102 protein-coding genes and 1 tRNA gene (2 of these 103 only partly in view) are annotated in these 113,869 nt (G+C 65.2%); 43 read left to right on the top strand and 60 right to left on the bottom strand.

Annotated features, from left to right (window positions below; translation table 11 throughout):
* Positions 1–1,432 carry the 5' portion of a class I poly(R)-hydroxyalkanoic acid synthase gene (gene phaC / locus I4X03_RS09770; protein WP_223468025.1) on the bottom strand. Its footprint begins 296 nt before the window's first position, so the window shows 1,432 of its 1,728 coding nt (coding positions 1–1,432); it begins with the start codon at positions 1,430–1,432; its stop codon lies off the left edge, out of view.
* Between the two features lie 45 nt (positions 1,433–1,477).
* Here phaC and I4X03_RS09765 point away from each other — a divergent pair, with 45 nt between their 5' ends.
* Complete coding sequence (locus tag I4X03_RS09765; protein ID WP_223468024.1) at positions 1,478–1,714, top strand: hypothetical protein; 237 nt, start codon at positions 1,478–1,480, stop codon at positions 1,712–1,714.
* 33 nt (positions 1,715–1,747) lie between these two features.
* On the opposite strand, the gene pgeF is transcribed toward I4X03_RS09765, so the two are convergent.
* Positions 1,748–2,536: a peptidoglycan editing factor PgeF gene (gene pgeF / locus I4X03_RS09760; RefSeq protein WP_223468023.1), complete on the bottom strand. Its 789-nt coding sequence runs from the start codon at positions 2,534–2,536 to the stop codon at positions 1,748–1,750.
* Positions 2,533–3,483, bottom strand: coding sequence for an RluA family pseudouridine synthase (locus I4X03_RS09755; protein ID WP_229428153.1), 951 nt, complete (start codon positions 3,481–3,483; stop codon positions 2,533–2,535). Before I4X03_RS09755 ends, pgeF begins: the two co-directional genes overlap by 4 nt.
* Before the next feature lie 148 nt (positions 3,484–3,631).
* Between I4X03_RS09755 and I4X03_RS09750 the strand changes: the two genes are divergently transcribed.
* Complete coding sequence (locus I4X03_RS09750; RefSeq protein ID WP_223468021.1) at positions 3,632–4,435, top strand: outer membrane protein assembly factor BamD; 804 nt, start codon at positions 3,632–3,634, stop codon at positions 4,433–4,435.
* A gap of 86 nt (positions 4,436–4,521) precedes the next feature.
* Here the strand turns inward: I4X03_RS09750 and yaaA are convergent, their stop codons facing one another.
* Positions 4,522–5,289 carry a peroxide stress protein YaaA gene (yaaA, locus tag I4X03_RS09745; RefSeq protein WP_223468020.1) on the bottom strand — a complete coding sequence of 256 codons (768 nt, stop codon included), beginning with the start codon at positions 5,287–5,289 and terminating at the stop codon, positions 4,522–4,524.
* Between the two features lie 37 nt (positions 5,290–5,326).
* Here yaaA and I4X03_RS09740 point away from each other — a divergent pair, with 37 nt between their 5' ends.
* The 3 genes from I4X03_RS09740 to I4X03_RS09730 are packed head-to-tail and all read left to right on the top strand — an operon-like array spanning position 5,327 to position 7,947.
* Positions 5,327–5,785: a putative toxin-antitoxin system toxin component, PIN family gene (locus I4X03_RS09740; protein WP_223468019.1), complete on the top strand. Its 459-nt coding sequence runs from the start codon at positions 5,327–5,329 to the stop codon at positions 5,783–5,785.
* 28 nt (positions 5,786–5,813) lie between these two features.
* Positions 5,814–6,971, top strand: a complete 1,158-nt coding sequence (locus tag I4X03_RS09735) for a pyridoxal phosphate-dependent aminotransferase (RefSeq protein WP_223468018.1) — start codon at positions 5,814–5,816, stop codon at positions 6,969–6,971.
* A 19-nt stretch (positions 6,972–6,990) separates the two neighbouring features.
* Positions 6,991–7,947, top strand: a complete 957-nt coding sequence (locus tag I4X03_RS09730) for an HD-GYP domain-containing protein (protein ID WP_223468017.1) — start codon at positions 6,991–6,993, stop codon at positions 7,945–7,947.
* On the opposite strand, the gene I4X03_RS09725 is transcribed toward I4X03_RS09730, so the two are convergent.
* The 17 genes from I4X03_RS09725 to I4X03_RS09645 form a co-directional block, all read right to left on the bottom strand.
* Positions 7,948–8,598 carry a glutathione S-transferase family protein gene (locus tag I4X03_RS09725; protein ID WP_223468016.1) on the bottom strand — a complete coding sequence of 217 codons (651 nt, stop codon included), beginning with the start codon at positions 8,596–8,598 and terminating at the stop codon, positions 7,948–7,950.
* 15 nt (positions 8,599–8,613) lie between these two features.
* The gene (locus I4X03_RS09720) at positions 8,614–9,696 is read right to left on the bottom strand and encodes a tetratricopeptide repeat protein (protein WP_223468015.1); all 1,083 of its coding nucleotides are present in this window, start codon (positions 9,694–9,696) and stop codon (positions 8,614–8,616) included.
* Entirely contained in the window at positions 9,693–10,583 is an 891-nt protein-coding gene (locus I4X03_RS09715; protein ID WP_223468014.1) for an ExeA family protein, read from the bottom strand. The genes I4X03_RS09720 and I4X03_RS09715 overlap by 4 nt, the downstream gene beginning before the upstream one ends.
* Entirely contained in the window at positions 10,583–12,343 is a 1,761-nt protein-coding gene (gene mshL / locus I4X03_RS09710) for a pilus (MSHA type) biogenesis protein MshL (protein ID WP_223468013.1), read from the bottom strand. The genes I4X03_RS09715 and mshL overlap by 1 nt, the downstream gene beginning before the upstream one ends.
* A gap of 22 nt (positions 12,344–12,365) precedes the next feature.
* Positions 12,366–12,629: a hypothetical protein gene (locus tag I4X03_RS09705; protein ID WP_223468012.1), complete on the bottom strand. Its 264-nt coding sequence runs from the start codon at positions 12,627–12,629 to the stop codon at positions 12,366–12,368.
* A 101-nt stretch (positions 12,630–12,730) separates the two neighbouring features.
* The gene (locus tag I4X03_RS09700) at positions 12,731–13,414 is read right to left on the bottom strand and encodes a hypothetical protein (protein ID WP_223468011.1); all 684 of its coding nucleotides are present in this window, start codon (positions 13,412–13,414) and stop codon (positions 12,731–12,733) included.
* Positions 13,411–14,037, bottom strand: coding sequence for a PilN domain-containing protein (locus I4X03_RS09695; RefSeq protein WP_223468010.1), 627 nt, complete (start codon positions 14,035–14,037; stop codon positions 13,411–13,413). Before I4X03_RS09695 ends, I4X03_RS09700 begins: the two co-directional genes overlap by 4 nt.
* Positions 14,034–14,975, bottom strand: coding sequence for a type IV pilus biogenesis protein PilM (locus tag I4X03_RS09690; RefSeq protein ID WP_223468009.1), 942 nt, complete (start codon positions 14,973–14,975; stop codon positions 14,034–14,036). Before I4X03_RS09690 ends, I4X03_RS09695 begins: the two co-directional genes overlap by 4 nt.
* A 145-nt stretch (positions 14,976–15,120) precedes the next feature.
* Positions 15,121–18,102 (bottom strand): DUF6701 domain-containing protein, encoded by a 2,982-nt coding sequence (locus I4X03_RS09685; protein ID WP_223468008.1) that lies wholly within the window; start codon positions 18,100–18,102, stop codon positions 15,121–15,123.
* Positions 18,102–18,566, bottom strand: a complete 465-nt coding sequence (locus tag I4X03_RS09680) for an agglutinin biogenesis protein MshP (protein WP_223468007.1) — start codon at positions 18,564–18,566, stop codon at positions 18,102–18,104. Before I4X03_RS09680 ends, I4X03_RS09685 begins: the two co-directional genes overlap by 1 nt.
* Positions 18,563–19,417 carry a type II secretion system protein gene (locus I4X03_RS09675; protein ID WP_223468006.1) on the bottom strand — a complete coding sequence of 285 codons (855 nt, stop codon included), beginning with the start codon at positions 19,415–19,417 and terminating at the stop codon, positions 18,563–18,565. The genes I4X03_RS09680 and I4X03_RS09675 overlap by 4 nt, the downstream gene beginning before the upstream one ends.
* Complete coding sequence (locus I4X03_RS09670; protein ID WP_223468005.1) at positions 19,414–20,001, bottom strand: prepilin-type N-terminal cleavage/methylation domain-containing protein; 588 nt, start codon at positions 19,999–20,001, stop codon at positions 19,414–19,416. Before I4X03_RS09670 ends, I4X03_RS09675 begins: the two co-directional genes overlap by 4 nt.
* Positions 19,991–20,542, bottom strand: coding sequence for a pilus assembly FimT family protein (locus tag I4X03_RS09665; RefSeq protein ID WP_223468004.1), 552 nt, complete (start codon positions 20,540–20,542; stop codon positions 19,991–19,993). The genes I4X03_RS09670 and I4X03_RS09665 overlap by 11 nt, the downstream gene beginning before the upstream one ends.
* Positions 20,543–20,586: 44 nt before the next feature.
* A complete protein-coding gene (locus I4X03_RS23200) occupies positions 20,587–21,114 on the bottom strand; it encodes a type IV pilin protein (protein ID WP_307735353.1) in 528 nt (175 codons plus the stop codon).
* Positions 21,115–21,168: 54 nt separating this feature from the next.
* Positions 21,169–21,711 (bottom strand): hypothetical protein, encoded by a 543-nt coding sequence (locus I4X03_RS09655; RefSeq protein ID WP_223468003.1) that lies wholly within the window; start codon positions 21,709–21,711, stop codon positions 21,169–21,171.
* Positions 21,708–22,940 (bottom strand): type II secretion system F family protein, encoded by a 1,233-nt coding sequence (locus tag I4X03_RS09650; RefSeq protein WP_223468002.1) that lies wholly within the window; start codon positions 22,938–22,940, stop codon positions 21,708–21,710. Before I4X03_RS09650 ends, I4X03_RS09655 begins: the two co-directional genes overlap by 4 nt.
* The gene (locus tag I4X03_RS09645; RefSeq protein ID WP_223468001.1) at positions 22,941–24,644 is read right to left on the bottom strand and encodes a GspE/PulE family protein; all 1,704 of its coding nucleotides are present in this window, start codon (positions 24,642–24,644) and stop codon (positions 22,941–22,943) included. It lies immediately after the preceding gene.
* 251 nt (positions 24,645–24,895) lie between these two features.
* Between I4X03_RS09645 and I4X03_RS09640 the strand changes: the two genes are divergently transcribed.
* The 3 genes from I4X03_RS09640 to I4X03_RS09630 all read left to right on the top strand — a co-directional run bounded on the left by I4X03_RS09640 (position 24,896) and on the right by I4X03_RS09630 (position 27,984).
* On the top strand, positions 24,896–25,600 hold the full coding sequence (locus I4X03_RS09640) for a histidine phosphatase family protein (RefSeq protein WP_223468000.1): 705 nt from the start codon (positions 24,896–24,898) through the stop codon (positions 25,598–25,600).
* Between the two features lie 69 nt (positions 25,601–25,669).
* Positions 25,670–26,746 (top strand): phosphotransferase, encoded by a 1,077-nt coding sequence (locus I4X03_RS09635; RefSeq protein ID WP_223467999.1) that lies wholly within the window; start codon positions 25,670–25,672, stop codon positions 26,744–26,746.
* Positions 26,747–26,760: 14 nt separating this feature from the next.
* On the top strand, positions 26,761–27,984 hold the full coding sequence (locus I4X03_RS09630) for an acyl-CoA dehydrogenase family protein (protein ID WP_223467998.1): 1,224 nt from the start codon (positions 26,761–26,763) through the stop codon (positions 27,982–27,984).
* 98 nt (positions 27,985–28,082) lie between these two features.
* Here I4X03_RS09630 and I4X03_RS09625 read toward each other — a convergent pair whose 3' ends face one another.
* The 10 genes from I4X03_RS09625 to I4X03_RS09580 form a co-directional block, all read right to left on the bottom strand.
* On the bottom strand, positions 28,083–28,538 hold the full coding sequence (locus tag I4X03_RS09625; protein ID WP_223467997.1) for a MaoC family dehydratase: 456 nt from the start codon (positions 28,536–28,538) through the stop codon (positions 28,083–28,085).
* Entirely contained in the window at positions 28,531–29,001 is a 471-nt protein-coding gene (locus tag I4X03_RS09620) for a MaoC family dehydratase (RefSeq protein ID WP_223467996.1), read from the bottom strand. The genes I4X03_RS09625 and I4X03_RS09620 overlap by 8 nt, the downstream gene beginning before the upstream one ends.
* Positions 28,998–30,143, bottom strand: a complete 1,146-nt coding sequence (locus I4X03_RS09615) for an acyl-CoA dehydrogenase family protein (protein WP_223467995.1) — start codon at positions 30,141–30,143, stop codon at positions 28,998–29,000. The genes I4X03_RS09620 and I4X03_RS09615 overlap by 4 nt, the downstream gene beginning before the upstream one ends.
* A gap of 10 nt (positions 30,144–30,153) precedes the next feature.
* Positions 30,154–31,344: an acyl-CoA dehydrogenase family protein gene (locus I4X03_RS09610; protein WP_223467994.1), complete on the bottom strand. Its 1,191-nt coding sequence runs from the start codon at positions 31,342–31,344 to the stop codon at positions 30,154–30,156.
* Between the two features lie 126 nt (positions 31,345–31,470).
* On the bottom strand, positions 31,471–32,166 hold the full coding sequence (locus I4X03_RS09605) for a PEP-CTERM sorting domain-containing protein (protein ID WP_223467993.1): 696 nt from the start codon (positions 32,164–32,166) through the stop codon (positions 31,471–31,473).
* A 206-nt stretch (positions 32,167–32,372) separates the two neighbouring features.
* Positions 32,373–34,625, bottom strand: coding sequence for a carboxy terminal-processing peptidase (locus I4X03_RS09600; protein ID WP_223467992.1), 2,253 nt, complete (start codon positions 34,623–34,625; stop codon positions 32,373–32,375).
* A 226-nt stretch (positions 34,626–34,851) separates the two neighbouring features.
* The gene (locus tag I4X03_RS09595) at positions 34,852–35,382 is read right to left on the bottom strand and encodes a hypothetical protein (RefSeq protein WP_223467991.1); all 531 of its coding nucleotides are present in this window, start codon (positions 35,380–35,382) and stop codon (positions 34,852–34,854) included.
* A gap of 14 nt (positions 35,383–35,396) precedes the next feature.
* Positions 35,397–35,948, bottom strand: a complete 552-nt coding sequence (locus tag I4X03_RS09590) for a thymidine kinase (RefSeq protein ID WP_223467990.1) — start codon at positions 35,946–35,948, stop codon at positions 35,397–35,399.
* Between the two features lie 148 nt (positions 35,949–36,096).
* On the bottom strand, positions 36,097–38,310 hold the full coding sequence (locus I4X03_RS09585) for an acylase (protein ID WP_223467989.1): 2,214 nt from the start codon (positions 38,308–38,310) through the stop codon (positions 36,097–36,099).
* 37 nt (positions 38,311–38,347) lie between these two features.
* The gene (locus I4X03_RS09580) at positions 38,348–39,151 is read right to left on the bottom strand and encodes a hypothetical protein (RefSeq protein ID WP_223467988.1); all 804 of its coding nucleotides are present in this window, start codon (positions 39,149–39,151) and stop codon (positions 38,348–38,350) included.
* 131 nt (positions 39,152–39,282) lie between these two features.
* Between I4X03_RS09580 and I4X03_RS09575 the strand changes: the two genes are divergently transcribed.
* Both I4X03_RS09575 and I4X03_RS09570 read left to right on the top strand, forming a co-directional pair.
* Positions 39,283–39,369 (top strand) — tRNA-Leu (locus I4X03_RS09575).
* Between the two features lie 443 nt (positions 39,370–39,812).
* The gene (locus I4X03_RS09570; protein WP_223467987.1) at positions 39,813–42,341 is read left to right on the top strand and encodes a cation-translocating P-type ATPase; all 2,529 of its coding nucleotides are present in this window, start codon (positions 39,813–39,815) and stop codon (positions 42,339–42,341) included.
* Here the strand turns inward: I4X03_RS09570 and I4X03_RS09565 are convergent.
* The 4 genes from I4X03_RS09565 to fabI form a co-directional block, all read right to left on the bottom strand.
* Entirely contained in the window at positions 42,298–43,875 is a 1,578-nt protein-coding gene (locus tag I4X03_RS09565) for a PEP-CTERM sorting domain-containing protein (protein ID WP_223467986.1), read from the bottom strand. The genes I4X03_RS09570 and I4X03_RS09565 overlap by 44 nt on opposite strands.
* Positions 43,876–44,030: 155 nt before the next feature.
* Positions 44,031–46,775 (bottom strand): HAD-IC family P-type ATPase, encoded by a 2,745-nt coding sequence (locus I4X03_RS09560; RefSeq protein WP_223467985.1) that lies wholly within the window; start codon positions 46,773–46,775, stop codon positions 44,031–44,033.
* On the bottom strand, positions 46,772–48,187 hold the full coding sequence (locus I4X03_RS09555) for a bifunctional enoyl-CoA hydratase/phosphate acetyltransferase (protein WP_223467984.1): 1,416 nt from the start codon (positions 48,185–48,187) through the stop codon (positions 46,772–46,774). The genes I4X03_RS09560 and I4X03_RS09555 overlap by 4 nt, the downstream gene beginning before the upstream one ends.
* Positions 48,188–48,215: 28 nt before the next feature.
* Positions 48,216–48,986: an enoyl-ACP reductase FabI gene (fabI, locus tag I4X03_RS09550; RefSeq protein ID WP_223467983.1), complete on the bottom strand. Its 771-nt coding sequence runs from the start codon at positions 48,984–48,986 to the stop codon at positions 48,216–48,218.
* A 222-nt stretch (positions 48,987–49,208) separates the two neighbouring features.
* Between fabI and I4X03_RS09545 the strand changes: the two genes are divergently transcribed.
* The 7 genes from I4X03_RS09545 to I4X03_RS09515 all read left to right on the top strand — a co-directional run bounded on the left by I4X03_RS09545 (position 49,209) and on the right by I4X03_RS09515 (position 57,681).
* On the top strand, positions 49,209–49,970 hold the full coding sequence (locus I4X03_RS09545) for an ABC transporter ATP-binding protein (protein WP_223467982.1): 762 nt from the start codon (positions 49,209–49,211) through the stop codon (positions 49,968–49,970).
* Between the two features lie 16 nt (positions 49,971–49,986).
* The gene (locus tag I4X03_RS09540; protein WP_223467981.1) at positions 49,987–52,359 is read left to right on the top strand and encodes an ABC transporter permease; all 2,373 of its coding nucleotides are present in this window, start codon (positions 49,987–49,989) and stop codon (positions 52,357–52,359) included.
* Position 52,360: 1 nt separating this feature from the next.
* A complete protein-coding gene (locus I4X03_RS09535; protein ID WP_223467980.1) occupies positions 52,361–53,590 on the top strand; it encodes an efflux RND transporter periplasmic adaptor subunit in 1,230 nt (409 codons plus the stop codon).
* Positions 53,591–53,681: 91 nt separating this feature from the next.
* Positions 53,682–54,710 (top strand): Ldh family oxidoreductase, encoded by a 1,029-nt coding sequence (locus tag I4X03_RS09530; RefSeq protein WP_223467979.1) that lies wholly within the window; start codon positions 53,682–53,684, stop codon positions 54,708–54,710.
* 127 nt (positions 54,711–54,837) lie between these two features.
* Positions 54,838–55,053 carry a hypothetical protein gene (locus I4X03_RS09525; protein WP_223467978.1) on the top strand — a complete coding sequence of 72 codons (216 nt, stop codon included), beginning with the start codon at positions 54,838–54,840 and terminating at the stop codon, positions 55,051–55,053.
* A 16-nt stretch (positions 55,054–55,069) separates the two neighbouring features.
* On the top strand, positions 55,070–56,224 hold the full coding sequence (gene glf / locus I4X03_RS09520) for a UDP-galactopyranose mutase (protein WP_223467977.1): 1,155 nt from the start codon (positions 55,070–55,072) through the stop codon (positions 56,222–56,224).
* Between the two features lie 89 nt (positions 56,225–56,313).
* A complete protein-coding gene (locus I4X03_RS09515; RefSeq protein ID WP_223467976.1) occupies positions 56,314–57,681 on the top strand; it encodes an ATP-binding protein in 1,368 nt (455 codons plus the stop codon).
* Between the two features lie 84 nt (positions 57,682–57,765).
* On the opposite strand, the gene I4X03_RS09510 is transcribed toward I4X03_RS09515, so the two are convergent.
* From I4X03_RS09510 to I4X03_RS09495, 4 genes are all read right to left on the bottom strand, one after another.
* The gene (locus I4X03_RS09510) at positions 57,766–59,406 is read right to left on the bottom strand and encodes a methyl-accepting chemotaxis protein (RefSeq protein WP_223467975.1); all 1,641 of its coding nucleotides are present in this window, start codon (positions 59,404–59,406) and stop codon (positions 57,766–57,768) included.
* Between the two features lie 124 nt (positions 59,407–59,530).
* Positions 59,531–60,532 carry a PIG-L family deacetylase gene (locus tag I4X03_RS09505; protein ID WP_223467974.1) on the bottom strand — a complete coding sequence of 334 codons (1,002 nt, stop codon included), beginning with the start codon at positions 60,530–60,532 and terminating at the stop codon, positions 59,531–59,533.
* Positions 60,533–60,814: 282 nt separating this feature from the next.
* A complete protein-coding gene (locus I4X03_RS09500) occupies positions 60,815–61,966 on the bottom strand; it encodes a DUF1565 domain-containing protein (protein ID WP_223467973.1) in 1,152 nt (383 codons plus the stop codon).
* A 200-nt stretch (positions 61,967–62,166) separates the two neighbouring features.
* The gene (locus tag I4X03_RS09495) at positions 62,167–63,498 is read right to left on the bottom strand and encodes a DUF1565 domain-containing protein (RefSeq protein WP_223467972.1); all 1,332 of its coding nucleotides are present in this window, start codon (positions 63,496–63,498) and stop codon (positions 62,167–62,169) included.
* Between the two features lie 200 nt (positions 63,499–63,698).
* Here I4X03_RS09495 and I4X03_RS23410 point away from each other — a divergent pair, with 200 nt between their 5' ends.
* Complete coding sequence (locus tag I4X03_RS23410) at positions 63,699–64,070, top strand: Lcl C-terminal domain-containing protein (RefSeq protein ID WP_229428123.1); 372 nt, start codon at positions 63,699–63,701, stop codon at positions 64,068–64,070.
* 71 nt (positions 64,071–64,141) lie between these two features.
* Here I4X03_RS23410 and I4X03_RS09485 read toward each other — a convergent pair whose 3' ends face one another.
* Positions 64,142–65,308 carry a PQQ-dependent sugar dehydrogenase gene (locus I4X03_RS09485; RefSeq protein ID WP_223467970.1) on the bottom strand — a complete coding sequence of 389 codons (1,167 nt, stop codon included), beginning with the start codon at positions 65,306–65,308 and terminating at the stop codon, positions 64,142–64,144.
* A 164-nt stretch (positions 65,309–65,472) separates the two neighbouring features.
* Here I4X03_RS09485 and I4X03_RS09480 point away from each other — a divergent pair, with 164 nt between their 5' ends.
* Positions 65,473–65,664: a Thivi_2564 family membrane protein gene (locus I4X03_RS09480; protein ID WP_223467969.1), complete on the top strand. Its 192-nt coding sequence runs from the start codon at positions 65,473–65,475 to the stop codon at positions 65,662–65,664.
* Positions 65,665–65,719: 55 nt separating this feature from the next.
* On the opposite strand, the gene I4X03_RS09475 is transcribed toward I4X03_RS09480, so the two are convergent.
* A complete protein-coding gene (locus tag I4X03_RS09475) occupies positions 65,720–67,144 on the bottom strand; it encodes a M20/M25/M40 family metallo-hydrolase (protein WP_223467968.1) in 1,425 nt (474 codons plus the stop codon).
* 94 nt (positions 67,145–67,238) lie between these two features.
* Positions 67,239–68,375 carry a metallophosphoesterase gene (locus tag I4X03_RS09470; RefSeq protein ID WP_223467967.1) on the bottom strand — a complete coding sequence of 379 codons (1,137 nt, stop codon included), beginning with the start codon at positions 68,373–68,375 and terminating at the stop codon, positions 67,239–67,241.
* Between the two features lie 203 nt (positions 68,376–68,578).
* Here I4X03_RS09470 and I4X03_RS09465 point away from each other — a divergent pair, with 203 nt between their 5' ends.
* The 5 genes from I4X03_RS09465 (at position 68,579) to I4X03_RS09445 (ending at position 74,340) form a co-directional block, all read left to right on the top strand.
* Positions 68,579–69,052: a glycine zipper domain-containing protein gene (locus I4X03_RS09465; RefSeq protein WP_223467966.1), complete on the top strand. Its 474-nt coding sequence runs from the start codon at positions 68,579–68,581 to the stop codon at positions 69,050–69,052.
* Positions 69,053–69,126: 74 nt separating this feature from the next.
* Positions 69,127–70,095 (top strand): protein kinase domain-containing protein, encoded by a 969-nt coding sequence (locus I4X03_RS09460; RefSeq protein ID WP_223467965.1) that lies wholly within the window; start codon positions 69,127–69,129, stop codon positions 70,093–70,095.
* Positions 70,092–72,443 carry an FtsW/RodA/SpoVE family cell cycle protein gene (locus tag I4X03_RS09455; protein WP_223467964.1) on the top strand — a complete coding sequence of 784 codons (2,352 nt, stop codon included), beginning with the start codon at positions 70,092–70,094 and terminating at the stop codon, positions 72,441–72,443. The genes I4X03_RS09460 and I4X03_RS09455 overlap by 4 nt, the downstream gene beginning before the upstream one ends.
* On the top strand, positions 72,421–73,911 hold the full coding sequence (locus I4X03_RS09450) for a hypothetical protein (protein WP_223467963.1): 1,491 nt from the start codon (positions 72,421–72,423) through the stop codon (positions 73,909–73,911). Before I4X03_RS09455 ends, I4X03_RS09450 begins: the two co-directional genes overlap by 23 nt.
* A gap of 3 nt (positions 73,912–73,914) precedes the next feature.
* Positions 73,915–74,340 (top strand): SH3 domain-containing protein, encoded by a 426-nt coding sequence (locus I4X03_RS09445; RefSeq protein WP_223467962.1) that lies wholly within the window; start codon positions 73,915–73,917, stop codon positions 74,338–74,340.
* Here the strand turns inward: I4X03_RS09445 and I4X03_RS09440 are convergent.
* The gene (locus tag I4X03_RS09440) at positions 74,311–74,778 is read right to left on the bottom strand and encodes a GNAT family N-acetyltransferase (RefSeq protein ID WP_223468113.1); all 468 of its coding nucleotides are present in this window, start codon (positions 74,776–74,778) and stop codon (positions 74,311–74,313) included. The two genes, I4X03_RS09445 and I4X03_RS09440, sit on opposite strands and share 30 nt — an antisense overlap.
* A gap of 124 nt (positions 74,779–74,902) precedes the next feature.
* Here I4X03_RS09440 and I4X03_RS09435 point away from each other — a divergent pair, with 124 nt between their 5' ends.
* The 5 genes from I4X03_RS09435 (at position 74,903) to I4X03_RS09415 (ending at position 79,806) form a co-directional block, all read left to right on the top strand.
* Positions 74,903–76,156: an MFS transporter gene (locus I4X03_RS09435; protein ID WP_223467961.1), complete on the top strand. Its 1,254-nt coding sequence runs from the start codon at positions 74,903–74,905 to the stop codon at positions 76,154–76,156.
* A 22-nt stretch (positions 76,157–76,178) separates the two neighbouring features.
* On the top strand, positions 76,179–77,144 hold the full coding sequence (locus tag I4X03_RS09430) for a PP2C family protein-serine/threonine phosphatase (protein ID WP_223467960.1): 966 nt from the start codon (positions 76,179–76,181) through the stop codon (positions 77,142–77,144).
* Positions 77,145–77,208: 64 nt separating this feature from the next.
* Entirely contained in the window at positions 77,209–78,543 is a 1,335-nt protein-coding gene (locus tag I4X03_RS09425) for an FHA domain-containing protein (protein WP_223467959.1), read from the top strand.
* Between the two features lie 8 nt (positions 78,544–78,551).
* Positions 78,552–79,052, top strand: a complete 501-nt coding sequence (locus I4X03_RS09420) for a DUF1801 domain-containing protein (protein WP_223467958.1) — start codon at positions 78,552–78,554, stop codon at positions 79,050–79,052.
* Between the two features lie 193 nt (positions 79,053–79,245).
* Positions 79,246–79,806, top strand: a complete 561-nt coding sequence (locus I4X03_RS09415; protein ID WP_223467957.1) for a hypothetical protein — start codon at positions 79,246–79,248, stop codon at positions 79,804–79,806.
* On the opposite strand, the gene I4X03_RS09410 is transcribed toward I4X03_RS09415, so the two are convergent.
* The 7 genes from I4X03_RS09410 to I4X03_RS09380 form a co-directional block, all read right to left on the bottom strand.
* The gene (locus I4X03_RS09410) at positions 79,781–81,976 is read right to left on the bottom strand and encodes an SUMF1/EgtB/PvdO family nonheme iron enzyme (RefSeq protein WP_223467956.1); all 2,196 of its coding nucleotides are present in this window, start codon (positions 81,974–81,976) and stop codon (positions 79,781–79,783) included. The genes I4X03_RS09415 and I4X03_RS09410 overlap by 26 nt on opposite strands.
* 8 nt (positions 81,977–81,984) lie before the next feature.
* On the bottom strand, positions 81,985–83,937 hold the full coding sequence (locus tag I4X03_RS09405) for an SPFH domain-containing protein (RefSeq protein ID WP_307735352.1): 1,953 nt from the start codon (positions 83,935–83,937) through the stop codon (positions 81,985–81,987).
* Positions 83,938–84,135: 198 nt separating this feature from the next.
* Positions 84,136–85,125, bottom strand: coding sequence for a hypothetical protein (locus I4X03_RS09400; RefSeq protein ID WP_223467954.1), 990 nt, complete (start codon positions 85,123–85,125; stop codon positions 84,136–84,138).
* Complete coding sequence (locus I4X03_RS09395) at positions 85,122–86,135, bottom strand: hypothetical protein (protein WP_223467953.1); 1,014 nt, start codon at positions 86,133–86,135, stop codon at positions 85,122–85,124. Before I4X03_RS09395 ends, I4X03_RS09400 begins: the two co-directional genes overlap by 4 nt.
* Before the next feature lie 7 nt (positions 86,136–86,142).
* Positions 86,143–86,694, bottom strand: a complete 552-nt coding sequence (locus I4X03_RS09390) for a hypothetical protein (RefSeq protein WP_223467952.1) — start codon at positions 86,692–86,694, stop codon at positions 86,143–86,145.
* A gap of 12 nt (positions 86,695–86,706) precedes the next feature.
* Entirely contained in the window at positions 86,707–87,849 is a 1,143-nt protein-coding gene (locus I4X03_RS09385; RefSeq protein WP_223467951.1) for a hypothetical protein, read from the bottom strand.
* A gap of 93 nt (positions 87,850–87,942) precedes the next feature.
* A complete protein-coding gene (locus I4X03_RS09380) occupies positions 87,943–91,110 on the bottom strand; it encodes a penicillin-binding transpeptidase domain-containing protein (protein WP_223467950.1) in 3,168 nt (1,055 codons plus the stop codon).
* A gap of 186 nt (positions 91,111–91,296) precedes the next feature.
* Here I4X03_RS09380 and I4X03_RS09375 point away from each other — a divergent pair, with 186 nt between their 5' ends.
* Both I4X03_RS09375 and I4X03_RS09370 read left to right on the top strand, forming a co-directional pair.
* On the top strand, positions 91,297–91,548 hold the full coding sequence (locus I4X03_RS09375) for a hypothetical protein (RefSeq protein WP_223467949.1): 252 nt from the start codon (positions 91,297–91,299) through the stop codon (positions 91,546–91,548).
* 196 nt (positions 91,549–91,744) lie between these two features.
* Positions 91,745–92,497, top strand: a complete 753-nt coding sequence (locus tag I4X03_RS09370) for a YXWGXW repeat-containing protein (protein WP_223467948.1) — start codon at positions 91,745–91,747, stop codon at positions 92,495–92,497.
* 72 nt (positions 92,498–92,569) lie between these two features.
* Here the strand turns inward: I4X03_RS09370 and cydB are convergent, their stop codons facing one another.
* Both cydB and I4X03_RS09360 read right to left on the bottom strand, forming a co-directional pair.
* A complete protein-coding gene (gene cydB, locus I4X03_RS09365) occupies positions 92,570–93,583 on the bottom strand; it encodes a cytochrome d ubiquinol oxidase subunit II (protein WP_223467947.1) in 1,014 nt (337 codons plus the stop codon).
* Positions 93,580–94,971 carry a cytochrome ubiquinol oxidase subunit I gene (locus I4X03_RS09360; RefSeq protein WP_370660502.1) on the bottom strand — a complete coding sequence of 464 codons (1,392 nt, stop codon included), beginning with the start codon at positions 94,969–94,971 and terminating at the stop codon, positions 93,580–93,582. Before I4X03_RS09360 ends, cydB begins: the two co-directional genes overlap by 4 nt.
* Positions 94,972–95,067: 96 nt before the next feature.
* Here I4X03_RS09360 and I4X03_RS09355 point away from each other — a divergent pair, with 96 nt between their 5' ends.
* The 3 genes from I4X03_RS09355 (at position 95,068) to asd (ending at position 98,025) form a co-directional block, all read left to right on the top strand.
* A complete protein-coding gene (locus I4X03_RS09355) occupies positions 95,068–95,769 on the top strand; it encodes a ribonuclease HI family protein (protein WP_223467945.1) in 702 nt (233 codons plus the stop codon).
* Positions 95,770–95,851: 82 nt separating this feature from the next.
* Positions 95,852–97,087 carry a TCR/Tet family MFS transporter gene (locus tag I4X03_RS09350; RefSeq protein WP_223467944.1) on the top strand — a complete coding sequence of 412 codons (1,236 nt, stop codon included), beginning with the start codon at positions 95,852–95,854 and terminating at the stop codon, positions 97,085–97,087.
* An 83-nt stretch (positions 97,088–97,170) separates the two neighbouring features.
* A complete protein-coding gene (asd, locus tag I4X03_RS09345; protein ID WP_502572551.1) occupies positions 97,171–98,025 on the top strand; it encodes an archaetidylserine decarboxylase in 855 nt (284 codons plus the stop codon).
* Between the two features lie 40 nt (positions 98,026–98,065).
* Here asd and I4X03_RS09340 read toward each other — a convergent pair whose 3' ends face one another.
* Positions 98,066–98,992: a LysR family transcriptional regulator gene (locus tag I4X03_RS09340; RefSeq protein WP_223467942.1), complete on the bottom strand. Its 927-nt coding sequence runs from the start codon at positions 98,990–98,992 to the stop codon at positions 98,066–98,068.
* Between the two features lie 108 nt (positions 98,993–99,100).
* Between I4X03_RS09340 and I4X03_RS09335 the strand changes: the two genes are divergently transcribed.
* The 3 genes from I4X03_RS09335 to I4X03_RS09325 are packed head-to-tail and all read left to right on the top strand — an operon-like array spanning position 99,101 to position 101,113.
* Entirely contained in the window at positions 99,101–99,697 is a 597-nt protein-coding gene (locus I4X03_RS09335; protein ID WP_223467941.1) for an FMN-dependent NADH-azoreductase, read from the top strand.
* Between the two features lie 30 nt (positions 99,698–99,727).
* Positions 99,728–100,600, top strand: a complete 873-nt coding sequence (locus I4X03_RS09330; protein WP_223467940.1) for a pirin family protein — start codon at positions 99,728–99,730, stop codon at positions 100,598–100,600.
* A 39-nt stretch (positions 100,601–100,639) separates the two neighbouring features.
* Positions 100,640–101,113: a hypothetical protein gene (locus I4X03_RS09325; protein WP_223467939.1), complete on the top strand. Its 474-nt coding sequence runs from the start codon at positions 100,640–100,642 to the stop codon at positions 101,111–101,113.
* On the opposite strand, the gene I4X03_RS09320 is transcribed toward I4X03_RS09325, so the two are convergent.
* Positions 101,094–102,239 carry an acyltransferase family protein gene (locus tag I4X03_RS09320; protein WP_223467938.1) on the bottom strand — a complete coding sequence of 382 codons (1,146 nt, stop codon included), beginning with the start codon at positions 102,237–102,239 and terminating at the stop codon, positions 101,094–101,096. The two genes, I4X03_RS09325 and I4X03_RS09320, sit on opposite strands and share 20 nt — an antisense overlap.
* Positions 102,240–102,369: 130 nt before the next feature.
* On the opposite strand from I4X03_RS09320, the gene I4X03_RS09315 reads away from it, so the two are divergent.
* The gene (locus tag I4X03_RS09315) at positions 102,370–103,347 is read left to right on the top strand and encodes a M14 family metallopeptidase (RefSeq protein WP_223467937.1); all 978 of its coding nucleotides are present in this window, start codon (positions 102,370–102,372) and stop codon (positions 103,345–103,347) included.
* Between the two features lie 103 nt (positions 103,348–103,450).
* On the opposite strand, the gene sugE is transcribed toward I4X03_RS09315, so the two are convergent.
* Positions 103,451–103,771: a quaternary ammonium compound efflux SMR transporter SugE gene (gene sugE, locus I4X03_RS09310; RefSeq protein ID WP_223467936.1), complete on the bottom strand. Its 321-nt coding sequence runs from the start codon at positions 103,769–103,771 to the stop codon at positions 103,451–103,453.
* A gap of 185 nt (positions 103,772–103,956) precedes the next feature.
* On the opposite strand from sugE, the gene I4X03_RS09305 reads away from it, so the two are divergent.
* Positions 103,957–105,009 (top strand): alkene reductase, encoded by a 1,053-nt coding sequence (locus tag I4X03_RS09305; protein WP_223467935.1) that lies wholly within the window; start codon positions 103,957–103,959, stop codon positions 105,007–105,009.
* A gap of 45 nt (positions 105,010–105,054) precedes the next feature.
* On the opposite strand, the gene arsC is transcribed toward I4X03_RS09305, so the two are convergent.
* Positions 105,055–105,474, bottom strand: coding sequence for an arsenate reductase (glutaredoxin) (gene arsC / locus I4X03_RS09300; protein WP_223467934.1), 420 nt, complete (start codon positions 105,472–105,474; stop codon positions 105,055–105,057).
* Positions 105,475–105,650: 176 nt separating this feature from the next.
* Here arsC and I4X03_RS09295 point away from each other — a divergent pair, with 176 nt between their 5' ends.
* A complete protein-coding gene (locus I4X03_RS09295) occupies positions 105,651–106,274 on the top strand; it encodes a 1-acyl-sn-glycerol-3-phosphate acyltransferase (RefSeq protein ID WP_223467933.1) in 624 nt (207 codons plus the stop codon).
* Here I4X03_RS09295 and I4X03_RS09290 read toward each other — a convergent pair.
* The 3 genes from I4X03_RS09290 to I4X03_RS09280 form a co-directional block, all read right to left on the bottom strand.
* Positions 106,265–106,804 carry a GNAT family N-acetyltransferase gene (locus I4X03_RS09290; protein ID WP_223467932.1) on the bottom strand — a complete coding sequence of 180 codons (540 nt, stop codon included), beginning with the start codon at positions 106,802–106,804 and terminating at the stop codon, positions 106,265–106,267. The genes I4X03_RS09295 and I4X03_RS09290 overlap by 10 nt on opposite strands.
* A 130-nt stretch (positions 106,805–106,934) precedes the next feature.
* Positions 106,935–107,510 (bottom strand): DinB family protein, encoded by a 576-nt coding sequence (locus I4X03_RS09285; RefSeq protein WP_223467931.1) that lies wholly within the window; start codon positions 107,508–107,510, stop codon positions 106,935–106,937.
* 15 nt (positions 107,511–107,525) lie between these two features.
* The gene (locus tag I4X03_RS09280; protein WP_223467930.1) at positions 107,526–109,163 is read right to left on the bottom strand and encodes a SulP family inorganic anion transporter; all 1,638 of its coding nucleotides are present in this window, start codon (positions 109,161–109,163) and stop codon (positions 107,526–107,528) included.
* Between the two features lie 175 nt (positions 109,164–109,338).
* Here I4X03_RS09280 and I4X03_RS09275 point away from each other — a divergent pair, with 175 nt between their 5' ends.
* From I4X03_RS09275 to I4X03_RS09265, 3 genes are read left to right on the top strand one after another with little or no spacing between them, the layout of a single operon-like run.
* Entirely contained in the window at positions 109,339–110,331 is a 993-nt protein-coding gene (locus I4X03_RS09275; RefSeq protein ID WP_223467929.1) for an SDR family oxidoreductase, read from the top strand.
* Positions 110,332–110,368: 37 nt separating this feature from the next.
* A complete protein-coding gene (ku, locus tag I4X03_RS09270; RefSeq protein ID WP_223467928.1) occupies positions 110,369–111,364 on the top strand; it encodes a non-homologous end joining protein Ku in 996 nt (331 codons plus the stop codon).
* An 8-nt stretch (positions 111,365–111,372) separates the two neighbouring features.
* Complete coding sequence (locus I4X03_RS09265) at positions 111,373–111,618, top strand: hypothetical protein (RefSeq protein ID WP_223467927.1); 246 nt, start codon at positions 111,373–111,375, stop codon at positions 111,616–111,618.
* 36 nt (positions 111,619–111,654) lie between these two features.
* Here the strand turns inward: I4X03_RS09265 and ligD are convergent, their stop codons facing one another.
* Positions 111,655–113,869: the 3' portion of a DNA ligase D gene (ligD, locus tag I4X03_RS09260; RefSeq protein WP_223467926.1), read on the bottom strand. 347 nt of this gene lie beyond the right edge of the window; 2,215 of the gene's 2,562 nt are visible here — the last part of the coding sequence; the start codon falls outside the window, past its right edge; it ends in the stop codon at positions 111,655–111,657.

Raw genomic sequence — 113,869 nt, 5'->3', positions numbered from 1 at the left:
TCGGCTTCTTTGGATTGAGGATGGCCATCGACTCGAACGCCGCGGTCCACGGCACGATGTGGTCTTCTTTCGAGCCAAACACGAATACCGGTGCATCGATGCTGGCAAGGTCGACCGGCACGCCGCACACCGTCAGCTTGCCACTTTCCCGCAAGTTATTTTCCAGGTACATATTGCGCAGGTACCAGCAGAACATCGGGCCTGGCAGGTTGGTGCTGTCGGCATTCCAGTACAACAGGTCGAATGCCGGCGGCTCGTTGCCCTTGAGGTAGTTTGACTGCACGTAGTTCCAGACCAGGTCGTTGGGACGCAGGGCCGAGAAGGTCGTGGCGAGGTCGCGCCCCGGCATCAAACCGCCGTTGCCCAGCGCTTGCTCGCGCATGGCCACCTGGGTCGGGTCGATGAAGACGTCGAGCACGCCGGTGTCCTTAAAGTCGAGCAAGGCCGTCAGCAGGGTGACGCTGGAAGCGGCCTGGTCGCCGCGAGCGGCCAGCACCGCCAGCGCGCTGGCGACAATGGTGCCGCCGACGCAGAAACCGAAGGCATTGATTTTTGGCTGCTTGGAAATCGCGCGGGTGACTTCGATGGCCTTGATGGCGCCGGTTTCGACGTAATCGTCCCAGGTCAGCGATCCCATCGACTTGTCCGGGTTACGCCACGACATCAGCATGACGGTATTGCCCTGCTCCACCGCATAACGCACTACCGAGTTCTCAGGCTGCAAGTCGAGGATGTAGAACTTGTTGATGCACGGCGGGACAATCAGCAGCGGCGCCTGATGCACGGCGGGCGTGACCGGGTCGTACTGGATCAGCTGGAACAAGTCGTTCTCGAACACCACGTGGCCGGGCGCGGTGGCGACATTGCGGCCAACTTCAAACGCCGACTCGTCGGACTGCGAAATGCGGCCCTTCTGCATGTCGGAGAGCATGTTGCTCAGGCCCTTGGTCAGGCTTTCGCCCTTGCTGTCGATGAGCTTTTGCTGCGCCTCTGGATTGGTCGCCAGGAAATTTGCCGGCGACATCGCATCGACCATCTGCTGCACGGCGAAACGGATCTTCTGATGCTCGCGCGGCGGCGCATCGACGGCCTCGGCCAGCGCGGCCAGGAACTCGGCATTGAGCAGGTAGGACGCGGCGTGGTAAGCGGTCAGCGGATTCGCCTGCCACTCAGGCGCCGAGAAACGCTTGTCCGACAGGACCGGCTTGCGCGATGCGATAAAATCCTGCCAGAGCGCGCCCGCCTTTTGCAGGTAGTCGGTGCGAAGCGCCTCCAGTTTTTCCGGCTTGATCGAAACGCCGGCGTCCTTCATCATGCCGGCCAGGGGGTTGGCACTTTGCGCTGGCATCTGAAACCACGACTGCCATCCCTGGGGATTGGCAAACTGCGTCATCCAGGCCGAGGCCATCGCTTGCGGATCGGGCATATTCATGTGGGCATCCATTGTTAAAAACGTGTTTCAAATGAAGGAAAACCTATGTTGATCGTTGCAATAGCCTGGATCTACGTGGTCGCGCTGATGTCCCTGACCGAGACCTCGATCGTCGCCGGCGTCATGACCTTCCTCGGCTACTGCGTGTTGCCATTATCAATACTTTACTATCTTACAGGCTCTGGTCGCCGCAAGCGCGCGGCGCAAGCGAAGGCCGCACGCGCGGCAGCGGCTTCGGCCCCGGCTGCAGCGGGTGACGATGGCACGGGCACGTCGCCGTGATGAAGTGAGCAGTATTGGGCAAGCCAGCCTGCTCTACTTGAGCCAGATCAAACTCGCCTGACGGCCGGTAACATGATCACGCCGGTACGAATAGAAGCTGTCGCGCTCGGTGAAGGTGCAGTGCGTCCCGCCGGAAACCCGGCTGATGCCCTCGCGCGCCAGGAACAAGCGCGCCAGCGCATACATATCGGCGAAGTACTTGCCTTCCCGGCCGGGGTATGGCGCGAACGCCGCCCTCACCTGTTCAATTTCTAGAGTGCCGCGCGCGCCGGCCATAAAACTGTCCAGCACGTCAGTGCCCACCTCGAACGCCTGCGGGCCGATCGCCGGGCCCAGCCAGGCCGTGATCTCGCCGGCGCCGCGCGCGCGCATCGCCGCCACGGTTTCGCCCAGCACGCCAGCGGCCAGGCCGCGCCAGCCAGCGTGGGCGGCGCCGACCACCTTGCCTTCCAGATCGGCAAACAGCACCGGCAGGCAATCGGCGGTCATCACCGCGCAGACCACGCCGCGGCGATCGGACACCGCGGCATCGGCAACCTGAACCGCCGCGCCCGGCACCACGGTGGCTGCGTCGGCCACCGCGATACCGTGCACCTGCGAGGTCCAGGCCGGCGACGCGGGCAGCAGCGCTTGCAGCCGTGCCCTGTTCTCGCGGACCGCCACGGCATCGTCGCCGCAATGCAGGCCCAGGTTCAGCCCGCCGCCGCCGCGGCCGTCATCGTAGGGGCCGGTGCTGACGCCGCCCGCGCGCAGCGTGGCCATCGCCCCGATGTTGGCGGGGGCGTCAGGCCAGTCGGGCGTGATGCTTGATGCTTGCGTCATGCCGCTTCAGGTTCGGGAATGCCGCACTGGGCGATCAGCTCGGCGAAATCGCCGGCCAGCGGCACGATCCACTCCCAGTCCTCGCCGGTGCCGGGATGCACCAGTCCAAGGCGGCGCGCCTGCAGCGCCTGGCGATGGAAGAACGGCGCCAGATGCTGCTTGCCGTACACGGTGTCGCCCACCAGCGCAAAGCCGATCGACATCATGTGCACGCGGATCTGGTGGGTGCGCCCGGTTTCAAGCTGGCACTGCACCAGGCTGACCGGACGGCCTTCCAGCACGCCGCTGGACAGGCGCTGGTAATGGGTAATCGCCGGCTTGGCCGAGAAGTTGGTCGACACCGCCATCTTGACGCGGTCCTTCGGGTGGCGGCCCATCGAAGCATCGATGGTGCCCGACAGCTGCGGCGTGCCCCAGACCAGCGCGAAATACTCGCGCTTGACGGTGCGCGCCTGCAACTGGCGCACCAGGTCGGTCTGCGCCGCCAGCGTCTTGCCGACCACCATCAGGCCACTGGTGTCCTTGTCGAGGCGGTGCACGATGCCGGCGCGCGGCACATTGGCAAGTTGCGGGCAATGATGCAGCAGGCCGTTGAGCAAGGTGCCGGCCCAGTTGCCCGCGCCAGGATGCACGACCAGGCCGGCCGGCTTGTTGACGACGATGATGTGTTCGTCCTCGTGCACGATGTCGAGGTCGATTGCTTCAGGCGTGTAGGCTTGGTCTTCGGGCGCGCTTTGTGGCACGATAACGACCGCTTCGTCGCCATACGCGGTATCCTTGCCGCGCTTTGGCTTGCCGTCGACGAGCACATGCCCGCCGTCAAACCATTGCTGGATGCGGCTGCGCGAAAATTGCGGCACCAGGCCGGCGACGACCTTGTCGAGGCGCTGGCCGCATGCATCCGGCGTGAGTGCCAGGGTAATCGGGGACAGGTCGGAGCCGACCATGGCGGGCGTCAGTTCAACGTCCAGCTCATCGTCAAAGTCCGGGTCTTCAGGTAAATCCGCCGAAATCGGCGTTGGAGTTAATATCACAGCATTCCCATCGGCTATAATCAGCCTTTCGTTGAAACTCGAATCATTCTTGCAAAAAGATATGCAAAAAAAATTGAAAGTAGTTGTTGCTTCGTTCCTTCTGCTTGGTTTGTCCGCTTGCAGCTTGCTCCCGGAGAAAACCGACGCGAGCAAAAATTGGACAGTGGAGAAATTATACGCTGAGGCGCGCGAAGAAATGACCGGCGGTCATTACGAGAGCGCGATCAAGCTGTTTGAACGCCTCGAATCCAACTACCCGTTCGGCACCTACGCCGCCCAGGCGCAGATGGAAATCGCCTACGCGCACTACAAGACCCAGGACCAGGCACAGGCGCTGGCAGCGGTCGAACGCTTCATCAAGCTGCACCCGAACCACGCGGCGGTCGACTACATGTACTACCTGCGCGGCCTGATCAGCTTCAATGACCAGGTTGGCTTCCTTGGCGTGCTGTACACCCAGGACCCAACCGAGCGCGACCCGAAGGCAACGCGCGAATCGTTTGCCGCGTTCAAGGCGCTGGTCGACAAATTCCCGAACAGTGTCTACCGCGAAGATTCGATCGCGCGCATGAAGTACCTGGTCAATGCGATGGCGCAGTACGAAGTACACGTTGCCAACTACTACTACCGCCGCGGCGCCTACCTCGCCTCGCTGAATCGCGCACAGAATGCCGTGCAGGATTACCAGGACGCGCCGGCGATCGAAGAAGCACTGTGGATCATGGTCCAGAGCTACGACAAGCTCAACATGCCCGAGCTGCGCGACGACGCCCGCCGCGTGTTCGTCAAGACGTTCCCGGACAGCCGCTTCCTGAACCCGAATGCACAGGGCAAGCAGTGGTGGAAATTCTGGGGCGGCAAGTAATTTTTTGTCCCCCTGGGGTCAGTTCCGGCATTCGGACATTTCGGACCTAACATGTCCGAATGTCGGATCTGCCCCCCAAGAAGAAATCAAGCAATCTTGCGGCGGAATACCCAGCTTGATTCGTTCGAGGCTTCCTTGACGTAGGCGTAGCCGTCCATGTCGAAGCGCTTGAGCTTGGTGGGATCGGTGATCCCTTTCACCGCCGCGTAGCGCGCCATCATGCCGCGGGCGCGCTTGGCAAAGAACGAGATGATCTTGTACTTGCCGTTCTTCCAGTCTTCGAACACCGGCGTGATCACCGGCACCGACAGCAGCTTCGGCTTGACCGACTTGAAGTATTCTTCCGACGCCAGGTTCACCACCGCCTTGGCGTCTTGCTCAGCAATCACCTCGTTCAGCTTGCCGGTAACAGTGTCGCCCCAGAAGGCATACAGGTCCTTGCCGTGCGCGGTTGACAGGCGCGTGCCCATTTCGAGCCGGTGCGGCTGGATCAGGTCAAGCGGGCGCAGCACGCCGTACAGGCCGGACAGGATGCGCAGCTTCGATTGCGCATACGCCAGCTGCTTCGGCTTCAGGGTGCGCGCGTCGAAGCCGTCGTAGACATCGCCGTTGAACGTCATGATGGCCTGGCGGCCGTCGGCCGGGTCTTCGTTCCAGCTGGCATAGCGGCCGACATTCAGCGTCGACAAGGCGTCCGAGATGCTCATCAGGCTGCCGACCTGAGCCGGCGAGTAGGTGCGCAGCACGTCGATCAGCTCGCGCGAGCGGGGCAGGAAATCCGGCGTGGTGTGCAGCTTGGTGGTGGGAGGCGTTTCGAGGTCGAGCGATTTTGCGGGCGACAAAACAATCAGCATAGAATTAATTGACTAACCAAACGATAAACAATCCGACATGATACCTGCTCCAGCGAAACGCATCGTCATCGATACCAATGTATGCCTCGACCTGTTCGTGTTCCACGACCCGCGCTGGAACACGCTGCTGGCCGATATGGAAAGCGGCGCGCTGGAGGTGGTGACCCGCTTCGACTGCCGCGATGAGTACCATGTGGTACTGCACTACCCTCACCTGCCCCTCGACGAGGCCAGCCGTCCGCAGTCGGCCGCCCGCTTCGACGCCCTGATCAAGGTGGTGGCGCCGGCGCCCAGCCTGGTGCGCTTGCCGGTGTGCAGCGACAAGGACGACCAGAAATTCCTGGAGGTGGCGCGCGACGCCGGGGCCGAGATCCTGATCACCAAGGACAAGGCCTTGCTGAAGCTGGCGCGCAAGACGGCGCAGGCCGGTTTGTTCCGGATCATGTTGCCGGAAGCATGGGTGAAAGCACGGCTGGCCGAAGCTGAGCTAGAATGAAAAATCGGTCCATCATTTTCCAGGCTTTATGAATACCCCACCCCTGCGCACCAAGCTGCCGGCAGTCGGCACCACCGTTTTCACCCGCATGTCGGCGCTGGCTGCCGAACATGGCGCGGTGAACCTGGGACAGGGCTTCCCCGATTTCGCGTGCGACCCGCGCTTGCTTGACCTGGTCGCGGACGCCATGCGCGCCGGGCACAATCAGTATCCGATGATGGCCGGCGTGCCGGCGTTGCGCGAGGCCATTGCCGCCAAGGTGGCGGCGCTGTACGGCCATGCCTACGACCCGCTGGCCGAAATCACCATCACCAGCGGCGCCAGCCAGGCGGTGCAGACGGCCATCCTGTGCTGCGTGCATCCGGGCGACGAAGTCATCGTCATCGAGCCGGCGTACGACTGCTACTTGCCGAATATCGCGCTCGCTGGCGGCGTGGCCGTGCCGGTGTCGATGGCGCTGGGCGACGATGGCTACAGCGTGCCATGGCCGGCGCTGGCTGCCGCCGTGACCCCGCGCACCCGCCTGATCATCATCAATTCGCCGCACAACCCGACCGGCGCAATCCTGCGCGAAGCCGACCTGCACGCGCTGGCCGACATCGTGCGCGGCACCGATATCCTGGTGCTGTCGGATGAAGTCTATGAACACATGGTGTTCGACGGCGTCCGCCACGAATCGGTCTGCCGCCATCCCGAACTGGCCGCGCGGTCCTTCGTTATTTCCAGTTTTGGCAAGACCTACCACGTCACCGGCTGGAAAGTTGGCTACGTTGCCGCACCGAAGCCGATGATGATGGAGTTTCGCAAGGTCCATCAGTACAATGTTTTTACGGTCAACACGCCGATGCAGCACGGAATTGCCAGTTACATGGCCGACCCGGCGCCGTATCGTGAGCTGCCGGCGTTCTATCAGCGCAAGCGCGACTTGTTCCGCGAAGGCTTGTCGGGTTCACGCTTCACCTTGCTGCCGGCCGATGGCACCTACTTCCAGTGCGTGCGCTACGACGCCATCTCGGCGCTTGACGAGGCCGCGTTTTCGGAGTGGCTGACCAGCGAGATCAAGGTCGCGGCGATACCGGTGTCGGCCTTCTACAGCGAGCCGAAAGAATCGGGCATCGTGCGTTTCTGTTTTGCCAAGAAGGATGAGACACTGCAATTGGCGCTGGAGCGCTTGTCCAGCTTGTAAGACCAACGTAGGGAATGCAATGGCAGACATGCAAGCAGAACACGCCGTCAGCGCCGGGCAGGTCTCGGTCCTGCGCAGCCTGAACCAGCTGGCCCAGCGCCTTGACCGGGTCTTGCAATCGCTGGGCAACGGCGACAATGCCGAGACCGAACTGCGCGCCATCGCCAGCGGCGTGATTGCCGCGGCGCACCAGTCGCCCGACGTTGCCCTCGCCACCATTTTCCTGAACCAGATCGCCGGCCCCTATGCGGTGCGCCATTGCGTCGAAGCCGCGGTCGTGTGCGCGCTGATCTCGCCGGTGATGGAACATAGTCCCGCCGAGACCAGCCGCATTGTCGTGTCCGCCCTCACGATGAACGCTGGCATGATGCGACTGGCTGAAATTTTCCAACTGAAAGACGGGCCGCTCAGCGACGACGAGCGCCGCGCGATCCTGCGCCACCCGACCGAAGGCGCGGAGTTGCTGCGCCGCGCCGACATCGACGACGAGGAATGGATCGCCTGCGTGCTGTCCCATCACGAACTCGACGATGGCAGCGGCTATCCGGAGGGCCGCAGCGCCGGCGCCATTCCGGACGGCGCGCGGCTGGTCGGCATGGCCGACCGTTATTGCGCCCTGGTGTCGGCGCGCAATTACCGCCGCTCGATGCTGGCGCCGGACGCTCTCAAGAAACTATGCGGCGAGTGCAGCCAGGCGTGGCTGGTGGCGGCCTTCGAACAAGAAATTGGGCAGTATCCGCCCGGCACCCTGGTACGCTTGAAGAATGGCGAAACCGGGGTGGTGTCCCACCGCAGCGGTCCCGACGGCGCGCGCCACGTTTATTCGATGCGCGATCCGGCCGGTGTACCGTTTGCGCCGATCGAGCGGCGCAGCACGCGTGAACCGCTGTTCGCCATTGCCGAAGTGCTGCACGAAGACAATGCCGCCTTGCGCTTCAGCATGCGCCAGGTCTGGGGCGACGCAGCCGCGGTCTGATTATTTGGCGAACGACGCCATAAACGCCGGCATGCTGGCGATCCGGTCGGCGTTGATTTTCGCAACGGCTGGCCGTTCGCCCAGCCGTTTCAGGTAGTCTTTCACCGGCAGTGCCGCCAGCAGGTCTTCACCGTAAACTTTCTTCGTGGCCGACATCGCCAGCGGCAGGTGGCATACCGCGGCGCAGTCGGCCAGCGTGAATTCATCGCCCGCCACATAGGGCGAGAACTTCGCAAGCTGCGCGAACGCGGCGATGTTCTTGTCGAGCTGCTTGCGCACGCGCTCCTTGGCGCTCTCCGACACTTTGCCGCCAAAAAACGCTTCGCCGTACAGTTCGCGCACGACCAGTTCGAGGTGCAGTTCCATGAACATGACCAGCTCCTGCACCTTGGCCGCGCGGAACGGGTCGGCCGGCAGCAACGCCGGCTGCGGATAGCGCGCCTCGATGTAATTGACCAGCACTTGCGATTCGGCCAGGGTGCCGTCTTCCGTTTCCAGGTACGGCACTTTGCCCAGCGGCGACTTCGTCAGGATCTCGGTCTTCGGCGTCCCCAGCGTCACGCATTCCTCGAACGGCACATCTTTTTCAAGCAGCACCAGTTTGACTTTGTTGTAGTAATTGCTAGCGGCAAAGCCACATAATTTCAGCATCGTTGCTCCAGAAAGTTAGCGCGACAGCAGCGCAATATTGCGCTCGACAAATGCACGCAGTTGCGGGGTCAGTGCCGATGACTGGATCGCGCGATCGTAAGCGACCAAGGCCTCGGCGGTGCGCATGTCGGCCTGCAGCGACATCCCCAGGCCCATCCACCAGACGCCATTGCCCGGCGCGGTGCGCAGGGCCGCCTGATATTGGTCGGCCGCCTCACGGTGGCGCTCGTCGCGCGCAAGGGCGCCGGCGAGAAATGCATGGTACTCGCCGTTGCCTTGCGCATGCGGCAAGGTGCGCATCAGGGTATCGATGCCGGACGTGCCGCCTTCAATCTGGAGGCGCGCCAGCAGCATTGCCATGGCTGGCTGGCGCGGATCAAGCCGCAAGCCGTCCTGCAGCACGCGCATGGCCGGTCCCTTGCGTCCGCGTTCCACCAGCAAGCCCACCAGGGTCTGGCGCGCGGCTTCATGGCGCGACTCGATGCTGATCGCTTGTTCAAAGCCGGCCATGGCGTCGCCAATCCGGCCATCCTGCAAGTTGGCCAAGGCGCGGTTGTATTCGCTTTCGGCGCGCTGCCGCGCCGTCATCTGGCGCCCGGCTTCAGCGGCTGGCTGCATGCGTACCAGTGCCGCGCGCGGCGGCGTCGCGGCCCGGGCTTCCTCGACAACCGGCTTTGGCGCCGCTGCAACGCGCACCGCGCGCTTCGGCTTTTCGATTGATGCGACCTCGACCGGCGCTAGCGGTTCCGCTTCCGGCGCCGCCTCTTGTTCCGGCGCAGGCGCGGGAACTGGCTGGACGTCGATGATCGGCGTCGGCGACGGCAGGTTGTCGACCACTTCCGGCGGCATCGGCTGGATCGCGGTTGCCGGCGCCGTCACGGTCGGCCCGATGACCATCGGGGCCGGGTTGCGCTTGACCCACCAATAGCCGATCCCGGCGGCCAAGGCCAGGGCCAGGGCCACTGCGGCGGCGATGCCAACAGCCACCATCTGCGGGTTGCGCTCGTGGGTGACCGATTTCAGGTTGCTCTGCGCCGATGCGCCCGGCGCGGAGCCGCGCGCGTCCAGGTCTTGCAGCATCTTGTTGATCAAGCTCATTTGGACAGCGCCCATACAAGGCCGCCGGCAGCGGCCAGCAGCGAACAGGCGGCGGTGGCCAACGGCCACAGCCGGCGCCGGGTGGTGATGGTATCGCGCGCCGCCAGCACCACATGGGCGCGGCTGACCTCTTGCTTGCCCTGGCCGTACGCCACCATCAAGGATTTGTGCGCGAGGATATTGACCAGCCTGGGGATGCCGCCGCTGGCGCGGTACAGTTTCGCTACCGCGCCCCGGCTGAACAGCCGCGAGCCCGAATAGCCGGCAACGCGCAGCCGGTGCGCCAGATAGTAGTCGAGGTCATCCTTGCCCAGCGGCCCGAGGTGGTAGTGGAAAATGATGCGCTGGGCCAGCTGGCGAATCGATTCCAGCTCCAGCTTGCGGTTCAGTTCAGGCTGGCCAAACATGACGATCTGCAGCAGCTTGCGCTTTTCCGTTTCCAGGTTGGTCAGCAGGCGCAGCGCTTCCAGGCTCACCACCGGAATTGCCTGCGCTTCGTCCAGGCACAGCACCACGCGCTTGCCTTCCCCCGCCAGCCCCATCAGGCGCATCATCAGCGCCTTGATCAGCTGGTGCTGGTCGACGTCCTTGGCCAGCTCGATCGACAATTCGTCGGCCAGCGCCAGCATCAGCGTGCGCGGTTCGAGGTAGGGATTGGGAATGTAGGCGGTAACGAAATCGTCGCCCAGGGTCGCCATGAACTTACGGCACAGCAGTGTCTTGCCGGTACCGACTTCCCCGGTGATCTTGATGAAGCCTTCGCCATTGCGCGCCGCCACCAGCAGCGTGTTGAGCGCTTCCTGGGAATGCGGGCTGGTGAAAAAGAAGCTCGTATCAGGCGTAATGCTGAACGGAACTTCGCGCAGGCCGAAGTGCTCGCTGTACATTACTGGCGCCTCTGGTTGCCCGGGTCCAGGTCCTGGATGCGGCGGCTGGTGTCGAGCAGGTCCTGGTTCCAGTTGGCGCCGCTTTCGACGATCGTCGGCTTGATCAGGACCACCAGCTCGCGCTTCTGGTTCACATTGGCTTTGTTGCGGAACAGGTTGCCGATCACCGGCAGGTTGCCGGCGCCCGGCACTTGCGAGCGGTCGTTGGTCGACGCCTGGCGCATCAGGCCGCCGATTGCCACGACCTGGCCATTCTGGCCGCGCACCATGCTATCGATTTCGGACGTCGACGAGGCTGCCAGTGGCAGGCTCAGGTTACCCGCACTGCCCAGGTTGATGCCTTTGGTAACCGTGGTGACCTGGCTGACCGACGGGTGCACGTGCAGGATGATGTTGCCCTTGTCGTCGATCTGCGGCGTCACATCGAGCACCACGCCGGAAAAGAATGGCTGCAAGGTCACGCTAGGCGTCACGGTGTTGCCGGTCGCGCTGGTGTTGGTGGTCGTGGTCACGCCGGTGACGTAGAACTCGTCGGTGCCGATCTTCAGCACGGCCTTCTGGTTGTTCAGGGTCGCCACGCGCGGGCTCGACAGGACGTGCACCGTGCCTTGCGATTCCAGGAAGGAAATCAGCGCGGCGAAATTATTGGTCTGGAAGGCCAGTCCGAACAGCGAGTTGCCAAGGCTGCTGGCGTTGGCCAGCGCGAAGCCCGTGGACGCCAGCAGGCCGGTGGCGTCCGAGATCGTCGGCGGCTGGCCGCCATTGAACGGCAATGGCGCCAGGGTGGTGCCCGGACCGACATAGCCGGTCGACACGCGGTTGTCGTGCGAGCTCTTGAACGAAGCGAACGAGGCCCAGTTGATGCCGCTCTGGAAGCTGTCGTTCAGTTCCACTTCGAGAATCTTGGCTTCGAGGATGACCTGGCGGTCCACCGACAGCTGGGTCGCTTTCAGGTAGCGGTCGACATTGCGCAGTTCTTCCGGCATCGCGCGGATCACCAGCACGCCCGACTGCGGGCTGATGACAACGCTGCGCCCGCCCTTTTCGGCTGCGCCGACGATGGCTTCGATGGACGCCTTCAGGTCGGCCCAGAAGTCATTGCTCGACGTGGTGTTGACGCTGGAACTGTCCGACGCGGCGCGGCTGCCGGTGCCGCCGGCATCGTCCTGGTTGTTGTTATTGTTGTTCTGGTTGTTGCCGTTATTGCTGCCGCCGCTGTTGCTGATGCCCGCATTGGCGACCGAGGTCGAGGTCACGCGCAGGTTCGACGTGCCCTTGCGCGCGCCCATCAGGTAATTCACCTGGAACATGCGGGTCTGCATCGTCAGCGGCTTGATCGAAATGCGCGTGCCCTCGATCTTGTATTCGTAACCGTACAGCTCGCGCACCGCGTCGAGCGCCTCGACCATCGTCACGTCCTTCAGGTTGGCCGTAATGGTGCCGGCAACTTCCGGATGCACCAGCATGTTGTAGCGTGTGCCCGCGACCAGCGAGTTGAAGAACTGTTGCGCCGGCACGTTGTTGAAGGACACATTGAAGCGCTCCTCCAACGCCGGGCGCGCCTTCGGCAACTGCGCGGCGAGCGCCGCGGCAGGCGGTAGCAAGGCGTTAGCGACCGCATCGTCGACCCTGGTCGGGCTCACGGGTTTGGCGGCGGCGCCGGCCACTTCCGCGCTGATCTTGTCATACGTTGCGCGCTCGGACGGCGTGCCGCAACCAGCGAGACCAAGGGCGGCGGCGATCAGGAGGAATTTTTGCATGCTGTCTGTCTTCATGGCCTGGCTATTGTTGTACGGACTTGGTGTTCTGGCCGGCCACTGTCGCCGGGAACAATTTCAGCACTTGCTTCTTGCCGCCTTTCGACAGCACGACCTCGCTTTGCGTCATGCGCTCCACCCTGGCGCCTTGATAGGTGTCGCCCAGGCGCACGGTGGCGCCATCGATCACCGCCACATGCCGGCCACCCGGCGTGCGGGCAATCAGGATCGACTGCAGCTTCGGACCGTCCATGGCCACGGCACCTGGCGTCCCGTGTCGCGGCGACATCAGCGATGCCGGCGGGCGCGTCGGATCTTGCAAGGCCTGCGCCAAGGCCGAGCTTGTCACGAAGGCGCATGCTACGGCAAGTGATATACGGCCAAGCGGCTTCAAAGCTTCATCCATTTCCGGTCCAGGCTCAGCGTATGCAGGGTCAGGGTCAGGCGCGAGTCGGGGTATTCCTCGACCTCCAGCGCGGCGCTGCTCCATAACAACTGGGTCGGCATCGTTTCGAGGGCGTGCATATAGTTGATCATGTCGAGGTAGTTGCCGCGCACGGTGACCTGCACGCCGTGGCGGTACAGTAACGCGGGCTGCGCGGCGCTGGCTGCGGGGGCTGCGGCTGGCGCCGGGTTGTAGCTGGTTTCAGCGACGGCCGTGGCCGGCATGGTTTTCATCGACACCAGGGTCAGGCGTCCGTTCCTGGCCAGGATTGCTTCCAGCAACGGCGCGATTTTCTCGGGGGCGACCAGGCCCTGCTCCAGGGCGCGCAACTTGCCGCCCAGCGCGTCGATATCAGCCTTGGCCTTGGCCAGACGGGCACGGTTAGGCGCATCCGGGTCGATCGAGAAACCTTGCAGCTTGGCGCTGATCTCGCTGTCGATGCCGCTGATGTTATTACGGACCTGGGCGATCTGGGTGCCGAGCGCGGCTTTCTTGGCGAACAGCGGACCGAGCATCAGCGAATAGACGATAAACAAGATTGCCGCAGCCACTGCGACGAACACCATGGCGCGTTCGCGCAAGCTGAGCGCGTCGATCCTGGCGCCGAGCGCGATCAAACGAGGACTCATCGCGCCGCCTCCTGCACGACCGACTCAAGACGGAATTCGACGAAAGGCGCAGCGACCGCCTTGCCGCCCTCGCCCTTCATCTCGCCCTGGGCGATCTCAAGGCTGGCAAACGACTTGCCTTGCATGACAGGTTCGCGGGTCAGGCGCGTGATGTAGCCGGGCACCATGCTGCCCTCCATCGCCCGGCCACGGATGCCGATATCCGCGCCCGCCACCGACACGCCGGTCAGCCACAGGCCGCTCACATTCTGGCGCGCCAGTGCCTTGTAGTAAGGGGAAAAACCGGTGGTGTTACCCAGTTCACCACGCTCCAGGACCCCGGCGACGCGCTGCAGCGCGCGTAGCTGGCCGTCCGCTTCGGCGATCTCGGCCTCCAGTGCCGGACTTGGCGTACGCGGCGCGAACTCGGCATTGACCATCGCCTGGCGCGCCTGCTTTTGCACCAGTTGCGCGTTGACCATTTGCGCTTCTTTTTCAAGCGTGTTGACGTGATGCTTGCCGTAAGCAACCATCGCCAGCGAACCGACCAGCAGCACACCCAGCGCTTGCGCCATGGCGAAGCTGCTGAAGATTTTCTTCTGCTTCAGGAAAACCGGGTTGAAAAGATTAATCTGCTGGCTCAAAGCAGGATCTCCTCATGGCGCAGGGCCGCGCCGATCGTGAAGAAGAAACGCTGCTGCACGGTCTTGTCCTGCAACGCAGGAATGCCGCTGATGTCGAGCGCGTCGCCCAGGTCCATGGTCTGGACCGGCGTATACAAGTTGCTCGACAGGTACTCTTCGAGGCCGGTGATACCGCTTGGCGCCAGCAGCAACTTGGAGACACTAATGAAATGGAACTGGCGGTCGAAATGATCGAGCGAGCGCTGCAACTCGAGCGTGATCTTGTCGAAACTGGCATGTTTGCGGTCGTGGTCGGTGTCGAGCAGTTGCTCAAGCGTCACGTCGATCCGGCGCGACAGATACAGCTCGCCGGTGAAGGTGACCGTCAGCAAGCCGCCATCGGCGCCGAACGACAGCATCGCCAGGCCGCGGCCTTCCGGTTCCAGCAAGGTGGAGATGTTTCGCTGCGCCATCTCGGGAATGTCGATCACCGACAGGCCGACCTTGGCCTCGGCGAACACCGCCTGGCGCTTTTCGATCACGCTGTTGCGCGCAGCGACGGCGAACATCCCGTGGTTGGTACGCACAGTCGCGTTCTTGTCAGCCGGGATATCGAGCACATCGATGGTGGCGTCGTCGACGTGGAAGTCGAGCATGTCCTTCAGGCGCCAGCGCACCGCGGTCTTCAACTCGTCGGCGGGAACATTCGGGGCCTCGACCGCCAGCATCTGGTATTCGCCGCCGGAGAGTACGGTGGTGCAGTGGTAGGTCGCGGCGCGCAGTTCGCGGCCAGCCTTTTCCAGCAAGTCCGCGCCCGGATTGCCGCCGTAGAAGACGCAGGTGTCGACGCTCGGCTTGCTGCCAGCGACGCGCGCTATGCTGGCGGCAGCGATGCCATCTGCAAGCATTGCAAACGACAGCCAGGATTCAGTCTTCTTCGCTTTGTTAAAAAAACGCATGCAGGCTTTAAGTTAATTAGGCGACTTGATGAAGACCACGCCATAGTTACTTGATTATATTCAAGTCTCACCCATTATCGATACAAAATTTGCAAGTGGGAAATAAAAAGTGGTACTTGCGTGCAAATTCACCACGCGAAGACGATCAGTGGAGCTCGCGCAGGTAGATCAGGGGGCTCTTGTAGGTGCCGAATTTGAGCCGGCCTTTGGTGCTTGGAAGCCACGGATGGTGGTTCATGATCAGGTCGACCGTGCCGGTTTTGGCAGGGTTGACCTTGATGAAGAAGCCCGCTACGCCTTTGTCGAGCAATAGCAGCGTATCCGGCGTGAAGCTAGGGACGAGTCCGCCCGCATTCGAGAACAGCGCCTTTTTGGGGTCGACCTCGTTACGACCGGTATCGTTTTTGCTCAGTTCCCAATTGGTGCCGGTCCAGTATTGTCCGTTCACCTTCAACGGCAGCGCGAGCCGTTCGGAGCCATGAACATTCGGTACGAACAACCGTCCGCTGACGATCCTGATGCCGACCTCGAACGACTCGCCAGCCTTGTCGGAGGTGACGCCGTCGCCGTCAATCTCCGCGGCACGCAGGTAAATGTCGGCCGGGGCGCTCCATGTTGCCTGGGGCGCAGTGTGGACGAACGGCCTGGTCAGGTCGTAACTCACCTCACCGACCGCTTTGCCGTCATTGTCTTTCAACGCCGTTTTGTTGAAGGACGTGCCTTCGATGGCTTTCAGGGTAGCGAAGCCGGCGACCCGCGGCTGGTCTTTGGCCGCTCCGGACCAGGCCGTCAAACCAACCTTGCGCGCCAACACGCTGTGATAGTTGATGGTTGGCGTACCGCCTTCGGCCAGGGCGGCGACGGTCACCGCGATCGGCTGCAAGGAATAGGCGGCGGTCTTGACATCGGCATCGTCATCGCATTTCATATTCGTCACGCATTTCATCACCACGGCCGATGTCGTGAAGTGGTGCGGAATAAACCTGGCATAGGCACTCTTCAAGGTGACAGGCTTCTGCAGATAGGTCGTGGTGCTGAGGACCGGCGTCAATTTGACGACCCCGACTTCGGGAAAGGCGAAGGTCCCGCTCGCCTTGTTGGCGGCGCCTGAAAATGCCATCTTTTCAATGATTTCCGGTAGCGCACTCATCGCTGCGAAGGCTGTCGATCCTGCCACCCCCCCGTTTGCCACGCCAGGGGCCAGGAATGTCACTGGCGTTGATTCCCTTCCGAAATTAGGCGCCAGCTGCGGCTCAGCTCCGCCGGTATAGGCGCCAACTTCAAGGCTGAATGTGGCGCCAGCCTTGCCAAATACCGTACTGAACTGATCGATCGGCTCATCCAGCAAACCCGGCGCGCCAGTCGTAAAGCGGATCTCATGGGGAACCGATACAAATGTGGGACTGACGATCGAAGCCTTGTCGACACCCATCTGGGCCGCGAGCTGGATAAGGCCAACGTCGTTGTACACAATATTGAGCGCAACGGATGGGATTTTCGACTTGAACAGTAGCGACGCGTTGTTCGACCATATAGCGGCACCGCTGTCATCGACGCTGGCGCACAAGGGCATTTGCGCGCCGTTATACGTAGCACTGACGCCGGCGTTACGGTTCGGATCATGGCAAACCATCCGGATTTTCATGTCAACCGTCATGTCTTTTGTGGGCCCGGTCGGCACCCGGTCCTTGGAAAGCGCCGTCATGTAGATGCGCGCATCTTCGCCCGCCTTCACCTCGGGCAAAATCTCGCTGCAGGTCTGTGTTGGTGCGCCGAACGCCAGCCCGTCGACACATGCGCCAGAAGTAAAGACATAGTCGGCGGCACCCGAAACTACCGTCGATTTCACACTCGCCGCATTGTTCCCGGTCTGGGGATCAAACGTTTTGCCGGTGACCAGCGCGCTGGCTGTGATATCGCCGGTTCCAGTCACCTTCACAGTCAGCGTCAGCGCAGGCAGGGATTTCCCGGCAGACAAGGCGGTGGTGCTGGTACATGTCACTTTCTGGCCTATCCCTTCGCACGACCAGCCATCGCCGGTACCAGACACGTAGGTCAACCCGGCTGGCAAGGTGCTGGTCACCACGGTGGGACTGTTCGCAATACTTGGCCCCAGGTTGGTGACGCCGATGGTGTAGCTGGCGTTTTGGCCCTGGGTCAACTGACCGTTCAGCTGCATCGAGATGCTCAGGTCGGCCAGCGGGATGTTTGGCAACGCGACCACCTCGGCGCTGAGCAAGACCAGATCCTGCCCCGACTGGTAGCGGGTCGAGGCCGTCGTCTGGCCAGATTTGATGACGGGATTGCCGACCGTGTAAGCATCGAAATCGATGCCGTAAGACGCATCGTCGCCGTTGATGCTGCTCTTCGAGTTGAACTGGTTGCCGCTCGGATTGCGCGAATCGGTCAACTCATAATTGTTGAACAGCAGGTCTTCGCCGGAGCCATCCAGGGTCGAATCGCCTTCCCATGTAACGTGCCCTACCCTGCCGGTCGCGGTGCCGATTGGATCGGGGATACGAAAACCACTCAGGTTCAGCGTGAATCCGCTGTAGCGCATGTACTGGAAACCTTCATACAGGTTCAGCATCCGGAACGGCTGGTTGGCGTCGGAATAGATGACGACCAGCGAGAAGCCGCCCAGTACGCCTTCAACCGCGCAATAGGGCGAATCGTAATCGACGGTCAAGCCACGAAATGCGTAGGTAGCGTTACGTTTGATCTTGACCTGCGCCGTGACGTCGGCCGCGCCGGAGAAATAGTTGTAGTTGTTGCCGATCGTCGTCGAGTAATAACGCCGATCGCTCGGGGCGGAAATCGCCGCACCGTCCATTGTGACGGTGAAGTCCGGGTTATACCCGGAACCGGCCCAGTAGAGCTGCGCACTCAGAATCGTGGCCGACGCTGGAATGCCCGTCAGCGCCGCATACCTGTCGACGGACGGGGCAAACACTCGGCAGGGACTGTTGTTCGACCTGTCGCGAATGGTTTTCTGGGTGCCGACAAAGTTGACGTTGCCCACGTGGCTCTGGAACATGCGAATGGGCGTGTCCGCGCGCGCGCCCTGCCATGCCAGCAATAGCAGCATCAGCACAAAGCGCACCACTGGCAAGTTCCAACGCGCCATCAGAAGGTTACCTCCATCACGCGCTGTACGTAGTCGCTGCTGTTGCTCGGGTTCGGGCAGGTGCCCGCCGCACTGGGCGCGTTGCAGGCAACGACGGTCACCTTGCGCTGGTCGAGCGCCTCTGTGTCGCCGCTTTCGGTATCCGGACCTTCGATCAGGGTACAGGCCACCGTCACGGTAAATGCGCCGAGCGATGTGCCCTGTGGCATGGCGAAAGAATTGGTGGCGTTGCAGGGATCGGGACGCTGGTGCTTGAACACGCCCCACTCGATCCCGGCGCGCGCCGCCTGGTACGCGCGCGTACCTTGCACGTCAAGCGCGGAGCTGGTTTGCTGCGTGGTAAAGACGGTAACCATGGCCACCGCCAGTCCGGCGATCACGACCAGCAGGAAAATCGCCGTAACCAGGCCAACGCCGCGGCTGCGCGCCAATGCTGGCGTGACGGATGACATGGCGCGGCTCATGGCGTGTTATCCACGTGGACCTGATGGACCAGCTTGATGCGCTCGCCGTCGTCAGGCGATGCGAGGGTCAGCGTCAGCGACACCAGCGCTCCACGGCTGTTGGCGTCGGTCGAATAGTCGAATTTACAGCTGGTCACGTTTTTCGCCAACAGGTTCGACGGGAACAATCCCGCTGTCGGCTTGCCTTTGACGATGCCGTAGTTGGACTGGCGGCTAAGGGTGCGCGCAACGAGATCGCAAGAATAGGTCACTGGCGCGCCGACCACATGAAAGCGCGCTCCTGGCGATGGCATTGATGGGTTCTGCCGGGCAAACGGATTGTCGTCGAGGGCGATCTGGTAGAGCCCCTTGGCGGCATCGATGGTGGTCAACGATTCGACAGTAGCGCGGTTGCTGCCGGCATACGCATCTGCCTGGTCAATGCCGAGGTTGTACACCACGACATAATCCCCCTTCACGATGGCATTCTTCGCATTCGGCTGGTGCCCAACCATGGTGAATGTCAGGTTGGCCGGGTTGACGAAATCAAGTACGGGCTGGCCTGTCAGATCGTCATCCGGCGTCAGGTAGCGACCACCGGCTTTCGTCATGAAGAAGGAAATCGCGGTCTCGTTCGTTACGACAATGCTGTTTGGCAGCGCCAGCCGAAGGTCGCGCGCCATCCGGCGCAAAGCGAGGTCAGCGGTGTCGGTCAGTTCGGCGCGCTGGACGCTATCGCGGTAGCCCTGTATGGGCATGCGGATGAATACCGCCACGACCGCACCCAGTACGCCAATGATGACGATGACCATCACCGCCTCGATCAGCGTGAAGCCCGCGTGGCCGCCGCGTCGGAACAGCTGCGCGCTCATGGGAAAGTAGGCGCGTAGCGCGTGCGGTAGGTATCGAGTGCCAGCGTGGTGCCGTCGTAAGCCACCTCGACGGTGATGCGCAGCACATCGGTATCTGCCGAGGTCCCGGTAGCGCCAATGCCGTTTAATACGGCCGGGCGGACGGTGACCGTGGCCGTATAGCCATCGACGTCCATCACATTGCCATTGAGATCTGTCAGCTTGCCATTGGCGTTGTCGAAGGCCGCCTTGGCGACGCCAGCCGTGTCGACATAATCATTGATGTTGTCATACGGACGCGTACCAATCGGTTCGCCACCGGTACCCTGGCCGAACGATTCCCTGATATTGCAGTCTGCCGCACCGGTGGCTTGCGTGGTCTTCGGGTCGGTTGGATCGCAATAGGTGAACCCGGCCAGACGAACTTCTTCCAACAGGCTCTCGGCAATCATCAGCGCCTGCTTCTGGCGTACTGGATCGGCACTGTTTCTGGTGGTGAAGTTCAACACCTGCAGCAATGCGGCCAGCGCGACACCGATGATCACGATGAACATGACCAGTTCGATCAGGGTCACGCCGCGCTGTTGGCCGGTTTTAATAGACATAACCAGTTTCCGGCTCGACCGTGATGACGCGATTGCCGGCGATCGTCACTTTCACCCGCTGGAAATTCGCGAGGGCGCCGGTTGTGGTCACGTTATGCGGCTTGCCCAGTGCGTCAAAGGCAAACAAGGATGCCGGTCCCGAAAACGTCTGGGTGACGCCTCCGGGAGCGCCCTCGCAGAACCACGATCCGGAGGTGTCGCAATGTTTGAGAGTAAGTGCGGAGCCACTGTTGGCGCCGGAGGGTGCGGTGACGCGGGCACCGCCCGTACATTCCCGTTCGAAGCACAGGGCAATCCGGTCCGCATTGATGAGCGCGTAGACCGGTCGGTTTTGTGCAACTGCCAGCTTCTGGCCGTAGCGCAGCATCGCGCGCGTCTGGTCGGCGAAGGTGTCGGCGTCAAAGCTGGAACGGTCAAAAAAACGCGTGGCGGCGATGGTGCCAAGCACGCCGATGATGACCAGCACGGCGATCAACTCCACCATGGTGACGCCGCGTTGCGATCGCCGGACGTGACTGTGGCCGGTCACGATCGTCGACATCCGAGAATCGTAGCCGGCCACAAGTGAGAATACGATGAACTGGCTTATTCGCAGTTGGCTGCGGTTGCAACAATCGTCAGCGTAGGAGCGTCAGTCTTGTTGACCGGCTCTTTGTACTTGACGTAGCACGTCAGGCCCGCCGGGGAACCTTTCAGGCTCATAGGAACGATCATGACTTCGCCGGCGACTACTGAGGTGTAGCTGGCGGTATTGTTGGTCCCTGGACCGAACACCTGATAGTCATCGGTCAGGCCGGCGGCTTTTGCCAGTTCGGCGTTTCCTGTCGGATAGCCGCTGCCATTTGCAGCGAAGCTGATCGAAGCACCTTCCACATTCAGTGTGGTCAACGGTGTTCCAGTGCTGTTGACCAGATACTTGCCCTTCGCCATGGCAGCCGTGGCACTCAAAGCACCCTTCGCCGCTTGCAGGCTCGCCAGGCGAGCATCACCGCCAAGGCTGGAGAATTTCGGCAACGCGGTAGCGGCCAGGATGCCCAGGATGACGATAACGACGATCAGTTCGATCAGCGTGAAACCCGATTGGACAGTGCGCTTCATGTTCGGCTTGTTCATCTAAAACTCTCCAGTGCTGTGCTCTTAAGGATGCGGTGCGCATCCATTTCTTGTTTAGTTAACGACGATCTCTTCCGTTACTTGATCCAGGACGACACCCTTATTTCCAGCTGGCAGCCCAGAAGTCTTGCCCTCATGCAAGGTCAAGTCGTTGAATTCTACCTTGAATCTGAGCAATGTTAGTTCCTGACGGGGGAAACTTTTAACTTTCGACTGGATATATACGAGTTCCTTCTTGCCGCGGTCAAAGTACCAACTGTCATCGGGAAGCGCGGCTCCCTCTGGAGAATAGTATTCGCCCAGGTAATTCGCAGGTAGTTCGACCAGCCAGGACATTGGGTTCTCATCAATAATTCGATGCAACTCGTGTTCCCTTTTCGCAACAGATAGTTGCGCACTTCGTACGCTGAGCGCGGTACGCAGGGTGCCAACCAGCTGTTGAACAGCCACCTGCCTGGCTTCTACTTGATAGGAATGCAATCGATACAGCAACAAGGACGTTAGCAGCCCGACAACAATCACGACCACCGCGAACTCGAACAAGCTGAACCCGCGCGATCGCAGCTGCGACATTGCCGGCCGCGGTGTATCGGTCATTTCTTCAGCGCCGCGCTGCCAAGATCCCAAATCGGCAGGAAAATGCCAAGTGCCAGCACCAGCACCATGACACCGAGGAAGGTAATCAGGATAGGTTCGATCTGTGCCGAAAGCGTCTTGAGCTCGTAGTCGACCTCGCGCTCGTACATTTCGGCAATTTCATCCATCAGGTCGTCAAGCGAGCCCGACTCCTCGCCCACGGCGATCATTTGCAGCACGATTGGCGTAAATACGCCAGCCGTCACCGACGTCCGCAAAATCGATTCGCCGCGCTCGACGCCGTCGCGCATCTGCTCGATGCGCGCACACAGGTAGGCGTTATCGACGGTCTGCGAGACCACCGTCAGCGCGTGCACGATTGGCACCCCGCTCTTGGACGACAGTGCAAAGCTGCGCGCAAAGCGGGCCATGGTGCCCTTCAGGATGATCTTGCCGGCAATCGGGATGCCTAGCTTCTTCCGGTCCCACGTGTAGCGCCCGGCCGGTGTGGCAATCCATGCGCGTGCCGCTGCGATGACGCCAACCAGCGCCACCAGCAGCACCATCCAGTAATCGAGCATGAACCGCGATGTCCCCATCAGGATGCGCGTCATCAGGGGCAGCTCGGTGTGCATGGCGGCGAACACCTTGGCGAACTGAGGGATCACAAATATGTTCACAACCACCATTGCTATGACCATCGCGATCACGACGAAAGTCGGATAGCGGGTGGCGGACTTGACCCGGTTGCGCATGTCGCGGTCGAACTCAAGGTGGTCGAACAAACGCAGGAAAACTTCCTCGAGGCGGCCGGTCATTTCGCCGACCTTGACCATCGAAAGGTAGAAGTTATTGAAGACTTCGGGGTGGCGGCGCATCGCCGAGGACAGCTCGCGGCCCGAGTCGAGCGACTCGCGCAGGTCCTTGATCACGCGCGCGAACGATTTGCTCACCGCGGACTCTTGCAGCCCCGCCAGGCCGCGCATGATCGGCACGCCGGACTTGAGCAGCGTATAGAGCTGGCGGCTGAACAGCTGCACGTCCATCGACGTGACCTTCTTTTCGGTCAGCTTGTCCCACAAGGTCTGGCCGCTGGAGCTGGCGGCGGTCTTGTTGGTCAGCGTGATCTCGATTGGCGTCACGCCGGTGCCGAACAGCTGGTCGGCCACCGAGCCGCTATCGAGCCCTTCGAGCACGCCCTGCATCAACTCGCCGCGCGCGTTACGGCCTTTATAGGCGAAGAACGGCACTTAGTCCTCCTGCTGGTTACTGATGCGCATCGCTTCGGCCACGGTGGTGCGGCCCTGCACCGCCAGCTGCACGGCGTGGCGGCGCAAGGTGGCGCCGGCCATCTCCTGGTGCGCGGCCTTGAGGAAGTGCGCCGGGTCCGGATGGTTCGACGCGTCGACCACGGCCTGCGTCATCTCCAGCAGTTCGTACACGCCGGTCCGGCCGCGATAGCCCATGCCGTTGCAGTGCGAGCAGCCCTTGCCGTGGAAGAAGCGGGCCTTGTCGACGTGCTCGCGCAGTTCGTGGCGCAGCCATTCGTGCTCGGCCGGCGACACCTGATGCGGCTCGGTGCAGCTTTCGCAGATCACCCGCACCAGGCGCTGGGCCAGCACGGCCTGCAGCGAGCTGCCCACCATGTAGCGCGGCACGCCCATGTCCATCAGGCGCAGCGGGGTACTGGCCGCGTCGTTGGTGTGCAAGGTCGACAGCACCAGGTGACCGGTCATCGCGGCGCGCAGGCCGATCTGGGCGGTTTCCTGGTCGCGCATCTCGCCGACCAGCACAATGTCCGGATCCTGGCGCAGCGCCGAGCGCAGCACGCGCGCGAACGACAGTTCGATCTTCTCGTTGACCTGCACCTGGTTGATGCCAGGGAGGCGGTATTCGACCGGGTCTTCGACGGTGATCAGCTTCTTTTCCAGCGAATTGAGTTCGGCCAGCGCACTATACAAGGTGGTGGTCTTGCCGCTGCCGGTCGGTCCGGTGACCAGCACCAGGCCATTCGGGCGCTGCACAATGGCGCGGAAGCGCTCGACCAGCTTGGGCGGCATGCCGATGGCATCGAGCCGCAAGGTAGTGCCGCCCTGGTTCAGCAAACGCATCACGACCGACTCGCCGTACTGGGTCGGCATCGTCGAAATACGCACGTCGATGCGCTGCTGCTTGACCTTGATGGCGAAGCGGCCATCCTGCGGCAGGCGCTTCTCGGAGATGTCGAGGTCCGACATCAGCTTCAGGCGCAGCGCCAGCGGCGTGGCAATCTTGATGTCGGCTTCGGTTTGCAGGTGCAGCACGCCGTCGATGCGGAAGCGGATCTGAAGGCGCGATTCCTGCGGTTCGATATGGATGTCGGAGGCGCGGACCTGGGTGGCATCGTCGAACACCGATTGCAGCAGCTTGACGATCGGCGCCTCTTCCAGCCCCGGGTTGGCGGCCAGCGCGCCGAAGTCGACGAAGGTATCGCCCAGGTCCTGTTCCAGCTCGCGCGCGGCCTCGGAGATGTCGTCGGTGCGGCGGTAGATGCGGTCGATCGCAGCCAGCACTTCGGTCTCGTTGACCACGGCCAGTTCGATGTTTTGCTTGACCAGCCGCGCGATCTCGTCGTACGCGAACAGGTCGGTCGGGTCGGACAGGCCCACCAGCAGGCTGCCGCGCCGGTCTTCCAGCACCAGCGCGCGGAAGCGGCGCGCCTGGGTTTCCGGCAGCAGGCGCACCAGCTCCGGGTTGATGTTGTAGAACTTCAGGTTGATGAACGGGATATCCAGCTGACGCGCAAGCGCGCCCGAAATCTGCTCTTCGGTAACAAAACCGTGCTCGACGAACACGCGGCCAAGCTTGCGTCCGGTACGTTTTTGCTCGCCCAGCGCCATGCCCAACTGTTCTTCGGATAAAAGCTTTTGCTGGACAAGGATTTCTCCAAGCCGGACTTTTTCTGGCCTTGCCATTGACTACCCCGTAAGTGTTCTCATCGCGCGACTGCACCGGCGTCGCTCCCGCAGAGGCGGGAGCCTGTAGCGCGGCTGATTGGCGACGCTATGGATTCCCCCTTTCGCGGGAATGACGATACTTCTGACCGCGCGGCCCATTTTAGTCTAGAAATGGTGGACATTTGACGTATGGAATGATTTCTCTGAGCATGTTTGTGAAAACCCGACAGAGTAAGCTACAGTGGTGTTTTCTGTTTGCCACCTTTCCCATGCCGAACCGCGCATCGCAACGCCGCCGCATTTTCCTGATGCGCCACGGCAGCGTCACCTACTTCGACGATTCCGGCAAGCCGGTCTTGCCCGAGACCGTGCCCCTCAACGAGCTCGGGCGCGAACAAGCCAGCGCCGCCGGCCGCGCATTTGCCGCCGACCAGGTGCGCTTCGACCGGGTCATCGTGTCGGGCTTGCCGCGCACTGTGGAAACGGCGCGCCGCGTCTTGATGGAAACGGGTCAGGACATCGAACCAGAAGCCTGGCCGGAGCTGGAAGAAATCCGCGGCGGGCGCCTGTCTGCCATTCCCGACCATCAGCTGAAAAGCGCCTTCACCGGCGTGTTCGAGGGCCTCGTCGGCGAAGACCAGCGCTTTCTCGGCGGCGAGTCGGTCGGCGAGCTGATGGACCGGATCCACCCGGCGATCGCCCGCCTGCGCGCCGACCAGGACTGGGACACGGTGCTGCTGGTGCTGCATGGCGGCGTCAACTGCGCCATCCTGTCGCTGGCACTGACCGGCCAGCGCATGTTCCTGGGCGGCCTGTCGCAGATGGCCGGCTGCATCAACGCGCTTGATGTTGGCGACGCAGAGCACGACTGGGTTGTGCGCTTTGCCAACTACGCGCCACCCTCCCCGCTGCAGGCGCAGGCGCGCAGCACGACCATGGAACAGCTGTTCGAACAATACAAAAAGTTCCGGTGATTTTTTTGCATTCAAAAAGTACGGTCGTTCTATTCATGGGCTAGAATGGGTCGATAATAAGGAGACACGATGTACGAAGACATGATGGGGACCAAACCGGTCTCGGAACGCCAGAAATTCGATGTCAACGCCCTCGACGCCTACATGCGCCAGCACGTGGAAGGCTACCTGGGCGGACCGCTGTCAGTGGAACAATTCAAGGGCGGCCAGTCGAACCCGACCTTCAAGGTCAGCAACGCCAGCCAGCAATACGTGCTGCGCACCAAGCCGGGCCCGGCGGCCAAGCTGCTGCCCTCGGCACACGCGATCGACCGCGAATTCCGCGTCATGGACGCACTGCAGAAAGCCGGCTTCCCGGCGCCCCGCCAGTACGCGCTGTGCCTGGATGAGGCGGTGATCGGGCGCGCCTTCTTCATCATGGAGTTGGTCGAAGGCCGGGTGCTGTGGGAGCAGTCGTTGCCCGGCATGACACCGGCCGAGCGCGGCGCCATCTACGATGAGATGAACCGCGTGATCGCCCAGCTGCACACGGTCGACTACGCCGCCATCGGCCTGGCCGACTACGGCAAGCCCGGCAACTATTTCGCCCGCCAGATCGAACGCTGGACCCGTCAATACCAGGCCTCCAGCACCGAGACCATCGACGCGATGGACAAGCTGATCGAGTGGCTGCCCAACAATATCCCGCCGGGCGACGACACCGCGATCGTCCATGGGGACTTCCGTCTCGACAACCTGATCTTCCACCCGACCGAGCCGCGCATCCTGGCGGTGCTGGACTGGGAACTGTCGACGCTGGGCCACCCGGCCGCCGATTTCTCCTACCACTGCATGAGCTGGCATATCCCGCCGGGCAAGTTCCGCGGCATTGGCGGGCTCGACCTGAAGGAGCTGGGCATCCCCAGCCAGGAGGAATACATCGCTTGCTACTGCGCGCGCACCGGCAAGACCATCCGCGCGGAAGACTTCAATTTCTACCTCGCCTACAACATGTTCCGCCTCGCAGGAATCATGCAGGGCATCATGAAGCGCTATGTGGACGGCACCGCGTCGAGTGCGCAGGCGTTGGAAAACGGCAAGGCGGCGCGGCCGATGGCCGAGATGGGCTGGCACTACGCCCAGCTGGCCATCGCCAAACAAGACTAACCTCAAGGACGATCATGGATTTCGACTATTCCGACCGCTGCAAGGAACTGCAAGCACGCCTGCTCGCCTTCATGGACGAGCACATCTATCCGAACGAGAAAGCCTTCAAGCAGGAAGTCGACAGCAATGGCCGCGACAAGGGCGACCGCTGGATTCCGACCGAGCTGATCGAGCGCCTCAAGCCGCTGGCGCGCGAACAGGGCCTGTGGAACCTGTTCCTGCCCAAGTCGCCACGTGCGCCGGAAGGCTTGTCGAACCTCGATTACGCGCCGCTGTGCGAGATCATGGGCCGGGTCAGCTGGGCGCCCGAAGTGTTCAACTGCGCCGCGCCGGATACCGGCAACATGGAAACCATCGAACGCTACGGCAGCGAACAGCACAAGCGCGACTGGCTCGAACCGCTGCTGCGCGGCGAAATCCGTTCGGCGTTTGCGATGACCGAGCCGGATGTGGCCTCGTCCGACGCCACCAACATCCAGACCCGCATCGAGCGCGACGGCGACGGCTACGTCATCAATGGCCACAAGTGGTGGATCTCGGGTGCTGGCGATCCGCGCTGCAAGATCTTCATCGTCATGGGCAAGACCGACCCTGACGCAGCGCGCCACGCCCAGCAGTCGATGCTGATGGTGCCTGCCGATACCCCGGGCATCACGATCACGCGTCCGCTGCCGGTGTTCGGTTATGACGACGCGCCGCACGGCCACTGCGAAATCCTGTTCGACAATGTGCGCGTGCCGGCGTCCGGCATGCTGCTGGGCGAGGGCCGCGGCTTTGAAATCGCCCAGGGCCGCCTCGGGCCGGGCCGCATCCACCACTGCATGCGCGCCATCGGCGTGGCCGAGCGGGCGCTGGAGCTGATGTGCAAACGGCTCGACAGCCGGGTCGCCTTTGGCAAGAAGATTTCGGAACAGGGCGTGTGGCGCGAGCGGATCGCCGAGTCGCGCATCCGCATCGACATGGCCCGCCTGCTGACCCTGAAGGCCGCGTCGATGATGGACACCGTCGGCAACAAGAAGGCGCAGGCTGAAATCGCGATGATCAAGGTGGTGGCGCCCAACGTCGCCCAGCAAGTGCTGGACTGGGCGATCCAGGCCCATGGCGCGGCCGGCGTGTCGGACGACTTCCCGCTTGCTTACCAGTGGGCCGGCAACCGCACATTGCGGCTGGCCGATGGGCCGGACGAGGTGCACCGCAACGCGGTAGCCAAGCTGGAGCTGGCGAAGCACGCGATTTGACGCAGCGCGTGAGGTTGGCTGGCACCGCCATCGCGGTTCCGGCTAATGCGGCGGAGGCGCACTGCGTGCTTGTCCGCCCTACCTCCGCCGAATTGACTTTATAGGTAGCAGCGCATCACGAATTCGGCGACGCATACCGGCTTCGCTTCCCCTTCGCGCTCCACTGCGACATCCCACACGAGCTGCGTCCCGCCTTCGATGTCGTCACACGCCTGCAGCACCAGCCTGGCCCGCAGGCGGCTCCCTACCGGCACCGGCGCGGGAAACCGCACCTTGTTCAGCCCATAGTTCAGCACCATGCGGAAATTGCGCAGCGTGACCGCGCTTTCAAACATCACCGGCAGTAGCGACAGCGTAAGGAACCCATGCGCGACCGGCACGCCAAACGGCGACTCGCGCCTGCAGCGCTCCGCGTCGACATGAATCCACTGATGGTCCGAGGTGGCGTCGGCGAACATGTTGATGCGCTGCTGGGAAATCTCCATCCACGGAGACAGCGCTGCCTCCGTGCCAACCAGGTCGCGAAGCTGGCCGGCGCTGGTCACTTCAAGCATCCGCGCCCTCTTGCGGGCGGCGGCCGTACATGCCCATGCCCTCAACGGTGCAGACCAGTTCTCCGTTCTGGTTGCGCGCTTCCCAGATCGACCAGACCACCCCGCGGTCCGGGCGCGAGGCCGAGGCCTTCACCTGCGTGGTGACATAGCGGACGCTGAGGGTGTCGTTCGGGCGCACCGGCAGGATCCAGCGCACCTTGTCGAGTCCCGGCGATCCCATGCTGGACGAGTTACCGAGCACGCTGTCGACCACAATGCGCATGATCATGCTGCAGGTGTGCCAGCCGCTGGCGATCACGCCGCCAAAGATCGACTCCTTCGCGGCGTCGCGGTCGACGTGGAAGGGCTGCGGGTCGAAGTCGGTGGCGAACTCGATGATCTCCTGCTCGGTCACGCTGCGCGATCCAAGCTCGATCTGCTGCCCGGGGTAGAAGTCTTCAAAATGCCAGCGGCGGGTACTCATGCGAATGCCCCCTGGGCAAAGCCCGGCTGCGCAATGAAGCGCGCCAGATGGTGGTCCGAGTCGCCCAGCGACAGTTCGATCATCGACAGGCGCTTGAAGTGGTGCGAGGCCGGCAGTTCGTCGGTCACGCCCATACCGCCATGCAGTTGCACCGCCTGCTGGCCGACAAACTTCGCCGCCTGGCCGACACGGAACTTGGCGGCCGATACCACGCGCCGGCGCTCGTTCGCGTCGGCAGAACCCAGCTTGACCGCCGCCAGCAGCGCCATCGACCGCGCCTGTTCGAGGTGGATGTACATGTCCGCCATGCGGTGCTGCAGCGCCTGAAATTTGCCAATCGGCGCGCCGAACTGGTTGCGCGTCTTGAGGTATTCGAGCGTGGCGGCGAAGATCGCTTCCATCGCGCCCAGCGCCTCGGCGCACAGCAAGCCGGCGCCATAGTCGGCGGCGGCGTCGAGGATGTCCCATCCTGCGCCGGCGCTGCCGATCAGTGCCGATGCCGGCACCTGCACATTGTCGAACGCGATGTCGGCGGCGCGCAGGCCGTCCAGCGTGCGGTAGTCCAGCACGCGCACCCCGGCGCTATCGCTCGGCACCACGAACAGGCTCACGCCAGCGGTATCGCGCTGCGCGCCTGAGGAGCGTGCGGACACGATCAGCCGCCCCGCCTGGCCGCCGTGGATGACCACGCTCTTGCGGCCGTTGATCACGTAACCGTCGCCAGCCGCGGAAGCGGTCGTGGCGATGTCGGCCAGGTCGTGGCGCGACTGCTTTTCGCCCAGCGCGCAGGCCAGCTTCAATTCTCCCCCCGCTACCTGTTCGAGCAAGCCTTCATGGCCGCCGCCAAGCTTGAGGAATTCCGCGCCCAGTACGGTCGCGAAATACGGCTCAACCACCAGGCCGCGACCCAGCTCCTGCATCACGACGAACATGTCGACCGCGGTTCCGCTGAAGCCGCCCTGCTCTTCCGGCACCGGCAGCGCCGTCATGCCCAGTTCGGCGAGGGTAGCCCAGGCCGCATCAGACACGCCGCTGTCGGAGTGAATGATCTTCTTGCGCGCTTCGAAGCTGTAGTCTTTGGTGATCCAGCGCTTGAGGGCATCGGCGAACTGCTGCTGCTCTTCTTTGAAATTGAATTCCATGCTCAGTCCCTCACAGGCCCAGGATCATCTGGGTGATGATGTTTCGTTGAATCTCGTTCGAGCCGCCGTAAATGGAGGTCTTGCGGAAGTTGAAGTAATGGCTGGCCAGCGGCGCGGCCGCGTCCTCGCCAGTGACTGCATGTTCGGTGTTGCCTTCGAGGTAGGCCGGGTCGAACGGCAGCGCCAGCGGACCGACGGCTTCAACCATCAGTTCGGACAAGGTCTGCTGGATATCGGTTCCGCGCACCTTCAGCACCGAGGCTTCAGGGCCGGGGGCCTTGTTTGCTTGCGCGAGTACGCGCAGCACCGTCATCTCAAGCGCCATCAGCTCGATCTCCAGCGTTGCGACCTTGGCTGAGAACAGCGGGTCATCGATCAGCGGCTTGCCGTTTTTGAACTGCGCGGCAGCCAGCTTTTTAAGCGACGACAGCTCGCGCTTCGAGCGGCCGACCGCGGCGATGCCGGTACGCTCGTGGCCAAGCAGGTACTTGGCGTAGGTCCAGCCCTTGTTCTCGTGGCCGATCAGGTTCTGCACCGGCACCTTGACGTTATCGAAGAAGACCTCGTTCACTTCGTGGTCTTCGTCGAGCATGATGATCGGGCGTACCGTCACGCCCGGCGCATGCATGTCGATCAGCAGGAACGAGATGCCCTCCTGCTTGCGCACGCCGCTGTCGGTGCGCACCAGGCAGAAGATCATGTCGGCGTGCTGCGCCAGGGTGGTCCAGGTTTTCTGGCCGTTGACGATGTAATGGTCGCCTTCGCGGACAGCGGTGGTCTTGAGCGACGCGAGGTCGGAGCCGGCGCCTGGCTCGGAGTAGCCCTGGCACCACCAGTCTTCGCACGACAGGATGCGCGGCAGGTAGTGGGATTTCTGGGCGTCGTTACCGAACGCCATGATGACCGGTGCGACCATGTTGACGCCGAAGGGCAGGATCGGAGGCGTGCCGGCGCGCGCGCATTCTTCGTCCCAGATGTGACGCTGCACTGGCGTCCAGCCGGTGCCGCCGTATTCGACCGGCCAGGCCGGCGCGATCCAGCCCTGTTCGGCGAGGATCTTGTGCCAGCGAACGTAATCCTCTTTGGACATGCGCAGGTGCTTGCGCACTTTCTGCTGCAGGTCGGCTGGCAGCTTGGCGTCGAGGAAGGCGCGCACGTGATCGCGAAACGCCAGGTCCTCGCTCGAATAGTTCAGGTCCATACAGTCTCCTTGTTAATCGCCGCTAAAAAAGCACGGTCGTTCACAAGAATTGTACATGAAAAAAACGCCGCCAAGGTATGCACCCGGCGGCGTTTTTGCGTCAGCTGTTCAGCTGAAGGTAATCTGTTATTTCGAACGGCGGCGCGCGACGAATCCGGCGCCTGCCAGGCCTGCGAGCAGTAGCGCGATCGAACCTGGCTCAGGGATCTCGGCTGGGCCTACGACGTCGTCGTTTCGACCGTTATTGTTACCTGGGCCAACGGGCACATCGTTGCTGATGCCTCCGCCAATGCCCGGCGCATCGAGCTCGGTCCCGCCGCCGATGCCGCCGCCAATGCCGCCACCGCCACCGATGCCGCCACCTGCACCACCGCCGCCGATGCCGACGCCACCGCCTACCCCAGCGCCACCGCCACCGCCGACACTGCCGGCGGAACCGCCACCGCCGACCGAACCGCCGCCGCCGGCAGAACCGCCGCCGCCAACAACAGCGCCGCCGCCGCTTGCAGCACCGCCTACAACAGCGGCAGGGCCTCCGGTAAATCCGACGCCCAACATGCCGCCTTTGGCATTAGGCGAAAACAGCACCGCAGAAGCGCCTGAGGCGTTTCCGGTAGCAACGCTGGTATGCATGTTCCACGCTTGCGAGAACGCCGCCCAGTTACCGCTGGCGATCATCGCATCGAGGCTGCCAACGACGCTGACCGACCCCGCTTGAAGGGTCCAGCCACTGAGCGTACCAACCGTTGAAGACGTCGGCGTTGCGTGCGCGGATGCCGCACCAGCGAGCAGAGTTGCAATCACGAGTGAACGAATGACCATGAGACCCTCCTTATTTTTTTGCTAATTAGGATGCAATATTTACAACGATGAGTAATATTAGCAATCAATAGAAAATCGTGCAATTTTGATGTATTTCAATCGTGCGCATCGTCGGACGCAAGATGGACGATCAGGAAAGCGGACAAAAAAATGGCCACATATCGCTATGTGGCCATGTCGCGGGCGCTGAAACGGCGGTTAGCGCGTTATGGCGACGATGCCTTGGTGGCTGGCATGTATGGCATTGCGCGCAACGCCATGCGGGTGTCGGTCTTGAGCAGTCCGACCGCGTCGGCCAGCACATTGGCAGCCTCATGCAGCATGACATCCTTGGCATCCTTGGCTGCCTTTTCAGCTGCCAGTTCCGCCGCAAGATTGCGCTCGTCCGCCTGCAGGCCGTCATCCTGGCGCGACGAGCCCTTCACTGCCGCGACGGCCTTCGCCGCCGGCTTGGTCGGCTCCGGCACCTTGCTGCGCGCCTCCTTGCCCTGCGGCGCGGCGGCCGGCTCGACGACGGCTGGTGTCGTCGTGGCGGCAAGGCGTGCTTCGCGCAGCTTGCTGCGTGCTTCCTGGGCGTCACGCTCCTTGCGGCGCACAGCTTCATTCAGCGACACCACGTTGTCCTTGCGCAATTTACGCACGATGGCCAGGTCTTCTTGCAAGAACTTGAAGTCCTTGTCCTTGGCGATGCGTGCATCATGACGTTTTTGCAGCGGCGCAACCAACTCCTTCAGGTCGCCCAGCGGCACAAACGGCGCAGGCTTGATCGCAACCCATGGCAAGGCATTTTCAAAGCTCGATTCACCGAAGTTTTCAATATCGGACGTCACCGGCATCTTAATGTCCGGCGTAACGCCGCGCAGCTGCGTGGTGCCGCCGTTGATACGGAAGAACTGCGCGATCGTCATCTTCAGCTCGCCGTAACGGGCCTTCTCGCCCTGGGCGAAGCGGTCGAGGTTGACCAGGGTCTGGACGGTACCCTTGCCGAAGCTAGGCTCGCCGATGACCAGGCCACGGCCGTAGTCCTGGATGGCGGCGGCGAAAATTTCCGACGCCGATGCCGAACCGCGATTAATCAGCACGCCGACCGGACCGGACCAGGCGAGACCGGCAACGGTATCGCTTTCGACGTCAACCCGGCCTTCGGCGCTGCGCTGCATGACGACCGGGCCCTTGTCGATGAACAGGCCAGTCAGTTCGACCGCCTCCATCAGGGAGCCGCCGCCGTTGTTGCGAAGGTCGATCAGGACATTGTCGACTTTGTCCTTTTTCAGCTCGCCCAGGATCCGGGCGACGTCGCGTGTAGCGCTCTTGAAATCTTTGTCGCCGCGGCGCTTGGCCTCGAAGTCCTGGTAGAAGGTTGGCAGCGAGATGATGCCGACCCGGCGGTTGACGCCGCCTTCCTTGACTTCGATGATCTGCTTCTTGGCGGCCTGCTCTTCCATGCTGATCTTCTTGCGCACCATCGACACGGTGATGTGCTTGCCGTCAGGACCAGCGTCGGCCGGCAGGACGTCAAGGCGCACGGTGGAGCCTTTGGCGCCGCGCACCAGCTGAACGACGTCGTCGATGCGCCAGCCGAGCACGTCGGTGAAGGTCGGGCTGTCGCCCTGGGCCACGCCCAGGATACGGTCGCCGACTTTCAGCTTGCCCGACATGGCGGCCGGGCTGCCCGGGACGACTTCGCGGATGACGGTGTATTCGTCACGGGTCTGCAGCACCGCGCCGATACCTTCAAGCGACAGGCGCATGGCGATATCGAAGTTCTCGGCCGAACGCGGGCCAAGGTAGTTGGTGTGCGGCTCGATCGAGGTGGCGTAGGCATTCATGAACATCTGGAACACGTCCTCGTTGTTCAGCTTGCGCACGCGGGTCTGGTAGTTGTCGTAGCGCTTGTCGAGCGTCTCGCGGATCGCCTTGTCGTCCTTGCCGGCCAGTTTCAGGCGCAGCCAGTCGTTCTTGACGCGCTTGCGCCACAGGTCCTGCGCCTCGTCTTCGCTCTTCGGCCAGGCGGCTTTTTCACGGTCGAGCTGCATGCTCTCGTCCACGGTGAAGTCCATCTTGGTTTTAAGCAACTCGCGGGCATGCGAGATGCGCTCCGCGAAGCGCTGCTGGTAGAGGCTGTAGATGGCGAAAGGAATTGTCAGGTTTTCGTTGTTGATCGCATCGTCGAGCTTGGTGCGAACGCCGCTGAACTGCTCGATATCGGCTTGCGTAAAGAACAGCTTTTCGCCATCGAGCGACTCGAAGTACTTGTCGAAGATCTTTTCCGACATGGCGTCGTCGAGCGGCGTGGCTTTGTAGTGATACCGGCCCAGCAGGCGCGAGGCCCACAGCGCGGCCTGGGTCTGGGCAGCAATCGGCTTGAGCTGGGTCGCAGCCACTTTTTCAGGCTGGGTGGTTGCCGCCTGGGTCGACATGGCAAACGCCAATGCGACCATCAACATATGCTTCTTCATTCGTTGTCTCTCCGAGCGTGAATCTGGTGTAGTTGCGGGCGATCCGGCGCATTGCAAGAGCGCAGAGCCTGTCAAATAAGGAGGTTACCCGATTCTAACAGCACCGCGCGGCAGACAGGGCCAGCTGTCTCGATATTTTGCACTCTGAGCTTACTGCCAGATGGGACCGTGCCATCGCCATTTTACAAATCGAAACAGAAGGAGCGATGTGGCAAGCCCCCCGGGCTCACAGCAAGGTCGCGAGATATGTCACAGCGGCAATGATAATCAGATACGGCCAGGAGCGCGCCGCCAGCCGCCAGTCGCCGCCGGAAGGCCAGAATGACAGGAATTGCGGGGCCAGTGCAAACGCGATCGCCAGGTCGATTGGCTGGAAAGCCCAGCCGGGCTGGGTGCGCCAGTTGGCCACCGCGATCGGCAGCAGGATCACCAGCAGCGGCGCCAGTGCCGCCGGGCCGGCGTTGTACCAGCGAACCCGGGTCAGCATCACCGACCCGAGCTCCCAGTGCGTACCGGCGCGGCGCGGGATCACCGTGAATGAGGCCGGGCGTGCGCCCGTGACCAGGCCGACCACGAAGTGGGCCAGCTCATGGCTGACGGTGCCCAGCACGGTAAACAGGAAGAAGAACGGATGGCTGCGCGCCAGCGCGCGGATGATGATCGCCAGCGCGGCCGACGGCAGCAGGTAGAGAAGGATGTCGCCGTTACGGCAAATGAAGTCCGGTGCGAACGTGCGGCAGCTGTCGATGAGCGTCATCTGCCGCGCGCCGGTCAGGTGGAATAAAAGCAGCGGCCGCAGGCCTGGCGGTAGCGCTCATTGCCGCCGATGGACACCTGCTCGCCCTCGCGGATACGCTTGCCGTCGTCGTCGACCCGGATGTTCATGGTCGCCTTTTTACCGCAGGTGCAGATGTTCTTGATTTCCTCGATGTCGTCGGCCAGCGCCAGCAGGTAGGCCGAGCCCGGGAAAGGTTCGCCGCGGAAGTCGCTGCGCAGGCCATAGCAGATCACCGGCACGCCCTTGACCTGGGCCAGCTGGTGCAGCTGCTTTACCTGGTCGGTGCTGAGGAACTGGGCCTCGTCGACCAGCACGCACGACACCTGCGGATTTTCGGCCAGGAAGTCGGTTTCGGGACCGAAGGTATCGACGTGGCGCTGCGGCCCAAGGCGCGAGGTCACCTGCCCGACGCCATAGCGGCTGTCGATGACGGCCGTGTACAACTGGACCTCCTGGCCCTGCTCTTCGTAGTTGTGCGCCACCTGCAGCAGCGCCGTCGACTTACCGGCGTTCATCGCCGAATACCTGAAATAGAGTTTTGCCACTGCCGGACCTGGGTAAATTGAAGGGGCGGATTATAGCGTGCTACGTCGTTCCCGCGAAAGCGGGAACCTATGCCGAGCAAGATCCCAGTGAGCACCCGTGTTTTAAACACTGCAGCCTATGGGTTCCCGCCTGCGCGGGAACGACGGGTCATTGTCCTGGATGGTAGGTGCGCTCGAGATGCTTCACGATGTCCTCTTTGTAGAACAGCACATCCTTGAACTGGCCTTTGCTGTACATCTCGGCCTGGTCGGCGAAGTGCTTCGATGCCGGATCGCTGCTCTGGCCGCCTGCGAGAATGCTCTTGGCGCGAATGCGCGGCCCGAATTCAACCGCGGCGACAAAACTGTTCCCGCGGTCGCCATAGATGCGTTTGGTGGTCTGCGGCGCCACCATGCCGAACGACGCCAGCGAACCCCATACCGCCGACGGGAACGCAACCGGATAGCTTGGCTTCGCATCGTCGTACTTCTGGCTGACATCGCCGCTGATGCGCTGGAACCGGTTGATGTCGCCCCATGGCGTCTGCCAGGTGCCGAAGTCGGCCTCCAGTTTCGCCGATGCGCGCGCCAGCGCTTCAAGGCGCTCCTGCGCGCTGCCGTTGGCGGTGATGTAATCGAGGACCGGAATGCCCCTGGCGCGCGCCGCCGGGCCGTTCAGCCGAACCAGCTCCTGCGCCCAGTAGATCGCCAGCGATGTCGGCACCGATTCGAGCGAATAGCGCAAGTCCCAGCCGCGCAGCGCAGCGATCTGCGCACCCAGCTTCGCCTTGAGCGGATCGCCCGCGTCGGCCTCGTCGTACGCCTTGACCAGCTGCGGCACCAGCGGTTCGAAGCCGGTCAGGTAATTGTCGTAGGCTGCCGCGATCAGGCTGTCGACGGTGAAGTCCTTCTTGTTTTCCAGGACGCGCAGGGCGTGCAGGCCGCGTGCGTTTTCCGGCAAGGTCCACATGTACTTCGGATAGGCCTGTTCTTTCGGGCTGGCAGAACCGGCCGAACGGAATGGCCAATTGTTGGTATTCTGGATCCAGCCATTGGCCGGATTGAACAAGGTGATGGTCTCCTTGATGCCGTGCAGGCCCTGCCACTCGGTGGCGGCGATGCTGCCGTCTACTGGTTTGGTCCAGTCGAAGCGCGGGTCGCGTTTCGGCAGGAAGTTACCGTGGAAGTAGGCGATGTTTCCATCCGCGTCCGCGTACACGGTATTGTTCGACGAATTGGTGCGCAGCTCCATCGATTTGTAGAACTCCTTGTAGCTCTTCGCCTTGGTGCGCATGTACGACTGGGTCAGCGCCTTGAGCGGCTCGTCCATCATTTTTACGGCCACCCACTTGCCATCGAGCTCACGCACGACCGGGCCGTGATGGGTAAAGTACGCAGTGATGGTCTTGCTGGCCATGCCGGAGGCGGTCTTGTACGGCAGCGTGATCGGCAGCGCTTTCACCGGCCGCTGCTTGCCCTCGTACGTGTAGAAGTACTTGCCGTTTTTCTCAACGACGGTTTCGAGGTACTCGTCGATCACGTCGCCGCCGCCGGACGTGTGCATCCACCCTGCCCGATCATTGAAGCCCTGGTAGACGAAGAACTGTCCCCATGTGACCGCGCCATACGCGTTCAGGCCTTCTTCGCTGACCATGTGGACTTCGGGGCGGAAGTAGAACGACGTGTGCGGATTAATCAGCAGGAGCGCCTTGCCGGACGCGCTCAGCCTTGGCGCGATCGCGAAGCCATTGGAGCCGCGCGGCTCCTCGTCGAAGCCTTTGTCGGCCACCTGGACAGGCTTGGGCAGCTTGCCGTACAGTTGTTCGAGCTGCTTCAGGTCGATCTCTTCGATGTCGCCGCCAATGCTGCCTTCGCTGAATGACAGCGCCATCCACGGCTCGAACTGCGTGATCAGCTTCGGCTTCACTTCCGGATGGGTGTGCAGGTAGTAGTTCAGGCCATCGGCCCAGGCGTTCATCAGCTTCTTCAGCCATGCCGGGCTGGCGGCGTACTTCGCCTTCATGTCTGCCGGTTGGATGTACAGCTTCATGCGCAGGTCGCGCCAGATCTGCGCTTCGCCCTCGACCTCGGCCAGGCGCCCCATCGCGTTGATGAAATTGAGCTCGACCCGGTTGAAGTCATCTTCCGACTGCGCGTACATCAGGCCGAACACCGCGTCGGCGTCGGTCTTGCCAAACACGTGGGGGATACCCCACTTGTCGCGCATGATCGTCACGCGCTGCGCCAGCTTGTTCCAGCGCGCGACGTCGGCTTCGTCATGCGCCGTCTTGACCACCATCGTTGCATCGTAAGGCGCTGCATGCGCTGGGGCGAAAGCGGCACACGCCAGCAAGGCGGTGAAGAGGAAGCGGTTGCTCGACATGGGGCTGTCTCCTGATTGTCGTTATATGTTGTGCAGCTTATCCCTGCGAACCAAGTTGTTCGCGCAGCGACCTGTTCTCGGCGCTGAGCTCATCGACTCGGGCGCGCAGCACGGCTACCTGCGCGCGCAGCTGTGCTTCGGTGTCGGCGGGTTCCGCCGATTCGCCTTCGGCATCGGGCGGCGGCTCCTTGCGCGGACGGGTGGCGGCTTTCTGCTCGCGCACCTGGCGCGCCGCCTGCTGCAGTTCCTTGCGGCCGCCCGCCACCGCCGCGACTTGCATCGCTTCGGGCAGCTGGGCGACGTTCGCCGCGGCATTGATCGAGATGGTGCCGGCGCGGACCGCCTCCACCAGTTCGGGCGTCGCGGCCTTCTGGATGCGTTCAATCTGGCTGATGGTATTGCTCGACACGCGCGCGGCTTTTGCGATGTCCTCGCGCGTGTTCCATGGCGGCGATTCGGGTACGGCAGGCGCGTCGCCCGCTTCGGCCGCAGCCGGCTGCTCGGCGCGCTGCAGCATCCGGGTCGATACGATGTTCTTCTTGCGCAGGGCCAGCACACCGCGTTGGTAGTCCGAGACGCTGCGCCGCGCCAGGTGGTTATCGATCATCCACAGCATCACGTCTTCGAGCGAGGCGAAGGTGGTGTTCTGCACGGTGTTGAACGCGATGCCGTGGCGCTGGCAGATTTCGTAGCGGTTATGGCCGTCGATGAGGGTATCGCCCCACAGCACCAGCGCGTCGCGGCAGCCTTCAGCCAGCAGGCTGCGTTCGAGGGCGGCGTATTCGATGGCGGTGAGCGGGTCGACAAAGGAACGCAGTTCCTCGTTGATCGTGATCTTCAATGCTTATCCTTGATGGTTCTGCACGCGAACCCGCACGCGTGCGCCACGCATCGTACACCATCTTGCGCCAAGGCTAAAGTGACCGCTGCCGCCCTTCACTTCTTGTCTGATGTGCTAGAATCCTGCCCGCTGCCCCGATGGTGAAACTGGTAGACACCCGAGACTTAAAATCTCGTGCTCGTAAGGGCGTGCCGGTTCGATTCCGGCTCGGGGCACCACCTATTTGTATCAAGGCATCGCGCACTGCCTCAAAACCCGCCCTCATTGCTATGACGGCGGGTTTTTTTACGTCTGCGTTTGTCGCAGACAATATTCCACCAGCGCGCAGCACCCATGAAAACGCAACCGATTGGTTGGGGCGCGGCCTGCTCCCTGTCATCGGCCATGCCGCATGGCGATTTGAAGCGCGATGGGAATCGCTGACACGATCCGATCTTGTACAACTTTAAATCACGCCACCTTCTTTCGTTGGCATGTGAGCGACGGTATCCATGTGATGGACCAGCACGCCGCCGGCAACAGGCGGGAGCCGGTCATCGATCAACGGCGCTGGAAATCCCGGACCTGCGCTTCGCCTCCATCCAGCTGGAGCCGCAGCATCAGCGGGCGCGGCACTCCCTGTTAAGATTGGACCTTCGCGTTCCCAAGCGAGGAGCTAGCCGTGACCGTCCCGATCGATCATTCCGGCCTCAGCACAGCCGAAGCGGCAGCCCGGCTGGCTCGCCACGGCCCGAACGCACTCCCCGGTGACGGCAGGCGCACATGGAGAAATATAGCCGCTGACGCCGCCCGTGAGCCGATGTTCCTGCTGCTGGTGACCGCCGGCGGCCTCTACCTTTTACTGGGCGACCTGCTCGAAGGCATCTTCTTGTTCGCGATGGTTTTCGTCACCATCGGCATGACCCTCTACCAGGAAGGCAAGACAGAACGCGCCCTCGACGCCCTGCGCGAACTGGGCAGCCCGCGCGCCCTGGTGATGCGCGATGGCGCACCGCTGCACGTGGACAGCCGCACCGTGGTGCCGGGCGACATCCTGGTCGTGTCGGAGGGCGACCGGGTCGCCGCCGACGGCATCCTGCTCGAAGGTACCGAGGTCGAGGCCGACGAGTCGCTGCTGACCGGAGAATCGCTGCCGGTGCGCAAGTTACCCGGCACGCGGCCGAAAGCAATGCCGCGTCCCGGCGGCGATGATACTGCCGCGCTGTATTCAGGCACCTTGCTGGTGCATGGCCATGGGCTGGTGCTGGTCACGGCCACCGGCCCGCAGACCGAAATCGGCCGGATAGGCAGCGCTCTGGCAAGGATCAAGCCCGAACGCTCGCCCTTGCAGAAGCAAAACGCGCGCCTGGTGCGCATATTTGCGCTTGCTGGCACCGTCGCAAGCGTATTGCTGGTCGTGCTGTTGGGCCTGCGCAGCGGCGACTGGCTTGAGTCCCTATTGGCCGGCATCGCGCTGGCCATGTCCATGCTGCCGGAAGAATTCCCGGTCGTGCTGATGGTGTTTCCCGCCCTGGGAGCGTGGCGGCTGGCACGCGCCAAGGTCCTGACGCGGCGGCTGGCATCGATTGAAACGCTGGGGGCGACGTCGGTATTGTGCGTCGACAAGACTGGCACGCTGACCGAGAACCACATGCGGGTGCAGGCCATGTTCGCTTGCGGGAAAACGCGCGAGCTGGACGGTTCGGCGCTGGCGCCGCCGTGGCGCGCGCTGGCCGAGCATGCCGTCCTTGCCAGCGCGCAAGCGCCGTTCGACCCGATGGAACAAGCAATTGTGGCGCTGGCCGCACCAGCGCGAAATGGCTGGCGCATGGCGCGCGAATATCCGCTGTCGCCGGCGCTGCGCGCGATGACGCAAGCGTGGCAGGTGGATGGACAGCCGGGCTACACCGTGGCGGCCAAAGGTGCGCCGGAGGCGATCCTCGCATTGTGCCGGATCGGCAGCGAGCAGGCCGCCTCGATCAGCGCCGCCGTCGACGCGATGGCGCGCAAGGGGCTGCGGGTACTGGGGGTGGCGCAGGCGCGCCACGCCGCGGCGGGCCTGCCGGACAGCCAGGACCAGTTTGCCTTTACATTCACCGGACTGCTAGGACTGGCCGATCCGCTGCGCGACGACATCCCGGAAGCGGTCGCCGCCTGCCGCAGCGCCGGCATCCGCGTCGTGATGATCACCGGCGACTATCCGATTACCGCTGCCGCGATCGCCTCTCAGGCCGGCATCGATCCCGGCAGCATACTCACCGGCGCCGAGCTCGATGGCCTTGACGATGCCGCCCTCGCCGAGCGGGTCCGCGACGTGCGGGTGTGCGCACGCATCGCGCCCGACGAAAAGCTGCGGCTGGTGCAGGCCTTCAAGGCAAACGGCGCAATCGTCGGCATGACCGGCGACGGTGTCAACGACGCTCCCGCGCTGCGCGCTGCCCATGTCGGCGTTGCCATGGGCAAGCGCGGCACCGATGTGGCGCGCGAGGCTGCCTCGCTGGTCCTGCTGGACGACCGCTTCAGTTCCATCGTTGGCGCAATTCGCTCAGGCCGCCAGATCTACCAGAACATGCAAAAGTCGATGAGCTATATCCTCGGCGTGCACGTGGCCGTTGCCGGCATGGCATTGGTGCCGGTCCTGCTCGGCTGGCCGATCCTGCTCTATCCGATGCACATCGTGTTTCTCGAGCTGATGATTGATCCGACCTGCGCACTGGCGTTCGAAAATGAGCCTGCCGACCCGGGGCTGATGCAGGCGCCGCCGCGCGACCCGCAAGCGCCGCTGTTCGGCGGCCGCACCGTGGTGTCCGCCTTGTTGATCGGGCTCGGCAGCCTGGTCACCGTACTGGCCGCCTACGGCCTGGCGCTCACCTACCTCGACGAGGAGCGCGCCCGCGCGTTTGCATTCAGCAGCCTGGTGGCGGCCAACATCGCACAGATATTTGCCAATCGCTCGCACACGCGCAGCCTGCTTGACGGCCTGCGCACACCCAACCGGGTCGTCTGGATCGTGGCCGGGATCGCACTGGCCATGCTGGTCCTGGTCGTCTACCAGCCGCTGCTGGCGGACCTATTCAGGTTCCATCCTCTGAGCGCCGCCGAGTTGGGCGCGTCCCTGGCTGTCGGCGCCCTGAGCGTGGTCTGGTTCGAACTGTTGAAACCAGCGCTCAAGCGGCGCGAGCGGCTCGCTCTGCATGCCGGCCACGGTTAACACCGTCAGAGCGCCTTGCGATTGCCAGCGCGCAACCGAACAGCACGCCGGCCAATAGCATGTCGCGCAGCGGCGGCTCGGGAATCGGCGAGACGCCGACGGCGAAAGCGTTGGCGTCAAGCATCAGCGTACCAGCGCCGGCAAGGTTGCCGGTTATGGCATGTACCGCCAGCGGCCGGCGGCTGTGCCCCGGCGAATCGAGCGACACGAAACTGCTGAACTGGGTGCGCTGACCGGGCGCGGCGGACATCTCGCCGCTCAAGCCGGCGCTCGCCTGGCTGGCCTCGGGACGATTGTTCGGTGCATGCGATACCAGCAGGTCGGCGATGGCGGAGAACACCACATGGGTCATTGGCGTCAGTGTGAAGTCATGGACGGACCGGCCCGAGGCAGCGAATGCGCCGCGCCATGCCAGCGCGCCGGCGGCAGCGCCGTCAGCGTCCATCTCGACGAAGGCGCGTCCGGGCGCCTGGATGATCGATTCCGCGCCGTACCCGGCCAGCGCGCGGCTTTCATCCCACGGGTTTCCAAGAAACGTGTCGCGGTTGGCATGGACCGTGCCGCCCGCCGACTGCACCGTGAAGATCAGCGAGGGCGTGATGCCGTCGTCTGGCGCGAGATCGATCAGCTCATACGTAAAATCAAAGATGGATGCCGACCCCGAGGACGCGCTGGCGAAGCCGGGCCAGGCGGCGGCGCCAATGACCAGCGCACACGTGCCCGCAGCCCGGGCCAGATGCGACCGGGCACGGCACGAGCCGGGCGATCTGGCGCGGCGCGGATGTGGCTCGGCACGGCGCCGCCGCCGCGCGGCCACCAGCAGCGGCACGCCTGCGGCCAGGAACAGCGCGAGCGGGCCGGGCTCGGGCACGGGTGACACGCTTGCCGCATAGGCGTATCCCCGCAGCGCGACATCGCCGGAAAGCGGAAGCGCCGATGACGACGTTTCGATGGCGAGCGGAACGATACTGCTGCCGGTATCGAAGCGCACACTGGTCGACTCGAAGGTGATCGACTCGCCCAGGCTGATCGCTTGTCCGGTCAGGGTCACCACTGCGAGCGCCGACTGGACGGCCTCGGCGCTGACTGCCGATTCCGTCACTGCGCTGAACACGACGCGGGTGTACGGCGTGAGTGTGAAGCGGAAGCTGTCGGTCAGCAGCGCGGTGTACGCTCCGCTGCCCGTCGAAACCGCTTCACCTTCCATCGACTGGTCCTCCAGCACCGCCGTGGCGGCGCCGTTTGCATCGGCCAGCGCGGCCATCCCGATGCCGCTGACACGCTCCTCGCGCAGCGGCGGCCAGCCGGCGTCGGGATAAAGATACTGGTACGCCGCCCCGGACCGTTCCAGCTGGCTGAGCTCCAGCGCGGGATCGATGCCGTCACCCGGGTCGAGGTCGAACAGCGCGATGTCAAGCTGGCCGAAGGCGGCCACGGCCGACGAATCGGCGCGCGCGACGCTGGCCACCAGCGCCAGGACCAGCGCCAGGACCAGCGCAGCCAGACAACTGCTAATAGCCTTCGTCGACAGCATGGCGCCCCCCACGGATCGAACTCCTCCCCCGCCGGCGGGGAGCATGCTTCGACTATGCGCGGACAACAGGCCGATGCCTGATCCGCCATCAATGGCGAGCCCGGAACCATCGGTCGGCCCTGATGTCGTCGCCGCGGCCCGCCAGCGCGCGGCGCTTATGCCGCCGCGCCTGCCTGCCTGACTTCTCCGGCAGCCGGCGACAGGCGCAGGCGGATCTGCTTTTCGATCTCCACGATGACGAACAGTGCCACGCCGGTGGCGAAAATCAGCAGGCCGTCGAGCAGAGCCACAGCGCGCGTGCCGAACAGGTTCTGGAGCGGCGGAAGGTAGGTGATAGCCAGTTGCGCCAGGAACACCACAATGACCGTGACCCACACCACCCGGGTGCCGCGCACCGCCTTCCAGGTCAGCGACGTGCCGTAGATATTCCTGATAAAGAACAGATGAAATATCTCCATCGCCACCAGGGTGTTGAGCGCCATCGTACGGGCCAGCTCAACCGGATAGCCGCGCGCCAGTGCGTAACTGAAGATCCCGAACACCCCGGCCAGGAACAGCAGCGCGACCAGCACGATATGCCACGCCAGCGTGGCGCCGATCAGCGCCTCGGTACGCCGCCGCGGCGCCCTGCGCATGGTGTTCTCCTCGGTCGGCTCGAAGGCCAGCGCAAAGCCCAGCGTTGCCGCAGTGACCAGGTTGACCCACAGGATCTGAATTGGCGTTACCGGCATGGTCATGCCGAACAGCAGCGCCACCACGATCGTCGCGGCCTCGCCGGCATTGGTCGGCAAGGTCCAGCTGATCACTTTCTTGATGTTGTCGTAGACGGTGCGTCCTTCGCGCACCGCCGCCACGATCGATGCGAAGTTGTCGTCGGCGAGCACCACCTTGGCCGCTTCCCTGGCCGCGGCGCTGCCCTTGCGGCCCATCGCGATGCCGACATCGGCACGCTTGAGGGCCGGCGCATCGTTGACGCCGTCGCCCGTCATCGCCACCGTCATGCCATGCGCCTGCAGCGCCATGACCAGCCGCAACTTGTGCTCGGGGCTGGTGCGCGCGAACACATCGCAGGCCATCACGGCGGCGCCCAGGGCCTGCTCGTCCATGCGATCGAGGTCGGCGCCCGTCAGCACCAGGCCATGATGTTCCAGCCCGACCTGCCTGGCGATCGCGGCGGCCGTGCGCGCGTGGTCTCCGGTAATCATCTTGACGCCGATACCGGCGCCGCGGCACTGCTGGACCGCGGCAATGGCCTCCGGCCGAGGCGGATCGATCATCCCGGCCATGCCGAGCAATGTCAGGCTGCCTTCAAGATCGCTCTGTTCCAGCACCGTCTTGTCGCCAGGCACGCCCAGCACTGCGAAGGCCAGCACGCGCTGGCCGCTGTCCGCAATGGCTTCGGCGCGCTGCTCCCATGCCGTCCGGTCGAGCGCTTGCGTGCCGCCGGATGGCCCGCGCTGGTCGCGGCACATGCCGAGCAGGCGTTCGGGAGCACCCTTCACATAGACCAGCGCATGATGGGCGTGATCGTGATGCAGGGTTGCCATGAAGCGGTGGCGCGAATCGAAGGCGATCGCATCGGTGCGGTGCCAGAGCCGCCGCGCCTCGGCGGCCTCGACCCCGATCTTGCCGGCCAGGGCCAGCAGCGCCCCTTCCATCGGATCGCCCTCCACCACCCAGTTGCCATCGCGGCACGTCAGCTCGGCGTCATTGCACAATGCCGCCGCCTGCGCCAGCTGGCCAAGCACGGTGTGCTCGGCGACATTCGCATCGGCCTCGTCGAGACGCACCACGCCGGCCGGCGCATAGCCGTCGCCGTCCAGTGCAAAGGTGTGCTCTCCGGTAAGGACCGACGCGACCACCATCTCGTTGCGCGTCAGCGTCCCGGTCTTGTCGGTACAGATGACCGATACCGAGCCGATGGTCTCGATCGCGGGCAGGCGCCGCACGATGGCGTTGCGTCGCGCCATCGCCTGCACGCCGATCGCCAGCGTGATCGTCAGCACCGCCGGCAAGCCCTCGGGAATGGCCGCGACCGACAGGCCGACCACCGCCATGAACATGCTGTCGAACGGATGACGCGCAACGAAGTAACCATATAGCAGCAGCAAGGCGGCGATCACTAAAATGAGGGCGGTCAGCCAGCGCGACAATACGCCCATCTGTTCGACCAGTGGCGTGCTGACCGTGTCGACCTGCGTGAGCAGCCCGCTGATGCGCCCGATCTGGGTGTCGGCGCCGGTGGCCACCACCAGCCCATGGCCTTGCCCGGTTGCGACGATAGTCCCGGAAAACAGCATGCAGGACTGGTCGCCCAGCCCGGCATCGGCCGCCACCGGGGCGTGCTGCTTGTCGACGGTGGCCGATTCGCCCGTCAGGATCGCCTCCTGCACCGACACCGAATGCGCCGACAGCACGCGCAGGTCGGCCGGCACCTTGTCGCCCGCTTCGACCAGCACAATGTCGCCAGGCACCAGCGCTTCCCCGGACACCATCATGCGGCTGCCCGCGCGCAGCACGGTTGCCGTCGGCGCCAGCATCTGGCGGATCGCATCCATCGCCTTCTCGGTGCGTCCTTCCTGGACCAACCCGACGATCGCGTTGACGCTCACCACGGCAGCGATGACGGCGCTGTCGAGCCAGTGCTGCAGCATCGCGGTGATGACGATACAGCCGATCAGGACGTAGATCAGGGCATTGTTGAATTGCCGCAGGAATACCATCAGAACGTTCGGCCGCTCCGCTTCCGGCATGCGATTCGCCCCGAACTGCACTGCCCGGCGCGCCGCGTCGTCCGCGCTCAGGCCAGCCTTGTCTGCCTGCAGGGCGGCAAGGGCCTGGTCGGCTGTCATCGCATGCCAGGCCTGGCGATGCGCCGGGTGCGTCGCCGGCATGCTCATGGCGGCCAGGCGCGGCAGTGGTGGGCCATCATCAGGGCGAGCGCACAGGACCCGAGGCGCGTGGAGCGCGTCTCGGCTGCGCCGGCAAGCACGATCGGCACCCTGGCCCCCAGCACGATGCCGGCACTGCTGGCGTCGCCAAGGGATTCGAGTTGCCGGGCCAGCATGTTGCCGCTTTCCATATCGGGCACCACCAGGACGTCGGCGTGCCCTGCCACCGGCGACGCCAGGCCGGCAAGGCGCGCCGCGGCGATTGAAACGGCGCTGTCGAAGGCCAGCGGGCCGTCGAGCAGCGCACCGCCAATCTGCCCGCGCTCGGCCATTTTGCAGAGCGCGGCCGCGTCCAGCGTGGCCGGCATGGCGGCATTCACGGTTTCGGCCGCGGCGAGGATCGCCACGCGCGGCTCGGCCACGCCGACGGCATGGGCCAGGTCGAGCGCGTTGCGCACGATATCGGCCTTGTCCTCGAGCACGGGGGCAATGTTGATCGCGGCATCGGTCAGGATGAACGGACGCGGATAGGCCGGCGCCTGCATCAGGTAGCAGTGGCTCAGCCTGCGCGCGGTGCGCAATCCGGGCTTCGCCTTCAGTACCGCGCGGATCAGCTCGGCGGCTGCCAGGCTGCCCATCATCAGCGCCTCGACCCTGCCTGCGGCGGCTAGCTCCGCTGCGCGGGCGGCGCCGGCATGGCTGTGCGGCACATCCTCGATCGGCACCCCCGACAGGTCGAGGCCGGCCTTGGCGGCGAGGTCCTCGAGCCTGGCGCGCGGCGCCACCAGCAGCGGCTCGGCCAGGCCGGCCCCGCGCGCCTCGAGCGCACCTGCCAGGCTGGCGGCGTCGCAGGGATGGACCACGGCGACCTTGACCGGACCCAGCGGGCGCGCCCGGTCGAGCAGGCGCTGCAGCCCGCCGCCTGCGGCCAGACGCACTTCCGGCAAGGTGGCGCTGGGCCGCTCGATCCGCTCGGTCGGCGCCAGCACCGTCGCCACGCCCTCGATCACGCTGACGCCTTCCTGGTTGCTGCAGCGGCAGTCCAGGGTCAGCCGCTTGCTGGCGGCATCGCGCGCCAGCACGGTGACGCCGATCCGCAGCGTGTCGCCGACCCGCACCGGGGCCAGGAACTTCAGGGTCTGTCCCAGGTACACCGTGCCGGGTCCGGGGAGCCGGGTGCCGAGCACGGCCGAGATTAGCGCCGCGCCCCACATGCCGTGCGCAATGACGCCATGAAAGCGCGTCGATGCGGCGAACTCGGCGTCGAGATGCTGCGGGTTGAGGTCGCCCGACAACACCGCGAACAGCTGGATGTCGACGTGCGTCAGGGTGCGTTCAATGCTCGCGCTGTCGCCGATGGCAATCTCGTCGAAGGTGCGGTTGCGGATGGTCTGGCGCACCTGGTGGCTGGGCTGGCTCATGGCGGTGTGGGATGCGCAGTGGGCAGCGTCAGCCAAGGATGTGGTAGCCGGCGTCGACGTAGATGGTATTGCCGGTCATCGCCCTGGCGCCATCGCTGGCGAGAAACACGCACAATGCGCCGACCTCCTCCAGCGCCACCAGGCGCCGCAATGGTGCGCGCCGGGCCGCCTGCGCCAGCAGCGTATCGAAGTCGGCGATCCCCGAGGCGGCGCGGGTGGCCAGAGGCCCCGGCGACACGGCGTTGACGCGGATGCCGCCCGGCCCCAGCTCGGCCGCGAGGTAGCGCACGCTCGCTTCGAGTGCCGCCTTCACCGGCCCCATCAATCCATAGCCGGGAATCACTTCTTCGGCGCCGACGTAGCTCATCGTCACCAGGCTGCCGCCTTGCCGCATCAACGGCTCGGCCCGCCGCGCCATGCGTGCGAACGAGTGGCACGAGATATCCATTGCCCGTGCGAAGCCCTCGCGCGAACTGTCGACGACGCGGCCATGCAGGTCGCCCCTGGGCGCGAACGCGATCGAGTGCAGCAGGAAGTCGAGGCGGCCCCAGCGCGCAGCGAGGGTGTCGAACAGGTGCTCGAGCTGGCCGGCTTGCTCGACGTCCAGCGGAAGCGCGATGGCGGCGCCGAGCTGCCGCGCCAGCGGCTCGACGTGGGCGCGCGCCTTGTCGTTAAACCACGTCACGGCGAGTTCCGCGCCTGCGTCGCGCATAGCGCGCGCGCATCCCCACGCGATGCTCTGGTCGTTGGCGATGCCGACGACCAATCCCTTCTTGCCTTGCAGCGTCAGCTGGTCCATGCGCCTGTTCCCGTAATTTAGCAGCGACAGCAGGATTGATTCGCCGCTGCGGTTTGAGTTCCGCCGCAATGCGGCGCAACTGGCGCAGAGCAAGCCGGCAGCTTCGGCCAGATGGCGAGCGCAAACCGCACGATAAGTTCCATCCCCGCCATTGACGGGGTGCCTGTCACGGCGCGCCGCGCGGCCCTAGACTTCGACACATCAGAGCATAACAGGACATCCATGAGCACCGGGAATGGCGTCAGCGCGCGCGAACCGGCGCAGGCCGACAGCCTGTCGCACCTGCCGGTGTTTCGTATTCGGCACCTTGGCAAGACCTATGGCAGCGGCGCGATCGAGGTGCGCGCGCTGCGCGATGTCGACCTCGACGTGGCGCGCGGCGAATTCATCGTCCTGCTGGGGGCGTCGGGCAGCGGCAAATCGACGCTGCTCAATATCCTTGGCGGACTCGACACTGCTTCAGACGGCCAGGTGTATTTCGGCGACCAGGACCTCAGCGCCGCCGACGAAGCCCAACTGACGGCGTACCGGCGCCGCCACGTCGGCTTCGTGTTCCAATTCTACAACCTGATTCCCAGCCTGACGGTATTCGAAAACGTCGCGCTGGTCACCGATATCGCCGAGCATCCGATGCCCGTCGCCGAGGCCGTGGCCATGGTGGGCCTGGCGGCGCGCAGCGGCCACTTCCCTGCCCAGTTGTCGGGCGGCGAACAACAGCGGGTCGCGATCGCGCGCGCGATCGTCAAGCGGCCCGACGTGCTGCTGTGCGACGAACCGACCGGCGCGCTCGATTACGCCACCGGCAAGCTGGTGCTCGAAGTAATCGAGCGCATCAACCGCGAGCTCGGCACCACCGCCATCGTCATCACCCACAATGCCGCAATCGCCGGCATGGCCGACCGCGTGGTCAGGCTGGGCGACGGCCGCATCCAGGGCATCGAGGTCAATGCCCGCAAGCTCACGCCGGCGGAGCTGGCATGGTAGGCGGGCGGGCGCGGCCATGAAAATGCTGGACCGCAAGCTGGCCCGGGACCTGGTGCGCATCTGGAGCCAGGCGCTGACCATCGCGCTGGTCGTTGCCAGCGGTCTCGGCGGCTTCCTGACCAGCCTGTCGGCGGTCGACTCGCTCGAGCGCGCGCGCGACCAGTTCTACGCCGAGGGCCGCTTCGCCGACCTGTTCGCCGGCGTCAAGAACGCCCCGCTGGCGCTTGCCGCGCGCTTGCGCGACGCGCCCGGCGTGGCCGATGTGCAGACCACGATCGAGCAAGTGGTCCGGGTCGACATCCCGGGTCTGCCCGACCCCATCATCGGACAGCTGATCGGGCTCGACCCGCGCGCGCCGCAGCGCATGAACCTGGTGACGCTGTCGGCCGGCAGGCAGCTCAGCGGGCGGCTCGATGTGCGCGCCGATGCCGAGATCGAAACGCTGGTGTCGGAAGCCTTCGCCCAGGCCCGCGCGCTCAAGCCCGGTTCGCGGCTACGCGCCCTGATCAACGGCAAGCAGCGCAGCCTCGTCGTGGTCGGGATCGCGCTGTCGCCCGAGTTCATTTTTGCCGGCCTGTGGGGCATGCCCGACGCGCGCGGCTTTGGCATCTTCTGGGTCGAGCGCGACGTGCTGGCGGCGGCGTACAACATGGAGGGCGCCTTCAACCGCGCCGCCTTCAAGCTGGCCCCTGGCGCGTTGCCGGCGGCGGCCATCGCCGCCATCACCGCGCTGGTGGAACCGTACGGCGGTCGCGAGGTGATCGCGCGCGCCGACCAGCTGTCGCATTCCATGCTCGACAACGAGATCAAGCAGCAGCGCGTGATGGGCACCTTGCTGCCGGCAATCTTCCTCGGCGTCGCCGCCTTCCTGCTCAACGTCGTGGTGGCGCGCCTGGTCGCGACCCAGCGCGAGCAGATCGCCACCCTCAAGGCCCTTGGCTATGCCAACGCGGCCATTGCCGCGCATTACCTGAAACTGGTGATGCTGATCATTGCGGCCGGCCTGCTCATCGGCAGCTTGATCGGCAAGGAACTGGGCTACCTGCTCACGCGCCTGTATGCGGAGACCTTCCATTTCCCGACCTTCGCGCATCGGCTGGCGCCGTCGCTGTTGCTGCTTGGCGCGGCCATTACCGTGCTGACCGCCGCCATCGGCACCCTGCATGCGATCGCGGCCACGGCGCGGCTGGCGCCAGCCGAGGCGATGCGGCCGCCGGCGCCGGCCCAGTTCCGCCGCACCCTGCTCGAGCGGATCGGCATCACGCGGGTCGGGACCGCGTTGCGGATGATACTGCGCAACATGGAACGCCGCCCCGCGCGCACCGTCCTGGCCACCGCGGGCGTGGCGGCAGCGGTGGCGATTGTCATCATGGGCAACTTCTTCCGCGACGCCATCGACGTCGTGATCGACAACCAGTTCACCCTCGGGTTGCGCGGCGAAGTGACGATGTGGACCACCGACCCGGTCGACGACAGCGTGCGCCACGACTTGCTGCGGCTTGCCGGCGTGCGCCACGTCGAATCGCTCAGGTTCGTCAATGTCAGCGTCGGCAACGCGCAACGCAGCGAGCGCACCATCCTGCGCGGCTATGCCGGCAGGGCCGAGCTGTACCGGGTGATCGACATGCGCCAGCACGAGACCCTGCTTGCCGGACGCGGCCTGGTCCTGACCGACCGCCTGGCCGACAAGCTCGGCCTGCGGCCAGGCGACATGGTGCGCATCGAGGTACTGGAAGGACGCCGCCGCACCTTGCTGGTGCCGCTGCAGGCGACCGTCGACGAAATGTTCGGGCTCAATGCCTACATGGACAGGGAGGCATTGAACCGCCTGCTGTCGGAGGGCGACCTCAGCACAGGCTTCGTGCTGGCGGTGACGCCCGGCCGGGAGGACCAGGTGCTGGAAGCGAGCAAGGAGTTGCCGCGCATCGCGGGCGCCTGGAGCAAGTCGACCATGCTGCGCAACATGGAAGAGATCACCGCTCGCCACGTGCGCATCATGAGTGCGATCCTGACCACCTTTGCCAGCGTGATCGCCGTGGGCGTGGTCTACAACAACGCCCGCATCGCCCTGTCCGAACGGGCCTGGGAGCTGGCCAGCCTGCGCGTGCTCGGTTTTACCCGCGCCGAGGTGTCGGCCATGCTGCTGGGCGAAATGGCGATCGTCATCGCGGTCGCCCTGCCGGCCGGGATGTTGCTGGGGCGCGGGCTGGTCGGGCTGATTGCCGAACTGATGAAGTCCGACCAGTTGCACTTTCCGGTCGTGATCGGCACGCGCACCTACGCCTTCGCCGCGCTGAGCGTGCTGATCGCGGGCGCCGCCAGCGCCTTCGTGGTACGGCGGCATATCGACCGCCTCAATCTGGTCGAAGTACTCAAGACCCGGGAATGACATGCCGGCGCGCCGATGGCTCTACGCGGCAGGCGCCGCCGCCGTACTGGTGGCCGCGCTCGCATGGGCGTTCGCGCCGCGTCCGATACAGGTCGAGGCGGCCACGGTCAGCGTCGGGCATTTCGAGACCGCGATAGAAGAAGACGGCAAGACGCGCCTGCCCGACCAGTACCTGGTGTCGGCGCCGCTGTCCGGCCTGGTGCGGCGCATCACCCTGCGCGAGGGCGACCAGGTGGCCGCCGGATCGGTGGTCGCCTCGATGCAGCCGGCCTACGCGCCGCTGCTCGATGCGCGCGCGCGGCGCGAACAGCAGGCACGCGTGGCCGCGGCCCAGGCCCAGGTGCGTGCGGCGAGCGCGGCGCTCGCGCGGGCCGGGCTTGCCAGCCGCCGCGCCGCCGATGACGCCGCGCGCAGCGAACAGCTGGCCCGCGAAGGCTTCGTCGCGCCAAGCCGCCTGGAAAGCGATCAGATAGCGGCCCTTGCGGCAAAAAAAGAATACGAAGCCGCCCTCGCCCAGCGCCAGATCGCCCTGCACGACGTCGAGCAGGCGCGCGCCGCGCTCGAGGCCAGCGCCGGGCCGGCGCGCAATGCGGCCAGCTTCCCGTTGCGCTCGCCCATTGACGGGCAGGTACTGCGTGTCGTCCAGACCAGCGAAGCCGTGGTGGCCCTGGGGGCGCCGCTGCTGGAACTTGGCGACCTGCGCAAGCTCGACGTCGTCGCCGAGCTGCTGACCGCCGACGCCCTGGCGGCACGTCCAGGCAGCGAGGTGCGCATCGATCGCTGGGGAGGCCCGGTGCTGAAGGGGCGCGTCAGCAAAGTCGAGCCGGCCGCATTCACCAAAATCTCGGCGCTGGGGGTCGAGGAGCAGCGGGTCAGGGTGGTGATCGATATCCTCGACCCACCCGAGGCGGCCGCCGCACTGGGCGTTGGCTACCGCGTGAATGTGCGCATCGTGACGCTGAGCATCGACAATGTGCTGAAGGTTCCGGTCAGCGCTGTGTTTCCCGTGCCTGGCGCAGCCGCCGAGGCCGGCACGGATGGCGCCATGGCGGTGTATGCCATCGAGGGCGGGCGGGCACAGCTCAGGCCGGTGCGGCTGGGCGCCCGCAACGAGCGCGAAGCCTGCGTGCTGGCCGGGTTAAAACAGGGAGCCAGGGTGATCGTGTATCCAGCCGCCGAAGTCCGCGATGGCGTCAGCGTGGTGGTGCGCGAGGTGGCGCGGGCGCTGTAGCTGCGTGCGGCGGCGCGGCGCTGCGTTAGAATGCCTGTGCCTCCCGCAACGCGCCGGCCCCGGCCGGCGCCCCACCTTGCAGCCATCCGCCATGCCTAGTCCAAATCACGACCTCAGCCATATCTCGTTCGACGACCTGCGCGGCCTGCTGGCCAGCATCCTGGCCCGTCACGGCGCTTCGCCGCAGGTCGCCGCCATCCTGGCCGACAACTGCGCCAGCGTGCAGCGCGACGGCGCCGAATCGCACGGCACCTTCCGCATACCCGGATACCTGGCGACGATGGCCAGCGGCTGGGTCGACGCCGCCGCCGTCCCGCTGGTCACCGATGCCGCGCCAGGCTTCGTCAGCGTCGATGCGAGGAACGGCTTTGCCCAGCCGGCGCTGGCGGCGGGCCGCGCCCTGGCCGTGGACAAGGCCCGCGCGAATGGCATCGCATTGCTGGCAATCCATAATTCACACCATTTTTCGGCCTTGTGGCCAGATGTCGAGCCGTTCGCGCGCGACGGCCTGGTCGCCCTCGCCTTCGTCAACAGCATGGCCTGCGTGGTGCCGCACGGCGCCCGTCAGGCGCTGTTCGGCACCAATCCGATCGCGTTCGCGGCGCCGCGAGCGGGCGCCGATCCGCTGGTGTTCGACCTGGCCACCAGCGCCATGGCCCATGGCGATGTACAAATCGCGGCGCGCGAGGGCCGCCTCCTGCCCGACGGCGTAGGCGTCGACCGCCACGGCCAGCCGACCACTGCGCCGGCCGAGCTGCTCGACGGCGGCGCGCTGTGCACATTTGGCGGACACAAGGGGTCGGCGCTGGCGATGATGGTGGAAATCCTGGCCGCCGCACTCACCGGCGGCAATTTTTCGTTCGGGTTCGACTGGTCCGGCCATCCCGGCGCGCAAACGCCACGCACCGGCCAGCTGTTGATCGTGATTGATCCATCCTTGCAAAACGGAAACAACTTCGCCTTGCGCATCGAAACCCTGGTCGAGGCAATGAAGCAAGCTGGCCAGGAGCGCCAGCCTGGCGAACGCCGCTATATTCAGCGCGCCATGTCCGAGCGCGATGGCATTCCCATCCCGCGGGCGGAGCTTGACCGGCTGCGCGCGCTGGCGGCCGCCACCTGATCCTGCCTGCGACCTCGGATCGCAAAATAAGTTTCAACAGAATATTGTGTATTTCACATTTTAATGTGCGGTACAGCACAGTGACGCCCGTAACAAACTGTAACCATAGGGTTTTTGACCGCATTGTATGGCTTACCTGGACCAGCGCACGAACTTAGCAACCGCGACCGTTGTCAATGAAGGCATTGCCTGGCGCGAGACGTACGGCACCCGCAGCGCGGCGGCCTTTCTGGCCCATCGCGCGATTCCGCGTGCGGTCATCCAGCGGGTCGTCAATAGCGGCGAGCTTCGCAGGGCAACGATATCGCCGCGCAGAGCGCGTGCGGCCGGCAACAATACTTAATCAACCAGGCAGATACATGAAAAAGAACATCGCGATCGTTGGCGCCGGATTTTCCGGCGCAGTCATTGCAAACCAGCTTGCACAGGCTGGCTACACCGTCGACGTCTTCGAGACCCGCCCTCACGTGGCCGGCAATTGCCACTCCGAGCGCGACGCCGACACCGGGGTGATGCTGCATGTCTACGGGCCGCACATTTTCCACACCGATAATGAGCGGGCCTGGGAATTCGTCAACCGCTACAGCGAGTTCAAGCCATACGTGAACCGCGTCAAGGCGATCACCAACGGCAAGGTGTTTACCTTGCCGATCAACCTGTTGACGATCAACCAGTTCTTCAACAAAACCTTCCGGCCCGCCGAGGCACAGGCTTTCCTGGCCGAGCTGGGCGACAAGTCGATCGAGAATCCAACCACCTTCGAAGAGCAGGCGCTGCGCTTCGTCGGCAAGGACCTGTATGAAGCGTTCTTCAAGACCTATACCGTCAAGCAATGGGGCCTGCATCCAAGCGAGCTGCCGGCCAGCATCCTGAAGCGCTTGCCGGTGCGCTTCAATTACGACGACAACTACTTCAACCACAAGTACCAGGGCATGCCCGCCGACGGCTACACGGCACTGGTCGACAAGATCCTGCGGGTGCCGGGCGTCACCGTTCACCTGAGCACGCCATTTGACCCGGCGCTCAAGGGCGACTACGCGCACGTGTTCTACAGCGGCCCGATCGACGCCTGGTTCAAGCATGCCGAGGGCCGCCTGCCCTACCGTACGCTGGACTTCGAAGTGTTCCGCGACACCGGCGACTACCAGGGCAACGCCGTCATTAACTACTGCGACAACGCCGAGCCGTACACCCGCATCACCGAGCACAAGCACTTCTCGCCCTGGGAAACCCACGAAAAGACCATCCTGTACAAGGAATACAGCCGCCAGTGCGAAGAGAAGGACATCCCGTACTATCCAATCCGGATGGCGCGCGACAAGGAACAGCTGGAACGCTACATCAACCTGGCGCGCGAGGAAACCAACGTCACCTTCGTCGGGCGCCTCGGCACCTATCGCTACCTGGACATGGACGTCACGATCAACGAAGCGTTGATCACGGCCGACAAGTTCCTCGAGAGCGCCCGCGAAAGCAGCGCGATGCCGGCATTTGTCGTCAATCCGCTAGGATGATGGCCGTACAGGTCGAAATAATGTAACAGTAGGAGTGGGCGCAGGGCAACTGTAGGATAATGCCTACTTTTCCATGATTGGTTCACTCCTTGTCCGCGCAGCTCGCCAACACCGCCCACCTCATTCTCGCCATCGCCGTGCGTTCGGAACTGGACGTTATCGCCTCGCGCCAGCGCGCCCGGCAAATTGCGGAGATCTGCGGCTTCGTTGCACAAGACCAGGCGCGGATCGGCACTGCGGTGTCAGAGCTGGCGCGCGACGTCTTTGGGGTCGCGGCCGCCGGACAAGTGAGTTTTTCGCTGAGCAGTACCGGCATGGGCCAGGCCCTGCTGATCGTCATTGAAGATACCGGCCCGGCCGAGGTCGACCTGCAGCAACTGCTGGGAGGCCACGCCGATCAACGGCTCAACAACAGTAATGGCATGCACGCCGCGCGGCGCTTCATGGACCGCTGCGATTCCCGTGCCAGCGGCAACGGCTGCGGCAGCAACATCATCCTCACCAAGTTTCTGCCGCAGCGCGACGCGCCGCTGGGCTTGGCCGAGCTGAGCGCCGCCGTCTCCCAGTTCAGCTCCTTGCCGAGCAATGTCGCCCTGTCCGAAGCGACCTACCAGAACAAGGAACTGGCCGATGCCTTGTCGGCATTGCAGGAGAAGCAGGAGGAGCTGCTGGAACTGTCGCGCCAACTGAGCGAAAGGAATGACGAAGTCGTCATCCTCAACGGCCGCCTGAAACAGAAAGCCGAGTCGCTGCTCTCCGCCGACCGCAGGAAGGACGAGTTCCTGTCGATGCTGAGCCACGAGCTGCGCGGGCCGCTGTCGGCCACCACGATGGCAGTCGACATCCTGAAGCGACCGCCCTACTCGGCCGAGCAAACCGAACGCATGAGCCAGCTGATCGGCCGCCAGGCCGGCCACATGAGCCAGCTGGTGGAAGACCTGCTCGACGTCTCGCGCATCAGCCGCGGGCTGGTGTCGATCGACAAGTCGCCGATCGACCTGCGCGACGTCGTCGCCGCGGCGGTCGAACAGGTCGGACCGGCGATGGCCGCCAAGCGCCACCAGGTCACGATCTCGGTCAGCGACACGCCTTGCATCGTGCATGGTGACCGAACCAGGATGCTGCAGGTGGTCTCGAACCTGCTTGGCAATGCGGTGCGCTACACACTGGCCGAGGGCGTCATCCGCCTGGCGCTGGACGTGCGCGGCAACAGCGTGGCGCTGACGGTGACCGACAACGGCATCGGCCTGGTTCCCGAATCGATCGCCACCCTGTTCGACCTGTATGTACAGGCGGAAAGCTCGTCGCACGGACCCAGCGGCGGCCTCGGACTGGGACTCGCGCTGGTCAAGAGCCTGGTCGAGATTCACAAAGGCAGCGTCACCGCCAGCAGCGCCGGGCTTGGGCATGGCAGCACGTTCGAGGTCATCCTGCCTCGCGTGGCGGACGCCGCATAACAGACTTGCCGGTGGCGCAGGCGCCGCCGATCAGCATCGCGATGGCTGGCCGGCGCGCGGGGCATCGGCCGGCCCGGTCCGCGCTCAGGCGGCCAGCAACGCAGCCGGGCCCCGGATGTGCGCCGGCGTGGCGCCGCGCGCGCCCGCCGGCCCCTGCTCGGCGGTCTTGAATACACTGACCGCTCGGGTCAGCTCCTCCGCCTGGCGGCGCAGCGATTCGGCCGCCGCAGCGGCTTCTTCCACCAGCGCGGCATTCTGCTGGGTGGCGCCGTCCATCTGCGCGATTGCCTGGTTGACCTGGCTGATACCTTCGTTCTGCTCGGCGCTGATGACGGCGATATCGGAAATCATCACGGTGACGCGCTGCACGCTGGCCACGACATCGTCCATGGTGGCGCCTGCATCGCCGACCAATCTGCTGCCCTCGTCCACCTTGGCAACCGAGTCGCCGATCAAGGCCTTGATCTCTTTTGCCGCTGCCGCCGAGCGCTGCGCCAGATTGCGCACCTCGCTGGCGACCACGGCGAACCCGCGGCCCTGCTCGCCTGCCCGGGCCGCTTCCACCGCGGCGTTCAGTGCGAGGATGTTGGTCTGGAACGCGATACCGTCGATGACCGAGATAATGTCGACAATCCGGCGCGAGGAATCGTTGATCGAACCCATGGTTTCCACCACCCGCGCCACCACGGCGCCTCCGCGCACGGCAACTTCGGAGGCGGTGCTGGCCAGCTTGCTCGCTTCGTCGGCGCTGTGGCCGTTCTGGCGCACCGCGCTGGTGAGTTCTTCCATCGCCGACGCTGTCTCTTCCAGCGATCCTGCTTGCTGCTCGGTCCGCGACGCCAGGTCCTGGTTGCCATGCGCGATCTCGGTCGAGGCAACCGCGATCGCATCGGTTCCATAGCGCACTTTGTCGACCAGCGTCGACAGGTTGCCCTGCATGTCCTGCAACGCCTGCAACAAGATGCCGACCTCGTCGGTGCTCGCCACCGTGATCTGCTGCGTCAGGTCGCCGGATGCCACGGTGCGCGCAATGGCGACGGCGTCGTCCAGCGGGCGCGTGATGCTGCGGCCGAGCCAGACCATCAGCACGATACCGGATGCGAGCGCGACGGCGATGGCCACGCCCAGCCAGCGCAGCGAGCTCGCTTCGACAGCAGTTTGCCGCGCCGTGACCGCCGCCGTCATCGTCACCGACTCGGCATTGATGTAGCTGACGATGTCATCGATTTTCTTGGTTGGCGCGCGGTCCATTCCCTTGACCAGCGCATCGACAATCTTGTGCGCTTCCGGATTGGCGGGATCGTACTGGGCCAGCGCACCCATGTAGTCCTTGAGCAGCTTGTCATGGGCCGCGGTGGCTTCGGCCAGCAGCGGCGTGGTCAAGTTGAGCTCGGCCAGCAATACGCCGACCTTGTCGAGCTTGGCGCGGGTGGCGGCCGACTGTTGCTGGAAGGCGTCCCGGTATTTGGCGAACTGCGCCGGATCGCCGCCGCGCAGCAGAATGTTTTTCCATTCCTGCACCTGGATCTTGAAATCGACCTGAGCGGCACGCGCCGCGTTGATGGCCTGCCCGATGCGCACCTGGCGCGCGAGCCCTTCGGCACTCTGGTTGCCCAGCGTGTGCAGGCCATTCCAGCTCACCGCCCCGATGGCCAGCATCGCGCAGAAAAACAGGCTTCCCAACAGGTAAATGCGGATTGAGATTTTCAGGTTGACCAGCTTCATGACGTCCCTTTAAGCACACTCGAATTTCGTTGCGGCAACTCGCCATGATTGAAATAATGCTGCATGTCAGCATAAAAGCCAAGGACCGTTGCGCACTGTGTCGAAAGTGATACGCTAAGGCCGGTCAGGGAAATGCGCACACGCTGCCCCCTCCCGCGTCGCGCCATTGCTGCTTGCCTAAAAAGCTACGGTGAAAGGGATCGTCCTGCCCCGCCAGCGGCTGGTTTGCGCCAAGCTGACGGATCACATTTCCCTGATGAATCAACACGCCATTCATCCTGTGGAAGACGGCGATCTCCTGGCTGAAGAGCTCGAACGGGGTCATCACCGCGGGCAGATTCTGAACCGCGTAGCCCAGGTAGACGGCGCGGTAGACGCAGCGCATCGCCGGCTGTTCGCCGAGGGCCGTGATGACGAACCGTCCCACCGCGGTGTGGTCGGGATGGTCAGGGTGCAGCAGGTCGATACGTGTTTTTTTGAGCAGGTTGCCATGTTCATCAGGCATCAACCGCTCGTTGTATCCCATTTCGGCAAATCCTGGATCATGCTCCGGAAGATTGACGATCACCAGGCGCCGGCCGCGATGGTGGCGGACCACGATCTGCCTCACGGTCTCCTTCAGCGTCGCCCCCGTGTACCGGTTGCGGCCGGTAATATCCGCCAGCGCAGTGGCAACTCCTCCCGGCAGGAGCTGCGACAACTTGCCATCTGGCAGGTTCAGGTTGTAGACAATGACGTTGCCAATCAAGGTTTTTTCCACGGCTGGAATCTGGGCACTGAACCGTTCGGCTGTCTTGACCGCGGCCGGCGGCGCGCCCGCGCTGACCCAGTACGCAAGCGCGGCGTTATGCGCATCGTGGCGCACCCGGTAGTACGGCTTTCCTTGCTGGTTGTGATCGAAATTGCCCTCGGTTCCTAGCGCGTTCGGCAAGGCCGCGTTGCCAGCGTCGCCGGCGGTCAGGATGACGATGACCGTGGGGTGGCCGCCGCGGATATCGCGAAAGGCGTTCTGGCCCATGAACAGCACCACATCGTCAGGATGTGCGGCAAAAAAGACGGCAGCGGCGGCGGGTTGCGACAGCAAGGCAAGCCCGGCAATGGCACAGGCACGAATCAGGTGCTTCATGATGATGTCTCCGTTTTTTCGATGAGCCGAATCCAGAGTACCCATCAATGAGCCGCCTGAACCATGCGGCCTGGCGGTGCAATTGACTTCCTTTATCGGAGATCAATCGCTTGGCGGGAACGCATGGGAACTTTAATAAAGAGCAGACTGTCTGTTGATCCCGGGGGATCGGGCAACACCTTGATTGCAGAAAACTGACGCCAATAAACTCTTACCTTCGGTGACACAAACGGCGAAAGAAAAGGCAGTCCTGGCGGACTGCCTTCGCTTGCGCTGCCTTGCTTAGTGCTGGTAGGCGCCGATGTCGAAACCGGTGCTGCTATTACGCGGGCGGCCGACGATGTCGGTCGGGTGCGCGTAGGTCGAGGTACCCTTGCCGACCGCCGCCGAGCTCGACGTGATCTTCAGGTTCTGCGTGCCGGTGCGGCTGTACGCGGTGAATCCCGGTACGGTGGCCACGGTGTTGTAGTGCTTCAGGCCGTTCTTCAGTGTCCACGGGTAGGTGTTCTGGTACACCAGGTTGTTACGGTAAGTGTTGCTGGTGCCGGTGCGGCCCTGCTCCGAGATGCCGTACTTGTTGTCGTACACGATGTTGTTGTACACGTGCACGTAGTTGGCGCCAGCCGTGGTGAAGTAGTAATCGCCGCCGCCGACGATGATGCCGGTGCCCGACGAGGTCACGGTGTTGTTGGTGATGATCACGTTGTTCGCGTCGTGCCACAGGTGGATCGCCGCTTCGGCAACGCGGTAGACGGCATTGTTCTTGATGACGCCCGAGGTGCTCATGTAGATACCCTGGACAAAGTGGCAGCCGGCAGGGCCGATGTCGTGCACGACGTTGGAAATGATTTCCGCCTTCACGCCCTTGTAGTAGCTGTCGGCGCCGATGGCCGAACCGCCGCCGCTGGTGCACGAAATATTCTTGGCGATGTGGTGGACGTAGTTCTCGCGAATCGAATCGTAGGAGCCGCCGTTGTAGATGCCGTAGCGCCATTTGGTGCCGTACTTGTAGCCGCTGCCGTTCACTTCGAAGCCGATGATATCGACATAGCTGCCGCGGTTATCCCAGGCGACATCGTTCGGCGAAGTCGTTGCCGGCACGATCTTCGCGCCCCACTTCACGGTCGACACGAAATAGATGCGGCCGCTCGCGGTACCCGATACGGTATTGCGGAAGCCGCCGGTATACGTCCCTGGGGCAACCCACACGGTGGTGCTAGGACGCAGCGACTTGATCGCGCGGGCGATGGTGCGGAAAGGCGCAGCCTTGCTGCCGGACGCGCTGTCATTGCCGGTTGGCGAAACGTAAAGGTTGTAGGTCGTGGCCGGGGTCGCCGCTTGCGCGATGCCTGCGGCAGCCATCAAGGCGACGGCGCCGGTTGCGAGCAAGGCCTTGTTGCGGATCTGGGTTGCGAATTTGTTGCGAGTGGTCATTGAAGCGTCCTGCCTTGGTAAGAAAGTTGCACTGCGATCGGGTCGAAACTGCTGACATTTGCTACTGATACGAAACGTTTGACGCGCGGAAACTGCCATAGTTCAACTTTTGCTCAAAGAAATTTTCCGGGAGTATCAAAACCGCAAAAAAACCGGCGGGAGCCTGTGCGGGCTCCCGCCGGTCTGTTCAGCTGGACTGATTAATGCTGGTAAGCGCCGATATCGAAACCAGTGCTGCTGTTACGCGGACGGCCGACGATGTCGGTCGGGTGCGCGTAGGTCGAGCTACCCTTGCCGACCGCCGCCGAGCCCGACGTGATCTTCAGGTTCTGCGTGCCGGTGCGGCTGTACGCGGTGAATCCCGGTACGGCCGCCACGGTGTTGTAGTGCTTCAGGCCATTCTTCAGGGTCCATGGGTAGGTGTTCTGGTACACCAGGTTGTTACGGTAAGTGTTACTGGTGCCGGTGCGGCCCTGCTCCGAGATGCCGTACTTGTTGTCGTACACGATGTTGCTGTACACGTGAACGTTGTTCGCGCCCGCGGTGGTGAAGTAGTAATCGCCGCCGCCGACGATGATGCCGGTGCCCGACGAGGTCACGGTGTTGTTGGTGATGATCACATCGTTAGCATCGTGCCACAGGTGGATCGCCGCTTCGGCGACGCGGTAGACGGCATTGTTCTTGATGATGCCCGAGGTGCTCATGTAGATACCCTGGACAAAGTGGCAGCCGGCAGGGCCGATGTCGTGCACGACGTTGGAAATGATTTCCGCCTTCACGCCCTTGTAGTAGCTGTCGGCGCCGATGGCCGAACCGCCGCCGCTGGTGCAAGGGATGTCCTTGGCAATGTGGTGGACATAGTTTTCACGGATCGAATCGTAGGAGCCGCCGTTGTAGATGCCGTAGCGCCATTTGGTGCCCGACTGCGAGTTGCTGCCGTCGACCTGGAAGCCGATGATGTCGACATAGCTGCCGCGGTTGTCGAACGCCACATCGCCGCTCGAGCTGGCCGGCGGCACGATCTTGGCGCCCCACTTGGTGGTCGACACGAAATAGATGCGGCCGTTCGAGGTGCCCGAGACGGTGTTGCGGAACCCGCCCGAGTAGGTTCCCGGTGCAACCCACACGGTGCTGCTCGGACGCACGGCCTTGACCGCGCGCGCCAGCGTGCGGAACGGCGCCGCCTTGCTGCCGTCTGCGCTGTCGTTGCCGTTCGGCGACACGTAGTAGTTGTAGGCGGTTGCGGGAGTCACGATCGGTTCGGCTGGGGATGGGGCCGGCGGGCTTGCCGGCGCGGGGCGCTTGCCGCGGCGGCTGCCAGTGGTCGCTGCCGGCGTCACTTCAGTATCGGTTGCGGAGACATTGCCTGCCGCTTCACCGTTGTAGCCAAGAACCTGGAATGCGTCGGCGGTCTGGGCGCTGGCGGTAGCCGGCACGAAAACGGAGGCGGTGGCGGCCAGTAAGGCGACCGCGCTGCTGCACAGCATTGCATTGGTACGAAGGTCCGAGGCGATAGTGGTGAGCTTGATCATCAAATTGTTCCTACCTTTAAAAAGAAATGAGTAACTTTGAGGGTAGGAAACTGCCTAAGTTCAACGGATTCTAGGAAAAATTTCTCGCAAGTATCAAAGAATTAAAGATAAATTCCCGGTAGAAAATGAACAAATAGGTGCAACTACTGAGCTCCGCAGTTGTCTGAGTGCTAGGACCAATCACGCGTGGAGAGCCCTACATGAGCGACAGCAGAAACATCCGAGACACGCTTGGCGAGGGCGAGCATTACGCGGGAATTATTTTGGGAAAGGATGGCGCGCCCGACTATTACCTGATCCTGCTGGCAGGCGAAGTGGCCCAGGCCGGGTGGACTTCGGCAGCGACCTGGGCACAGGAGTTGGGTGGAGAGCTACCGTCGCGGCGCGAGCTCTCCTTGCTGTTCGCGAACCTCAAGGAACAATTCGAGCGCGAATGGTACTGGTCGCGCGAGCCGCAGGCCGGCCATCCCCACCTGGTGTGGGGACAGAATTTCGCCAGCGGCATTCAGACCGTCTACGGCCGCGCCTTCAGGGGCCACGCCCGCGCTGTGCGGCAGGTGCAGGTGGAATGAGGCACACGGCTACCGATCGGCGCACGCGGGCCTTGGCCGTGTCCGCGTGCCTCGCCTTGCCCCGATGATGCTTACTTGGCCGGCTCGATCCGCAGCAGTTGCCCATCCGCCGCATCGGTGATCAGGTACAAATACCCGTCGGGCCCCTGCTTCACATCGCGCACGCGCTTGCCGATGTCCAGGCGTTCCTGCCCGGTCACATTGCCGGCCTTGTCGAGGATCACGCGGCGCACATCGAGCGCCGCCAGACCGCCGCTGAACAGGCTGCCGCGCCACTGCGGGAAATGCTTGCCGGTGTAGTACGCCAGACCGGATGGGCCAGGCGACGGCACCCACGCCACTTTCGGTCCGGTCATGCCCGGCACCACCTTGACGCCCACCGGCTCGGCAGTGCGGTAATCGGCGCCATAGCTCTGCAGCGGCCAGCCGTAGTTGGCGCCGCCGTCGATCAGGTTGAGCTCATCGCCGCCGCGCGGACCATGTTCCGTGGCCCACACCCGTCCCGCCGTGTCGCGCACCATCGCCTGGATGTTGCGGTGGCCGTAGCTCCAGATTTCCGGCAGCGCGCCCGGCTTGGCCGCCAGCGGATTGCCCGGCGCCGCCTTGCCCTGGTCGGTCAGGCGCAGGATCGCGCCCTGGTGGCTGCCCAGGTTTTGCGCCTGTTCGCGCGCCAGCATCGCGCCGATGCGCTGCGGCGGGTTGCCGCCGTCGCCGATGCTCATCAGCAATGTGCCGTCGGCCATCCACAGCAAGCGCGAGCCGAAGTGCTGGCCGCCGCTCTTGTCCGGTTGGACCTGGAAAATCTTCTTGATCGAGTGAACCTTCTTGCCGTCGAAAACACCTTGCACCAGGGTGGTACGGTTGGCCTCGCTGGTGCCCGTCGCCAAGGTCATGTAGATACGCGGATTGGCCTTGTCGGCCGGGTGCACCGAAATGTCGAGCAAGCCGCCCTGGCCACCGGTGAACACCTCCGGCATGCCTTCCAGCGCCACGGTGTCGAAGCGCGTACCGTTGAGCACGTGCAAAGTGCCCTTCTTGCTGGTCACCAGCAGCTTGCCGTTCGGCAGCCACGCCATGCCCCATGGCTGGTCCACGCCGCCGGCCACCGGGACCGCACGCCATCCTTTGACGGAAGGCGGCGCCTCGCTCGCCACCAGTTGGGCCAGCGCGCTTGCGCTCGCCATTGCCGCGCACGCGGCGGCGACATACATCAGGGTCCTGCGTCCAGTCTGGATCATGGCATCTCCTATTTCGGTAAATTGTGAATAAACGTCATCGTACTGGACCAGGGCGGAGATTGCTGAGCAGATATGTGCTCCACCGTACAGTCGGGTCGCCCGAGTCGGGTTATTCTGGATTGTCTTTTTGACACCTATCGCTCTAGAACAATAAAGGAAACATCATGGATCTTATCGTCAACCTCATCGTCTACCTGGTCATCCTCGGACTCATCTGGTGGCTGGTCACCCTGCTGCCGCTGCCGGCGCCAATCGGCACCATCGTCCGCGTGCTGTTCGTCATCCTGCTGATCATGGTCGTGCTGTCGGTCTTCGGCATCATCCCTGGCGGCTACCTGCCACGCCTGAACCTGTAGTCGGTATAAGCGGGGCCGGCCCGTCATGGACCGGCCCCGTTCACGCTGTCCCCGCTTACCGCAATTCCGTCCAGCGTCCGATCGGCTCTTCCATATTCGCGAGGAACCACGTCGTCGACGCCATCAGCGCCACATGCCGGCGCAAGTCTTCCTTGTCCACCTTGTCGAACGTATCGGCCGCCGTATGGTGGTAGTGGAAGTACGTCGAGGTGTCGATCAGCGGCGCAAAACTCGGCACGCCAGCCTTCTCCAGGCCCGACAGGTCGCCCGTCCCCAATACATCCTCGCGCCGGAACGTCCCCGCGCCGATCGGCTGCAGCACCGCCTGCAACGGTGCGAACAGCTTGGCCGCCTGCGGCCCGACGCTCATGCGCATGCCGAACGGACGCCCGGCGCCGTTGTCGCTTTCGATGGCGGCGATGTGGGACTCGACTTTCGCCTTGTTCGCGTCGAGGTAGGCGCGTGCGCCGCGCGTGCCGTTTTCTTCGTTGGCCCAGGCGATCACGCGGATCGTGCGGCGCGGACGGAAGTTGAGCTTCTTGAGGGTGTCCACCACCGCCATCGCGCCGACCACGCCGGCCGCGTCGTCATGGGCGCCGGTCCCAAGGTCCCAGGAGTCGAGGTGGCCCGAGACGATCACGATTTCGTCCGGCTTGTCGGTGCCGGGGAAGTCGGCGATCACGTTGAAGCTGTCGGCGTCGGGGTGGGTTTGCGGGGTCAGGGTCAGGCGGATGCTGATCGGCCCGCGCGCGGCCAGGCGCGACATCAGCATCGCGTCTTCGACCGACACGGCGGCGGCCGGAATGCGCGCCTTGTCGTCCAGCCGGGTCGCGCCGGTATGCGCGAGGCGGTAGTTGGCGCCGCCGACCGAGCGCACCAGCGCCGCCACCGCGCCCATCTCGGCCGCGATACGCGGCCCGTTGCTGCGGTAATTCGAACCTTGTCCATAGGCCGGTCCGGCCAGTCCGCGGTCAGCCATGAACTGGTCGAACGGCACATCGAACAGCACGATACGGCCTTTGACCTCGGCCGCGCGCGCCTTCAGCTCGTCGAAACTGCGCACCACGATCACCTGCGCGGTCAGCCCGGCGGCGGGCGTCGCGCCCGAACCGCCCAGCGCCGTCAGCACGATGCGCTGGCTGACGCCCTCGGGCCGCCCCTGGTAGCCGACCAGCTCGCCGGTCTCGACTCCGCGCACCCAGTGCGGCACCTTGACCGGTTCCAGCGTCACCTTGGCGCCCAGCTTGCGCATCGTATCGGCGACCTGCCGGATCGCCGCCGCTTCGCCGGCCGACCCGGACAAGCGCGGGCCGATCAGGTCCGTCATGTCGGCCAGGCGCTCGTAGGCCCAGTCGCTCGCCAGCGCAGCGTCGCGGATCTTGGCCAGCGAGGCCGCATCGTTGCCGGGCGTGGCGGCAACGGCGTGTGCGGCAAAAATGGAGCTGGCAATTACGGTCAACAGCAGTGGCGTGCGTGTCATGCGGCGTATCCTTCGGATCGGTTTGAACAAGATCCAAAACAATAGCGCATCTGGGGCCAAATTGCTGTCTTTACGTTAATGTTGACATGCAAGCTCAGGCCGCGACGAGCCGCAGCAGCGTGATTTCGGACGGCGCACCGAAGCGTTTCGGCGGCCCCCAGTAGCCGGTGCCGCGGCTGGTATAGACCCACATCGCCCCGGCCTGGTTCAGTCCCGCGGTAAACGGCTGCTGCAGCGGCACGAACAGGTTCCACGGATAGAACTGGCCGCCATGGGTATGCCCGGACAGCTGCAGGTCGAAGCCCGCGGCGGCGGCCGCCTCGGCGCTGCGCGGCTGGTGCGCCAGCAGCACCCGCACCTTGACATGGGCGGGCGCGCCGGCGGCGGCGGCGCGCGGGTCGCTGCGGTGCGCCGGTTCGAAATGGTGGGCGCTGTAATCGGTCACGCCGGCGATCATCACGCCATCGCCTTCGCGTTCGCGCACCACGTGCTCGTTGAGCAGGACCGTCAGGCCGAGGCGCCGCATCTCGGCGATCCACTCGCCGGCGCCGGAGTAGTATTCGTGGTTTCCGGTGACGAAAAAGGTGCCGTCCGGCGCCGCCAGGTTTGCCAGCGGCGCGGTATGCGCGGACAGCCGCCTGACGCTGCCGTCGACCAGGTCGCCGGTGATCGCAATCGCATCGGGCCTGAGGCCATTCACGCGCGCGACGATCGCTTCGAGGTAGCGCCGCTTGATGGTCGGCCCGATATGGACATCCGAGATCTGCGCAATCGCGTAGCCGTGCAGTGAGCTGGGCAGGCCGGGAATCGGCACCTCCACCTCGACCACCCGCGCCAGCCGGCGCGCATTGAAAAAGCCAGCCAGCGTCGCGCCCAGCGCAAGCAGCGGTACCGCGATCGCGCTGCCCCGGTCGAACGTCTCGCCCGCGCCGCCGATCGCGGCCAGGATCAGCAGCGTGACGTCGCGCAGCACGGTCAGCACCAGCAGCGACGAGAACATCCCCATCGCCAGCATGCCGGCCCACGCCAGCTGGTCCGACCAGCGCAGGCGGCGCAGCGCGGAAGCCAGCAGGCCGGTGGGCACCAGCAGCGCCGACGCCGCCAGCACGCCGTATGCGGCGGCCAGCCACAGGCCTTGCGGCGCGATCGCCGGCAGCAGGCGCATGCCCACGTAGAGGTGCAGCAGCGCCGACAAGGACAGCACGGTGAGGATGGCGCGGCGTGGGGGCATGGAACAATCCGGGAGTAGAGAAGCAGCTGTACCAGATGGGGTGGGCAGCGCCGTCCTGCAAGGGCAATGTCTGTTGTTTCGACATGCCGGCATTTGTAAGATTCTGTATTAACAATTGTGCGGATTTTTACGCCCGATATAGTGGTGTCATGCCCGGCGCTGTTTGAGATCATTCCGATCCCGTTGTGGCAGAGGGAAACGCCATGTTTACTACGCTTAACAAAAAAATGATCGGTGCCGCTCTGGTTGCTGCCACGGCCCTCTCGTCGAACGCGATGGCCAGCGACCGCGGCGTCAATACAGCGCTCGGCGCCGTCGTCGGGGCAGCGATTGGCCACTCCACCGGCAGCCGCAATGGCGCGCTGGTTGGCGGCGTGATCGGCGCGGCAGTCGGCAACGCGGCCAGCTCGCGCAACCATTCGTACCAGTCGAACTATTACGACAACGGCCGCTACTACGATGACCGCCGCTACGGCTATGCGCCCGCGCCGGTCTACGTGCAGGAGCGCGTGTACCACCAGCCGCGCCAGGTCTATTACGAGTCCGCGCCGCGCTATTACGGCCAGCCGGCCGTGGTCTACGTCGAAAAGCGCCATGGCCGCCGCGGCCACCATCACCGCCGCGGGCATGACCGGGGCTACGACCGTGGCTACGACCGCGGCTACGGCTACCGTTAAGCACCCGCTTTCCCCCTCCCCCCGCTAGGCAGCGCTGACGGCATGTGCCGTCACGCGCTGCCGCGGGGGGAGCCATGCTGGAAGCAGGACAAGTCGTACCGCTGGGCGCAGGCGCTTATCGTCTGCGCAAGCAGCTTGCGGGATCGAGTTATGGCGTCGTCTGGCAAGCAGCCGGGCCGTCGCACGATGTCGCCCTGAAGCTGGTCAACCGTCCCCAGATGGCGCGCGCGCTGCCCGCCCATCGCGAGCGCTGGATCGCCAGCGCCAATACCGAAATCGCGTTTCTCAGTTCGCTGCGTCCCTGGGACGAGCGCCACATCGTGCGCCTGCTCGACAGCGGCGACCATGACGGCCTGCCGGTGATGGCGCTGGAGCTGATGGACACCGACCTTGGCCGGCACCTGGCCCGCGAACGCGCGGCCGGGCGCCGCGCCAGTCTCGGCGCCATTCTGGGATGGATGGAGCAGATCAACCAGGCGCTCGCCAAGGTGCACCAGTACGGCTGGAAGTACCTCGACCTCAAGCCCGGCAACGTGCTGCTCGGCGCATCGCGCGGCAATGTCAAGCTGGCCGACTTCGGCACCAGCCGCGCGCGTGCCGGGGCGCCTTGCGCCGGCTACGCCGGCACCGCCAACTGGCAGGCGCCCGAGCAGTTCTTTCGATCCCCTTCGAACACCTACGACACCGACTGGCGCAGCGACTACTTTGCGCTTGGCGCGATGTTTTACTACCTGGTCACCGACGGCCTGCCGCTGCGCTTTTGCCGCGACTGCGGCCAGGCATGGCGCGACCACCAGTCCGGCGCCGCGCACCACCTGCTGGCGGCCAACGGCGGCAAGCTCCCGCCCACCTTGCACGATGACGAAGCGGCGCTGTTCGTGCACCGCATCCGCCGGCGCGCGCCCGGCTCGCCGCACAGTGGCGCGACCGCTTCGCTTGCCCTCCTGCGCGCGTTGCTGGCGTCGGAGCGCAGCGAGCGCCCCCATCATGCCATGCCGATCGCCCGCTCGATCGCGGCAATCCGCGCGCGAGCCACGCGATGAAGCCGCGCGTTGACCTCATGCGCGCTGTCGCGGTGTCGGCCCTGGCCTTGTTGTGCGCCCTGCAGCTGCTTGCGCTGCTGCGCGCTCCGGCACTCTGGACACCGGCAGCCATCGCGGTCAGCCTGGCACGCGGCGCGTCAGTGTCGCTTGGCCAGCGCGAGCTGGCGGCGCCGCTTGCCGATCCGGCGCACATGCGCCTGCGCCGCGACCTGGACGGCCGCTGGTGGGTCCGCAACACCAGCGCCGGCAAGCAGCTGGTGCTGGAACGCGGCCGGCAAAAGTCGCGTACCGGCACGGCCATGCCAAAGGCCGGCCAGCAGCTCGGAATCGGGCAGGAGCGCTTCAACATCGTCTCCGCCGATGCGCGCACGGTGGTGCTGTCGGGAGCGGGAAGCAGCTGGCGCTATGACGGCGCCACCCTGCTGCGCGACGGCAAAGCGCAAGCAGCGTGCCCAGGCGCGTCACTCGGCGCGCGCATCGCGGGCCTGTGGAACCGAGCCGCACCTAGCGCGTTAAGTTTTTCGCGTCCGCTCTCGTTTGGCGGCAATCTCCACTGCGGCAACCGGCTGGGCGGCGCCTGGGTCGAGCCGGGCAGCGCGATCATCCGGCGCGACCATGGCGCCCTGCTGATCGAAGCGGCATCTGCCGACGGCCAGCGCGTCCCGTTGATGCTTGGTGGCGCGGACCTCGGCGAGCAGGAGCTCGCGCTCGATGGCGTCGACGCGATCGTGGCGGGCCGCACCCGCCTGCTGTTGCGGAACGATGGCGCACGCATGCTGCTCGAGCCGCAGCGCCACGTTGCGATGTACGCCGAGCCGCGGGTGCTGCTGGCGCCGGGCCTGCAATGGGAATGGCGCCAGCGCGCGCTGTGGCCGCTGCCCCCGCTGGGCGGCCTGATCGCCGCGGCACTGCTGCTGGCAGCTGCAGCCACCTTCGCCTGGCTGCGCGGCAGCTGGCCGTTTGTCCGCGGCGCCGGCACGCATGTCCGCCTGGCTGCCGCAGCGAACCTGCTGGTTGCCTTGTGCGGCGCCGCCTGCCTGCTGGCGATGCGCGCCGGCGCCCCTGCCGGCGCGGGCGTCTCGGCGCTGCTCGGCTGCGCTGCGCTGTGGGCCTGCCTGCTGGCGCCTGGCCGGCTTGGCATGGCGACAAGCGCAGGCATCCTCCTGATCGCCATCGGCCTGCTGGCCCAGCTCGAACTTGGCCTGTCTGCGATGGAATCGTCGATGCTGCGGCATTTCCAGAAGAGCGCCACGCTGCTGGCCATCGGGCTCGGCGCTGGATCATTGATCCGGCTGCGCATGCGCACCCGCATCGCGCTTGCGCCGCAGGCGCGCATCGAATACGGTCTCGCCGCGCTGGCTGCCGGCGCGCTCGCCGCCCTTGTGCTGCAAGTGGTTTTCGGCGACGAGACCGGTGTGTTCGATGTCCAGCCGGTGGAATTCGCCAAGCTCGCGCTCACCGTGCTGACCGCCCACTGCATCGCCATCGGCCTGGGGTGGCACTCCGGGCAGCACGGCGCCAGCCTGCCGCTGCGCTGGTTCCGGCTCGGTGCGCCGGTTGTCCTGTTCCTCGCGCTGACCGGATTCGCGCTGGTGCAGGTCGATGACTTTTCGCCGCTTATCCTGCTTGCCGTGTGGGCCGCCGCGATGACGTTCGCCTGGTCGCTGGCGTCGCGGCGCTTTGCCTGCGCCGCGGGCGTGGCATGCGCCGTGCTGTCGGTAGCCGGCGCGATCGGACTGATGCGCGGCGCCGGTCCCCAGCAACTGGCCGATCTGGGCTTCTACGCCGACCGCTTCGCGGTGTGGCTCGACCCGTCCACCCACCCCCACACCGGCCAGCAACTGCTGCTGGGGGCGCGCGCAATCGCCGACGGCGCCTGGTTCGGCAGCGACAGCTTGCTCGGCCTCGCCAACCTTGGCTTGCCAGGTTCGAGCGCCTTGCTGGTGCCAGCCGTGCAGGATGACTTCGCGCCCTCGTTCTTCCTTAACCGCCATGGCCTGGCCGGCGGACTGGCCTTATGGGCCCTGCAGGCGCTGTTTATTTTCGGGCTGCTCCACACCGCTGCAAGCGCGCACGCCGCGGCAAGCGCCACCGGCGACTTCCGCCAGGCCTGGCTGGGCCGCTTTCGCTGCTTCGCGCTGTGCGGCGGGGCCGCCTTCGTGCTCGGGCACTTCATTCTCTCGTGGGGAACCAACCTGGCCATCTTCCCGGTGATGGGCCAGCCGATGAGTTTCCTGTCCGCTGGCGGAAGCCACCTGCTGTTTTTCATCTGCCCCCTGCTTATATTCGGTGCGGTCAGTGCACAATCTTTAGAGGAGAGTCGAGATGCCGGTCTATGTCCAACATGAAGTGCTTGGCAAAGTGAACGATGTGTTCAACGCCGAAGCGATCTGGCAGGCTCCTGGCCTTGCCCTGTTCTCGCGCAAGCCCCTGCTGCGCGACCTGCTGGAGCGCTCGCCGCGCGAGCATCGCGGACGTTCGGCCACGCGCTGCTTCTCGCACGTGACCCTGGCGCTGCCGCAGGATGAAGTCGACGACGACCGCCACCTGACCCGCGGCGCGCGGGTGCGCGACCTGGCGCAGTCGCTCGCCGCGCTGCACCAGAAGGACTTCGGCGACCTGCTCGGCCAGGACCAGGTGCGCTACGACGTCGTCGGCGCCGGATCGCTGGAACCCGGTCAGGTCGCGGTGCGCTTCGGCCACGCTGTCTACCTGCCGGCGCCGGACGAGAAAATCCTGTATTCGGTGTCGGCATCGACCGACAGCGCGATCTGGAAGCCGGTCTGCCCCATTTACCCTGACCAGCGCCTGGCCCTGATTGGCCTTGACGGCGCCAGCGCGGGCCACCCGGTGCCAGGCTGGCCGTTTGGCCCGGTCGGCGCAATCCTGCTGATTAACGATGGTCCGGACGCACCGATCGAAGTCCAGGTGCGCCCCAAGGACACGATCGAGTGCGCCTTCGACCCGCTGAGCGGCTACTACGTGCTCAAGGCCGCCAACGCGCGCCTGTTCCTGAAAGTGTCGCGGGTCGGCGAGCCCGCGCCCGACACCGCCCCCGCGTCCCAGCCGGTCAAGCCCGCAGCCGTATGGAAGCAGCGGGCAAGCGAAGAAACCGCGACCAGCATCCGCCCCCCGGCGGAAGGCGACGCCACCTTCGCGCCGGTGGCACAGCAACGCGTCAGCCTTGCGGCGCTGGCCCTGCCGCGCCTGAGCCGCTACCGCGAAACCGGGGCGCGCATGCTGGAAATCGGTTTTAACGCGTCCCTCGGTGTCACCGCAAACGACAACGATTCGGTGATCCGGTTTGCCGTCGACGATGCCGACGCGCTGCACGCCGTGACCGCCGCCGGGCGCCAGCGCATCGGCATCCCCGCCAGCTTCACGCCGGTCGATGCCGCGCCGATCGCGCTGCTGGCCGCGCCGCCCGAGATGGCGGACCGCTATTGCGCCACTGTCACCTTGGCCAAACCCCTGAGCGTGCCGGTTGCCAGCGGCGTGCGGTTCGTGTTCGGCCGCGGCGCGCCGATGCTGGCCAGCCTGCGCGTGCTGGACTCGGCGCGCTTCCTGCACCGCGCGGACGGCATCGATGTCGCCAGCGCCGACCGCATCGGCCTGTCGCGCACCGCGTTCAGTTTCGAGGCGGCCAGCGGCGGCTACAAGATCGGGAGGCTGAGCGCGACACAGGCGCTGTACCACCTTGACGACGCCATGCAGTTCGTCGCCGCGATCGGCGAGGCCAGCGCCGACAAGCCCTACCTGCTGCCGTCGGGGCACCACCTCGTCGCAGGCCACTACGTGCTGCGTTTCGATGCCTGAACCATGGCTACCCTGCTCACTGTCGCCGCCTACGGCCTTGCCCTCCTGCTCACCCTGGTGCTGGCATCGTTGCTGACGCCGGCCAGCTGGTGGCGCCGGCCGAATGCGCGCGCCGCCGCCATCGTCGCCGGCGGAACCTGGGGACTCGGCGCGCTGTTCGCCGGCGCCTTGCACGCCACCGAGCCGAAGCCCTTGCCGCCGACCGCGCAGCTGGCCAGCCACTACCAGGTGTTCCGCGCGCTGAACCTGCGCGACGGCACCGGCACCAGCGCAAAGCGGGTGGCGGTGGTGCCGGCAGGGGCGATCGTCGCCGCAACCGGCATGCGCGAAGGCGACTGGTGGCAGGTGCGCGCGCAAGTCAGCGGCACCCAGGTGACGGGTTGGGCCAGCAGCCTGTGGCTACGGCGCGCCGACGAACGGCCCAAGTGATTGTCCGAAAATCATCGGGTTGAACGCAAGCCCGTTCTTGGTCTGCATGGCCGCGGCGCGCACAAACCCGAGGCTTTCGTACATCGGCACCGCGTAGTTCGACGCGTTGACGGTAAAGACCCCATCGGCGCCGCCCTGCATTGCCACCTGGCGGGCATGCTCCCACAGGCGGCGCCCGACCCCGCGCCGTTGGCACTCCTTCGCGACAAACAGGTGGTAGACGTGGCGCCGTTCGCGCATGCCGATGAAGCCGGCCAGCGCGCCATCGATCTCCGCCAGGTGATAGACATAGCCGTCCGCGACCAGGCGGCGCAGCGCCTGCGCGTCGTTCTCGCGCACGAAGGCGTCGGCCTGCCCAGGTGAGCAGGTGCCGAGGAAGTATTCGCGCCCAAGCACCTCAAGCAGGCGCGCGGCTGCGCCGATATCGGCGTCGTTCATGTCACGCAAACGCATTCCATTTGTCCCAATGTTTTTGCCAAGCTGGCATGAGCGAAAATACCATACATGCACAATGCCGCGCGGGTTTGTTGACGCTATACGGCGTCATCCGTAGACTAGCTGGATGCCGAAGCCGAGCCTGTCCCCATCGCTGTCCGCGCCAACCGTGCGCTTGCGCGTGCCGTTGTCAAAACCATTGCGGCATCCGCGTTACCGGCGACTTTGGCTGGCCAACATCGTGTCGAACCTCGGCACCTGGACCCAGACCTTTGCGTCGGCCTGGCTGATCGCATCGATGTCGCAGTCGGCGACGATTACGACCCTGGTGCAGACCGCCACCTACATCCCGATTTTTTTGTTCGCGCTGTTCGCCGGCGTGATCGCCGACGCGGTCGACCGCCCCAAGTTCCTGTTCTTCTGTAACCTGTACATGGCGCTGTGCGCATGCGCGATGGCGGCCCTGGTCATCACCGGCCATGCGTCGGCGGCGCCGGTGCTGGCGCTCACCTTTGCGCTCGCCACCGGCACCGCCTTCGTCTGGCCAGCCTGGCAAGCGTCGGTGGCCGGGCTGGTCGAACCGGATGAACTCGAGGCGGCCGCCACCCTTAATAACCTCAGCTACAGCGTCGCCTCGATTGTCGGACCGGCGCTGGGCGGCATCCTGTTCAACTGGATCGGCCCCGGCGCGCTATTCCTGGTCAACGCGATCTCCTTCGTCGGCCTGCTCGCCGTGTACTGGGCGTGGTGGCAGGAGCGCCTTCCCCACACCACGGTGCGCCACGGCTTCACCAGCAGCATGAAAACCGGCCTGTCGACCGCGTTCGGCTGCGGGCGCTACCGCCGCATCCTGGTCAATGTCTGCTCGGTGTTCTTTGCCAGTATCGCCTTCGCGGCCCTGCTGCCGCTGTTCGTGCGCGACGTGCTGCACCTCGATTCGAGCGCCTTCGGCACCCTGATGGGCAGCCTGGGCGCCGGCGCCGTGCTCGCCGCCTTCTTCCTTCCGAGCCTGCGCGTCCGCTTCGACAAAACCACGCTGCTGTCGGGCGCACTGCTGGTGTTTGGACTGATGCTGATGCTGATGCCGCTGACCACGTCGCTGTGGCTGCTGGTGCCGCTGATCGTCTGCGGCGGCATGGCCTGGTCGGCGATCGTCTCGACCATGAACGCGGCGGCGCAGTCGTCGTTCCCGCAGAACCTGCGCGCCCGCACGCTGTCGATCTACCTGTTCATCATGGCCGCCGGCTATACGCTCGGCAGCGTGGTGTGGGGACGCGTGGCCGACAGCGCCGGCGTGCGGGTGGCCTTCGCCGTCGCCGGCCTGTGCATGGTGGTAAACGCGGTCGCGCTGGCCACGCGCAAGGCCGACAACCCGATCTGACCAATTCGGCTAAGCTGTCGGTATGACCATCGCGCCAGACAGCCTTGACTTCGGCCCTCGCTTCGACGTCGCTGCGCACAGCAGCATCGGCGAAGGCACGCGACCGCGCAGCGAAAATCAGGACAACTACCTGCTCATCGACGTCAATGGCGAGGCCCGCTACCTCGACAAGCAGCAGCTCGCCGCGCAACAGGTCAGCGGGTGGCCCCAGGGTCACGCGCGGGTTGCAGTGCTGGATGGGATGGGCGGCCACGGCCACGGGCGCGAGGCGGCCGAAGCGGCCGTCGCCGGCATGCTGGCGATGCCTGCCTGCGTCTCGCTGGACGAGCTGTCGGCCCGCCTTGACGCCTTGCACGGCTTCCTGCAGGGCGTGTTCGGCGCCGATTCCGATCTCGAGCGGCGCCCTGGCACCACCCTCACCCTGCTCGAACTGCCCCCCGGCGGACCGGCGCTGCTGTTCCACGTGGGCGATTCGCGCCTGTACAAGGTTGCCGCCGGCAAGGCCCAGCCCCTGACCGTCGACCACGTCCCGGCCACCGCCTTCGCCATGTCCGGCCTGATCGGCGCGCCGGAATGGTGGCAGCAGGTGCACGGCGAACACCGCTCGCAGATCTCGCAGGCGTTCATCCTTGGCAATGCGTTCGCCAGCCCGGTGCGGCTCGAAGACCCGCTGTTTCCGCTGTCGGCGCACGAACTCCCGGTTTTCTTGCGCCACCTCGCCGACCGCCGTGCGATTGAACTCGATCCTGGCGCCGACTACTTGCTTGCCACCGACGGCTTCTGGTCATGTTCGCGCGCCGCCGGCTGGGTCGCCCGCTGGCCGCAGGTCCTTGCCGCCGGGAAAAGCGCTGCGGAGGCCTGTGCCGGCATGTTCACCGAAATGCGCGTCAATCCGCCTCCTGAACTGCACAGCGACAACCTCACGGCGGTGCTGGTACGGGTGCGGCCAGCCGCCGGCACGGACGAAACCGCCCTGCCGGCCTCGTGAGGCCAGCGACGCCGGACGGCGAAAACGGGTAAGCTCGGCAGATGAATGAAAGTCCAGGCGTGCCATGAAAAAATGCAGCGACCCAGCACATCCGTACTGTACCCAGTGGGTATTGCCGGGCGAGCGCGCATGTTCCAGTGGCCACCCACAGCCGCTTGCCGCGCTGGCCGATGACGAGCTTCCGCCAGGCCCGCCCCCGCGTCCGCACATCCACATCAGCGGGTTCGACCCGCGCGCCTCCGGTGGCCGCCAGACCATCAAGGTCGAGCTGCGCGGCATGCCCGAAGACGCCCCGGCCGCCATCACCATGGCGCTGGCGTCGGCGTTGTTTCCCGGCGGCGTCTCGCGCCATACCTTCGAGCGCAACCTGCAAGGCCACTGGCGACCGCAATTCGTCGAGTTCAGCGCACGCGACAAGGAACACGGCCAGTACCGGGTCGAGGCAGAACTGCGCTGCAGCCACGGCAAGCAGGTGCGCCGGCGCTGGGTCTGCACCCTGATCATCCTGGTGCCGCGCCCGGACGCCAGCCTGACCGAGATCCACCAGACCTTCCTGGCTACCCACAAGAACGTCAGCGTGACCGCGGACGACGGCTCGATCGCGCGCGTGAGCGCGCAGGCCGGCGGCGGCCGCCTCGACATCGGCGTCAACGCGCGCAACGCCTCGATCGCCCGGCTCGACCTTGACGCGCGCGATGGCAAGGTGGCGGTCGGGTTTTCCAGCATCGCGTGGGACGAAGACCTGATCGAGATCGAGGTGCCAGAACAACCTGACACGCCTGCGACGCACCCGCATCCTGCGACGTCCGGCGAGATCGTCGCCAGCGAGGGTAACGCCGACACGCCGCGCCATGTCCGCCTGTTCGCCGCGGCCGAATTTGTCCTCGGGCGCGACGATCCCCACGACGGCGTGGCGCAGGTCCGCCTGGCGCACTACGGCGCCGGCCAGCGCGATACCGGCGGCTTGACCCGGCGCCTGTCGGCGCGCCACGCGATCATCCGGCGCAGCGGCGCAGGATTCGAGATCGAGGATATCTCGCGCTACGGCCTGCTGGTCGATGGCGCGTGGCCGGGCAAGCACCAGCCAATGCCGTTGCGGCTGGGCACGCGCATCGAGATGACGGCCAGCGTGCGCGGCATTGTCCAGCTGGTCGTCAGCGCGCTGCTGCCAACAGGCATCGTCCTGCATCGCGAAGACCAGGGCGCCCAGGATGAATGCTTTGTCCTGTTGGCGCCGGGACAGCACCCCGGCCACGACCATGGCCCGGTACAATCGCTGCCGCGTGCGGCGCGGCTGCCGCTGCTGTTCCACCACAACCACGGATTCTGGCGCTTCAATCCGGCCACCGGGTCGCAGGAGGCTATCGTACCGGTGTCCATTCCCGCCAATACCATCTAGGAATCAACATGCAGTCAGCGGCCAGCAGTGTCCCGGAATACCTCGACTCCCTGCCGGAAGACCGGCGCGCGCTCATTGACGCCGTGCGCGCCGTCATCCTGGAGAACCTCGATGCCGGCTATCGGGAGGCAATGCAGTACGGGATGATCGGCTATGCGGTGCCGCACAGCGTGTTCCCGGCCGGCTACCATTGCGACCCGGCGCAACCGCTTCCCTTCGCCGCGCTGGCATCGCAAAAGAACCACGTGTCGCTGTACCTGATGGGGCTCTACGTCGGCTGTACGGACGACAAGGAAACCGAGGAAGTGTTATGGTTTCGCCAAGCATGGGCGGACGCAGGCAAGAAAAAGCTCGACATGGGAAAAAGCTGTGTGCGCTTTAAAAAGCTCGACGACATCGCGCTGGACGTGATTGGCCAGGCAATCCGGCGCATGCCCACCTCGCGCTATATCGAGCGATATCTTGCCGTACTGGCGGCGGGCAGCCGCCGACCTGCCCGCAAAGCCTAGTCTGGAAGCAGCACCAGGACGATCAGCGCCAAACCAGAGAGCAACACCGCCTCGAGGGTGAAGACAATAGCGGGGATACGCAAGTCGTCAGGGATATGCATGACGTCCTCCTTGGAAGTAGAACACGCGCCTGACACTCTCAGTTTTTCGCAACCGGCGTGGCGCGCGCCAGGCACCTTTCGGATTGATAAAAATGACCATGAAGACCGCGACTGTATTAATGACACTGATGCTGGGACTGGCTGCCTGCAAGGAGAAAGTCGCCGTGACGACGACCACGCCTGCTGCGCCCGCCGCCACCACACCAGCCGCGCCGGACAACAGCGTACCGGCCCTGACATCGCAGGGCTACGGCTCAGTAAGGTTTGGCCAGACGCTCAGTGACGTCGAACAAGCGCTGGGAGAAAAAGCGCAGTCGCGCGGCGAGAGCGATCCGGCGTGTACCTATGTGAAGTTTGACAAGCTGCCTGGCGCAAGGTTCATGGTCGAGACCGGAGTGATCACGCGCGCCGAAGCCGATGCCGGAATCCCCAATGAACTGGGCGTGGCTGTCGGCGATACCGTGGAGCAGGCGAAGGCGAAATATCCGGCGGTGCAGGTCGGCCCGCACAAATATGTCCCCGATGGCAATTACCTGACCTTCAAGAAGGTCGACAGCAACAACGCCATCGTGATGGAGGCGGAAGGCTCGAAGATCACCAGGATTCGCTCGGGGATCGAGCCAGCGGTCAGTTATGTGGAGGGTTGTCAGTAGCGTCGAGCTCGCGGACCACGCGGAAGCCGACGATGTCGTTGCTGAGCACGGACGAGTAGCCGTTGCGCAGCGCCGAGCGCAGGTAGCGCGGGTTGTATAACCACGAGCCGCCGCGCAAGATCCGCCGGCCCTGGTCGCCGCCCTCTTCCCAGGCGCTGCCGTCGCGCGGCGCGCCGTCGTAATTGTCGTGCACCACGTCCTGCACCCACTCCCACACATTGCCGTGCATGTCGTACAGGCCCCAGCGGTTCGGCGCGAACGCGCCCGCCGGCGTGGTGCCCTGCCTGAACAAGCCCGTCGGGCTGCCGCCGTAGCTGTAATTGCCGTCGTAGTTGGCGCGGCTGGTGTCGATGCTGTCGCCAAATGAAAACGCGGTCTTGGCGCCGGCGCGGCAGGCGTACTCCCACTCCGCCTCGCTCGGCAGGCGGTAGCGCTGGCCGGTTTGCCGGCTCAGCCAGCTGACGTACTTTTGCGCGTCGTCCCAGCTGACGCCGACCACCGGATGGTCCTCGCCCTGGCGGAAACCGGGCGCTGCCCAGTTGACTTCACCCAGCGGGCGCCAGCCGGTGGCCAGCACGAAGCGGCGCCACTCGCCCACCGTCACCGGATAACGTCCGAGCGCGAAGGCGCGTTCGATGCCGACCCAGTGCTGGGGCGTCTCGCGCTCCAGCCAGGCCAGCTGCGAACCCGCCTCGATCGCCTTCTTGCGCTCGTGTTCCGGAGAGCCCATCTGGAATCGCCCCGCCTTCACCTCGACCAGCGCAGGGCCGTAGCCGCTGCCATCGACAAAGCGGTCGCGCAGGATGCCCGGCTCGGCAAGCGGCTCAGGCGCGGCCTGCGCGGCCTCGGTTACCGGCTGCTCCGCCGTGACGGCGGCGTTTTCGGCGCGCGTACGCTGCTGCTCGGCGCGGTAGGCGGCAGCCGCCCTGGCCTGCTGGACGCGGCGCTGTTCTTCTTCGGCCACGCGCGCTTTTTCCTCCTCGGCGGCGCGGCGCTCGCGCAGTTGTTCGCGCAAGGCTTCGCGGCGCACGCGGCGCTGCGCATCCTGTTCGGCGCGCGCGCGCTTGGCCTCGTCGCGCTGCAGCTTCTGGCGCGCCAGCTTGGCCAGCCGCGCCGCCTGCTCCTTCAGCTTCTCCTGGGAAGGATCGACCACAACCGGCGGCGTCGGCGCTTCATCCTGCGGCGCGCTGCGTAGCGCCTCGACCAGCGCCGCCACGGTCTGCGGCCGCGCCGCGCTGTCGAATGCGAAGCCGCTTTGCAGGACCGCCCATTGGGCCTGGCTGATCGACTCGGGCATCGGCGCCTGGTCGGACGCGGCGCGCGGCGCGCGGAACGGCAGGCGCCCTTCCAGCATCTGGTAAATCATGATGGCCACCGCATACACGTCGAGCGACTGCGCCGGCTCGCGCCTTGGCACGCCGGCCTCCGGCGCGCGGTAGCCCGCAGTGCCCGCGCTGCCCGGCGCCTGCGTCGCCGGGTTGCCGGTGCCCGGGCGCACCCGCGCGGCGATGCCGAAATCGAGCAGCTTGACCTCGCCCTTGGCGGTGACGAACACGTTGCCGGGCTTGATGTCGCGGTGAACCAGCTTGATACGGTCCCACGCGTAATCGAGCGCCGCCGCGATCGGCGTGGTCAGCGCCAGCGCGCGTTCGATGGTCAGCAAACCTTCACGCGCCAGCAGGCTGTCGAGATCCTCGCCTTCAAGGCATTCCATGATGATGAAGTAGCTGGTGGTCGCCGGGTCGCGCGCCCATTCGTAGACGCGGACGATGTTCTCATGGGCCAGCTTGCGCGCTTCGGTCGCCTCCTGCACCAGCAGGCGCGCACGGGTCGCGCTTTGGGTCAGTTGCGGGGGAAGGATTTTCAGAGCGACCATCGCGCTGTGCCCAAGCTCGGCATGCGTCGCCAGGTCGGTGGCCTGCCACACCTGGCCCATGCCGCCGTGGGCGATCAGCCGTTCGAGGCGGTAGCGGCGCTCGGGCGGGCCCACTTCCATGCCGGCCATCAGGCCGATCTCGGTGCCAGGGCGCACTGGAATGCCGCGCACCTCGGGCAGCGCGTATTCTGCGTCGAGGATGGCGTTCTTGCGGTGGTCGAACTCCTGCTGGCTTAACAGCCCGTCTTCATGCAGCGACCGCAGTTCGCGGATTTTCTCGTGCGCGGTATGCATGGAACGGCTCAGGGCTGAAGCGGCGCGCCGCATTGGGCGCAGAAGCGGTCGAGCGGGCCGGCCATGTGGCCGTTCGGGCAGGTGCGCATCAACGGCGCCGCGCCGCGCACCTGGGCCACGCCGATGCCAAGCTGCGACTGGGTCGACAGCGCGGCCTTGTTGACGTCGTTCTGCAGTTTCATCAGGTCGACCTGGTGCTGCCGGTCCTTGTCCATCTCCAGCGCGCGCCGGGCGCGGTCCTGCTGCACCCGCTCGTCGGCAAGGCGCGCGGCCTCCAGAGGGTTCATGCCGCCGAGCGCCTCGAGCTGGCCGGCGCTCATCGTCGCGTGCACCTGGGTTTTCAGCACATCGGCCAGCAGCGCCGCGTTCGCGGCCGGGGCCAGCACCACCTTCGCGGTATCGTCCATGCCGCCGATGCGGTCCATGCGGCGCAGCTCATGCTGCCACTGCGCCTCGTTTTCCTGCGCCTGCAGCGCATGGCGGCGTTCCTCGGCGTCAAGCAGCGCTTCCTGCTCCTTGCGCGTATGGAGCGCGTCGGCCTCGATCGTGCGCAGCAGCTTTTCATGCTGGGCATCGGCGTCGGCCCGGCCGGAGGCGCGCAGCAAGTCGCGCTGGCGGTCCAGCGCGACCTGGTCTTCCCATTCCTGTTCGCGTTCCGCCTCGCGCTGGCGCGCCGCGTTGGCCAGCGCCAGCGACTGCACGCCGCTGCGCTGCTGCTCGCGTTCCAGCGCGCGCTCGTACTCCTGCGCCTCGCGCTCGCTCTCGTGCAGGCGCGCGAGTTCGGCGCGTTTGCGCGTTTCGTCCTCGATCGACAGCGCCTGGGTGATCTTGTTCTGGATTTGCTGTTGCAGCAGCTGGTGAGAGAAGCGCTGGCGCGCCAGCAACTGCGCGTTGCCGGCATCCTGGCGCGCCGCTTCCAGCTCGGTGTGCATGCGGATGCGCGCGATCTGGCGCAGGTGCTCCCAGTCAGCCGATTCGTCGGCGCGCGCCTTGCCCTTTTTGGCCAGTTCGTGCTCAAGCTCGGCGAGCATGTCGCCGGCCCCGCGCACGATCGCTTCCTTGCGGTTTTTCGATTCGACGATGCGGCTGTACAGGTCGATCTCGCGGGCACGGATGGCCTGCACGCGCTCGGCGTTCTGCACCGACATCTCGGCGCGTTCGACGGTTTCTTCCTGGCGGATTTCGGCGCGCCGGTAGCGCAGCCTGACTTCCTGCTCCTCACGGCGGATCCGTTGCCACTCTTCGTCGTTGTACAGCTGGTCGAGGTGCTTTGCGTGTTCGAGCTTGACGTGCCCTTCGTCGGTGACCATCCACAGGCTGCCGATCCGTTCGCGGTTGGCGTCGAATTTGTCGTGGTGCAGCGACAGCGTGTCGACCTGCACCACCGCCAGGCCGTATTCGGCCAGTCGCATTTTGAGGGCGCTTTGCAGGCGCTCGTCGAGCTGCAGGCGCAGGTCGCGGTTGGCGGCCATGTCGCGCAGCGATTGGGCGGCCACGAATTCGGCAGCCAGCTGGCGTACCGACGGCGCCAGCAAGTCGCGCAGGTGCGCGGCCGTGACGGTGCCAGGCGCGGTCATGAAATGCTGCGCAAACATCGGCACCTGGTCAATTTTCAGGCTGACCCGGAATTGTGCGGAGACGGCCAGGTGCTCGGCGGTGCGCAAGTCGCTGAAGCTGAACTCGACCGGCAAGGCGGCGCTACGGGTGATCAGGATTTCGGCATGCTGGTCGCGCAGCAGGTTGTTAAGGCGCGAAAAGAATCCTTCGATCTCGTATTCGCCCTGCGGCACTTCGGTCGCCTTGTCACGCTGCAAGATATACGCGCGCGTCGCGGCTGGAACGCGCAGTGTCTTGACGAACAGGCCGGACAGTTCGCGCACGCCGAAGAACACGGCCAGCTCGCCGTCGCCGGGAATCCAGCGGTTCTCGCGCAGCAGCGGTTCGCGGCGAGGTGCGCCCAAGGTCAGGCCGCACCGGGAACAGTACCCGGAGTCACCTGAGTTCTTGTGCTCGCAGCGCGGACATTTGGCGCCGCCGAATCCAAACATCTGAAACATCGCCACTCCTGGTTGGTGAATCGACGCAATGTGTTGTACGCAAGTTAATTCTAGCAGGGACCGCCGCGCTTCACATTCCGTGCTCAAGCGTGCGCACCCTGCTCAGGGCATGCCGATCCGGTCGATGCAGGCCATGCTGGCCCCTGTTGCGCGCAGCGCGGCGGCGAAACCGGCCGGCAAAGCGCTTTCCCAGGCCCGCGGCAGCAGTACGCGGTCGCCCGCGGCGGCCTGCGCCAGCACCAGCGCGCACTTCGGCGCGCAGCCCTCCACGGTGTCGACCCGGCCCGACTGCCATGCGGACGAGCAGCCGGTGGCGATCACCCTGCCACGCGCCAGGAACTCGCGCCCGCGCGCCATGCGGTCGGCGATCACCAGCGCCAGCTCGAAGGAATTGCCCTGGAAGCGAGGCTCGGCAAAGCGCACGGCGCTGCGCCAGCGCCCTTCGCCGCGGGCATCGAAGCGGCGGGCGCCGGCCAGCGCCTGGCGCACCGCGAGCTGGCGGGTCAGGTCGAGCCCCGGGGCGGCGATGCTATCTTCCTCCTCGCCGGCCGGTTCGGCCAGCGGATAGACCGAGACCTCGACCCAGCTGAGCGTGTCGTTGATGCCGCCGCTATGCAGCGGGAACCAGGCGCGCGCGCTCGCCACCGCCGCGCCGGCGTCGGGCTGTCCCGCCAGCGCCCCGAGATACGCCAGGTGATCCGGCCCGCCCAGCAGCATCGCCGGATGCGCGCCCGCCGGCTTGCCGGTGTGGCCGTCGATGCGTCCGAGCTGCCAGTGATCCGACCAGCCATTGGCATGCAGCGGCGCGTCCGGCATGACGCCGCGCGCCATCCGGTCGGCCAGCACCACGGCCAGTTCCCAGCCGCGCTCCGCCGGGCCGGGGGCGCGGTCCATCGTCAGCAGCACCTGGTCGCGGCTGTCGTGGCGCGCTTCCGTCAGGCGCGCCAGCCGCGCCACCTGCTGCATCCGTTCGGCCAGCGCTGGCCCGCCCGGACTGCGGCACTTGACCTCGGCCCGCCCGCCGCGCGGGCGCCGCACGGCGCTCACGGTCAGCACCGAGCCGTCGCCCAGCGTGCTGCGGCATTCGCTCATGCTCCCTCCCCGTCGGTCATCCGGCGCGCCGCGCTGTCATGTTCCAGGTTGGCGACGATGCGGTCGGCGTCATCGATCACGGCCGCCAGCGGACTGGTCTTCAGGCGCGCCAGCAGCGCCCAGGCTTCGTCCAGCGCCGCCAGGGCGTGCACGCTGTGCCCGGCGCGCGCGGCCTGCCGGCGTTCGTCCAGCCGCCGCCCGGGGGCTGCCAGTTCGAGCGCGGGCATCGTCGATACCGACACGCTGACCTGGTCGAGCCGGCGCAGCAGCGCCTGGTGCTGGCGGAACAGGTCCTGCCCTGGCGGCAGCGTCGCCAGCCGCAGCGCCGATGCGAGCCGCGGCAGCTCGAGGAACAGCCGGCGCAGCGCGCGCGCGTCGGCGTCCGGCGTGCCGGTGCCAGGCGCCCGGAGCGCCTGCGCCGCCGCCGCCGGCATTGGCGTTGGGACCGGCACGGACACTGGCGCGGCCATGAGCATCGCCGGGTAATCGCCGACATCGGCGGGCATGCAGTCCTCGACCGTCACGCCGAAGCGCATATATAACAGCTCGTCCACACCGGCGCGAAACGCATCCCATTCGCCCAGCGACGCGCACGGAGGAAGATCGATGTTTCCTTGCGCCAGTTCGCGCCGGATCGCCGATTCGATCGCCTTTTGCAGGTCGCTTAACGCCAGCCTGGCGCCCACCTCGCTGGCCAGGAACAGGTCGAAGCGCTGCTGCGCCACGCGCGGGTCGGCGCCGTCGACCACAAAGGTAAGCCGCAAGCCCGCCTCGGGAGCGGCGGCGAACGGGACCAGGTCGATGGTGTACGGGCCCGGGTGAAAACAGTACAGCGTCTCGCCCTTCGCCAGGCTGGTGCGCGCTCCGGCAGCCACGCGCCGGGTCGCGCCTTGCGCATCGCAGGCGACCCCGAGGCAACCGGGCGCCAGGTCGGCGGCCGAGGCCACGCGCACGGCGACCGTCCCCGTCCCGGGAACGTCCGCCACCTCGCGCCGCCTGAAGATGCCCATCGCGCTCTCAGGTCCGCACAGGTTCGATGGCGAATCCGCCGCCATGGCGCTGGAAGTGCGGCGCCGGGTTTGAGGCAAACGGCCACGCGCCTTCGCATTCGCCGTCGGCATCGAGATGGCCTTGCAGGACCACCGCCCCGGCGCCATCGCGTACGCGCAGCAGCGGCGGATCGCGCATCAGGCGCGCCGCGAACGGCGCATCGGCAGCCAGCGCCAGGATCACCTGCCAGCGCTCGCCGTCCTCGACAAAGTGCAGCGTCCAGCAGCCGTCGTCGGTGGCCAGGCCGGTCAGCGGTCCCGCGCCGGCCGCAGCGCGCAGCATTCCGCTGCTGCCGAGCCAGGCTTCCGCCGCGCGCCGCTCCAGCGCAAGGTGGCGAAAGCGCCGCAAGGTCAGGGGCGATGCTTCCAGCGCTTCGCGTTCGGCGCGGGCCAGCGGGCGGTTGCCCTCCAGCGCCTCGCGGATGGCCGCATCGGTCAGCATCAAGCGGTCGCCTTCGACACGGCGCCCAAGCATCAGGCGCTCGCGCAGGGTAAGGCTTTGGGTATCCTGGCTGGTCATGCGATTCTCCTGTTATGGATGGGCGGTGCCCATGAGCCTTGCGATTGCCTGGTCGCGCCGTTTGCGCAAGGTCGGCAGCGATATGCGGTCCTGCACGGCAAGCTGCTGCATCGTCGGCAGTGCGCCGGTGGACGGGTCCAGCCATTCAGCGGGATAGGCGTCGTCGTCGGCGCCAACCATTTTCAGGTACACGGCGAGGTAGACGGGCAGCGAACTGCCGGCCAGCGCCTCCGCGGTCCACAGCGCGGCGTCGGCCGATGGCTCGCGCGGCTCCTCCCCGGTATCGTCGGCGGCGCGCGATTCGGCAACCACGCGCCACAGGTCTTCCAGCCATTCGGCCGCTTCGTTCGCGTCGAGCGCGCGGCCGCAGTCGCGGTTCGACGACAGTTCTTCGTACTCGCCTATTTCAGCCAGCATGGCCTGGATTTTTTCGGGACTGGCTTTCAGGTTGGCGAAGCGCTTGGAACGGGTATGCAGCGGTCCGGGGGCGCCGCCGAAGCGTTCGAGCGATTCGCTCCAGCGCAGCACCCACGCGGCCTTGCAATCGCCGGCGCCGCGCATCTGGCGCACCTCGATCGGCACGCCTTCGACCTCGCGCCCAATGACGGCGGAGACCTGCTCAAGGTTTTCGCGCCACGCGGCGAACAGGCGTGCGATCTCGGCGCTGGCCGTGTCGAGCATGCGATAGGCGTACATCTTGTTCGGGCTGCAGCTGCGGCCACAGGCAACCTGGTAGTTGTCGGAGTCGACCTTGTCGCGCAGGACGGCGAACAGGTCGTTGACTTTCTTGCGCAGGATGGCGGCGCCGCCCGGGCCATGCCAAAACGCGCCGCTGCGCGCGAACTCGGCTTCCACCGCGGCGCGGAAGGCCGCCCAGTCCGCAGGCCGGGCCTGCAGCTCGCAAACCAGTTCGATGGCCAGCTCGAGCGTGCTGTCGCCATAGCTGTTGCCGGCTGCGGTGGCGCGCGCGCTGCGGCGGCCGGCATGCAGCAGCTCAGCCATGAGATCGAGGTAGGCGTCCAGGCACGCTTGCTCCTGGGCCGGATCGAGCAGGCGCGGACAGGCGCCGGCGAGCGCCTGCAGGGAGCAATGTCCCAGCAGTTTGCGCACGTGTTCCCAGCCGTGCTCCTGGTAACGGGTTCCCGGCAAACGCATGCCATCCTCGTCCAGAACAAGTGGAACCGCCCGGTCGGCGGCCTGTAAAATCATGCCATATGATTAAGATTCACGCGGCACGGTTGAAACTGCTTATGGTCGAGCTCGCTCCATCGATGCCAGTACCGCGGCCACCACCGGCGCCGCCCGCGCGCCGCCGGTCTCGTCCGAGTGGCTGACGAAGGCGGCGACGGCGAGGCGCCGCGGCTGATTCGGCAAGGTGCCCGGCTCGATCCAGCCGGTGAACCAGACGGTCGCCAGCTCGCGCCCGCCCTGGCTGATCGTCGGCGCGGTACCGGTCTTGCCGGACAGCCCGGCGCGGATGCGCGCAAGCGACGCGCCGCTGAACGCCGCTGCGGCCGTGCCGGTGTCGACCACGCCCTTCATCCCTGCGCGCACCCGGTCCAGCCGCACGCCAAGCGGCGCCGGGCTGGCTTCAGGCGCCGTGCGGCCGTCGAGCGACAGCAGCAGGCGCGGAGTGGCCACGCCGCCCTGCCCGACCGCCGCCGACACCAGCGCCATCTGCAGCGGCGTGGCCTGCATGCGCAGTCCGATCGCCATCTGGCGCAGCTCATGGCGCGTATGCACCGGGTCGACCTGGGCGGCGCTGGCCTGCAGGGCATCCCATTGCGACCACGGAAAGTCGGGCGGCAGCAAGCCGCCGTCGAGCTTCCATGCCTTGCCGAAGCCGACCCGGCCCGCCATCGCCAGCACCGGCCGCACGCTATCGAGCGCGCCGGCCTCCAGCGGGTGCAGGTCGGGGGCGCCGCCGTCGGGGCGGCCGAACAGGCTGCGGTCGGCCAGCTCGCCCGACCAGGCGAACCACGTATTCAGGCTGTAGGTCAGTGCCTGCGACAAGCCAAGGCGGCCATCCTGCGCGCGGCGGTCCAGGTGCTGGTCGCGGAAGTTGGTGATGTGCGCCTGCCGGGTGGCGACCGGATAGGTCGCCGCGTTGGTCTGGAATGCGAAGCCCCTGTGCGCGGCCAGCTCGTTGATCGCGCCAAGCGGAAGGCCCGCGAGCAGCGCGTCGATCTGCGGGTCGCGGCGCGCTGCCAGCTCCAGCCCCAGCGCGCTGATCACCTTGAAAGTCGACCCGGGGCTGCGATGGGCGCCGCCGTCGTGCTGCAGGGCCGGAAGGCGCAAGGCGCTGCGTGCCGGATTGGTGCGGTCGAAGTTGCGGACTTCGTCCCAGTTGGCCCCCGTCACCGTGCCGGCGCCGGCGCCGGCCGCCGCCAGCACGTCGCCGGTTTCCGCATCGAGCACCACCACCCCCGCCTGCCTGCCATTCGGCACCGGCGCAGCGCCTTCGCATGCCGTGCCGTTCATTCTCCCCTGGCGCATGCCGACGCAGTCGAGCACCCGCTGGCTCGCCGCCTGCAGCGCAAGGTCGATGCTGAGGCGCGCGCTGTGCGTACCCGCGCTGGCAGGCAGCCGCGCCAGCATCCCGGCGATGCTGTTTGGATGGTCGCTGCGCATGCCCAGCAGCGCAGCCAGGCCGGCGTCGATGGCAGCCGGCGTCGGGCTGCCGCCGCTCCACAGGACTTCGCCGTTGCGGTCTTCCAGGCGCACATCGGCCATCGCATGGCGTGCCGGCCTGCCCTGGTCGCCACCAAGCGAGTGCCAGGCCAGGCGCCCGTCATGCACGCGCAGGTGGCGGTAGCGCTGGTCGGCGGGCGCGGCCAGCGCCGCCATTTCGAGCGGCAGCGCATGGATGGAGATGCTGCGCGCGCCCGGCATCAGTGCGAGATCGAGCAGCTGGACCGCGTCGCCCGCCGTGCAGGCGCGTCCGGTACAGGCCGCGGCCGGCGCTGACCGCAGGCGTGCCCCGTCCACCGACAGCATGCGCCCGGCCAGCAGCAGCTGGATGACCTCTCCGCCAGCCGCAGGCCCGGGCAGGGCCAGCGTGATCTGTGCACGGGACGCGCCATCGTCCTGCGGCCATGCGGCCACGCGGGTCCATGGCGCCCAGCCTTGCGGCAGCTCGGCGAACAGCCGGCTGGCGGCCAGCGGCATTGCCCCGGTCGTCGACGCCGCCGCGTTGCCGACGCTGGCCTGCCAGTCGCCATGCGCGCCAACCGGGCGCACGCGCCAGGCCAGCAGGCGCCTTTCGCTGTTGAAGATCCTGACCTGTTCGCGCACAAAGGCGCCGTCGGCCATCCGGTACAGGCGCGCGAGCAGCGCTTGCGCCTGTGCGTCGTTCCTGACGTGGCCCCAGCCGGCCAGCGGGACTGCGCGCGCGTCGTCGGACGCGGAGCGCCATGCAAGCAGGTCGCGCGGGGCCAGCTCGGCCAGGCCGCCCGCGCCGAGGCGCACCAGGCCGCGCTCGGCCAGCAGCTGGAACAGCTGCTGGTCTTCCAGCCGCGCGGCGGGAGCGGCGCCGACGGTGTAGTTGCCCGGCCTCATCCAGGCGGACATCGGCTGGCCAGCGCGCGGGAACGCATGCACGATCGCCCTGGCGGCCTTGCCGTCGCCCGGGCGGAACACCTGCATCACCAGGTCGCCGGCATCGGCGCAGGCGCGGCTGGCACGGCGCTGGATGCGCAGCGCGCCCCCCTGCCACGCCAGCCAGCCCTCGCGATCCAGCTCGCCCTTGCCATGCACGCCCTCGGTCACCCGGCCCATGGCGGCATCGGCAATCCAGCGAACCGGCGCAACGCGGCTCTCCCATTCAAGCTGCAGGCGGCCATCGCTAGCGCTGCCGGTAATCCGCAGCCGCGGCAAGTCGGCCGCCTCGGGCGCGGCCAGGGCGACATGGCGCAGCGATACCGAGCCTGGACGAAGCGCATTGCGTTCGGCCCACCGGGCGACGTCGGCGAAGTGGTAGCCGGCGCGGATCGGCAGCAGCTGGCGGCTTGCCGGGCTGGCCCGCTGGTGGCACAGGTCGACGACGACCGCCGGCGAGGCCCGCATGCCAGCCGAGACCAGCAAGGTACCGGCAGCGGATGTCTGGATGAAGACGCCAGCCTCCGCTGGCACGCTGAACACGGCGCCGGGCATCACCGGCTGGAACACATCCGCCGCCGAGCCGCGCGTGTCGGCCGCCACGGCCATCTGCCGCGCATGGCTGGCGATGACGACCGCGCCGCCCAGCGCCGCGATCATGCCGGCCACTGCCATCGACTGCCCCGGCGACGGCGCGGCGAGGCGCCACGCCCGAGCTGCCCGCTGTCCCTTCGCGGCCGCAGCGAAGTTGCGCGCGCGGCGCCATGCGGCGCGCCGTGCCGTTACCGCTTCCAGCGTGTTCGTCAGCCAGCTTTTCATCGCATCCCTCCCGTGCCCGATTTGGCTTAGCGGGGGGCGGCAGAAAGGCCGCCCGCCGATTCGCTTCATCGCGCTTTTTATGCAGGTCGCGCCGCCAAAACAGCGGCTTGTCGCAATCCGATGGAGTCGAAGCGCGCCTTTAGCTACAGTGACTCCATCGAAACCAACATTGAAAGGAACCACACCATGAACATCCTCAACAACATGGAAGCCGTCTTCCTCGTCTCGCTGGCCATCGCCGGCCCAGCCAGCGTGCTCGTCGATGTGCTGCCCGAGGCGAACGCCAGCCGTACGCCACCGGCGGCGGTTGCCAGCCAGCAAGTCATCCCTGTGGTGGTGGTCAGCGCCCGCCGCATGACCGAGGAAGAAAAGCGCCAGTCGCTGGAACAGGAAGCCCGCGACGCATCGTTCAAGGTCGCTTCGCGGGGCGGCGTTTGATCCCGGCATGCCCTCGCGTGCTCGACAGTAAGACAAAAGCCGGCACGCGACGGCACCCGCTCCTACACCAGTTGTAACAAAGGCAGACAAACCCCGCCGAAATCTGTTTCAGTTGTAAGTTGTTGAATCGTGTGCACTATTTCTTAGAGGACGTTTGCTATATTGATCTCACGCCTTTCCACGGAGGATCAAGAATATGAAACGTACACTCACACTCGCCACCCTGATTGCGATCGGTGCTGCCGCCTACCTGCCGTCCATGGCAGTCGCCCAGTCCGACTACACCGTCATCATCGGCTCGGCCCCGCCGACCCCACGCTTTGAAAGCGTTCCGCCACCACGCGCAGGCTATGTCTGGGCGCCAGGTTTCTGGAACTGGAACGGCAACCGCCACGAATGGATTTCCGGCCACTGGGAACGGGCCCGTGACGGCTATGCATGGCGCCCTGCCGAATGGCAACGCAGCGACCGCGGCTATGGCCTGCAGCAAGGCGGCTGGGTAGTCGTCAACGACCGCGGCTATGCGGATATCCGCCGCGCACCGCCTGCGCCCCGCTATGAGCGCGTTCCGAGCGCACGCCGGGGCTATATCTGGGAGCCGGGTCATTGGGAATGGCGCCGTGGCCGCTATGAATGGATGAGGGGCGAATGGATCGTGGCCCGTCCGGGTTATGTCTACCGTCCGCATGAATGGCGTGAGCGCAACGGCCGCTGGTTCCTCGAACAGCCGCGCTGGTCGCAACGCGGCGGCCGCGACCGCGATCGCGACGGCATCCCGGACCGCCTGGAGCGTGGCGACCGCTATGACCGCGACAATGACGGCATGGATGACCGCTACGACCGCGATCGCGACAACGATGGCGTGCCGAACCGCCGCGACGGCGACCGCGATGGCGATGGCGTCCGCAACGAGCAGGATCGCCGCCCTGACAACGAGCGCCGCTATTAAGCGCTAGCCGGCAACGGCGCAAAGCCACCACGGCAGGAGTCGTGGTGGCTTTTTTACTGGGCCTTTCAAAACCTAGTGATATCCCTCATCGGCGTTGACCGTCCCGCGGAACAGCCAGAACACCAGCACCGTGTAGGCCAGAATCACCGGCAACAGGATCGACGCGCCGATCAGGTAGAACATCTGCGACGATGGGTGCGCCGCCGCGTCCCACACCGTCATGGCCGGCGGCACCAGATACGGCACGTTCGACACCACCAGTCCGCCAAAGGCCAGCAGGAAAATCGCGATCGCCGAACCGAACGGCAACAGGGTCCTTCCTTGACGGATGCCGTACCAGCACAGCCATGAGAACAAGGCCGTCGCCACCGGCACCTGGGCCAGGAAGAAGAGATTTGGCAAACTCAACCATCGCTGGGCGATGCGGTCGATCTGCAATGGCGTCCAGATGCTGACCACCACGATAAAGCTGACCAGCGCCCCCAGCAGCGGCCCGGCCATGCGGCGCGCATGCCGCTCGACATCGCCGGCAGTCTTGAACAGCAGCCAGGTCGCGCCCAGCAGCGCATACGCTGCGACGATGCCGAGCCCGCACATGATCGAGAACGGCGTGAGCCAGTCGAACGATCCACCGGCGAACTGTCCGTCAACAACCTTGATCTCCTGTAGCACCCCGCCCAGGATCAGCCCCTGGGCGAACGCCGCCAGGGTCGAGCCGGCTGCGAACGCCGCGTCCCACGCGCGGTGATGGGGCTTGGCCACCCAGCGGAACTCAAACGCCACGCCACGGAAGATCAGCGCCAGCAGCAACACCAGCACCGGGAGATACATGGCCGGCAGGATCACCGCGAAGGCGTTGGGAAAGCCCGCCCACAGCGTAACGCCGCCCAGGACCAGCCAGGTCTCGTTGCCGTCCCAAAATGGCGCGACCGAATTCATGACCTGGTCGCGCTCGGCCTCCTCGCTAAAAAAAGGAAACAGGATGCCGATGCCAAGGTCAAAACCGTCGAGCACGATGTACATCGCGACGCCGACACCCAGCACCAGGGCCAGGATGACCGGCAAGGTGTATGCGAGATCGGTCATGTCGCTGGCTCCTGCGCCTGCGCTGGCCGCCCGCCCGCAAGCGGCCGGTTGGGCAAGGTTTCAGGGCCTGGCAAACTCGGCTGGGGTCCCTTCCCGATCATCTTGTTGATGTACCAGATGCCGATCGAGAACACCACGCCGTACACCAGCACGAACAGCACCAGCGACGTCATCACGGCGCCGGCCGCGACCGGCGAGACCGCATCCCTGGTCCGCAACACGCCGGTGGCGACCCACGGCTGGCGGCCGATCTCGGTCACCATCCAGCCCGCCAGCAGCGCGATGAAACCGGCCGGCCATGCCCGCGCAAGGGGCTGCATGAACCACCTCGCCTGGTCGAGCCGCTTGCGCCACCAAAGGGACACGCCAATAATGCCGGTCAGTATCATCAGCACGCCCAGCCCAACCATGATGCGGAAGCTGAAGAACACCGGCCATACCGGGGGCCGGTCCTCAGGCGCGAAATCCTTCAGCCCTTTGAATGTTCCGTCCATGCTGTGCGTCACGATCAGGCTGGCCAGGCCGGGAATCGACACCTCGGCGAGATTGCGTTCGGCCTCGGCGTCTGGCCAGGCAAACAGCACCAGCGCCGCCGGTTTCGATCCGTCCCAGTGCGCCTCGATGGCGGCGATTTTGGCCGGCTGGTATGTCAGCGTGTTCAGCCCGTGCAGGTCGCCGACGAACGCCTGCAGCGGCGCCAGCACGGCCAGCATGCCCAGGCCCATGTGCAGCATGGCTCGCGCCTCGGTGCGGAAGCGCCCGTCCAGCATGTAGCGCGCTCCGGTTGCCGCCACCACGAGCGAGGTCGTCAGGTAGGTCGCGATCATCATGTGGGTAAACCGGTACGGGAAGCTCGGGTTGAAGATGATCTCGAACCAGCTGACCGGGATGGTGATGCCATTCTCCATCGCAAAGCCGGCCGGCGTATGCATCCAGCTGTTGGCCGACAGGATCCAGAAGCCCGACAGCGCGGTACCGAGCGCGACGAAAATCGAGGCCATCGTGTGCAGCCACGGCGGAAACCGGTTCCAGCCGAACAGCATGATGCCGAGGAAGCTCGCTTCAAGGAAGAAGGCCGTCAGCACCTCGTAGCCGAACAGCGGACCGAGGGTGTTGCCGAACATCTGGGCAAAGCGGCTCCAGTTGGTGCCCAGCTGATACTCGAGGACGATGCCCGATACCACGCCCATCGCGAACGACACCGCAAAGATCTTGGTCCAGAACCGCGCCAGCGTCTGATAGTGCGGCTTGCCGGTGCGCATCCACAACAGCTCAAGCGTGGCAATGAAGGCCGACAAGCCAATAGTGAACGAGGGGAAAATGATGTGGAAAGCAATCGTAAACCCGAACTGGATCCTGGAAAGCAGCAAGGCGTCGACACCAGCGATTGTTTCCATTGATAACTCCGGCACGTTCACGAGCGGCGACTGCGCGCTGCGTCATGGATCAGATCGCACCGGCGCGTCGAAAGTTCGGCCAGTTTGATGAGCGTATTCAATTGGCCGCAAAAACGCTATGCTGCGGGCATGAACCAGCCACCGCCGTTGCAGCACGCCGCCTACAAATCCGAACTCAGCGCCAGCCGCAAACTTGCGGCCTCGGCCGGCATCAGCGAAGACGAGGCGCTGCGCCGCGTCCTGACCGCCGCTGCCGGCCTCGCCGGCCTGGCGGCGCTGCTGGCTGACCGGCGCGCGCTGCGCCAGGCCGATGCGGCAAGAATCCTTGCGCGCGCCGAGCGCAAGGCGGCGATCGAGGCCAGCCGCAAGGCCAGGCACCAGGGTCCGCCTGCCGCATGGCGCGCCTGGTTCGACGGCTCGGCCCACCCGAACCCGGGGCGCTGCGGCATCGGGGCCTTGCTGCTGGGGCCGGCCGGCGTCAGCGTCGAAGTGTCGCAAGCGGCTGGCTACGGCAACAGCAGCGAGGCCGAGTACCGCGCCCTGATCGCGGTGCTGGAGGCTGCGGTGCAAGCGGGCGCCTCCGGCCTGGTCGTCTATGGCGACAGCCGGGTCGTGATCGACGACGTCAACGGCCCGGCGCTGGACGCGGCAGCATCGCTGGAAGAATACCGCTCGGCCGCGCACGCCTTGCTCGCGCAGCTGGACGGCGTATCGCTGCGCTGGATCCCGCGCCACAAGAACGCCGCCGCCGACGCACTGTCGCAACGCGCCGCGGCGCTCGCGCAATAAGGCTGGCGGCCGTCCCGCGGAGCCTGTTCCTGCGTTACTATACTGCTACGTTTTTTACGCCCAATCGATGGGCTGACCGTCCATGACCAGCAGCCCAGCCAGCACCCTCCCGCGCCCCGGCAACCTCAACTTTGTCCTCGTCTGCATTTTCATCGACATGCTCGGCATCGGCCTGATCGTGCCGGTGATGCCGCTGCTGGTGGGTGAATTTGTCGCCGCGCGCGACCAGCAAGCGATGTGGTTCGGCGTGCTGACGATGGTCTTCGGGCTGATGCAGTTCATTTTCATGCCGGCGCTCGGCGCGCTGAGCGACCGGGTCGGACGCCGTCCGGTGCTGATGTATTCGATGGCGGGCATGTGCGTCAACTTCCTGATCACCGCATGGGCCCCGAGCCTGGCGTGGCTGTTCATCGCGCGTGTCATTGGCGGCATGTCGTCGGCCAGCATGTCGGTCGCCTCGGCCTATGCGTCCGACATCTCGACCCACGACAACCGCGCCAAGAGCTTCGGCAAGATCGGCGCCGCGTTCGGGCTGGGATTCATCTGCGGCCCGATGCTGGGCGGCCTGCTGGGCGACGTCAACCTGCACCTGCCGTTCTATGTGGCCGCGGCGCTGTCGGCGGCCAACCTGGTGTATGGCTACTTCGCGGTGCCCGAGTCGCTCGACCTGTCGCAGCGCGCGCCGTTCGCGCTGGCGCGCCTGAACCCGTTCACGGCCATCCTCAAGCTGTTCCGCCGCGCCGACATCCGCGGCCTGGTCTACGTCTACACGCTGATGGTGTTCGCGCAGATGGCGCTGCAGTCGACCTGGGTGCTGTACACCACGTTCCGCTTCGACTGGACCCCGCGCGAGAACGGCATCGCGCTGTTTTGCGTGGGCCTGGCCGCCGCCGTGGTGCAGGCCGGCCTGCTGGGCATCCTGATCCGCCGCTTCGGCGAAGTGCGCCTGTCGCTGCTTGGGCTGGGGTCGGGCTGCATCACCTATTTCTTGTACGGCCTGGCGACCCAGGGCTGGATGATGTACGTCTTTATCTTATGTAACCTGCTGGCATTCGCCGCCGGCCCGGCGCTGCAGGGCATCATCTCGAAGGCCTCGCCGGCCAACGAGCAGGGTGAGCTGATGGGATCGCTGCAGTCGATCACCAGCGTCGGCATCATCATCATGCCGCTGGCCGGCACCACCATCCTCGGCTTGACCAGCCGCTTGCCGCAGCAGGACTGGCGCATCGGCAGCACGTTCTTCGCATGCGCGCTGCTGCAGGCCTGCGCGATCCTTATCGCGGTACGCTACTTCAGGACGCACCGCGTCAAGGGCTAGAACGCTAATTGGTCGACAGCAATAAATTCGCCATTCTTGCCGAGTATAGGCATAATTCAGGATTGTCTTGATTACAGGTAGCTATCGTGTCTCGCCTTAAAGTCCTGCCGCAGTACCTTATGCCTAAACAGGCCATGACCACGCTCGCCGGCCGCGTTGCCGGCGCCAAGGGCGGCGCCATGACCACGGGCCTGATTCGCTGGTTCGTCGGCAAGTACGGCGTCAACATGGACGAGGCGGTCAATCCGGATATCGAAAGCTACACCAGCTTCAACGAGTTCTTCACCCGGCCGCTGCGCGAGGGCGTGCGCCCGCTGGCCAATGCCGACTTCATCTGCCCGGTCGACGGCGCCATCAGCCAGTTCGGCCAGATCGACGACCACCAGATTTTCCAGGCCAAGGGCCACAAGTTCACCACCACGGAACTGGTCGGCGGCGACGCGTCGCTGGCGTCCCATTTCCAGCACGGCCACTTCGCCAATCTGTATCTGAGCCCGAAGGATTATCACCGCCTGCACATGCCCTGCGATGGCCGCCTGACGCGCATGATCTATGTCCCGGGCGCGCTGTTCTCGGTGAACCCGACCACCGCGCGCGGTATTCCGGGACTGTTTGCGCGCAACGAGCGGGTGGTCTGCGTATTCGAGTCGCCGGAGTTCGGCGAATTTGTACTGACCCTGGTCGGCGCCACCATCGTCGGCAGCATGGCCACCGTGTGGCATGGCGTGGTCAACCCGCCGCGGGCAAGCAAGGTGTGCGAATGGCGCTACGACGACCAGCAGATCGTGCTGAAGAAGGGTGAAGAGATGGGCCGCTTCCTGCTTGGATCGACCATTGTGATGCTGTTCAAGCCCGATACCATCAAGTTCAATCCGCTGTGGGCGCCCGAGCGCAGCATCCGCCTGGGCGAGATGATGGGGAACCGCCCGGCGCGTTGAAGTCGAAGCGGCGGATAAGCGCATCCGCCGTTTTCCGCTGCTAAGCCACGCCCGCCTCGCCCCGCTTCTTGGCCTCTTCGCAGCACGTCACCTCCATCAAATCGAGGAACGCGCGCGTCTTGGCCGGCATCAGCCTCCGTCCCGGGAACACCGCCCAGCCGGTGGCAATCGGCAGATGCCAGTCCGGCAGCACCCGCACCAGCTCCCCGCTGTCCATGAACTGCCCTGCGAACAAGTCGGAACTGGCCGCGATGCCGGCGCCGGCGACCGCCATGCGCGCCAGCAGATCGGGCGAGTTGGCCGTCATCCGCGCCGCCAGCGGGCGTTCCCACTGCACCTTCGCGTTCGATAGCACCCAGGGCGCCGGCCCGCCGGTGCGGCTTAGCAGGCATAGCAAGTCGTGCTGCTCGAGTTCGTCGGGATGGGCCGGCATGCCGCGCGCCGCGACATACGACGGCGCGGCGTACAGGCCCATGCGCTCAAGGACCACGCGGCGCGCGTTGAGCGTGGAATCTTCCGGCAGGTCGCCCATGCGGATCGCGATGTCGAAGTTCTCCGACACCAGGTCGACCCGGCGCGGCGACAGGTCCAGCTCCACCGTCACCGCCGGATAGCGCGCCATGAACTCGGTCATCACCGCGGTCAGCCCGATGTTGGCGAAGTCGCCGGGCGCCGAGATGCGCAGGCGCCCGCTCGGCGCCTGCTGGCGGTGCTGCGCCAGCGCGCCGACTGCCTCGACCTCCTCGACCACTTTTTGCGCGTGCTCCAGCAGGCTGGCGCCGAATTCGGTAACCACCAGCTTGCGCGTGGTGCGCTGCAGGAGCCGCTCGCCGAGCTTCGCCTCCAGCAGCGCAAGCCGGCGCGATACGGTCGACTTGGGCAGCTGCACGCGCAGCGCCGCCTGGCTGAAACTGCCGGCCTCGACAATACGGGCAAACAGCAGCAGGTCGTTCGGGTCAAGGTCCATTTGATTGTGCCACTGATGGAATAATCTTATCCATTTTAAGGGCTTCCGGATTGTTTTTGGAACGCCTAAAGTGTACTCCATCGCACTTCAACCCGTAAAGGACACACAATGAACATCCTGCAAATCAACTCCAGCGCCCGTTCGACCGGTTCCGAATCCACCCGCGTGGCCGACGCCATCGTCGCCCGCCTGCAGGCGGCCAACCCCGGCGCCGCCCTGGTGCGCCGCGATCTGGCGACCAACCCGCACCCGGCAATCGACGAACCGACCCTGGGCGCCCTGTTCACCCCTGCCGACCAGCGCACGCCTGAACAAGCCGCCCGCGTGGCGCTGGACGACGCGCTCATCGCCCAGGCGCAGGCAGCAGATGCCATTGTGATTGGCGCCCCGATGTACAACTTCGGCATCACCGTGCAGCTGAAAAGCTGGTTCGACGCACTGGCGCGCGCCGGCGTCACCTTCCGCTATACCGCCGAAGGTCCTGAAGGCCTGTTGAAGAACAAGAAGGTCTACGTGGCCCTGGCGCGTGGCGGAGTGCACAAAAATGGCGCCAGCGACTCGCAGGTGCCCTACCTGAAGACGATGCTCGGATTCCTCGGGCTGACCGATGTGAGCTTCGTGTACTCGGAAGGTCACGGCATGGGCCCGGAAGCGGTGGCCAAAGCGATTGCAGACGCAAACGAGCAGATTAAAGAAGTCGCCTGACTGCCGGGCGGCGCTGACAAGGAGAATGTGATGACTCAACAAGTGACCAACCAGCGCGTGAGCCGTGGCCGCGGCGTTGAACGCCTGGTCAACGGCCAGCCGACCACTGACGGCGCGGGCGTGAAAATCAACCGCGTCCTCACACAGCCGCTGCAGCGCCGCCTCGATCCGTTCCTGATGCTCGACGCGTTCGGCAGCGACAAGCCGGGCGACTATATCGCCGGATTCCCTGAGCACCCGCACCGCGGTTTCGAGACGATCACCTACATGCTGACCGGTAGCATGCGCCACAAGGACAGCGCCGGCAATGAAGGCCTGATCACCGATGGCGGCGTGCAATGGATGACGGCTGGCCGCGGCGTGGCCCACTCCGAAATGCCGGAGCAGACCGACGGCCTGATGGAAGGCTTCCAGCTGTGGCTTAACCTGCCATCGACCGACAAGATGATGGAACCGTGGTACCGCGACATTCCAACGGGAGAAGTACCGCGTTTCACCACCACGTCGGGAGCCCAGGTCAAGGTGATCGCTGGCGCCACGCATGGCGTGGAAGGCGCGGTCCAGCGCTCCGGGACCGAGCCGCTGTACCTCGACGTGACGCTGCCGGCCAACGCCAGCTTCGACCTGCCGCTGCCGGCGGGGCACAACGCCTTCGTCTACCCGTACCGCGGGCACCTGGTGGTTGATGAAAGCTGTGTTCCGGAAGCGCGCATGGCGATCCTGGCCAACGACGCTGATGCCGATGGCGTGCGCATCGTGGCGCCGAAGGAGAGCCGCTTCATCGTGGTGGCCGGCCGGCCGCTCAACGAGCCGATCGCGCAGTACGGGCCATTCGTGATGAACACCCAGGCCGAGATCATCCAGGCGATGGACGACTACCGGGCCGGCCGCTTCGCGGCTTGAATCGCAGCACCCGGCAGTGGCATGGGATAAACTAGCGCCATGCCACTGCTTCCAAAAATCCTTGAGGCCCTTGCCTGGGCCAGCCGCGCCTGCGGGTTCGAGACCGTCAGTTCGTTCCCGGCGCGCCATCCATACGCGCGCACGCACTGGAATCCCGCTTACTTCGATATCGCATCGGACCTTAAACCGGACGCCATCGAACGCTCGATGTGCGAGTCGATCTCCAATACGCCGACCGTCTTCACCTACATCGTCAATCCCACGCCCGGCATGCAGCGCGCCCTGCTGGCCGTGATCGAAACACGCATGCGCCGCTCGTGCGGCAATCCGGTCGACCTGGTGGCGATGCTGATCAACGCTTACCAGAGCCCGCATACGCAGGAAGCCATCCCGGGCCTGCGCGGCGCGATCGAGCGCGGAGTTCACGACGACCTGGCGACACGCTCGCGCGACATCCTCGCCTTTCTCGGCGGGATGCACTCGGCATTCGACGTTATCGAGGCTGAGGCATAAGCGCTGGCCGCGCCGAGTTGGTCGGCACATAGCGGTCGCGCAGCACCATGAACGGCGTCTCCACCAGCTTGTAGAGCAGCCAGCCAAACAGCAGCGACAGCGCCATGATGACGCCGATTGCGACCAGCGAGCCGGGGGCGTAGCCCAGTTCCATCAACGGTTCGCGCGCCAGCATGCCGATCTGCTTGTGGGTCAGGTAGATCGCGTAGGCCCACAGCGCAAGGGGGCCGGCGCCTGGCACCCTGGTGTCGCGCAGTACCGACCGTTCGCTCAGCGCTGCGACGATCAGCAGCGTGAAGCCCAACGCCAGCATCGGGAAGCCCACCACCGTGATTGCAAAGGACTCGCGGTCATCCAGGAACAGCCAGAACGCCGCCGCGCACACCGCCGCACCGGCCGCCAGCGCCGCATTGCCGTTGGTGGTGATTCGCCGCCATGCCCCCTGGTGGTAGTTTTTCAGCAGCGCCAGAGCGACGCCGGCGACCAGTTCATCGAAGCGGCAGAAGGTCGAGTAATAGATATATTTGTAGTAGTTCAGGCCCGGCTGGGCGCTGCCGTCGACCAGCTCCTGCCACAAGGTCGCACGCACCGCCATGCCGGCCGCGAACGCCAGTGCGACGGCGAACCACGCCCAGCGCAGCGAACCGCGCAGCGAGGCGATGAAGATCGCCAGCGCCGGCAGCACGACATAGAACTGCTCTTCGATGCACAGCGACCAGGCATGCGAGAACGCGGTACCTGGCGTCAGGTTGATGTTCTGGACGAAGGTCAGGAACTTCCACAGCGGCGGCATCTCGAGTCCATTGCGGAACCACGGCCACAAGGCGTACAGCGCCACGACCACATAGAACGCAGGCAGCGTGCGCAGGAAGCGGCGCGCGTAGAAGCGCGGCAGCGAGAAGCCGGCCTCGCTGCGCATCGCCGCGAAGATCTGGTTGCCGATCAGGTAGCCCGACAAGGCGAAGAACAGGTCGACGCCGACCCAGCCGATCTCGCCGAACCATCCAAACGTCGTATCGGAGCGGCTGACAAACAGCGTGTAGTGGTGCAGCACGACCATCACGATGGCCAGTGCGCGCAGCGTGTCGAGGCCGAACAGGCGGCGCGGGTGATGAGTTGCGGTCATGGTGGGATGTCAAAAAATGAGGGCCGATGATGCCATGCCAATGCTGCCGATGCCAGCATTTCCCGATAAAATACCGGATGCAGCGCGCCAACGGGGCGCCGCCGCACGACCTATCACGGAAAGCCGGGAAATGACTTCAGCACGCGAGATGCAGTTCAAATCGATCAACTACACCGGCCTGGGCAAAGGGCCGTCCGTCATCATCACCGGTGCGGTGCACGGCAACGAGACCTGCGGCACCAAGGCGATCCGCCGCGTGATGGAAGAACTCGACGGCGGCGCGCTGCAGATCGTGGCGGGCAGCGTGACCTTCGTCCCGATCGTGAATCCGCTCGCCTACGCGCTGAACCGCCGCGCCGGCGACCGCAACCTGAACCGCAACCTGTTCCCCAACGACGCCCCGCAGGACTTCGAAGACCAGGTCGCCAACTGGATCTGCCCGCTGCTTGCGCGCCATGAGGTGCTGCTCGACCTGCACTCGTTCAACGCGCAGAGCCAGCCCTTCGCGATGGTCGGCCCGCGCAACAACGGCGGTCCGCTGGAGCCGTTCAAGCACGCCGAAAAAGAGCGCGCCCTGGCGCGCCGCCTTGGCGTCAAGCGCTTCGTCGACGGCTGGCTGCGCACCTATGGCGACGGCGTGGTGCGCCGCATGGGCAAAGGCGACGCCGCCCAACTGCAGACGGTGCTGCGTTACGGGATGGGCACCACTGAATACATGCGCAGCACCGGCGGCTACGCGCTGACGCTCGAATGCGGCCAGCACGACGACCCGCAGGCGCCCGATGTCGCCTACCGCGCCATCATGAACACCCTCGCCTTCCTCAAGCTGATCGACGCGCCCGAGCCGCTTCCGGTGGCGCTGGACGAGATGGAAACGCTGTCGATGGTCGCGGTGCACGACAAGCTCGACGCCGGCGACACCTTCAGCCGCGTATGGAGCAGCTTCGACGACCTGGCCGCGGGCGACCAGATCGGCGTGCGCGCCGACGGCACCCCGGTGACCGCGGAATTCGACGGCAAGATCCTGTTCCCCGACGTCAATGCGGGGCCGAACCAGGAGTGGTATTACATGACGCGCCGGAACCCGGACTTCGAGCGCTACGAATAAACAAGCCGAAACAGTTCCAAAATCGGGGACAGACCACCATTTTAGAATCTTCTAAAATGGTGGTCTGTCCCCGATTTTGGAAGTTTGTCCCCGATTTGCGAAGTTAGCCTGGCGTTAGCAGCTTCAGCCCGAGAATTCCCGCGACGATCAGGGCGATGCAGCCCAGGCGCATCGCGCCGGCGGGTTCGCCGAGCAGGATCATTCCCGCGATCGCGGTGCCCACGGTGCCGATCCCGGTCCATACCGCATACGCCGTACCAAGCGGCAGCTGGCGCATCGCCAGTCCAAGCAGGAACACGCTCGCCGCCATCGACACCAGCGTCAGAACCGAGGGAACCAGCCGGGTGAATCCGTGCGTGTATTTGAGGCCGACGGCCCATGCGACTTCGAGCAAGCCGGCGATGAAGAGAATAATCCAGGTCATGACACGCTTTGAAAGGCAAGGCCGTCCTTGCCGTGCTCCGTCGATGCGCGGGGTCGTCCCCGCTGGAGCGAAAGGTCGGCGAAGTATAGCACCGTGAAAATAATTTCGCTGCCTGCAGAATTTTTTTATCTACGCCATAATCGTTCACCACTTTGGACAAATGCCACAAGCGACAGGAGCACTTCATGAGTACCTTATTCGACCCGATTACCATCGGCGACCTGCAACTCCCCAACCGCATCATCATGGCCCCGCTGACGCGCGCGCGCGCCGTCGGCGAAGGCCGCGTGCCGAACGCCTTGATGGCCGAGTATTACGTGCAGCGCGCATCGGCTGGCCTGATCCTGTCGGAAGCGACCGCCGTGACGCCAATGGGCGTGGGCTACGCCGACACGCCAGGCATCTGGTCCGACGAACAAGTCGAGGGCTGGAAGCTGGTCACCGACGCGGTGCACAAGGCCGGTGGCCTGATCTTCCTGCAGCTGTGGCACGTCGGCCGCATCTCGGATCCGGAATTCCTGAACGGTGAAGCGCCAGTCGCACCGAGCGCGATCGCAGCCAAGGGCCATGTCAGCCTGCTGCGCCCGATGCGCGACTATCCAGTGCCGCGCGCCCTGGAGACCAGCGAGATCCCGGCCATCGTCGCGGCCTACCGCAAGGGCGCCGAGAACGCCAAGCTGGCCGGTTTCGATGGCGTCGAAGTCCACGGCGCCAACGGCTACCTGCTCGACCAGTTCCTGCAGGACGGTTCGAACCAGCGCACCGATAACTACGGCGGCCCGGTCGAGAACCGCGCACGCCTGATGCTGGAAGTGACCGATGCCTGTATCGACGTCTGGGGCAAGGACCGCGTCGGCATGCACCTGGCGCCACGCCGCGATTCGCACGACATGGGCGACTCCGACCCGAAAGGCACCTTCGGCTATGTGGCGCGCGAGCTTGGCAAGCGCGGCATCGCCTTTATCTGCGCGCGTGAAGGCGTGGGCGAAGACAGTCTCGGCCCGTATCTGAAGCAGGAATTCGGCGGCGTCTATATCGCCAATGAATCGCTGACGCGCGAAAGCGCCGAAGCGCTGGTGCAGGCCGGCTCAGCCGACGCAGTCGCGTTCGGCAAATGGTTTATCGCCAATCCCGACCTGCCGCGCCGACTGAAGACCAACGCGCCGCTGAACCCGGCGCGCGCCGATAAGTTCTATCACCCGACGGCGGAAGGCTACACCGACTACCCGGCCTTGTAACAGCGCCGGTATCGATGGGGGACAGCGCTTTCGCCTGTCCCTTTTTTACACGCGCTTTCCATCGGCGCCGATCACGGCCTCGCCATCTTCCTTGGTGAACGCGCCTTTCTGCGGCAACGGCAGGATCTCGAGCACCAGTTCGGACGGGCGGCAAAGGCGCGCGCCAAGCGGCGTCACCACGAACGGGCGGTTGATCAGGATAGGGTGCGCGATCATCGCATCGAGCAGCGCGTCTTCGCCAAGGGCCGGGTTCTCAAGCCCCAGCTCGGCGAATACGGCTTCCTTGGCGCGCATTGCGCCGCGCACGGTCAGCCCGGCCTGCGCGATCATCGCCGCCAGCGACTCGCGCGCCGGCACCTCGGCCAGATAGTCGATGACCTCGGGCTCGATCCCGGCATTGCGGATCAGCGCGAGGGTGTTGCGCGAGGTTCCGCACTTCGGGTTGTGAAAAATTGTGACGCTCATGCGGTATCCCTTAATCAGTACACTTTTATCATTCGATATTACTCGAATCGTCGAATTTCGACAAGCCGGTTTTGCTTGTCTATCCAACCGCTCAACGATAGAATTCCTGCTTTTTCCGCCATGCAATTTTCATTGCAGGCCGCTTCAGACCGGACTACCGGGGAAAGTAGATACTGATGAGTAACCACGAGCTGCAGCCCGCCGCCCTGCCAACCTGGGGCCAGCGCCTGTCATTGCGCATCCTGCGCATGATCGGCTGGCGCGTGCTGTTCAAGCCCTTGCCGGGACCGCATGGCGTGGTGGTGGTCTATCCGCACACCTCGAACTGGGATTTCGTGATCGGCCTGCTGGGCAAATGGGCGGTGGGCCTGCCGTTCAGCTGGCTGGGCAAGGAGTCGCTGTTCAGCGGCCTCACCGGCAAGACGCTCGGCGTGCTGCTGCGCCGCTGGCACGGCATCGCGGTTGAGCGGCGCACCGCCACCGGTGCCACCGCGCGCCTGGCGCAGAACATGCTGGCCTCGGATTGGTGCTGGATCGCGCTGGCGCCGGAAGGCACGCGCAGCTATCGCCCGGCCTGGCGCAGCGGTTTCTATCACCTGGCGATCGCCGCCAAGGTGCCGCTGCTGATGGTATACATGGATTATCCGAACAAGACCCTGAGCGTGGTCGACACGATGATGCTGACCGGGGACGTCGAGCGCGACATGGGCGCCATCGCCGCTGTCTTTAAAGGCCACCACGGCCTGAACCCGCAAGCCGAAGCGCCGATCGTGCTGGCGCCGCCGCGCGCTCAGGCCTGATCGCCCGGATTCCGGCTGAACAGCGTCTTGTAATAGATCGCGTTGCTGGTCCAGCGCCCGTCGGGTGTGCAGGCGTACTCGGGAATGCCGCCGACAAAGGTGTAGCCGAGCCCCCGGTAGAGCGCTTCGGCAGGCGCGCCCGCTTCGGTGTCGAGAAACAGCACACCGCGTTCATGCGTACGCGCTTGCTGCTGCACAGCTTCCATCAGCGCCTTTGCAATTCCCCGGCGGCGCGCCGAGCTGTGGACGATCAGCTTCTGCACCTCGGCGCGGTTGACGCCATTTTTGCGCTGGCACAGGTCCAGCTGCACCGAACCCCGAACCTCCGCGCCCTCCCCGGCAACCAGCAACAGGCGGGTGCCGTCCGCGACCGCATCCCCGACGCCACGCCAATATGCCTCGGCTTCGGCGCCATCGAGCGCGGCCAGGAAGCCGATTGACGCACCATGGGCCACCGCGTCGAGCAGAAGCCCGGAAAGCTGGGAACGAACCTCGTCGAAGGTCTCAGGAGTGATCAGGCGAATTTTCATGGATTGACCGGCCGGTTTGTATGACCTTCCATGTAGCAGGACGCATGCCAGCCCGGTTAAGCCAGGCGCCGCGCCGCGCCGCCCCCGAAGCGTGCATGCCTGCGCGCTGATGGTGCAGGGACGGGCAGCGCTAGCACCATAACATGGCCTCGGTCCAGCCAAGCTCGCGCAAGTCGTCCGCGCGCGCTTGCCTGTCCATCTCGCTGAAGAATTCGTCGAGCTGGGGCGGCGCCACCGGTGTACCGGCCAGCATCGCGTGGACTTGGCCACGGTGGTGCACCTGGTGGACGAATAGATGCGCCAGCAGCCGTGCGCGCGTCTCGCGCTGCGCCATATCGCCGCGCCGGATCGTCACCACACGCCCCAGCGCATCGTCGCTCAGGCGCCGGCAGTAGTCGATCAGCCGCAGGTCCGCTGTCGACTGGGCCGCTTTCAGGCCTTCGCAGGTGGCGAACGGATGTTCCGGGTCGAAGAACGCCAGGTAGTCGGGATGAGGCGCTTCGCCCCGCTCTTCGCGCTCGAGCGCATCGATATAGAACCAGTCGACCGTGACGATGTGGTTCAGCGTTGCCTTGATCGACGGGAAGAAGCTGGTGCGCGGCGCTTCGAATTCTGCCTGCGTCAGCCCAAGGCACGCCTTCAGCAGGCGGTGGTTGGACCAGCCGTTATTGTAGGCCTGGGTCAGAAGGTAGTGTGACAGCGTCATCGCGCGGCTCCCTGATCAACGCGCCGATGATATGCCGTCCCACGCCATCGCGGCGCTCAAAAAGATCGTCCCGTTGAGCGCGTGCAGGAAATCGCTGCCTGTCAGCCGGTCCATCACCGGCCCCTTCACTTCGGCCAGGTGCAAGCCGATGCCGTGCAAGGTCAGGCTCTGGTTCAGTTCCGACAGCGCGAACAGCGCCGACGTGTCGATCGAACTGACGGCCGTCATCACCAGCACCAGGTTGCGCGTGCCGGGCCGGCTGCGCAACTCTTCCTCGATACGCTGGTTGACCGCTTCGACATTCCCGAAGAACAGGTTGGCGTCGATGCGCAGCATCAGCATGTCGGGCCGCGTCTCGGCCGGATAGCGGTCGATGTTGCGGAAGTGTTCGGTGCCGGCGATGCGTCCAAGCACCGCGATGTGCGGACGGCTGGCGCGCCAGATCAGGGTCCCCATCGACAGCACCACGCCGATGATCACGCCCGCCTCGACGCCCATCACCAGCACGCCGGCTGCCGTTGCCAGCAGCGCCAGGGCGTCGCCGCGGTCGTAGCGCCATGCCGTGCGCAGCGTCGACAGTTCCAGCATGCCGAGCACGGCGACGATGATGGTGGCGGCCAGCGCGGGCAGCGGCAGCAGCGCCAGCCAGCCGGTCGGTGCAACCAGGGCGATCGCCAGCAGCGCCGCGGTAATGATGCTGGCCAGTGGCGTATTGGCGCCCGCGGCGAAATTGACGGCCGAGCGCGAGATGCTGCCGGTGACCGGGAAGCCGCCGCTCAAGGCACTGCCGATGTTGGCGGTGCCGAGGCCAATGAGCTCGTAATTGCTATTGAGTTTCTCCTGCCGCTTCAGCGCCAGCGTCTGCGCGGCGGACATGCTGATCATGAAGGTCATGAAGCCGATCAGCAGCGCCGGCTGCAGCAGTGAGCGCCAGTGCGCCTCCGAGGTCGCCAGGTTCAGTCCCGGCAGTCCGGCCGGCACCGCGCCGGTGACGGCGACGCCAACGGCCTGCAGGTCGAGCCCCACCGACAGCGCGGTGGCCGCGACCACCACCAGCATCGGCGCGAGCCGCACGCTGATATCGGCGGCAATGGCGCGCATACCCGCCTTGCGCAGCAGCGCGCCGAGGGAGTTGCGCGCAAACAGCAGCACCAGCAATGCGCCCACGCCGAGCAACGCGCTGGGCAGGTGGAACTGGGGCAGCTGGCCGCCCACCAGCGGCCGGACCTGCGCGAAGGCGATCAGGATGGCCGAGCCGATCGTGAAGCCGCTCATCACCGGGCGCGAGAAGAAGTTGGCCAGGAAGCCGATGCGCAGCAGGCCGCAGACCAGCAACACGGCGCCCGACATCAGCGCAAGCTGGGCGGCCAGCACCAGGTACAGGCCGGAGCCGGAGGCCGCCAGCGGCGCCAGTGCGGCCGCAGTCATCAGCGAGATGATCGCCATCGGCCCCACCGACTGGGTCATGCTCGAGCCGAACAGCGCATACAGCAACGGCGGCAGGATGCTGGCGTAGATGCCCACCACGGGCGGCAAGCCGGCCACCAGCGCGTACGCCATCCCCTGCGGAATCATCATCATGGCGACCACGAGACCGGCACTGATGTCCCCGGCCAGCATGGCGCGCCGGTAGCGCCTCAACCACTCAAGCATGTATTCATCCTGCGAGCCAAAACCAGAAGCCTATCACGGCGACCCGCCTCGTTGGCTGGAGGAATTTCCCATTGGCACCAACTCGTCGGTGGGCAATCGGTCCGAATGTGTGTAAGCGCACCGTCAAGCGGCGGCGCAGCGCGAATACTTTAGCGCTACAGCGAAGGAGATCAAGATGAGGGTACCCGACGAATCAGGGCTCAACGCGGACGTTGAAGGCACCGCGGACAAGCAGCGCGCCATCCAGAGCCGGCAGGACCAGAAAGATGCCGCCGGCGGCGGGCAGGAAAGCCAGGAGCCGGTACAGGCCGGAAAATTCGCCAAGCCAGTGCCGCCGATGCCGGCCCAGCACCTGGTCAAGCCAGGACTGGAAGCCGAGATGGCCCTCAAGCCGCAGTTCATGGCTGAGGGCTATCACGGCAGCCGCAAGCTGGACGGCAAGGTGGCCATCGTCACCGGCGGCGACTCCGGTATCGGCCGCGCGATCGCGGTGCTGTATGCGCGCGAAGGCGCCGACGTGGCAATCATGTACCTCAACGAACACGAGGACGCGCAGGAGACCAAGCGCTGCGTCGAGGCGGAGGGCACCCGCTGCGTGACCATCTCGGGCGACGTCAAGGACATGGGCTTCTGCCAGCAGGCGGTCGACCAGGTGGTGGCGCATTTCGGCCACCTCGACATCCTGGTCAACAACGCCGCCTTCCAGGAACACGCGCAGTCGCTGCTCGATCTGACCGAAGAGCGCTTCGACGAGACCATGCGCACCAATATCTACGGCTACTTCCACATGGTCAAAGCAGCCCTGCCCTACCTCAAGCGCGGCGCGGCGATCATCAACAACGGTTCCGTGACGGGGCTGAAGGGTTCCAGCAACCTGCTCGACTACTCGGCCACCAAGGGCGCCATCCACGCATTCACGATGTCGCTCGCGTCCAACCTGATCGACCAGGGCATCCGCGTCAACGCGGTGGCGCCAGGGCCGGTGTGGACGCCGCTCAACCCGGCCGACCAGTCGCCCGAGAAGATCAAGGAATTTGGCAAGAGCACCGACATGAAGCGGCCCGCGCAGCCGGACGAGATTTCGCCCGCCTTCGTGTTTCTCGCCTCGCCGGTGTGTTCGAGTTACATCAGCGGCATCGTGCTGCCGGTGACGGGCAGCGTCGGCTGACCATTTTTAAATCCGGCTTGCCGGCGAAAGGACCACCATGGCACGCAGTTTATGGAAAGGCGCGATCAGCTTCGGGCTGGTGCACATTCCTGTCGAGATGTACCCGGCGGTGCAAAACCACACGCTGGACCTCACCATGCTCGACCGCCGTGACTTTTCGCCGGTGGGCTTCAAGCGCTACAACAAGGGCAACGACAAGGAAGTGAGCTGGGATGACATCGTCAAAGGCTACGAGTATTCCAGCGGCGAGTACGTGGTGCTGTCGGAAGAAGACCTGCGGCGCGCCAATCCCGAAGCCACCGGCACCATCGACATCCTGGCCTTCGTCGACGCCGATCAGGTGCCGCTGCTGTTCTACGAGCAGCCCTACTACCTTGCGCCCGGCAAGGGCGGCGACAAGGTCTACGCGCTGCTGCGCGAGACGCTGCGCAAGGCTGGCAAGATCGGCATCGCGCGGGTGGTCATCCGGGTCAAGCAGCACCTTGCGGCGCTGGTCTGCGTGGGCGACACCATCGTGCTCAACACGCTGCGCTACGCAGATGAAATCCGTGAGGCGGACGACCTCAAGATCCCGTCGGCACGCGCCAAGTCGGCCCAGGTATCGGAGAAGGAATTGAAGATGGCGATGGCGCTGGTCGAGGGCATGAGCGAGGAATGGCACCCTGAGGAGTATCACGACACCTATCGCGAAGACGTGATGGCGCTGGTCGAAAAAAAGGTCGCCGCCAACGAGACCAAGACCATCACCATGCCGGGCAAGGAAAAAGCTGCCGCAACATCGGGCAATGTGATCGACCTGGTGGCGCTGCTGAAGCAAAGTATCGGCAAAAAGCCGGGCAAGGCGGCTGCCGCCAACGACGAGGACGAGCCGGACGAGGAAGCAGCAGCGGCCCCGAAGACCCGCAAGGCGCCGGCCAAGTCGGCGGCCAAGACTGCGGCGAAGACGGCTCCGCGCACGGCGGCCGCGAAACCAAAGGCCAAGGCTGCCCCTGCCGCCAAGGCGGCCGCGCCGGCACGGCGCAAATCTGCTTAAGGACCTGGATGGAAGAATTTTTCGCGCTGCTGGAATGGCCCGCCATGGCGATCAGCCTGGCGGCCGCTTATTTGCTCGCATCGCAGAAGCCCGAAAAGCGCATGTGGGCGTTCGGGCTGCTCATTGCCGGAAACCTGATGTGGATCGCCTGGGGGTGGGGCGAAGAGGCGTGGGCGCTGATTGCATTGAATGCCGGGCTGATGGCGTTGAATGTGCGGGGGATCTTCAAAAACGAGCATGGGGCAAAGGGCTAGCCGGCAGAGGCGCTTGTCTGCCTTTTTTAGCCCGCATCACGCCGGCTTGTACCCCAACTGCTTCATCGCCGCCGTCAAGGTCTTCGCACTTTTCGCATACCCCTCCCACGGCGCATTGCCGCGATCGAGCCTGGTGTGCGCGTTCTTCACAGTCCACTGATCCCCGGCCTTGATCGCGGCCAGTTCATCCCACGCCAGCGGCACTGAAATACCCAGCCCCGGCCTGACCCGCGCCGACCACGCGCACGCCGTCGTCGCCCCGCGCCCATTGCGCAGATAATCGATGAATATCTTGCCGACCCGGTTGCGCGGCCCGCTCTTGAACGCGAACCGGTCCGGCAAGGTCATCGCCATGTGCTGCACGATCGCCTGCGAAAAGTCCTTCACCGTGTCCCAGTCCTTGCCGCCCTTGACCGGCACCACCACGTGCAGCCCCTTGCCGCCGCTGGTCTTGAGGAAGTTGGGCAGCCCGAGCTCGTCGAGGAAGGCGTGCATCAGCGTCGCCGCCTCCTGCATCGTCTCCCACTCCACGCCCTCGCCGGGGTCGAGGTCGAACACCATCCGGTTCGGCGCCTCGTAGCCTTTGCCGGTCGCGTTCTGCGTGTGGAATTCAACCACGTTCCATTGGGCGGCCGAGAGGATGCCCTGCACGCTGCCTACTTCCAGCATCGGTGGATGGTCGGGGTCGAGCGCCTGGTTCATTTGCTTGATACCGGGCAGCTTGCCGATGTCGGCGTGCTTCTGGAAGAACAGCTCTCCGCCCACGCCCGCAGGCGCGCGCACCAGCGACACCGGCCTGCCCTTGAGGTGCTCGATCATCAGCTCGCCCACCAGCGCGTAATAGCGCACCAGCTCTATCTTGGTGGTGCCGCTTTGCGCATCGATGAGGCGGTCCGGGTTGGTCACCTTCAGGCTGTCGGGCAGCTTGCCTTGCGGCGCCGCCGGTTCGCCTGCCTTGCCTGCTGTCGCCATCGCGTCCTCCATGTGCTTGGCCTTCTCGCGCTTGATGCCCCTGGCTGGCTTGTCGTCGCGCAGGCCATGGAACACGGCGTGCCGCACCGAGCCGGTCTTGGTCCATTCGGCAAAGCTGACCTCCGCGATCAGCGCCGGCTTGACCCAGTGCGGTTTGCGCCCCGCCACCGCTTGCGGCGGAAACGGGCTGTCGTCCGAGCCGAGCGCGGTGAGCTTCTTTTTCAGTTCGCGCAAGGTCGCCTCATTGAACCCGCTGCCGACATTGCCGGCATAGCGCAGCACGCCGCCCTCGTCGTGCACACCGAGCAGCAGCGAGCCGATGCCGGTGCGCGAGCCTTGCGGGTCGGTGTAGCCGCCGATGACGAACTCCTGGCGCTGGCCGCATTTGAGCTTGATCCATTCTGGCGAACGCCGTTCGACATAGCGCGAATCGCGCCGCTTGCCGATCACGCCCTCGAGGCCCATCTTGCACGCGGCGACCACCAGCTCGTGCGGGTCGTTGCCAAATTCTTCGCTGAAGCGGACCATCCCGGAGGGCGCTTTGGCGAGCACGCGCTTGAGCATCGCACGGCGCGTTTCGAGCGGCACCTCGCGCAGGTCGTAGCCGTTGCAGTACGGTGCGTCGAACACGAAATACACAATCTCGGCTGTATCGGCGCCGTCGAACGCCTGCTGCAGCAGGCCGAAATCGGGTTTGCCGCTGTCGTCGTGAACCACGATCTCGCCGTCATACCAGCCGTCCGGCAGCTTCATGGCCGCGAGGCCTTGTTCAAGCTTGCGCAGCTTGTGGGTCCAGTCGTTCTGGTTGCGCGTGAATAGCTTGACCTGTTTCCCTTCAACCCGCGCCAGCAGCCGGTAGCCATCGAACTTGATTTCAAAGATCCAGTCTTCCGGCGTCGATGGCGGACTGTCGACCAGGGTCGCCAGCTCGGGCGACAGGGTCGCGGGCAGGCCGGCCTTGACGGCTTCGGGTGGCACCTTGGCCGCCTTGGCCGCCTTGGCCGCCTTCGCCGGGGCCGCCGCGGGTTTCGCCTTTGATGTGGCTTTACCCTTCGCCTTGGCCTGGCCCGGCATCGGCAGCGACCTGACGCTGTCGGGCATCTCATCGACCACGGAGAATTCGGCCGCGGGGCGCGCGTAGTCGTCCTTTTCCTTGATCAGCAGCCAGGGCTCCTGCTTCTCGCCTTTCCCCTTCATCCGCACCAGCACCCACTTGCCGTGCATTTTGTGGCCGTGCATTTCAAATTTGAGGTTGCCGCTTTGGTAGCCTTCACGCGGG

The organism is Massilia soli (assembly GCF_016809835.1).
In the GTDB taxonomy this organism is placed as follows: Bacteria; Pseudomonadota; Gammaproteobacteria; order Burkholderiales; family Burkholderiaceae_D; genus Telluria_A; species Telluria_A soli.
Note: the sequence above shows the minus strand (reverse complement) of the source record. Positions and strands in the feature narration are given on the sequence as shown.

Excerpts from the sequence above, each read along its gene's own strand:
- I4X03_RS09765 (WP_223468024.1), top strand. The coding sequence starts at position 1,478 with ATGTTGATCGTTGCAATAGCCTGGATCTACGTGGTCGCGCTGATGTCC.
- I4X03_RS09595 (WP_223467991.1), bottom strand. The coding sequence starts at position 35,382 with ATGACGCTCATCGACAGCTGCCGCACGTTCGCACCGGACTTCATTTGC.
- I4X03_RS09690 (WP_223468009.1), bottom strand. The coding sequence starts at position 14,975 with ATGCGTTTTTTTAACAAAGCGAAGAAGACTGAATCCTGGCTGTCGTTT.
- mshL (WP_223468013.1), bottom strand. The coding sequence starts at position 12,343 with ATGCAAAAATTCCTCCTGATCGCCGCCGCCCTTGGTCTCGCTGGTTGC.
- I4X03_RS23200 (WP_307735353.1), bottom strand. The coding sequence starts at position 21,114 with ATGAACAAGCCGAACATGAAGCGCACTGTCCAATCGGGTTTCACGCTG.
- I4X03_RS09305 (WP_223467935.1), top strand. The coding sequence starts at position 103,957 with ATGAGTACCTTATTCGACCCGATTACCATCGGCGACCTGCAACTCCCC.
- I4X03_RS09665 (WP_223468004.1), bottom strand. The coding sequence starts at position 20,542 with ATGTCGACGATCGTGACCGGCCACAGTCACGTCCGGCGATCGCAACGC.
- I4X03_RS09425 (WP_223467959.1), top strand. The coding sequence starts at position 77,209 with ATGAAAAAATGCAGCGACCCAGCACATCCGTACTGTACCCAGTGGGTA.
- I4X03_RS09635 (WP_223467999.1), top strand. The coding sequence starts at position 25,670 with ATGTACGAAGACATGATGGGGACCAAACCGGTCTCGGAACGCCAGAAA.
- I4X03_RS09430 (WP_223467960.1), top strand. The coding sequence starts at position 76,179 with ATGACCATCGCGCCAGACAGCCTTGACTTCGGCCCTCGCTTCGACGTC.
- I4X03_RS09610 (WP_223467994.1), bottom strand. The coding sequence starts at position 31,344 with ATGGACCTGAACTATTCGAGCGAGGACCTGGCGTTTCGCGATCACGTG.
- I4X03_RS09725 (WP_223468016.1), bottom strand. The coding sequence starts at position 8,598 with ATGCTGAAATTATGTGGCTTTGCCGCTAGCAATTACTACAACAAAGTC.
- I4X03_RS09370 (WP_223467948.1), top strand. The coding sequence starts at position 91,745 with ATGAAACGTACACTCACACTCGCCACCCTGATTGCGATCGGTGCTGCC.
- I4X03_RS09600 (WP_223467992.1), bottom strand. The coding sequence starts at position 34,625 with ATGAAGAAGCATATGTTGATGGTCGCATTGGCGTTTGCCATGTCGACC.
- glf (WP_223467977.1), top strand. The coding sequence starts at position 55,070 with ATGAAAAAGAACATCGCGATCGTTGGCGCCGGATTTTCCGGCGCAGTC.
- I4X03_RS09565 (WP_223467986.1), bottom strand. The coding sequence starts at position 43,875 with ATGCTGTCGACGAAGGCTATTAGCAGTTGTCTGGCTGCGCTGGTCCTG.
- I4X03_RS09380 (WP_223467950.1), bottom strand. The coding sequence starts at position 91,110 with ATGAAAAGCTGGCTGACGAACACGCTGGAAGCGGTAACGGCACGGCGC.
- I4X03_RS09385 (WP_223467951.1), bottom strand. The coding sequence starts at position 87,849 with ATGCGTTTGCCGGGAACCCGTTACCAGGAGCACGGCTGGGAACACGTG.
- I4X03_RS09675 (WP_223468006.1), bottom strand. The coding sequence starts at position 19,417 with ATGAGCGCGCAGCTGTTCCGACGCGGCGGCCACGCGGGCTTCACGCTG.
- I4X03_RS09295 (WP_223467933.1), top strand. The coding sequence starts at position 105,651 with ATGAGTAACCACGAGCTGCAGCCCGCCGCCCTGCCAACCTGGGGCCAG.
- I4X03_RS09410 (WP_223467956.1), bottom strand. The coding sequence starts at position 81,976 with ATGCATACCGCGCACGAGAAAATCCGCGAACTGCGGTCGCTGCATGAA.
- I4X03_RS09320 (WP_223467938.1), bottom strand. The coding sequence starts at position 102,239 with ATGACCGCAACTCATCACCCGCGCCGCCTGTTCGGCCTCGACACGCTG.
- I4X03_RS09535 (WP_223467980.1), top strand. The coding sequence starts at position 52,361 with ATGCCGGCGCGCCGATGGCTCTACGCGGCAGGCGCCGCCGCCGTACTG.
- I4X03_RS09680 (WP_223468007.1), bottom strand. The coding sequence starts at position 18,566 with ATGAGCCGCGCCATGTCATCCGTCACGCCAGCATTGGCGCGCAGCCGC.
- I4X03_RS09615 (WP_223467995.1), bottom strand. The coding sequence starts at position 30,143 with ATGGAATTCAATTTCAAAGAAGAGCAGCAGCAGTTCGCCGATGCCCTC.
- I4X03_RS09455 (WP_223467964.1), top strand. The coding sequence starts at position 70,092 with ATGAAGCCGCGCGTTGACCTCATGCGCGCTGTCGCGGTGTCGGCCCTG.
- I4X03_RS09670 (WP_223468005.1), bottom strand. The coding sequence starts at position 20,001 with ATGTCTATTAAAACCGGCCAACAGCGCGGCGTGACCCTGATCGAACTG.
- I4X03_RS09605 (WP_223467993.1), bottom strand. The coding sequence starts at position 32,166 with ATGGTCATTCGTTCACTCGTGATTGCAACTCTGCTCGCTGGTGCGGCA.
- I4X03_RS09525 (WP_223467978.1), top strand. The coding sequence starts at position 54,838 with ATGGCTTACCTGGACCAGCGCACGAACTTAGCAACCGCGACCGTTGTC.
- I4X03_RS09530 (WP_223467979.1), top strand. The coding sequence starts at position 53,682 with ATGCCTAGTCCAAATCACGACCTCAGCCATATCTCGTTCGACGACCTG.
- I4X03_RS09620 (WP_223467996.1), bottom strand. The coding sequence starts at position 29,001 with ATGAGTACCCGCCGCTGGCATTTTGAAGACTTCTACCCCGGGCAGCAG.
- I4X03_RS09555 (WP_223467984.1), bottom strand. The coding sequence starts at position 48,187 with ATGAGCCAGCCCAGCCACCAGGTGCGCCAGACCATCCGCAACCGCACC.
- sugE (WP_223467936.1), bottom strand. The coding sequence starts at position 103,771 with ATGACCTGGATTATTCTCTTCATCGCCGGCTTGCTCGAAGTCGCATGG.
- I4X03_RS09265 (WP_223467927.1), top strand. The coding sequence starts at position 111,373 with ATGGAAGAATTTTTCGCGCTGCTGGAATGGCCCGCCATGGCGATCAGC.
- I4X03_RS09335 (WP_223467941.1), top strand. The coding sequence starts at position 99,101 with ATGAACATCCTGCAAATCAACTCCAGCGCCCGTTCGACCGGTTCCGAA.
- I4X03_RS09645 (WP_223468001.1), bottom strand. The coding sequence starts at position 24,644 with ATGGCAAGGCCAGAAAAAGTCCGGCTTGGAGAAATCCTTGTCCAGCAA.
- I4X03_RS09445 (WP_223467962.1), top strand. The coding sequence starts at position 73,915 with ATGGCTACCCTGCTCACTGTCGCCGCCTACGGCCTTGCCCTCCTGCTC.
- I4X03_RS09500 (WP_223467973.1), bottom strand. The coding sequence starts at position 61,966 with ATGACCACTCGCAACAAATTCGCAACCCAGATCCGCAACAAGGCCTTG.
- I4X03_RS09640 (WP_223468000.1), top strand. The coding sequence starts at position 24,896 with ATGCCGAACCGCGCATCGCAACGCCGCCGCATTTTCCTGATGCGCCAC.
- pgeF (WP_223468023.1), bottom strand. The coding sequence starts at position 2,536 with ATGACGCAAGCATCAAGCATCACGCCCGACTGGCCTGACGCCCCCGCC.
- I4X03_RS09340 (WP_223467942.1), bottom strand. The coding sequence starts at position 98,992 with ATGGACCTTGACCCGAACGACCTGCTGCTGTTTGCCCGTATTGTCGAG.
- I4X03_RS09755 (WP_229428153.1), bottom strand. The coding sequence starts at position 3,483 with ATGGTCGGCTCCGACCTGTCCCCGATTACCCTGGCACTCACGCCGGAT.
- I4X03_RS09330 (WP_223467940.1), top strand. The coding sequence starts at position 99,728 with ATGACTCAACAAGTGACCAACCAGCGCGTGAGCCGTGGCCGCGGCGTT.
- I4X03_RS09395 (WP_223467953.1), bottom strand. The coding sequence starts at position 86,135 with ATGGGCATCTTCAGGCGGCGCGAGGTGGCGGACGTTCCCGGGACGGGG.
- I4X03_RS09585 (WP_223467989.1), bottom strand. The coding sequence starts at position 38,310 with ATGTCGAGCAACCGCTTCCTCTTCACCGCCTTGCTGGCGTGTGCCGCT.
- I4X03_RS09400 (WP_223467954.1), bottom strand. The coding sequence starts at position 85,125 with ATGAGCGAATGCCGCAGCACGCTGGGCGACGGCTCGGTGCTGACCGTG.
- I4X03_RS09720 (WP_223468015.1), bottom strand. The coding sequence starts at position 9,696 with ATGAGCTTGATCAACAAGATGCTGCAAGACCTGGACGCGCGCGGCTCC.
- I4X03_RS09325 (WP_223467939.1), top strand. The coding sequence starts at position 100,640 with ATGCCACTGCTTCCAAAAATCCTTGAGGCCCTTGCCTGGGCCAGCCGC.
- I4X03_RS09415 (WP_223467957.1), top strand. The coding sequence starts at position 79,246 with ATGACCATGAAGACCGCGACTGTATTAATGACACTGATGCTGGGACTG.
- I4X03_RS09510 (WP_223467975.1), bottom strand. The coding sequence starts at position 59,406 with ATGAAGCTGGTCAACCTGAAAATCTCAATCCGCATTTACCTGTTGGGA.
- I4X03_RS09740 (WP_223468019.1), top strand. The coding sequence starts at position 5,327 with ATGATACCTGCTCCAGCGAAACGCATCGTCATCGATACCAATGTATGC.
- I4X03_RS09465 (WP_223467966.1), top strand. The coding sequence starts at position 68,579 with ATGTTTACTACGCTTAACAAAAAAATGATCGGTGCCGCTCTGGTTGCT.
- I4X03_RS09315 (WP_223467937.1), top strand. The coding sequence starts at position 102,370 with ATGACTTCAGCACGCGAGATGCAGTTCAAATCGATCAACTACACCGGC.
- I4X03_RS09280 (WP_223467930.1), bottom strand. The coding sequence starts at position 109,163 with ATGCTTGAGTGGTTGAGGCGCTACCGGCGCGCCATGCTGGCCGGGGAC.
- I4X03_RS09700 (WP_223468011.1), bottom strand. The coding sequence starts at position 13,414 with ATGAGTCCTCGTTTGATCGCGCTCGGCGCCAGGATCGACGCGCTCAGC.
- I4X03_RS09350 (WP_223467944.1), top strand. The coding sequence starts at position 95,852 with ATGACCAGCAGCCCAGCCAGCACCCTCCCGCGCCCCGGCAACCTCAAC.
- I4X03_RS09540 (WP_223467981.1), top strand. The coding sequence starts at position 49,987 with ATGAAAATGCTGGACCGCAAGCTGGCCCGGGACCTGGTGCGCATCTGG.
- I4X03_RS09750 (WP_223468021.1), top strand. The coding sequence starts at position 3,632 with ATGCAAAAAAAATTGAAAGTAGTTGTTGCTTCGTTCCTTCTGCTTGGT.
- I4X03_RS09475 (WP_223467968.1), bottom strand. The coding sequence starts at position 67,144 with ATGACACGCACGCCACTGCTGTTGACCGTAATTGCCAGCTCCATTTTT.
- I4X03_RS09470 (WP_223467967.1), bottom strand. The coding sequence starts at position 68,375 with ATGCCCCCACGCCGCGCCATCCTCACCGTGCTGTCCTTGTCGGCGCTG.
- I4X03_RS09705 (WP_223468012.1), bottom strand. The coding sequence starts at position 12,629 with ATGTCGCCGCGACACGGGACGCCAGGTGCCGTGGCCATGGACGGTCCG.
- I4X03_RS09435 (WP_223467961.1), top strand. The coding sequence starts at position 74,903 with ATGCCGAAGCCGAGCCTGTCCCCATCGCTGTCCGCGCCAACCGTGCGC.
- I4X03_RS09285 (WP_223467931.1), bottom strand. The coding sequence starts at position 107,510 with ATGACGCTGTCACACTACCTTCTGACCCAGGCCTACAATAACGGCTGG.
- I4X03_RS09560 (WP_223467985.1), bottom strand. The coding sequence starts at position 46,775 with ATGAGCATGCCGGCGACGCACCCGGCGCATCGCCAGGCCTGGCATGCG.
- I4X03_RS09440 (WP_223468113.1), bottom strand. The coding sequence starts at position 74,778 with ATGAACGACGCCGATATCGGCGCAGCCGCGCGCCTGCTTGAGGTGCTT.
- I4X03_RS09735 (WP_223468018.1), top strand. The coding sequence starts at position 5,814 with ATGAATACCCCACCCCTGCGCACCAAGCTGCCGGCAGTCGGCACCACC.
- I4X03_RS09480 (WP_223467969.1), top strand. The coding sequence starts at position 65,473 with ATGGATCTTATCGTCAACCTCATCGTCTACCTGGTCATCCTCGGACTC.
- I4X03_RS09730 (WP_223468017.1), top strand. The coding sequence starts at position 6,991 with ATGGCAGACATGCAAGCAGAACACGCCGTCAGCGCCGGGCAGGTCTCG.
- I4X03_RS09485 (WP_223467970.1), bottom strand. The coding sequence starts at position 65,308 with ATGATCCAGACTGGACGCAGGACCCTGATGTATGTCGCCGCCGCGTGC.
- I4X03_RS09685 (WP_223468008.1), bottom strand. The coding sequence starts at position 18,102 with ATGGCGCGTTGGAACTTGCCAGTGGTGCGCTTTGTGCTGATGCTGCTA.
- I4X03_RS09290 (WP_223467932.1), bottom strand. The coding sequence starts at position 106,804 with ATGAAAATTCGCCTGATCACTCCTGAGACCTTCGACGAGGTTCGTTCC.
- fabI (WP_223467983.1), bottom strand. The coding sequence starts at position 48,986 with ATGGACCAGCTGACGCTGCAAGGCAAGAAGGGATTGGTCGTCGGCATC.
- I4X03_RS09450 (WP_223467963.1), top strand. The coding sequence starts at position 72,421 with ATGCCGGTCTATGTCCAACATGAAGTGCTTGGCAAAGTGAACGATGTG.
- I4X03_RS09505 (WP_223467974.1), bottom strand. The coding sequence starts at position 60,532 with ATGAAGCACCTGATTCGTGCCTGTGCCATTGCCGGGCTTGCCTTGCTG.
- I4X03_RS09625 (WP_223467997.1), bottom strand. The coding sequence starts at position 28,538 with ATGCTTGAAGTGACCAGCGCCGGCCAGCTTCGCGACCTGGTTGGCACG.
- arsC (WP_223467934.1), bottom strand. The coding sequence starts at position 105,474 with ATGAGCGTCACAATTTTTCACAACCCGAAGTGCGGAACCTCGCGCAAC.
- cydB (WP_223467947.1), bottom strand. The coding sequence starts at position 93,583 with ATGACCGATCTCGCATACACCTTGCCGGTCATCCTGGCCCTGGTGCTG.
- I4X03_RS09355 (WP_223467945.1), top strand. The coding sequence starts at position 95,068 with ATGAGCGTATTCAATTGGCCGCAAAAACGCTATGCTGCGGGCATGAAC.
- yaaA (WP_223468020.1), bottom strand. The coding sequence starts at position 5,289 with ATGCTGATTGTTTTGTCGCCCGCAAAATCGCTCGACCTCGAAACGCCT.
- I4X03_RS09655 (WP_223468003.1), bottom strand. The coding sequence starts at position 21,711 with ATGACCGATACACCGCGGCCGGCAATGTCGCAGCTGCGATCGCGCGGG.
- I4X03_RS09275 (WP_223467929.1), top strand. The coding sequence starts at position 109,339 with ATGAGGGTACCCGACGAATCAGGGCTCAACGCGGACGTTGAAGGCACC.
- I4X03_RS09495 (WP_223467972.1), bottom strand. The coding sequence starts at position 63,498 with ATGATCAAGCTCACCACTATCGCCTCGGACCTTCGTACCAATGCAATG.
- I4X03_RS09460 (WP_223467965.1), top strand. The coding sequence starts at position 69,127 with ATGCTGGAAGCAGGACAAGTCGTACCGCTGGGCGCAGGCGCTTATCGT.
- I4X03_RS23410 (WP_229428123.1), top strand. The coding sequence starts at position 63,699 with ATGAGCGACAGCAGAAACATCCGAGACACGCTTGGCGAGGGCGAGCAT.
- ku (WP_223467928.1), top strand. The coding sequence starts at position 110,369 with ATGGCACGCAGTTTATGGAAAGGCGCGATCAGCTTCGGGCTGGTGCAC.
- I4X03_RS09715 (WP_223468014.1), bottom strand. The coding sequence starts at position 10,583 with ATGTACAGCGAGCACTTCGGCCTGCGCGAAGTTCCGTTCAGCATTACG.
- I4X03_RS09375 (WP_223467949.1), top strand. The coding sequence starts at position 91,297 with ATGAACATCCTCAACAACATGGAAGCCGTCTTCCTCGTCTCGCTGGCC.
- I4X03_RS09545 (WP_223467982.1), top strand. The coding sequence starts at position 49,209 with ATGAGCACCGGGAATGGCGTCAGCGCGCGCGAACCGGCGCAGGCCGAC.
- I4X03_RS09630 (WP_223467998.1), top strand. The coding sequence starts at position 26,761 with ATGGATTTCGACTATTCCGACCGCTGCAAGGAACTGCAAGCACGCCTG.
- I4X03_RS09420 (WP_223467958.1), top strand. The coding sequence starts at position 78,552 with ATGCAGTCAGCGGCCAGCAGTGTCCCGGAATACCTCGACTCCCTGCCG.
- I4X03_RS09390 (WP_223467952.1), bottom strand. The coding sequence starts at position 86,694 with ATGACCAGCCAGGATACCCAAAGCCTTACCCTGCGCGAGCGCCTGATG.